Below are 85,532 nucleotides of genomic sequence, written 5' to 3'. Positions count from 1 at the left end.
GCGAATTAACTGGAATAAAGATTAACGCCGATTTGAATGCGGCAAGGAACATAGCGAAGAGGGTAGGTTACGAAGCACCAATACCAAAAAAGATACTGAGCTACATAGTAACAACCAATGGTGTAAACCATTAACCCCCATGGAGGGGGTAACAACCAAGACCCCCACAGTGAAACCCTCGCCCAAAAAGGCGAGGAGGGGGTCATATTAGCATTAGTATGCGTAGGATTAAGGGCCTTGGTTTGGGATTCAAGATTACGTATGATGTGTTTTACAAAGCTGGGACCCCAGGGGGTATTGTATTCAATAATAAGGCCAATTAATGCAGCCCCAATATTGAGGGAAATGGGTAAAGATTTAAAGGCTTATGAGGCATCTTAATTAATGATAATTGGTTTAACCGTTGAGGAGGAGGGTGGTGTATCAGCTGCCATTAACCTAATGCCCATAACGTTGATAACTGGGGCTCCTGGTTCAGGTAAGTCGAGGTTAATTAACATTATTTGGAACACGTTATCCAACATGGGCGCCAGTGTTAAGTCTAGGGTTAACTGGCTTGGTAAGGTCACCATTATGCTTAGGGTCACCGTTGATAGTGACCTTAGCAGTAGGGTTGCTGCACTTGGTTTGAAGGAGGGTGAGAACCAGGTTGAGTATGTGATTGAACATGATGGAAGGACGCTTAGGCAGGTTGTTAAAACAGGGGGAAACACACTGCTTGTCCTTGAGGCACGTGACTCAAAATCCATGATCACGCACCCCATAGAAATCCCCGTAATAGATGCATGGAGCCTAGTTGGTGATGATACATTAAAGGTGCCTGAACAGGAGGCATCAGTGTTAATAAGCGGTAATGAGGAGGTCCTGGAGTCGTTAAGGGCCTTAATGAACCTGGTTAGAGGTGAGTTGGTTAACCGTAGGGTGCACCTAATAGGCCCCTACTTCGAGTATGAGGGTAGTGAGAGGTCCCTAGACCACGTGGAGTGGATTGGGCGAAATGGGGAGGGGGTTATTAAGGCACTGGCTGAATTGTACATGAACCCGAAGTTCGATGGGGAAATTGGGCTACTTAGAAGGGCACTGGCTAAGCTTGGGTACAAGTCTCTTAGGGTTGGTTTATTCAACGGCAGCTTAACAATAGGGTTTAAGGATAGTAAGGGTAACTTCAGGGTTGGCGGCCCACTACCCTGCCACCTCAGGACAATCTTAGCCGTGGCGACGCAAGTCATGCTGATGAGGAGGGGTGATGTACTGCTTGTGGATAACCTGGACTACTGCATGAATGGTGATACTTGGGATGTCCTACTGGGCCTATTAGCTGAGTTAACGAGGGATAAGTTCATAATAGCCGAGGTGCATAACTACGACCTGGTTAAGAGGATAAACCTAAGCAGTGCAGTTTACTCCGTGGTTTCCATTTAGTGCCGTTAAGTTTTCAAGCGTCTTTACTCACGGCATTAGCTAGGACTATGTAATTAACCCTACGCCCAACCCAAACCTCATCACTCAACTTAACCGCCATGTGGTTAGCAACCTCATGTTCCAACTCCCCCTTAACGAATAGGTGGTAAAACCTGTACACAGGCTCCTTAAGGCGCCATGCCCATTTAATGCGCCTATCGCAACCACCCCCATTACCGCAGCCCCACACAGTGGCCACGAACAAGCCACCACCCCTAAGAACCCTAACGGCCTCCAGGTACGCCGCCTCCCTATCCGGCTTACTTAAATGGTGAAGTACAGCTATCGCCAGATATAGGCCTACTGATGATGACCTCAGTGGCAGTAGCCTAATGTCGCAGTTAACAACGTCAATGATGCCGCCTAGTTCACCCTGGACGCCCTTAACCATGTTGTAGGATACGTCACACGCCACGTACAGCCGGTATCTTAGTGCTGAAACAGCGTAGCGGATGTTTGCCCCATTGCCGCATCCGGCATCCAGTATTGTGTCATACACTCTGTTGGGTAATCTATCAAACACCCACGTCCAAGGCTTCCCCCTAGACTCCCTGAAAACCTCAGCTATCCTCTCGTAAGCCTCCTTTACCTCCCTCACTAAGCCACCTGAACTCATCCAGGTTAATAACCCTGCCATACTTTAAAACGTTAATCACGTTCATTAATATTAAGCCGGCTACTATGTGCTTACACACCTTACCGTTAATCATATTCCTCTCGCAGGTGCATTTAGCGCCGTATTTGCCAACGGTGGTGTAGTAGTACTCATTCCTCCTACTGTCCGACGAGAACCTAAGCCTAACACCAACAACCCCCTTCCCATCATCGAATATCCTTATTATCTCAGCCCTAGTGGGCCTATTAGCCTCATCCTCAAGTTGGAACTCCCTAGCCTTAACGTTGTCGGATAGCCAATAGTAAATGTCTATAACCCAGTTTAGGCTTACGTTTAATTTATTGGATAACTGCATTAGGAAGCTCCTCATCTTCTCAGCGTACTCCTCGTTTGTGCTCAGCTCCACCACACGTCATCTACCTTGGGGGGAGTTATTAATACTTTTAGCGCTCTCCCTCACGGCCATTGCCTTAACCGAGTACATGAGGTACTTCTTATACATAACCCTGGCCAATGCCTTTTCAACAGATTCACTCGAAACATTACTGTCTACTTCCCTTAACGCATCATCAACGTTAACGATGACGTATATCCCGCATTTACTGCACCCAACCATTAATTCATCACCACCGCTAATCATGGTTAACCTGGTTCCGCAGTAGGGGCACCTATACCTAAGGGTTGCCACGCCCTGTACTGAATGTCTCTTTTAAAAGACTTATATGTAAAATGACCAGGTTTACCTCAGGTTAAGTCCATAATGCCTATAGCGCTCATTCACCGTTAACGGCATCATCACAATATTACCCAACTATGTATTATTGAGGACACCCTCCAGGCAATCTTCAATACTGCAGGGCATTGCATTCACGTTAACAAGCCTAGGTAAGTAGAACATTGCCTTGGATGAGGGGGTTGCCGTGCTCCTAATGCCTAACCCATTGAATATTGGGGATACCATTGGGCATGTGTCTGTGATTAAAATTACGTTAGCCTCCCTAAGCCTACTAACCAGTTCAGGGTTCATCATGCCTCTAACGAACCTTGACGTTGATATGACCAGTGGCTTCCTAAGCCTCCTAAAGCCATGTTTCTCAAGGACGCGCACCACTGTCATTATCTCCTCTAGGCTTGCGTGGGGGCAGCCCATGAAGAGTGCATCATAGTCCCTGGGTTGCTCATACCTCAACTCGGGCTCATCCACGGTTAATTTATCGGGTTTATCCATCATGGCTGCGTACCTGCTCCAGTTAGGATTAATCCCCTTGATAATGGCCAGTGGGGTTGGGGAGTAGGTTGCGTAGCTGGCTAGGAATGACTTAAGTAATTGCCTATCCCAGCCATCGTAATCCACCAGTGGTACCTCGCCCTTTAGCTTACCTGCAATTACCCTGCCCAGTAAACCGGCCTTAACCGGGTTTAACCTAGCATTAACCTTAACAATAACCCTAGGGACTCTGTTCTCCTCAACGTAAAGCCCGAACCTAGGCACCTTACCGGCTATGGCAACGATTATGGTGAACGGCCCCGGTAGCTTCTCAGTGTAGGCATCGTTAACGGAGTTTATGTAGGCTACGGCATTTGACTCACCCCAGGCGTGTATTGAACCCGGCTGAGGCCTAATGAACTCGTAGGGTGCGCAGGTTAGCCACAGGCTTGCCCCCATCTTCGCCAGGTAATCCACCACCTCCATCTGCTTCCTCATGAAGTGCTCACTGATGGGTAAGTTAAGGTTACCGTACTCAACCCCAGCCGGGTTAACCGTCGTGAAGACCCTGAACCTGGCTCCACTGCTTGAAATATCCCTAAGGTACTCCAGCCCAGCCTCACCTATGGTTAAGTAGCTGACGCCGCTCACGTGGACGGTATCCACGTCCAGTAGCCTATCGGCCTTAACGGCATCACCAACCTTAATGATGGTTTCAAGGGCCTTGGCCAAGTAACCCCCCTCCCTGAGAATCCTCTCCTCCTCCCTACCAATGAACACGTTACTAACCAGCCCAGGCACATTTAAAATGGTTACCCAGGCGTCACACCACTTTAGGATGCGCCGCCCTAGGCTGAAAGCGTTAATAGCATCCCCTCAATCTCATTAATAAGCAGTCGTATGTCGTTCTCAGCCGCCTCGTCACTCCTATAGGGGCTGTTTTGGCCTTCTTGGTCATTTATGGTGTTTGCTTTTCATTTGATGTTTAAATCCCTAGTTAAGTTTAAAACCTAACCTCAATACCTTTGCTGGTTACCCTGGGTTTCTGAGATCCGTAGTGGCTGGGAGCCGCGGGTGACCGTTGGGGAGCCACTGCGGTGAGGGGGCTCGGGGCGACCGTCGAGAAGGAGACGGTGGGCTAACGCCTACCGCCTCCAGAGAGACGGCTTAGAACCCCCTCCCTATCTGGGCCGTTGTACTGGTACTGGCGGAGTAGTATCGCTATGCTTGCCATGTAGTTAACCTTATCGCTAATCATCATGGCAACTTCCTTTAAGTGGTTAGTCGGCATAATGGCTATTACCCATTCCGACCTCTTAACCCTCCTACCACCCCTAATCTTAACCACACCACTATACATCTTCTCCAGTTCGCCCATCTTATCCACCGCCAGAGCCGCCACAAGAGCCTTACAGGCCTGGAAAACCTTGCTAGCTGCATTCCTGGTGAGGCCCTGCTCCAGGAACTTCCTAGCCAACTCAGCCTCAACCCTGGCCTCCTCAAGCCTAACCTTCTTATACGCCATGGGATTAAGCCAGGGCTTCGGCAACTCCTGCACAATTCATAGGTCCATAGCCAATATATAAAGCTTTAAGCAGGCTACTGGAGTACGCTGGGTATCATTAGTTAGTCAATTCCTGGCGCATGGCTGGTCACTTAGGTTGTGCAGTGGCCAGTTACTGCGTCATTAACCATCAGCCTACATTTATAAATGGGTGGAGTCTGGCTTAAAGCTGGTGGTTACTATCTGGGTAGCTCACTAGGTAAGTACCGGGTGGACCTACCCCCTGATGAAATACCAGACCACTGGTACAACATCCTCGCAGACCTCCCTGAGCCACTACCACCACCCCAAGACCCTGATAATGGTAAAAGGTTTGACTTGTTGAAGAGGGTTGTACCCTCGGAACCCCTTAGTTTTGAGTTCTCCACGGAGAGGTTCATTAAGATACCTGAGGAGGTTAGGGAGAGGTATCTCCAGGTTGGTAGACCCACGCCTCTAATTAGGGCTAGGAGGTTTGAGGAGTACCTTGATGCGCCGGTTAAAATATACCTAAAGATGGAGGGGTACACCTACACAGGCAGTCACAAGGTAAACTCAGCCCTGGCCTGGGTCTACTACGCCCTTAAGGATGGAGCAAGCCTGGTAACCACTGAAACTGGTGCTGGTCAATGGGGCTCAGCTGTGGCGTTAGCGGCGGCCTTATTTAAGGTGAAGGCGCACATATTCATGGTTAAGGCAAGCTACTACGCAAAACCCCTGAGGAGGTTCCTAATTCAGATGTACGGGGCCAGTGTCCACCCAAGCCCAAGTGAGTTAACGGAGTTCGGTAGGAGGCTGCTTAAGGAGAACCCAAACCACCCAGGGAGCCTGGGTGTCGCCATAACGGAGGCCGCTGAGTACGCCCTTAAGAATAACGGTAAGTACGTGGTTGGAAGCGTCATAAACGCCGACATAATGTTCAAGACGGTGGCTGGTCTTGAGGCTAAGAGGCAGCTTGAGTTGATTGGGGAGGACCCGGACGTGATGATAGGGGTTGTGGGTGGTGGGAGTAATTGGGGTGGGGCCTTCTATCCATTCATAGGTGATGAGCTTAGGAGTGGTAAGGTGAGGCGCAGGTACATTGCGGTGGGCGCCTTGGAGGTGCCTAAGGTGACGAAGGGCATCTACAGGTATGATGACCCTGATGCGGGTAGGGTACTGCCCCAGTTGAAGATGTACACAATAGGCTCCGACTTCATTCCACCACCAATATATGCAGGTGGGTTGAGGTACCATGCAGTGGCTCCAACACTATCATACCTAATGAGCAAGGGTTACGTTGAGGGCAGGGACTACGACCAGGAGATGGTCTTCAAGATGGCTCAGATCTTCGCTCAGGTTGAGGGCTATGTACCAGCACCGGAGACCGCGCACACGCTACCAGCCATAAAGGAGATTGCCGATGAGGCTAAGAGGACCGGTGAAAGGAAGACCATACTGGTTAGCTTCAGTGGGCATGGACTACTTGACCTAGGCAACTTCGCAGATGTACTAGGCTTCGAGAAGGCGTAGGGGGAAGTAGTGGAGATTAACAGCCTTAAAATTTAGATTACGATAAGCAGTGTCTTAACCTCACCCAGCCGGTGGTTAGGTGGCGTAGAAGGGAGGGAAAGGTGGTGCGGCCGCCGGGATTTGAACCCGGGATCTGCGGCGCTCCACGCGGGCGGTGCGGTTAGGGGCCATACTTCATAGGCCTTTTAAACATTTCGCCAAGGAGCCATGTAATATCGGCCATCTTAAATGCATACCTTATGCTTAACGCAGCTTAAATCAAGTACCACATTAGCCGGCTTTGGCCATGGCGCCTTGGCTTTAAGCTTAATAGTGCCGTGTGCCCCGTTAACCGGGTAAGTGGTGGATTGTGGTGAGGGTTTCGAGGGGGCCCAGTGAAGGTTACGTTAAGTCCAAGGTGCCTAGGGGGTTTCATCTGGAGGTGGCTAGGTCAATACAGAGGTTGTTGGCCAGTAGGGTGGTGGAGAGGGACCTGGTTGACGTTAAGGCCATTGACCTAGTTGCAGGGATTGACGTAGCCTACGTGGAGCGTGGCGGCTTGGAGATAGGCATCTCTGTTGCCAGTACCTACTCCCTAAGCAGGGGGCTGGTTGTTGAGTGGGGGTGTTGGGTTGGTGAGGTTTCCTTCCCCTACGTACCCACGCTGCTCTCCTTCAGGGAGTTGAAGCCCATGGTTAACGCCTACCTTAAGCTTAAGAGCAAACCGCAGGTGGTCCTCATTGATGGGCACGGTAGGGCACACCCCTTCAGGTTGGGTATAGCCAGCCACTTCGGGGTGTGCATGAACATACCCACAATTGGCGTGGCTAAGTCGCTACTATACGGTAAGGTTAACCATGGTGAGGGGCCGATACTGGACCCGGTGTCCAACGAGGTAATTGGCTGGGTTATTCAGTGCGCGCCCAGTAAACCCACCTACGTGAGCATTGGCCACGGCATATCACTGGGCAGTGCCCTAAGCCTAGTTAAGAGGCTTTGTGCAGGCTCCCAAATGCCAATACCCATACTCCACTCCCACAATAAGGCAAGTGAACTTAAGAGGAGGGTGAGCAGGCTACTGGGGAGTGCGGGTTTAAGCGGGGCCGTGAAGGATATATGCCGGTCATAACGGTGCTGGGGCATGGTTGCCTTAAGATTAGGGTTTAGCCAGTTCCTTACGGGGCTCCTTGGCTATTGCTATTATTAACGGGAACCTCCTCCTAATGGTTACGCTGTTGAAGTACCTCGCCGAGTAGCTAAGGCACTTGGCAGTGCATGAGTGGCTAATCACTCTGCCAAACAAGTCCCCATCAGCCTCAACAACTATGAAGACTCCCCCAGGTTTCAGGACCCTCACCACGTTAACCATCGACGACTCATGGTCACCCCAGTGGTGTAGCGTGAACACGGTCACGGCAACGTCGAATGAATCATCAATCACCGGTAGGGCCCAACTACCCCCATTGATGAAGTCCGGTCTCCAGAACCTGCCATGACCCCTCTTAAGCATTGCCATGCTCACGTCAACACCAACAACGTGGTAGCCAAGCCCACTGAGCCTATTAGCCAACACTCCAGTCCCCGGCCCTATCTCAAGCACCCTGGCTGGGGCATTAACCATTTTCTTGATTAAATTAGCCGTGAAGGAGTACGCCCAACCTAGGGCCACCTCCACAAACCTATACACCTGGGCCGTCCTCTCATCAAACTGTTCAAAATATCCATACCTATGCATCTAAACAAGGGTCAATAATACTGCTAGTTAAAACATACGCGCAAACCTAACACTCAATACCACCCGTGGCTTACTGCAATAACGCCTCCTGCGTCCCTTCAATTAAATGAAGCTAGTTAAGATAAGCTTATTAAGGGTTAACCCAGCAATCTGGAGACGGGCCCGTAGCTCAGCCTGGATGAGAGCGGCGGGCTTTTAAGCTACCGAAGAAACCCGTAGGTCGTGGGTTCGAATCCCACCGGGCCCGCTAGAAAATTGTGTTGGGTCTCATTCCGTAATGCTATTCCTGTTACCATGCATGTAACCATAGTTCAACTCACGCATATCAGCCTTAATGAATTAAGCTTAAAGTAAGGTTAATGAACCCTTCCTTCAACGAACAGGGTGGGAGTCGTCATTATAAATGCAAGTTGGTGCCTTACCTGAGCACCTAAGGCATGGATACTACACAGCCAGTCTTCTAGTAGGCATGGCAGGCTTCACGGTGGTTAATTATAGGGTTTAGTGACGTAAGGTTAATTAAACTAGGGTGTTCCTAATCCCTGTGGAGTCTGACCTGGAGTTCTCTAACATTGTCTCCGTGCTTAAGCTGGTGGAGGCGACCACGCAGAGGACTGTGATGGCTAAGGCGCTCTCCAGCCTTCTCAAGAAGACGCCACCCCAGGTCATTGATAAGGTGATTTACTTCCTCCTAGGCAGCCTAAGACCTGACTGGGAGGGTGTTGAGCTTGGCTTAGCCGAGAGGTTGACCCTTAAGGCTATCTCAATGGCAACTGGCCTACCCATTAAGCAGGTTGAGGACCTCTACAAGAGGCTTGGTGATGCCGGTGAGGTGGCTAGGAGGGCTGTGGAGGTTAGGAGGAGTAAGGGGACTGGTGGGTCAATATTCGACTTCATTGGTTCACAGGCTAAGAGGAGTTTGACCATTAGTAAGGTTTATGATTCACTAATGGCCATAGCCAAGGCGTCTGGTGAGGGAGCCCAGGACACCAAGGTTAAGATACTGTCAAGCCTACTAACCGATGCTGAGCCCGATGAGGCCAAGTACATAACCAGGTTCGTGATTGGTAGGCTTAGGCTTGGCGTAGCCGACATGACCATACTGGACGCCCTCTCAGACGCCTTCGACGTTAATAAGGACCTGCTAGAGAAGGCCTACCACGTCTACCCAGACCTGGGCAGGATAGCTAAGGCCCTTGCCGAGGGTGGTGAGGAGGCTGTTAAGGCGATTAAGGTTACGCCCGGTGTACCCATTCAACCAATGCTGGCTGAGAGGTTGAGTAGCCCTAAGGAGATTTTGAATAAGCTGGGTGGTGTTGCCATATGTGAATTTAAGTATGATGGGGAGAGGATGCAGATACATAAGCTTAAGGACGGCACCGTTAAGATATTCAGCAGGAGGATGGAAGACATAACCAACCAATACCCCGACGTAGCCGAGTACGTCCGTGAGGCTGTTGATGCGGAGGAGTTCATAGTTGAGGGTGAGGGGGTCGCCATAGACCCCGATACCGGTGAGTTTAGGCCCTTCCAGGAGTTGATGCATAGGAAGAGGAAGCACAACATTAAGGAGGCCATTGAGGAGTACCCGATTAACCTATACCTATTCGACGTAATGTACGTTAATGGCCAGGACTTAACAGACCTACCTCTACCGGATAGGAAGAAGATCCTCTTCTCCATAATCAAGCCCCACGAGCATGTGCACCACGCGGACTGGATAATAACGGACGACGCCGATACACTTGAGAAGTTCTTCCTGGATGCAATATCCTCAGGTTGTGAGGGGGTTATGTGCAAGTCTGTTAAGATTGGGTCAATCTACGAGATGGGGGCCAGGGGTTGGTTGTGGATCAAGTATAAGAGGGATTACAAGAGCGAGTTATCAGACACAATGGACCTGGTGGTCGTGGGTGCCTTCTGGGGACGTGGCAAGAGGGCGGGGACCTATGGGGCACTGCTCCTCGCAGCCTACGACCCAGACTCAGACCAATTCTACACGGTCTGCAAGGTTGGCAGCGGCTTCACGGATGAGGACCTTAAGAAGCTGCCCCAGATGCTTGAACCATACAAGATACCCCACAGGCACCCAAGGGTTGTCTCCAAGATGGAGCCCGACGTATGGTTCACGCCAGGAATGGTATTGGAGATAACTGGGGCGGAGATAACCATGTCACCACTCCACACATGCTGTTCAACAATGCTTAAGGGCGACGTTGGTCTAGCCATAAGGTTCCCCAGGTTCACGGGTAGGTATAGGACTGATAAAAAGCCTGAGGACGCGACCACGGTTAAGGAGATCTTTGAGATGTACAACAGCCAGAAGAAGGTTAAGTTAACCGACCAGGCACCTTAAGGGGGAGTTAGCTATTTAAAACCAGCAATGGCTACTAGCTGGGGCGGATGATGGTGGGTCACCTAGGCGGCTACCCACCTGACACCCCCTTCGCCATCCTAAGTATTAGGCGTCATTTAGTACCTACCCTTAGACAGCACCCTGGCGGCTGTTATCAAGGGGTGCCATACCGGTGCCGTGGGTGGTGCGTAGGATAGGTCCGAGAAGAAGAAGTCATCTATCGTGGCACCCTTACCTATTAAGGCGGCTGCCGTGTCAATGTAACCTGCGGTAATTTTATCCGCCCCAACCACCTGAACACCGAGGACCCTACCGCTGGGTTCATCCGCAATCATCTTCACGTTAACCTGAACCCCACCTGGGTAGTAATGGGCAGTGGTCCTGGCCTTTATGGTCGCCGACACCGGTTTAAAGCCCCAATCCCTAGCCTGCCTCTCAGTTAGCCCGGTCCTAGCCACGTAGAGGTTGAAGACCTTGGTTACCGCTGTACCCAGCACGCCGGGGAACTTCAGGAACCTACCCTTAACCGCATTAGCACCGGCAACCTGCCCCATCTTATTGGCTGGTGGAGCTAAGGCAACGTAAATCCTCCTACCTGTGATTAAGCTCCAGGTCTCCGCAACATCACCAGCTGCGTATATGTTCGGCACGGAGGTCTCCATGTACTCGTTAACCCAGACAGCCCTAGTCTCCCCCAACTTAACCCCAGCCCTCTCGGCTAGTTCAGTGTCTGGCCTAACGCCAACCCCCATGATAACCTTATCAACAATGTACTCCCCCCTCTCCGTGATCACCTTGTTCACGTGTCCATTAACACCCCTGAAGCCGATGACCTTCTCGCCTAGGTGTAGCTCAACACCGTTCCTGGTTAACTCATCGTGTATCAGCTTCGCCATATCCTCATCAAACGTTGTAGGGAGTACATGGGGCATCATTTCGAAGAGTAGAACCCTCTTACCAAGGCTCCTAAGAGCCTCAGCCACCTCAAGGCCAATGTAACCACCACCCACCACGGCCACGGTACTTGCCCTCTCAACCTCCTCCCTGAGCCTCGGCGCCTCGTGGGGTAGCCTAAGCGTTAATATGCCACCCAGTTCACTACCCTCCACGGGGAGGGTTATGGGCTTGGCGCCTGTGGCTATTACCAAGACGTCCCAGGGGTACTTAACCACAACACCCCCCTCCCTAACCAGGAGCACCTGATTCTTAACGTCAATGTCGAAGGCCTCTGCGTTAACCTTAACGTTAATCCTCCTCTCCCTGGCGAACTCCTCGGGTGAGTATATTGCCAATTCCTGCGCCTCCTTAACAACACCACCGATGAAGTACGGTATCCCACAGGGGGCGTGGCTTATGAAGGGGCCCTTGTCTATTAGGGTCACCTCAGCCTCAGGGTCAAGCCTTCTAGCCCTAGCGGCCGCAGACGCCCCGGCAGCCCCAGCGCCAACGATAACTACCCTCTTGGCCATGGGGGAATAGGCCCCATGCGTATATATGCATTGCGCAGTTTCTTCAAAGGGGTCCAGGTGCGGAAATATTAATAAAGCAAGTTAACCCAGTGGTCCATGTAATGCAAGTAGCCTTATTTACAATACTGTCCTCACTGACCGGGGGCCATGTGAGGATACTGGAGACTGCCTACAGGTACCCTAGGAGGCCCACCTTCCTGATACCTAGGAATTACTACGTTAAGTTGCTTAACATGCTGGACACGTACTACGAGGGCAGGTTTAGGGACTTCATAGAGAATAACACGGTTGAGTTACCACCCATGGAGATTACCCACTTCTACGCTTACCCAAAGTACATATATGACGCCATGAATAGGATTAAGGGTGATTTAAGCTACTTCGACCTATTCTACGTGCCCCATGAGCACATAGGGATGATGATGCTCCTTAAGGGTGTGGGGGTTAAGTGGACTGCCCTACTTCAATTAACACCAGTCATAGGTGCCCTAGACGTTGACCTACCCATGAACCCGATAAGGCTTATGTCGCTTAACCTAAGGCTAAACGGCATGGGTTACATAGGCGACAAGCTCTTTGAGTACCTAATAGCCAAGGCAGTTCTATCTGGGGAGACGGTCCTCTCAGTCTCCAAGTCAATACCATACGAGATGAGGCTCATGGGGCTTAGGGCCAGGGTTAAGGTACTTGACCCAGGCATCGGCATTGATGAGGCTTGCTTTAGCTGTGGTGACAAGGACATTGACCTGGTCTTCTTCGGTAGGTTGAGGAGGGAGAAGGGGGTGTTCGACTTCATTAGGGTCCTCAATGTGCTACGCAGGAGGATGAGGATGAGGCCTAGGGCGCTTATAATGGGTGCATCAGACGACGAAACCCCCAGGTTAGTTAAGGCTAGGCTTAGGGAGCTTGGGTTAAGTGGACTCGTTGATGTGAAGGTTAACTTAACCAGGAGGGAGCTGCTGAGCAACCTGGCCAGGGCAAGGGTCTTCGTGTACCCAACCAGGCTTGACTCAATAGGGCTCGTGGTCATTGAGGCCCTAGCCCATGGCATACCAGTCATCACCTACGACATACCGGCGATGAGGCTGAACTATAGGACCAGGGCTGTGTTGAGAGTTCCCTTCAGGGACATTAACTCCATGGCCCTAGTAACGGCTAAGCTACTTAGCGATGAGGAGTACAGGGAGGGCTTAGCCAATGAGGGGCTTAGGTTCGTTAGGAGGTTTGACTGGGTTAACGTGGCGTTGAGGGAATGGGAGGAGTTAGGTAAAATAGCCAGCGAGGAGTCCAAGGCACCTGAGACCAAGGTGGCTAACGTGATTAAGACCATTAGCATCACCTAGGCACGGATGAGCCGGTCAAGAGGTATGGAGATGAGGGTAGATATTGAAGAAACCTCATAGTAATTAACCACCTCTTTACTGTACATCTAATCTCTCAAGTCCCAGTAAGGGTTTGAACTCTAGAGCTGCGCAGGTTCTTTTTGACATCAATGGTTAGCTAGGGTGCGCCTGAAGGCACAGTGAATGCTCTGTAGGGTAGGATTCCTCACTCAGGGGTAACGCGTCCTCATTGAGAATTATTGGAACCCACACCACGAGGTGTTTAGGCGATGATACCTGAGGCATACACCTAAGGTATGTTGCATGTAGATACGGCCAAAAACAACTAGGCAAGTTACCATGCATTTTAACTGTTTAAAATGCATGTTTCATGCGTTTCTGCTATTTGGTTCATGCTTCTTTGTGTTCATCTGCTTCATCGTTACTTTTGCATGTTTCATGCATTCTCCTCATTTTACATTGGACTTAGAACCATTGGAACACTATTTCAATTCCTCCATCACCTTTCAATTGGAACAACCATTCAATCCCACCATAAACACCATTGGAACACGGATGACTCATCCAATGAACCCCAGAACCCTGTTCCAATGACCACCATTCAAAATAAACAACAAAACTTAAAAACCCTAAAAAACCAAAACAACCGGAGGATCTCAAAAGAGAATTGAAGGTTCTTTGCCCTTGAGGATTATGCGAAGGGTTTCCTGGAGAGTATCGTGAGGATCTCAAAAGAGAATTGAAGGAAATAGAGGTTCGGTTATTTTCACAGTTATTTTAATTGGTGAGGATCTCAAAAGAGAATTGAAGGTTCCTATCCCCATCCATAATACCTACTAACTCACCTTTTGATACGAGGATCTCAAAAGAGAATTGAAGGTCCTGATTGCTTCACCCAGTGGGCTACCCTGAATAACATTCAACTCGGAGGATCTCAAAAGAGAATTGAAGGTGCAGTTGATTGAGTAGCTTATCGCCGTTGATGCTTTGGGAGGATCTCAAAAGAGAATTGAAGGCACCTCCACCTGCCGCAGGTGGCTTAGCGGGTGGTTGGGCTACAATGAGGATCTCAAAAGAGAATTGAAGGACGCAACTCCCTCTCCATCCTCCTACCAGGCTTAACACCAATGAGGATCTCAAAAGAGAATTGAAGGCCAGGACTCGTTGACAAGGTACCTGAGTAACTACCTGGGGAGGATCTCAAAAGAGAATTGAAGGCCTACTCCCACTACTGCCCGCTATACTTCACGTGACAGGTAGAGGATCTCAAAAGAGAATTGAAGGTCGGGTAACAAGCATGGTATTGCCTTTTTCAGTAACTCTAGAGGATCTCAAAAGAGAATTGAAGGCAGTACACTGTCCGCTACGCATCAACTAGGCAACTACAATGCGAGGATCTCAAAAGAGAATTGAAGGCCTGGTTGCGCATCTACGAGGATGCGTTCATCAAGAATGCGCTTGAAAGAGGATCTCAAAAGAGAATTGAAGGTAGCGTTTGTTCAATGCCCTGCCCAGGCTTGGTTACAATGTTTAGAGGATCTCAAAAGAGAATTGAAGGCATGAAATGAGTGAATTAGTAACAGGTAGCCGCTGTGACGAGGATCTCAAAAGAGAATTGAAGGACTATTTATGGCGACGCAAACCCAAACCCAGGAGGATCTCAAAAGAGAATTGAAGGGCGATTAACCTAACCACAAGGCTGACGTCGTGGATAGGAGGATCTCAAAAGAGAATTGAAGGATGGTTCTTTTATGCCCCCATCAATGCATCCGCATTTAGTAATGAGGATCTCAAAAGAGAATTGAAGGCTGCTACTACACCGTAGCCAGTAGCGGAGTAACCTGGAACTGCGAGGATCTCAAAAGAGAATTGAAGGACATTCACATCTTACCTTACCCTTAGGCCTAGGGCCTGTTAGAGGATCTCAAAAGAGAATTGAAGGAGATTCTCCAGGTTGGCTAACGCCTTATCGGCAGGCGTCTGTGGTTGAGGATCTCAAAAGAGAATTGAAGGCATATGGTACATTCAGCCATCATACGGCAGCGGCTTCACGAGAGGATCTCAAAAGAGAATTGAAGGAATTGAGAAAAATGGTACTGATAGGATGGCACGTGCGTGGAGGGAAGATCTCAAAAGAGAATTGAAGGTCGGAAATAATATTTGACGTTAAGCGTGGTAGGTGGGATATGTGAGGATCTCAAAAGAGAATTGAAGGGGCACCCCACTCGCAGGGGAGGTTACGAATGAGGTCGTGAACCAGGGAGGATCTCAAAGGAGAATTGAAGAAGGGTTAACACCTTGGTGTGAGGGAAGAATTTATCAATGGTGCTTAGGGTGACGTAGTGATGATAATTAGGGTTGCCACCAGGGGTTCGGCCCTATCGATTAGGCAGGCCGAAATAGTGATGAGGAGGATACTTGAGTTTAACCCAGACGTTGAGTTCAAGCTAGTTATAGTTAGAACTACGGGTGATGTTGTACTGGATAAGCCACTTTACGAGATAGGTGTTAAGGGTATCTTTGAGAAGGAGGTTAACCTAGCCTTACTTAGGGGTGAGGCCGACGTAGCTGTGCATAGTCTCAAGGATATGCCAGCCCAGATAAGCAGCGAATTAACCCTTGCAATGACTCCACCTAGGGATGATCCGAGGGATGCCGTGGTCTCTGTGAGGGGTTACACGATTGATTCACTGCCAAGCAACTCGGTGGTGGGTACCTCAAGTCTCAGGAGGAGGGGGTTCCTGCTCTCAATTAGGCGTGACGTAGTGGTTAAGCCCATTAGGGGTAACGTGGACACGAGGGTTAGGAAGCTCATGGGGGGTGGGTATGATGCCCTAATCATGGCGGCGGCCGGCCTGGAGAGGCTTAACGTTAATATCAGCGTTAATAAGATAGACCCATTACTCATGCCGCCCGCCCCTGGGCAGGGTGTAATTGGGGTTGTGGTTAGGAGGGATAGGGAGGACTTGCTTAAGGTGCTTAGGAGGAGTAATGATGAGGATACCTTCAGGGAGGCCATTGCGGAGCGGGCATTCCTAAGCAGGATAGGGGCAGGCTGCCATGTACCCCTCGGTGGTTTAGCAACCGTAAACGGAGACTCAATGGACTTCGTATACGGGGTTGTTGACCCAGATGGAACCAGTAAATTCACAGGCATGGTTAGGGGTAGCTTAAGCGACCCTGAGGGGGTGGGTAGGAGGGCCGCCGAGGAACTACTCAGTAACGCCCATGAGTTAGTTTCCAGGTTGATGAAGAATCCCTAATTCCCTGGCGCAGTTAACGCAATACCTAACCAAACCCACCCTAACGCTATGCAACCTACAGACTGGTTTGCCACACCTGGCGCATAAAGATACGGCCAGCCGTTCACCGCATATGTAGCATAGTGTGTCCCTACATGCTATGCATATCCCCTTATCCTCAACGTAGTCGTCAACGCACACGTGCCTGCCGCATATTCTGCAAACCCTCGACGCCTCATTTAGTAGGCATAGTTCACACTTCATTAACCCAGGGGTGCCAGGTATCTTAATATGTCTGTCCTGGTGACTATGCCCACTGGCTTCTGCTCCTGGTTAACCACTATGAGCCTGCCAATGTTGTAGCTCATCATTAGCCTCATTGCGTCGTAAATGTCCCTATCCCAACTTATTATCGGTACCTCATGCCTCATGTAATCCTTTACGAGGGCATTGAATGCGCCATCGCTGAAGGCCTTGGCTACATCCGAACTCGTTATTAAGCCCATTAACTCGCCGTTATCGTTCACGACGGGCAAGGCCCTGATCTTCCTTTCAGCAATGACCTTGGCAACAGTTAACAGTGGCTCATTGTAGTTAACCATGGCTAACTCCTTAGTCATAATGTCAACCACCTTTATCTTAGGTATGGCTAGGAGCTTCTTAACGACAATAACCACCTCCTTGGAGAGTGAGTTGTCCTCAAGCACCACACCCTCGATTATAACCCTGGCGTTCACAGTTGGGCCAATCCTAACATTATCGCCTGGATGTATGGCCTTAATGTTACCCAGGACCTTTATTATAGCCTTGCTCATGTACGGATTATAAATATTAACCAATTCAATGCTTGTCGCGTAAATGTTAAGGGGCTTCCCGTTGATGTAAATCTGCGCAATATCATTAACCGGATTAACAACCATAGGCGACTTAACGAACTCAATCGCCTTCTGTGAAGGGATGAATCCACCGTAGGGCCCTGTCTTACTGTCAACCAGGTTCATGGCCTTTAACGCAACCATAATGTTCCTCACGGTTCCCTCATTCATGCCCAGCCTGTTCGCAATCTCCTTACTCTTTATCGGTCTCTTATGAACATTGTACAATTCCAGCAGTGTCTCCACAACCCTCATGTACGTTGGCGGGAAGCTCATTCATACCAATAGCCAATAACCAGTTTATAAAATTATCTGAATATTAACATTATGGTGAAGTTAATAGTCGTAAATATTTACGACTATTAACGAATAGGTTAATGGCCTACTGCTGCCCCCCGTCAATGAGCCCCTCCTCAGTTATCTTAAACGTGGCCTCACTCTCAGGGTGCATTGGCGAGTCAAGTATCCTAGCAACCCTAATGTTTTCCTTACCCTTCCTGAGCCAAATCCTGTAGGTTGCGCCATGGGCTATGACATTACCACCAGCCGGCTTCAATGGGTTACCGAAGAACATGTCAGGCTGGGCAATAACCTGGTTAGTCACGACCACGGCTACATTGTATATATCGGCGAGTTTAAGCAATTGAGCAATGTGGTGGTTAAGCTTCTGCTGCCTCTCCGCCAGGTTCTCCCTACCCGGGTACTCTGCCCTAAAGTGGGCTACCAGTGAGTCAATGACTATTAGCCTAATGTTCTCCTTGGGTATTATCTTCTTGGCTTCATCTATTATCAGCATCTGGTGGTCACTGTTGTAAGCCCTGGCGTAGAATATGTTCTTCAACACCTCCTTTGGGTCAAGCCCCCTGTACTTGGCTATCTGAACTATGCGCTCAGGCCTGAAGGTATTTTCAGTGTCTATGAACAACGCCTTACCCCTCAACCCACCCTTATCCTCAGGTAGCTGAACCATTACTGATAATTGGTGGCAGAAGTTGGTTTTACCTGACCCAAATTCACCCACCAGTTCAGTAATAGCCCTAGTCTCAATGCCACCCCCAAGCAACTCGTCAAGTGCCTTAACTCCTGTTGAGATGTATTGGACATTCCTCTTCCTCTCGTAGATCTCAAGCGCCGTTACGAAGTTGTTTAAACCAACCAACCTCTGGGCTGCGGCTATTATCTGCCTAGCCCTATCCTCACTGCCAAGTATATCAGCCAATTCCTTAACCCCGGCGTAGGCTACGTCAAGCGCCGTGTTGTAGCCGGACTCCCTAAGCTTCTGCGCAGTAACCCTACCCACCCCCTCAATCTCCTCCACATCATAGGCCTGCGCCTGAACCTGAGCCGTGCCGCCTGTTGCTGGCTTCTCTGCGCCCTCGGCAACCTCCATTTCCGCAGCGGCTTCAGTTGTGGCATCCTCCTCAATGGGCTCCTCCTCTTCCTCACCTAACCTCCTCCTCCTAACCTGTGGCATATTTACTCAAGCTAAAACGAAACGTAAAGCTTAAAAACCTAACTCTGGCAATGGGGGTTACCTTAAGCTAACGGTGAGTAGGTTCTCGTATATAGGTCCCCTCGGCGTCAATGTGCTCTTCTTAAGCACCACTGAGTCCACGGCTTGCCAGCCGAAATCGTACTCCCTCCACTGGTTAATCAACCTACCCAGTGGGCCAGCCCTACCCCTAACCCTAGCCACGGTTATGTGCGGCGTGAACTCCCTTTCATCACTAACCCCATACCTACCCACCAGCCTTTCAACCTCATCGTGAAGGGACTTAAGCTCCTCCGCACCCTCCTCAACGCCAACCCAAATAACCCTCGGTGATGTTAAAGTTGGGAATGCCCCCACACCCTTAACATGAATATTAAATTTACTGAAGCTTAAGGTGCGTAAGTTGTTCATGACATCACCCAGCAGTTCATCCCTGACTTCACCCAGGAATCGAATGGTTATGTGGAGGTTCTCATCCTCAACAGGCTTAACATCAGCACCACTGCTGGCCACCTCATCCCTGAACCTCACTATCCTACCCCTTAACTCATCTGAAAGATCCACGGCTACGAATAGCCTAACCATTACAGGTCTAGTGGTTATACTGGATTTAAAGCATTAACCCGGTGGCCATTAATGGCAGTTGCCCTGCTAGGCAAGGTCGCTTATCTTGGTCTCAGAGACGGGGAATTTAACATCCCTCCTCCTATTAATGATGCCTGGGTTAACTATTTCAATAAACCCGAGCCTCTCAAGCACCTTAAGCACCCTTTGAACCAGGTCTGGGTTGAGGCCCTTGGCTGCATCCTCCATTAGCCTAATCAACCCAACACTCCAATACCTGTTAAGGTACTGCCCAATAGACGACAACACCTTAACTGCATCCTCCTGGTTTATCTTGAGTTCTGAGGAGAGTAACTGGGCAAGTTGACTAAGGGTTAGCTGGGTGGGGTTAACCAGGTTAATGCCCTGCGCCTCAGGCGCAGGTTCTTTCTCATTAACCTCAACCGCCTCACCCTCCTGAGTTGAGGCTTCGCTGGGGTTTACCTTTTCTTGGCTACTCGCCGTAGTCTCAACAACAGTTGAACCAACGGTCTCCTCGGTCTCCTCCTTAACCTCAACCCTAATGGCGGCTTCACTGGCTGTTGGCTTAACCTCCTTAGGCTGGGTCTCCTGGCCCTTGAGGACGTCCAGTAGTGTCCTCTGGCCCTTTATGCGCCTACGTTGACTAGGCTTGACGCTCCCCCTTCTTTGCTTAACCTGTATGGCTATTTCGCTTGGCAGCTTAAGGTCAAGTAACCTGCCCATGACCTCAACATCGCTGTTAACCAGTGGTTCAGGGGGGCCTAGTACCAGGTCCCTCTGCTTCTCCTGGATAATACTGCCTAGCGTTACGTAAAGGGTCAGTAAACCAACGTTATTCTCAATTGCCCACTGCCTTAATTCACTCAACTTAACCCTCTGCCTCCTCTGTATGTAAGCCAATATAGACCTCTTAATGTTCTCCAACTGCTCCATCCTTAACTTCACCCATTAATGCTCGGTAATTCTTTTTAAAACTTACTTAAACGGTAATAGTTTAAAGATAGGTGGCTTAATCAGTAATGTGGCTGAGGACTTAGCCGACTTAATCTCAATGCCGAGGAGGATTCTACTACTCACGCTGCTTGAGGATGGACCTAAGGACATTCAGGAGATTGCCAGGCTGGCGCCGCACATCCCACTATCCATAATAGTCTACGACCTTGAGCAGTTGAGGGCTAGGGGAATTGTGACTAAGAGGAGTAACAGGTACTTAATTACTGATAGGGGAATTGAACTACTGGGGAGGATACCTAAGGGCCTTGAGGATGCGTGGCGCGGCTTATCGGCATTCAACAGGGTCCTTAATGTAATTTCACTTAGGCCTGTGTGGACTTACCTATACTACATTAACCCATTAATACTGCTCTCCATGTCCACACCCGTGGTGTTGCTAAGCCTCATAATGGCCTGGTTAACCAACGTTAAGCTGCTGCTCATATTCCCCTACATGGGTATGGCTGTGCCGTGGTACATAAGCCCCATATCCATAATTACCTACGGGGTGTTGGATTACGCAATATCGTATAGGTTAAAGCCCATGGTTATTCACTTGAGGGAAATCTCCAACATAATGGTTTCACTGATACCAATAGCAATATCATTGAGCATAGTCAGCCTACTGTACTACTTCATGGTGCATTTAACAGAGCAAATCCTAATACCAATCTACATAATCAGCTACCTAGCCCCAGTACTATCACTGGTAATGCTATCGACCCTAACAGCCCTAGATACCGGAGTGCTCTTCGAGCACATAGCCATCATATACCTAGCCGTGCTTTACGTACCATCCAGCATACTGTACCTAACCATAGTCAACCTTTAGGAGTCAGCATTTCAGTTTTAGCTTAGTGAGTTGCAACCTACAGAGCTGGAAAGTTTTATAAAACGTTCGTGTAACCCGAATAGACCCATGGCTATGAGCAAGGTTAGTACTGGTGGGAGAACCATATTAAGCTTAACGGCATTGGGGCACTTCATAAACGATGGGAATATGTGGATTATACCAGGTATTGTGTTTCCAATACTAAGCCAAATGAACATTAACTACGCCACAATAGGCATCTTATCATCACTATACGCCCTAATCTCAGCACTGGCAAGCCCACTGGTACCTTTAACGGTGAGGTTGACTGGGGGCCACATGAGGGCTATGGGGGCTGGGATGCTGATGTGGGGGTTATCCATAGGTGTAATTGCCCTCGGCTTCCAGATGCACCTACTCTACCTAGTGTACGCAGGTGTCTTACTAGCAGGCGTGGCGGCAGCCTTCTACCACCCCATAGGTAGTACAGTGCTTTCAAGCAAGTATGGCGGTAATGCGGGCTTAGCGCTGGGTATTAATGGGGCTTTTGGGAGCCTAGGCAGGTCACTATACCCACTGCTGGCATCAATAGCCGTGTTCGGTGTGGGGGTTATTTACGGGTTTAACCTATGGGTCTTTGCGCTGGTGGCTTGTTTGATAGGCATCGGTGTCCTCATCTACAGTCTCAGGTACTTTGACGTCGATCCAGTGAGGGAACGGAGGGCATCGGCAGCCTACGCCAAAAGTCTAGGGGTCTCAATAGGTCTCATAGCTCTACTAACTGTGATCACGCTCCTAAGGAATGCCGTTGGGCAGGGCATCCAGACCTTCATAGGAATCTACCTTAACAAGAACCTACACATAAGTTTAAGCGTCAATTACGGCGCCATGTTAGCGTTGATACTCTCGTCAGCAATAATTGGCCAGCCACTGCTTGGCTGGTTGAGTGACAGGATTGGTAGGAGGTTGATGGCGTCTCTATCAACATTTGCCTTCGCCGCATTCTTCATCGCATTTATATTTACCGGAAGCCTTGTGTACGCCTTCTTCTCATTCATGTTTCTCTTAAGCAATTTCCCATTAATAATGGCTGTGGTTGGTGACGTTGTCCCTAGGGAGTTGGTTGGTTGGGCGACTAGCATAGTGTGGAACGTGGCGGTTACTGGTGGTAATGTGGTTGGTTCGCTGATCACCGGGTTGCTGGCTCAATACTACTCCGCCACCTACGGCGAATCCCTAGGGCTTGAACATGCAATGCTGGTGGTGGTAATCCTAGCCTTCGTATCGGGGTTGCTTTGGGTCTTAGTACCTAAGCCACCTAAGAGAAGTAAGGTACCTTTGTTCTCCTAGCCACCGCTGAAAATCACATTGAGGGCTTTGGTGATTGCACACAGGTCATTGACTATAATAGCCTCCTTAAGCTGAGCCAGTCTATTAGCCATGAGGGGGTTCTCGACTATTACTATTATTCCTAAGCCGGCGTTTAAGTAGGCTTCATAGTCATACACCGTGTCCCCAATACCCATGGTGCCCCTCGGCTCTGTGTTCATTAGCTTAAGGGCCTTTAGGACCGGCTCAGGGTCGGGTTTGCCCCTATTCACGTCATCCCCCGTCACCACGTGGTCGATTAGGTTAAGCATTGATGTAGCCTCAAGCACTGAGTATGCTGAGACCCTGTTTGATGAAGTCACGACACTCGACCTCACCCCAAGCTCCCTAAGCGTCTTAAGGAGCTCCAGTGCGCATGGCTTGGGTTTAGCCAGGTTCACAAGGCCTTTGAAGTGCATGTTCTTCCTCTCCAGTAGCCTCCCCGCCAGCTCTCTATCACCTCCAGCTAGCTCAAAGGCTATCTCCGGTGCCCTCCTACCCAGTAATTGCTCAACATCGACGCTGGCCTGCACACCTAGGTCGCTTAGCGCCCTCCTCCAGGCTTCACCATGTATAATGGCTGTGTCGGCTAATGTACCATCCAAGTCAAGTACCACCCCCCTTAACATCACCACCCCCCTCAAGGCACTTAGAGGCGTTCCTGAGCGTAACCAGGATCATTCCAAGTGCCTTGCCGTACTCGGGCTTAGATAGTTCACTGAGCAGTTCATTAATGGTCACGTTGGGTGGGTTTAAAGCATCACTGCTCATGGCCTTATTCATGCAGCTCACGGAGTACATTAACGATAATAGCAGTACAGGATCAATCATGCTCAGCACGTTAAGTATATTCGCGGCCTTGTTTATCAGGTCAATGACCTTCGGCTCGGTTAGGAGCCTTATTAACGATGTTAATGTGGTTGACAGGTTAACGTCGGCTAAAACAGATAACCCAGCCTTATCGAGCTTATCCTCAATTCTCTTTAAAGTCTCCAGAATCTCCCTTAACTCGTCATATTGACTGCTCATAAGGTTAACCCACGGGTTCACCAATATAAAAATTCCCCAGGGAAAAACCATGGCAACCTAACCTTAGCCATCAACCACAGGTTAATTAGCCAGTAAGCCACTGCACATGCGCAACCCCTCCCTCACCCTGATGGGTGAGACCTGTCCATCATCAAGCTCTTCAACGTCCAAAAGGCCTCAAAACGTTTGCCTAACCCACACCTACCCTAAATGATGGTTAGATCATCCACACCAATGGTAGCGCAGGTAAGGTTTTATTAACCTGCAATAGGTACCCAATTGTGGTTAAGATAGCTGTGTTGGGGGATTCGCACATAGCCAGCGGTGGATTACCCAATGGTTGCTTACTGAACATGGTTAAGGTGGGTGGCTTTGACCTTCTAGTACACGTTGGGGATCTTTCCAACGAGCAGGTCCTTAAGGAGTTGGAGGGCATCGGCAGGTTGGTGGTGGTTGCCGGTGAGACTGACCCAATGCCGCTGCCGGATAAGGAGATCATAGACGTTGAGGGGGTGAGGCTACTGGTTATTCATGGGCATCAGAAGGAGGCTAGGCTGCACTTAAGGAGGATGGTGAATTACTTCAATGCTAGGCTAGTGCTAATGGGGCATACGCATAGGCCTATGGTCCAGGATCTGGGTGGGGTATTGGTGGTTAACCCAGGTTCCTTTACGGGTTTCAATGGGTCCAGTGAAACCATGGCCATCCTGGAGCTTGCCGGTGGGCACATTAACATTAGGATTCAGGGGTGTGGGTGGTTTAACGAGTATAAGTACGGTAACCTGATAGTGAGGGCTGATGAACTGGCCAGCATCCTCAGCGACCCTGGGCCAACATCCTCCTAACCAGTTCACTTGCCTCCCTACCATTCCTAGCCCTGGCCACTATGTTAACCTCATTCACCTTGAACCTAGTGCCGCAGTAGGGGCAGGTGTGGCTTAGTGAACCAAGCCTAACGGCGGATGGCATACTGCACCTAGGGCACCTAACCACCAGGTACTCCATGAACCGTCTCTCCGGAGGCGGTGGGTTATATTCTTTTACTTCCAGTGGTTTCGTGACCCACCGTCTCCTTCTCAACGATCTCCCTGGCCCCCTCACCGCAGCGGCTCCCCAACGGTCGCCCGCGGTTCCTTGCCTTACGGATCTCGGGACCCCAGGGCACGATTAAGGGTGCTAGGGTTAGGTTAAAACTAACGTCTTAGGCATCAAATGAAAATAAGCGCCGCAAATAATCATAAAACCGAAACAGGCCCCAGCACCACTCCAGGATAATAAACCTTACCTCAATTGCCTGGTTCTGCATTAACCTTAATAGGGCTGGTGGGTGTGGTTCAACATGCAGGGGAGACTTGGCTTCGGTAGAATTAACCTTGAGGACGTGGTACTGCTCATACTAGCTGAGTCTAGGATGGAGATGCTCAGGTTAATGATTATAGTGTACCTATTGAGGAATCACCTTGGAGTCAGGTACGAGTATCCACCCTGGTACTCCAGTGACGTATGGGGGGCATTGAGGTCATTGATAAGGATGGGTTTAATCAATAGGTATAGTGATTCACGTGGCTTCATGGTGGTTTCCGCCACGGGTGGTGGGTTATCAAGGGTTAATGAGTTAATGAACAAGTTCAACAATGCAATGGTCATGGTTGGGCCGGCGTTAATAATGAACATGGGTGATTTAAGGGCCAGGATTAATGAAGTCGTCCGCGCCTACGTCAATACACCCCTGCGTATACTGGCCTCAGTGGCCCTCTCAGACGCAGCCCATGAAAGGTACTACCTTGGTGATAAGTCCCCCATGCCCAAGGTGCTGTGGGAGGCCTCTAGGGTTTTATCCTCAGGCTGTGAGGGTGCACTAGGATAGTTAACCCACCACGTCCTCGCTACTCTCCTTACTCACCGGTCTCTTGGTCACTGACCTAACGTAGTTTGAGAACGTTGCCTCGGCTATGTCGACTGATAGGGCTATTATCAACTGTAGCTCATGCATGACGCCAGCCATCTCCTCACTGCACGGCTTCTTAATTAGGCTAAACATCCTGTTTAGCAACTCCTCCCTACTAACTATCACCTTAAGAGCCTGCTCCTTGGAGCCAGATTGGTAGGAATTTATGGCCCTTAAGGTGTAGGACCAGACATCCCTTAGCCTACTGCTGAGCTCCTTAACACACCCTGGGTCTATCTTCTGGATACCCTTAAACGTCCTGGCCATCCTATCAAGTGCATCTGCAACGTGTTCCATGTTCTTCACTATAATGGTATCATCAATAGCTTCCTTAGGGTCCCTAAAGGACAGTTTCTTAATTGTTCTTAAGGCTAGGAAGTAGAGTTTATCAACCTGGTCATCCATGGCTAGTGTTTCATCCAGTAGTGATGTATCGTTGGTTTCTAGGTATGACGAGATCTTGTCGAACATTGCGTTCAGTATTGTTGACGTGCTACTGACAACCATTTTAAGGTTTATGTTAGTCTCGGATGTAGCTACCTTAACCATTACCCCATCTTCACTTTCGAGGATTAATGAGCCAGGTAGCTTAGATTCAATCACCTGGTAGGCACGCCTAATGCTCTCCTTAGGGCCCCTCACTGCTATATCATCAAAGCCCTCAATGTAGCCGGCTATTATTATCCTCATGGCCTCATCAGAGCTCTCACCGGATGATAAAACCACGGCATTGCTTGAGCCATGTTCAGACACAACTGGTTTAACTATAAGCATATCCTCAACAGCCTTAACCTCTATTAAGTCACCAAGCCCAATGTTTAGGGAGTCAAGCCACTGCTTAGGTAGCGTTATCCCTATGCTCTTCTCCCCAATTCTAATAACCCTACGGTACATCGACATGGGTTCACTAACTATTCACTGGTTAAAAAATCTTTACCCAAAAACACTCATATTAACTGCTAATAATCAATCAATAATCGAAAAACTTAAGCACACTTAGTAACACCTAGATTTAACCCTCCTAAACCTTAAGTGTTAAACTTGAGGTCCGTATGTATTAATGGGAAACATTATTAAGCCGGGGATGCAGTGCCTGAATTATGCCACCTTGGGTAACCATAGACAGGTTAATCAACATTGATTATGATTACGTTGAAAGGAGGATAATTGACTTCCTCAGGTCATACATAAGTAGCATTGGCGCCAAGGGTGCGGTGGTGGGGCTTAGTGGTGGCGTTGATTCAAGCGTAACCGCCGCTCTCCTCGTTAAGGCATTGGGGAAGGATGGGGTAATTGGATTGATAATGCCTTACAAAACAACCCCACCTGAGGATGTAAGGGATGCCGTTGAACTAGCTAAGGCACTTGGGATCAAGTACGAGGTTATTGACATCAATCCCATCAGGAACGCCTACTCCAGTACAATACCAGCCTTCAGGGAGAGCGAGGTTGTGGCGAACGGCAATGTGCTGGCCAGGATAAGAATGACTATACTTTACTACTACGCGAACCTAAACAGAATGATAGTTGCCGGTACTGGGGATAAGAGTGAATTGTTGATAGGCTACTTCACTAAGTATGGTGATGGTGGTGTGGATATACTGCCTATAGGCGACTTGTATAAGAGCCAGGTGAGGAGACTAGGCAAGCACTTGGGCTTACCGGATTCGATAGCTTACAAGCCCTCCAGCCCACGCCTATGGGAGGGTCAGACGGCAGAAGGTGAATTGGGCCTTAGGTACGAGGACATTGACGTAATACTTCACGCATTGGTTGACCTTAGGCTGAACCCGCAGGAGGCACAGGAGGCCACTGGGAAGCCGATCAGCTTAGTGGAGCAAGTTTGGAGAAGGGTGGTTGCGACTGAGCATAAGCGTAGGACACCCATAATACCTAGGATAGGGCTTAGGACCATTGGGCTTGATTGGCGCATGCCAATACACTACACCGGCCTACGCTGAATCCGCAGAGCCTTAGAAAATTATTTATAAATACTACTTAGCGTGATGCCGAGCGCTGGTGTATGGTTAATGGGAGGATGCTCAATGTGTTTATAATAGCTGTGTGGATTGTTGTTATCCTACTACTGGCTTCTCATGCCAACTTGGTCTTCAAGATACTAGTGTACAGTGATAATAAGGTTCTTCCAAGGTGGACAAGTGCAAGTGTTGTAAGTAGTATAGTCAGTAGTTACCTGGGTAACCAGACAAGCCTAGTTGTGATACCGGTTTACGTTGGTGATGTTAACAATTCCCAATACGTGCTTGAAGGCGTTGATCAAGTGTTAAGGTCACTTAACTTGTCGTACTATGATCTGAACAAGGTTTATGACGTTATTATTAACCGCTATAACGATGTCACTAATGAAACCGTAAGGGATTACGTGGGGAATTACACAGCTATTGTTAACAACATATACATTAATGAGTCGCTGCTATGTAGCGAATTATACAACATAAGTAGTGAATATTATAATACATATAGCAATTATACATCAACCATCAGTGAATTCAGTAGCTTCTACTCATCATTCCTAAGGGTGTTTTTCCTTAAGCTATCGGCATCATCAGGCTATGATTACCCAACATCAAGGGTGATTAACGAGACAGCGTCAACAGTTCTAGCGAATAATGATTACCCCAGTTGGCTTATGACCCAGATAGGCTACTTCATCACGGTTTTAAATGCCTCAATAGGTAGTCTGTCTACATATGGGTTAAATGTAACGACCATCAATGGTGCTTTAAGTTCATCCTACGGTTTAACTCTGGCTAGGATTAACAGTACGTATATGGCGATGCTGAGGAACATAACGATGAGTAATCCGCTTGCGGTGCAGGTAATTGCACTTGGGCGTAATCCACCGAGGTCGCTTGTAGCCAAGCTGGTGGCGTATCAATTCATAAATTCAACACCACTATTGATTAAGCCTTACCTAACACAATTGGCCTGTTCCAATAGGTCCCAGGTCAATCAAGTTATGGCTGAACTTAACTCATCTTTAAGGTTCATTGTCTTATCGGCATTCAGCAGGCCACCTTATTCATACGCTAATAACGTGACTAATGGTTCCCTCTATTCAGATGGCTACTCCCTAGTGGTGGTTAATTCAACAAATGATGTTAGGATTTATGATGCCTTCAGCAATTATGACTACGTCTACCCATTCTCAACTGGTATTGTGTTGAACCAGCTCTCGAGGATGATAGAGAGTGATGTGCCTGTTATAGATGAGGTCAGCAGCATATTAGTACTAACCATGCTCCTCTTCGTATTGGGCACGTTGGTTGCTCCATTGGTGATCCTACTGATCCTAGTGCTAACATACGGTGCAGTGCTCGGTGTGATCTACCTCATTGGTGTTTCAGGCTTAACAGTGTACTACTTGACAGTCTACATGGTGTCACCCATCGTCTTCGGCATTGGTGTCGATTACAGCCTTCTCATAGTGGGTAGGTACCTAGAGGAGAGGAGGAGGGGTTCAACGGTCCCTCAGGCTTTAAACATTATAACACGTATGACGGTACCAACCGTGTTAACCTCGGGTGGCGTGGTTGCCGCTGGTTTAGGTTCATTTGTGGCATCCAATTACCAGTACATTCAGGTAATTGGCCTATCCTTCATAGTCACCGTAGCGTTGGTTATCTTAACGACTGCGGTGGTTTTACCATCGCTGGTAAGCATCATGGGTGATGGCATATTGTGGCCCATGGGCTTGAGGTCATCCACCCGTGAGCTTAGTACCAGGTTGATAGTTAGGTTGACCAGGTTTTCCATTAAAAGGCCCTGGCTAGTCCTATCAATTGCCCTGGTTTTCACTGCACTATCCGTGGCACTACTGCTCCAAACCCCCCTTACGTCAAACCCGATAATACTAATGCCTAATATTAAGCCTATTCAGGCGTATAAGATACTCCTCAGCCATTTCCCAAACTACATAGAGTCAACCCAGTACATCGTAATTGAGCCACCTAACCCAGGTGCATTGAGTGCAATTATAAGTGACGTGGGGGCCTTTAACTTCACTAAGAGCATTAATGTGGCCTATAACTCATCGTCAATGATTATACTTAAAGTCACCACCAGTTACACGGCGCTCTCGGATAGGTTAATCCCAGTTTACCTAGACCTAGCCAAGGTGGCTAGGCAGGTGGCTGAGTTATACGGTGTTAAGGTGTTTGTTGGTGGGGATGCGGCTAACAAGTACTATTTTGTTAGCGTTTTTGAGAGGCAATTTTACGGTGAAATAGCCCTACTGATAATCGCCTTGAACATAATTATACTGTCCATTGCGCTGAGGAGCATTGTTATCCCGCTTAGGTTGCTTGCAACAGTGATGATGAGTATGGCCTGGGCGTTGGCCATTAGCCAAGTTGTCTTTTACAGGGTTTTAGGGATTGAGACATACTGGTTAATGCCGATAATACTCTATGCACTATTGACTAGTGTCGGCACAGACTACGACATATTCATAGTGTCAAGGATTAGGGAAGAGGTGATTAAAGGTAGGGATGACCCAGACGCCATACTAGTGGCTGTTGAGAATACGGGCCCTATAGTGACTGGGGCCGCCATGGTCCTAGCCATGGCCTTCATGAGCCTAATGGCATCCCAATTATACATACTGAGGGAAATAGGGTTTACAGTTGGGTTAAGCGTACTGATAGACGCCTTCATAATAAGGCCAGCCGTAATGCCAGCAATAATGGTCCTGGCGGGTAAGTATAACTGGTGGCCATCCAGGCTACCAACACGCATTAAAGAGACCACACAGGCGTCACTGAGATAACCCCTCCCATCAGGTTAAGGCGTACTGAATAAGCTACACCTTGGTTTAACCGCACCCAGCCTTGTGGCTGTTCAGCAACTTAGAATAGCCCACAAACCCTTATAAACAGTTTAACACGGCTGGATGACCATGGTCGAGGTAGGGGAGAGGGCACCTGACTTCGAACTCCTAGACACAGACCTAAAGGTAAGGAGACTAAGCGACTTTCTAGGTAAGGGTAAGCCTGTGATGACCCCCTTCCCGCCCTTGAGGGGCGGGGTTTCACTCTGGGGGTCTCGACAGTTACCCCGCCTATTACGGGGTTACTAATAACCTCTGCAGAGCTGGATCTTATAAACCCATCGCTGAAACCCCACGTAGTGGGACAACCCCGCCCTAAAGGGCGAGGCTTGCTCTTTGTCATACTGACGTTCCCTGCGGCGTTTAGCCCAGTGTGCACTAAGGAGTTGTGCACTATTAGGGATAACATGAGTATAATGAATAAGGCTAACGCAGAGGTAATAGCCATAAGCGTTGACCAGCCATGGGCATTAAAGGCCTTTAAGGAGGCTAATAGGCTCAACTTCACGCTACTAAGTGACTTCAATAGGCAGTTCATTGAGAAGTACGGCCTCGTGCTTGAGGATCTGTTGGGACTTAAGAAGCTGGCTAAGAGGGCAGCCTTCATTCTTGATGATCAAGGTATAGTTAGGTATAAGTGGGTCAGCGATGACCCAAGGAATGAACCACCCTACAAGGAAATACTAAACCTAGTTGCGGCTATCAACGTTAGTAAAAGCGGTGGGTGCGGTTAAGGCATTAGGGTAACGAAGATAATGGTTAAGGTATTTAATCGAAATGAAGATAATCTGATTCCCTTAATCACATTCCCACTAGTCCTTATTTCATGAAGCGCTTTAATACATCCTTGACCTCCGTGGCCGGGTCTGCGTTGAAGTCTTTTGATACGTGGTGGTGTATAATGAACCTTACACCGTACCTTAACCCACCGTCGACTGTACTTAGCAACGAGTAGACAAGCTTCGCCTCTTCTAGGGGTGGTGTTGTTTCTTAGTTGGTTTAAAGTTTTAACCTATTGTCCAGTATTTCTGCTTCTGGTTACATTTTAATTCCCCCTTTGCCTTGTGTTTTCCTGGTGCCTCTGAAAGGGGGTTTGGGCTTTTTGGATGAGCCGGTGGGGCGATACCCCACCCTTACCACCACCCCAAGAACAAGACCACCAACCCCACAACAGACGAGGCAACACCCAAGACCCCCCACAACGAAAAACCCACCCCACTGGAACGGGAAGGGGGTCATTTAACCATGTTGACTGCTACAGTGTCCAGGCCATTTTAACGAGGTCATATATGGCGCAAATGGATCCATTTATTACGGCTACGCCTTAAATGTAACCTAGTCATAACAATACTCAATTCGGGGATTCAGTCTCATGATTATTGCAGGACGATATATTTAAAAGTTGCCTACTTGAAATTATCCCATAATGGATAGTGTTATTGTTGAGGAGGTTAGTGGAGGTGTGGAGAGGTCGAAGATTTACTCGATGGTTAATGGTAAGTTAATTGAGCTATCGTTTAATAGGATGATTAACACGGGTTTAATAGAGTTTAGAATAGCTACAATAACTCCTGTTAACGAGGAGGAATTCTCAATAATAGCACCAGCCGTTGGCTCCCTAGGCTTCTACGCTGACTACGTTAAGGATTCCAGGATGGCTGTCCTGATACCATCAATAACGCTTAAGGGTATTAAAAGTGTTGATGAGCTAAGGATACTGCTTAACGCCCTAGGTGAGTTAATAGAGGAGATGTCTTATATGACCAACACGCCCATATCTAACATTGAGGTGGCTCAGATGCTTAATGATAAGGGGTGGTTGGTGAGTAAGGGTAATGATGAAGTATATAAAGTTTTAAAGGTCAATGATGCGGCGGCGGTCATATTAATAAACCTAGGTGGTGGCTTAGCCATTGGCTCAGCCAACGTAACCATAGGCATTATTGGGAGACTTAAGAATAGTGAATGCGTAGCTAAGGGTCTAGCAGAGTTGGGGTTAAGCGGCATGGAGAATTACGGATACATGGTGCTAGCCAATGGGACTATAAGGACCCTAGGCCTATTAACGGTGCTTACTGAGAAGATTGAGAACACTGTTACGAGGGTGATTAATGAGTGCAACCGCCTTTAGGCAATGTAATGGTTATAATGACTATGATGGAGGTTTTCCTAATAATGGTGCTGGGTTACATGATATATGATATTAAGGTTAGGCTGACTAAAGGCAATCCTAACACTGGTGATGAGGCAATTGGGGTTAAGGACGATGTGAATAAGGTGAGGTTAAACACAGATGAGGTAAGGGTGCTTAGGTACCTGCTAAGTAAGGGTAATAAGCCAGTGGTTCAGTCCATGATAGGTAGGGACCTTAATATACCTAAGTCAACGCTCTTCAGGATAGTGAGGAGGCTTAATGAACTTGGCTTGATTAACGTTGAGAAGAGGGGTAAGTATAAGTACATTTACATACAGAGGGCACAGGACGTGGCGAACATGCTTAAGGCCGTTGATGAGGAATCAACTAATAAAGGTTCCTCCCCCTAGCGTAACCAAGCACATCCCTAATATACCTATACAGTAGGGGGTCAACATCACTCATGCTGCCTACCCTTAGGAGGGCCATTATGAACCACCTCCTTAACTCATCACTGACCTTAGAGATTTTATCAGCTATGTAAAGTGGTATAGGGTAATTCTCCCTACTCATCATTAGCGCCACAGTGCCCAGCACACCTAGGTTCTTAATCACGTTACTGGTGGCTTCAACGTAAACAGGTGGACTGCCACCATGTGCCTGCATGTAAAAACCCACAACCTCACCCTGCAGGTTCACTGGGGTGGTTATCAACACACCCCTTGACCCATGCCTTAACCTGAAGCGTTCCAACAGTGCGAAGAATAGTGATGCCTCATTAATTGGCTTATCAGCCTTAAGCAGCCTATTAATGACCCGGTTAAGGCGCACCTCCTTGGTGAAGGATAATATGTAACGCCCAGTGCCAAGTGCCTTATTCACCAGTGCCCTTAACCTACCGTCACCCTCACCCTCAGTTAACAGTGGCCCATCTACCAACACCACGTCCCTATCATCAAGCAGTTCATGTGTTGCGTTAAGTTCCTCAAGCTTGGCAACTGCCCCAAGGGACCTCTCATCATTGATTATCCTCGCAATGAACCTACTTCTACTTGATTCTGGGGGTAGTACCATAGCAACGTTTATTAGACCAACCATCAATCCAAGGTACTTAACAAGCGTGAACCCGGAATCCACAGCCGCAACGGTGTAATCAATGGGTTCAGCGTTAACCTCAACTACGAGTTCATCATCCTCAAGCTGCTCGAGTTCAGCACCAATTTGCGTTAAGTCAATTTCACTTAACCTGTATACGCTACCTATCAGTGGCTCAAGGGTATACAATCTTAGTCACCTCGTCTATCAGTGCCCTTAACTTATCCTTATCCACCAACACCCCTGAATCCAATATACCCAGCCCCTCAAGTATACTCACAGTCTCCCTGTCCAGGTTCGACGCATCCCCTGTCTTAAGGGCCTTAACAAGCCCCATCAGCGTCTTGGATAACCCAAGTGAATACCTCTCCGCCAGCACAATGTTAACCAACCTGTTAACCACCCCATTATTCACCACGTTACCCCATAGGGCATTAATATCATTCAACAGTATATTAACCATCAAGTTTAAGTATATCTTAGGAATGTAGCCGGTTATGATTAAGCCCTCATTAGTTAACCTCACGCATCCATCCTCCACTTGGCTAGAGATGGGGGATTGATCAGTCCTTGACCTCACTATGGTTGACGTGGCTTGTTCACCGCCACAGCACTTGATTGACCTAAGGGTGACGTTACCGTAAATTACAGGGCCACTCCAGTTGCAGTTGTTTACATTAATCACTATGTGCGCCCTTGCCCCTGGACATTGTTTAAGGCACATCAATACGTCAGCCCTACTATTAAAGTCGTAGTTACGTATGCATTGTACAAATCTGCATAACTCACTGTCTAGGTCATCAACCACGGCTATTATCAACGGTGGGCTAGGAGACATAACGCTTCTCCACCAGTTTAGCTCTCCATAGGGTTTCAAGGTAATTAACAACATCCTTCGATTCCATCCCAAGTTCCCTCGCCATAACAACCTCGTCTATACCAACGTTAGGCCCATTGGATGCTATGTAGGTTAGTACGCTTAAGGGTACGTTGAGTTTATTTGATATTTCACTAAGCTTACTAGCGATCAATTTGTTTATGGCCACCAAGTTCTCAATACTCATCCTCAGTTCATTTAGGTTAGTGAAGTTGAGGCTTGGTATGGCTACGTCCTGGTTAAGTAAACCCCTATGCCTAAGCCAGTTAATCGAGTTGCTGATCTTAGTAACCTTAAACCTCGCCTTGTTGATGTAGTCCATTAACCTAGCCCTGGCTTCCTTAACCCTGCTCTCATATTCGCTTAGGGCTATTTCCAAGTCCTCCAGTGAGTCCCTGCTGAGTAGTTCAACGATAGAGTCAACAACGTCGATGCTGGTGTTGCCCTTCAGCACTGAATCCCCCTCATTAATCAGTTGGCTAATCTTAGACAGGGTCATGGTTATCATTGAGTATTCGTGTGCGTAGAGGAGTATTGAAGTGGCCACTTCAAGTTCCCTCCTGAGTCTATTAATCTCCTTTGTTACATTATCATTAAGGGCCTTTAAAGCCTCATATGCCTTATCTACGCTTAACCCGTTCAGGTTACCCACAACCCTATTGATGAGTTCCTTAAGTTCATTTACCTTAGCCCTCACGGCATCCTTAAGCTCAGCCCTTATGCCCTGCTCACCACCTATGGAATCGATAATTGTGTTCAAGTTGCCTATAATCGCCTTAATTTCGTTAACTAGGTTCCCCTCCTTACCCTTAACCTCATCCGCCTCGCTTTGAATGTCCAATAGTCTTAAGTTTATTTTAGCCAGCCTCTTTAAGTCATCCTCACTTGGATTCCTTATCACAGTCATGAGTAGCCTACACTCATCCTCAAGAGCCTTAACACTACCCTGCAGGTTGCTTAAACCGGCCTGCAGAGTTAGGTTGACACCATTAATATTAATGGTTATGCCGCTGTCCAGTGATTTACTCAGCTCCCTTATTCTACTGCACGTATCCTCAACAGCTCTTCTAAATCCATCACCAACGGTCAGGATGTACTTACCATTATGGTCGTGTAGTAGCCCCCTGAGTCTCATAAGCTCCACGAGGTCATGCTCCCTGAACTCCCTCCACAATTGCACCGGGAAGAGCCCCCTTATTATCTGCTCAAGTTCCCTCTCGTCAATGGGCTTACCCACGTTACTTAGATAGTTGACTAGGGTTGACTCAACCCTGGAGATGCATGGCTTATCACCGCACCTAAAGGCTGGTGGCAACTGCTGGTCGACCTTACCCTCAATCCAACTCTCAACAATACCCCTAATGGCGTCCCTCTTACCCTCTCTCCTCCTGGGTAGGCCTAGGGTGTATTGAAGTATGTGGTTCCTTAACGAGTCCCTAAAGGCGCTCACTCTCTCGATGAACCTCATTGCAACTTGAACTTGGCTACTGTACTCACTGGGCACTTTGCTGAACCTTGAAAGCACGTATAGGCCTATCAACGTGTTCCTTAACTCCTCAATGCTATCTGAGCCGTAACTCAGAAGGAGGATTCTCTGGGATGCATCGTATGTGTTGCACCACTTAATGTTTAGGTTTGTGTTTAATTGATTAGTTAACACCTGGTCATTAACCACTAGGGCTATTAAGCCGTCCACGTACTTAACCTGCCCATTTACCTTAACACCGCAGTTCAACGCAATACTAGCCACCTTATCTGGGTTATCGAGTGTTGCGTAGGCCAGTCTAGCATCCAGCACATTATCAACAATGGCTACCCTTAAGCCATCCTGAACCTTAATTGCATCGCTCTTAGCTAGCATACCGATTATCCTACCAGCCACATCAACAGGCTTCATGGCGGCTAACTGCTTAATGAAGTTGCCTAACTCATCAACGCTGGCACCTTCAGTGCTAACTAAGCCTAGTAACTTATCGTGGATGCCCTTCTTCAGTATATACGCATCATAACCTACGAAACCCTCCAGGTTTGCATCAGGTGGGAGTATTACGAATAACCTAATGCCTCTATCGGTTGGCACCGTGTAGTATGAGCCATATTCTATGGATAGGTTCCTTAAGTCGTCGACTATTATGGGCGGCTTACCGTAAATCATCCTTACATTATTCACCTTGCGTAACTCGCTTGGGTTATCTGGGTTAACCTCAATAACCTTAACCTTCTCAACAAGCCCAGTTAATTCAATGTTTGAATTGGCCTTAACTGGTATGCCTGATAATGCCACGCCCAGCACCTCATCACCATATGTCTTCAGTTCATTGAGTAAATCGAGGTTAACGTACTTACCCAGTTCAGATGTTACGAAACTAAGCACTAGGTTAACGCTTAATTGTCCATTATTCTCAATGGCCATTTCAAATAACTTGGAGGTCAACTTGATGAGGTTCCTCGGTGAGGCTTGCCCATTCTCCATCCTCCTGGCTATCAGGTAGATTAATGATAGCAGTTCCCTGTTAAATGGCCATAGTGGGCTGATTTTACCATCCTTAATCGCCTTAAGCCTTTCCGGCGTTGAGTACGATAGGAGCCTATTCTCGACTATGGCCTCATAAAGCCAGTAAGGCACCCTATCATCAATCACCACCTCCTTAAACACCCTGCCTCTGGCTATGTCGAACACATCAGGTACGCTGTTCCTTAGTATGCTGTAGTAGAGCTGGGGGGTGAAGGCGGCTATTATCATTATCCTGCCTAGGCTACTTGGCTTCAGGTTAAGCAGAGATGCGTAATTCTTAGGTTCAAGTATAGCCCTTATTAACCCGGTGACCTGCATAATGGCGTTTTTAACATCACTATTCACGCCGCCGGACATTAACACAGCCCTAGTTAATTCATCTGCCTCATCGAACATTATAACCATTGGCTTACTAGGGTCCCTATCACGAAGCCTACTGATCAAGAAATCCTTAATGCTCATGCTGAGGCTTAGCGCCGTTCTAATAGTGTCGATGTTAAGCCCCTTAAGTCTCTCCTCAACATCATCAAGTAGGTCTGATTTACCAAAGCCATAGGGTCCAATTATGACTAGGAGCATGTTATCACTTCCCCTCAGGAAGACGTCGATTGCCTTCATCACCTCACTGATCTCCTTATCAAGACCCATTGTAGCGTAACGCCTAGTCATTGGGGGGAGTCCACTTGGGTTGAATGGCCTATCCACGAAGCCTAATGCTTCATAACGGTTTACCATTCGGGAATAGCATTAAGCATCCCCTAAATTAAGGGAACAGTTAAAATTAATGGAATACGCCGAGGCTTACTGAAGTTCTTAGGTTTTGGGCCATGCATCTGCCTTGTCTCTTGGCAATGCTGGGTGGGTTATGGTTACATTTCCTGTGAAGGAGCAATAAAGTTTTTAAACTAAGGCAATGTAGGTTTGATGATGGCTCAAGCGCAGCAGGCAGTTACGCAACAGAGGATACCTCTAGGTAGGTGGGCATTTAAGAAATGGCTCATTGTCCACGCCCCAGCCTTCCTGGGGGGTCAGGCCATTGTCGAGATCCCTGTTGATGAGCCATCCAAGGCTGTTAATAGGAATGTTGAGATAACGTTATATGACTTGACCAAGGACTTAACTCACATTAACATTAAGCTTAGGTTCAAGGTAAGTAGTATTGATGGTGATAGGGCATTGACACAGTTCAATGGGATGGAACTGACCAGGGATTACATCAGGAACCTCATTAGGAGAGGCTCAAGTAAAGTGATGATAATTAAGGATGTGACCACTAGGGATGGTGGTAGGTTAAGGATGGAGATACTTGCAATAACCACGTATAGGTGCACCAGAACCCACAAACACCTAATAAGGAGGTCAATAATGGATACGCTGGATAAGGTTAGCCAAGAGATGGACTTCAACACCCTAGTTAGGGACTCAATAATGGGTAAGCTTCAAGTTGAGTTCTTCAACATAGCTAAGAAAATATACCCACTTAGGAAGGTTGAGATAATCAAGATAAAGGTGCTTGAGCAGCCTAAAGGGATGGAGACCAAGCCACAGGCCGAGGCCACTAAGGTTACGCAGGAGGTTCCACAGCAGTTAACCAGCGGCCAAACTGGGGGTGCCTAGTGAGAATCCATATTACGCAGCAGGCAGTAAAGTTTTAATAATAATCCCCCAAGTGCCGAATGATGGCTACCGCAACTGCAGGGCAGCGGTACACCAGGGCTAAGCCATACCCTGACTGGAAGGTTAAGACCCTGGAGGAGCTTGAGGGGTTAATTAGGGAGTACAGGGTAATAGTGATATTCGATCTAAGGGGATTATCAGCATCAATACTCCAGCAATACAGGAGGGCGCTGAGGGGCCATGGGGTTGTTAAGATCTTTAGAAACAAACTGTTCCTAATAGCGTTGAGGAGGGTCTACGGCGAGTCACTCAACCCTGATATTGAGAAGGGTTACTTAACGGGTGAAAACGGTTATATCTTCACTAATGAGAACCCCTTCGACCTCTACAAGGTCATTATTGATAATTCGGTTAGGAGGTACGCAAAGCCTGGTGATGCCCTCCAAACCGAGATAATAGTCCCAGCTGGTAATACAGGCATTAACCCAGGCCCAATATTAAGTAGGTTTAGCAAGCTTAAAATTCCGACGCAGATTAGGGAGGGCAAGATATGGGTGGCTAAGGATACGCAGGTGGCTAAGGCTGGCGATACTGTTACCCCTGAATTAGCCGACCTACTAAGGCTAATCAACGTTAAGCCAATATACGAGGCACTCAGAATTAAGGTGGCGTTAATTAACGGCAGGTACCTAGTTAAGGGTGAGGAGTTAGCCATAGACATCAAGGCATATGAGGGTATGTTTAAACAAGCCGCATCATGGGCATTGAACCTAGCCATCAATTCAACTCTACTGATCCCAGAAACCATAAGTATATTGATCACTAGGGCTGTGCTTGAGGCACGCAACCTAGCCGTAAACGCCAACATACCAGTGGCCGAGGCAATAGGTCTCATACTGGCTAAGGCGCAGGCGCAGGCGGATGCATTAGCATCAGTACTGTACAGTAAGGCACCTGAATTAGGCGGAGGCAAAACAAGTTAATTACCTAAATACTACACAATCCTTAAGCCCGTAAAGGCTCGTCTGCGCGTGTATGCGCCTTTACATTTCAATTGCGCCGTGTACCTATGTCCTATTAATTAGCAGCCTAACTCTACAAGCAACATCGTCAATGACGGATTTATCATACTTGGCCAGTGTTATTAACCTAGCTAAGTCCACTATGTAAGGCAAGTCGTCAATTGATGATGTACATATTCCGGTCACCAGTTCGTTTAGGGCTTGGTCGACATCGCCGCCATTAATAACCGGTAATATTGATGCAAGGCTCCTTTTAAGCGCCTCACTAACCCTTGATTTCACGTAAAGTAGGTAATTGTTTACCACTGGGTTATTTGACTTAACCGTCTCACCTAGTGTAATACCCCTTAATGCATCATCAACCTCCTTGGCGCATGCATCATTCTTAACCTTAAGTGCAGCCATGGCCACAGCATCATTCACGCTACCTCCCCTGCACATAACCCTCAGGACCTCTTCCATCGCATTCCCCACTTCACTAACGCACTGCATCAAGTTTTTTACCCCCTATGCTTAAAAGTGTGCAACTACCTTGTCCCAATTACAACTATCCCTGATGCTATGGACTCATCAATGACTATTTGCCGTCCATTAAAATCAACTGTAACATCACCCCTTCTTCTGCGTATAACAGTTAGGGTATCATTGACGCTGATTTTATTACTAGCTAGGAAGCTTAATACACTCTTCAACTCGGCTACTGCAGTTATAATAACTCTACCTGGGTATGTCTTCGATAACCTCACCCCCTCAGGTTTGCCGTAAATTGGGTTACCGTGTGGGCATACCCTTGGCCTACCAAGCATGTTGTATATTTTATCTATCACTAGATCGTTAACGTGCTCTAGTTCATGGGCGTACACGTGGGTTTCAAGTTGATTAAACCCAAGTATGCCTAAGAATACTTCAAGTATCCTATGCTTACCCAGCATTCTCTCAGCTAACCCGTTACCACTATCCGTTAGGGTGTAGATACCCCTACTTAACTTAACCACATACCCCTCATTACTTAAATGCTCAATTACCTTATGCGCAGTTGCAGGGGTGACGCCAAGTTCATTGGCTATTAATGTTAGTGACGCCTCACCGTAGAAATCGTTAAGTATCTTAATTACCATTAAGTAATCCTCCTTGGCAACTTTAGTACTCCTGCTCTCCTTAACAGTCTCCATCAAATTCCCTAATCTTTTATCCCTATATAAAAATAATGTCTGGTGACGGTTCCCTAATAACAACTAAGTTTTTAGGTATGGGAAACTTAATTCAAGGCCTAGGTTCAGTTAGTATTAAGTGTGCATGTACACCTTTAACCAAGTCACTTGGTCCTGGTAAGTAGGATTATGGTTAAGGTCCTTGTTTCTCAGCCTTAAAGTATTTAAACCTTGTTACCGGTATATCATGGTAACGTAGGTCTTCGCTTGGATTCGTACACTTTATCTCAATACTGATGATTTAAAGTATCGGTGGCATACTTTAAAACACTGTAGTAGTTTGTAAATACTCGTATTTAGTGAAACGTTTAATTACCCCCACCATGCACCTACTGAGTTGTGGTAAATGGCTCAGTGATACTGGGTATGGCTCAGGTGTTTCAGGCAACCCCACTAGGTAGTCAGAATGCTCAGCAATACCTACTGTACAACATCATACTTCTAATACTTTGGTTCGGGGTATTCCCATGGTTCTACGAGATGTTCCAACTATGGAGGTACCAGTCCCAGGTGAGTAGCTTCCTGAATAGGCTAAGGTTTTTCATGAATAACAACATATCCCAGGTAATGGACTTCATAGCGAATAAGGTTAGTGAAGACAAGCATTTGATTGAGGGTAGAATAAGGGATTTAATGGAGATGGTTATAATAGAGCCCACGAGTATTGAGCCTGAAGGGTTGGTTAGGAAGTATAAGATGCTTGTTAGTTCGTATAATGATAGGCTTGAGAGGGATGTTATTAGGCTTATGCCATCCCTAGGCAACAATAGGCCCATGGTGCAGAACTTCACAAACGTCATAGATGTGTTGAGGGAGTTAAACTTCATATATAAAGTCATTGACCACTACTACAGGTTAGCCATGAAGTACAAGAGCTACTACCTACTAATTCAGCTAGCGGCAATACTACCACTGCTTAAGGAGGAGATCGATGCATTAAATGGTTCAGTCCCAGTGTTCCTCAAGGGTCAACCCATAGGTGACTCAGCGGGCCCATTAACAGTGTTTAGGTTTAAGAACCTGTGCAGCGACTTAAATGTCATAAGCAACTCAGTTAAGGATACCTACCTAGCCTCATGCATGTTTAAGGACAGGAAGATATACCTAGTTAAGGCGGAGGGTCCAGGTGGGACCGTGGGTCACTTGGACGACGCGATAAAGTACATTTATGAGGGTATTAATGCGAGGCCAAGGTTAATGATAACCATAGATGCCGCACTGAAGCTAGAGGGTGAGGAGAGCGGCTCAATAGCCGAGGGGCTTGGGGTTGCAATGGGTGGTATCGGGGTCGAGAAGTTCAACATAGAGTCTGTGGCGACCAAGTACGGCACCCCAATATACGCCATCTTAGTGAAGATGAGTATGCCTGAGGCACTTAACGCAATGTCTAAGACGATAGATGAGGCCGTTAATAAGGTTGTTGAGAGACTGGGTAAGGTGGTGGAGACCTATACGGAGCCGGGTGATGAAGTGGTTATAGTTGGCGTCGGTAACACCATAGGCGTTGCCCAGTGATAACCAATGCTCATTAGTGTAGACCTATACACAACGTTAATACCAGTTATAGTAACTGTATTAACAGTGGCTGTGCTGTTTTACGCAGTTTCAAGGGATTTAAGGAACGTCTTGGCGGTGAGTGGTGTTAGGAGGATAAGCGAGTACGTCACTTTAAGGTGCCCCACCTGTGGTTATGTTAAGGTTAGGGAGTTTAAGGTGGGGGACTACGTGGGTAAGGTTGATGATGAGAAGTGCCCAAATGATGGGTCAAGCCTAGTTATAATAGGCATTGGTAAGGAGCAGGCTAATGCTTAGTATACGTAGGCCAATAAAACCCCACCAGTTCTACTTTCCCTAGCCTCCAAGTGTGACATAACACCCCTAGACGTGGACAGTATCAGTATACCTATCTGCCTGGCCGGTAGGTACTTCTCCTCCCACTTCTGCAGTTCACTAACCTTAACGTGAAACCTTGGCTTTATCGGACCTATATCATTTATCCTACCCAGCAGCTGAACAATATACTTACCACCCCTTCCATCGTACACGTACTCGAACTCACCGATGTAGCCGTACCTCTGCATAACCCTAAGCACGTTACCCACCAGCTTAGATGATGGCCAAATCACAACCTGCTTACCACCCTTAGCCTCCACGTTCTTTATGCTGATTAACGCGTTTGACAATACATCAAGCATGACCATAAGCCGGCGACGCCCAACCTCTATATAAGTGTTTCCGTTTAATCAGCAACCATGCTTACCCACGGATTTAACCAGGTCATTGAAGCTGCTGTATGTTGCAACCAGGTCGTCACCGCACATTACATCGATCTTATCGATCTTATATGTGCTTAATACTACGTGGGGTGGTTGCTGGAATGCCCTACTCCACGGAACTTTAGTGCCGTTAATGTCGGTTGCCTTGATTTCGCCATCTATGGTGATTAGGTACTTAGTGTCCCTAAACCTCACAATGATCTTAATCCTCCTGCTTCTAGAAGTCTCAACCAGATGCTCAAGATCCCTTAGACTCACCATCACCCCTCACCTTAAGCCACCCGGCATCTCTTTGACCCGGCTCTATCGTGAACGCCCTATAGTACGTTAAGGTCCCCTCAGAGCTTAACAGAGCTAAGACAAGCTTCATCCTATTCTTCTCGGCGTAGTCGGTCAACTCAAGAAGCTCAGTGGTCCTAATGCCCCTACCTTCATCAAGTATTTTAACCACGTACTGCGGGTTGGATGATAGTGCATTCTTTTTCTTATCCCAGACAAGCATGTCTACTTTACCATCCCTAACAGGCTTAACGTAAAGACCCCTATTCCTTAAGTCCAGATAAACCATGAATTTCTCGAGGTCACCTGAACGCAAGACATCTATTATTGAGACTGGTTTACCGTTAATGTAGACCTTGAAGTCACCCATATATATTAAGTAGGCTAGCTCAATGGGGTCTATTTCGTCGGGATTAATAAACCTCTTATCGCTTAACAGTAGCCTTGATGCCTCATCCTCAACGGCGTAAAAACCCCCAGCATCCTTAACTCTAAGTATCTTCATACTCCTCATATTCAACTTAACTACAGGGCTCTAGGCTAGTGATTATTTATAAATTCTTCCGCTGAATACTCATCATCACGTGGCGCATCCTGAATATTAATGCAATAAGATCAATAAACCTCACCCTTTAGGGCAGGGAGGGGGATCAGATCTCATTAATCAACTAGTGATTTTAGCCCTAGTTAACGAATCCCCGTAGACAACAGTCCACACATTTAGTAGTTGGCTTAATGGGGAATGGCAGCCAATACTCAATGAGCGTGTGGAGGAGGGCTATTTCGGTTTTCTTGGTTACTTGTGTGTTTATTTTCATTTAGTGCCTAAATCCTAATTAAATCTTAAAGTCTAACCCTAACGCCCTCATTGGTTACCCTAGGCTCTCAAGACCCGTAATAGCTGGGAACCTTAGCCGCTACGGTGAGTGGGCTCAAGAAGCAGACGGTGGAGTCAACAAGCCTCTGCCACTTCCGGAGAGACGGTTCAGTGGATCCTTTTAGGGTAAAGGCATGCAGCCAGGTTCATCCCTGGCCGCTGAGGAGTAATGTTAGGGTGGAGTTGCCTTTGTACCCTCGGGCATATATAGGGGTAGGGCTTGGTTTACTTTGATGAAGGTTGCCATTGCCTACGATACGTTGAGTAGGTGGGGTGGCCAGGAATTGGTCACCTATGCCATGGCCAAGGCGCTTAATGAGAATGGCTTCACAGTGGACTTGGTGCTGCTTTTCGATGGGAAGTTGGACAGCAGGTTGGCTGATATCCCGGCTCGGAGGATAGTGAGTGTGTTTGAGTATGACCCTAATTTACCAATTCGTGGATTAACTAGGAACGTGGTAACAGGTCTGGCAAGCCTAGGCTACGATTTAACCATAAACACTGTTTACCACGTCCTACTGTGGCCTTTCGACATAGGTTACTTAAACAACCCAGGCACCTACATGCCGCCCTATAGGCTTAGGAGGAGGCTCTTCATAGAGCTTAATAGAATTATGCTGCCAATACTGGGGCCACGCATACTGCTGGCTAACTCCAGGTGGACCCTGAGTCAACTACCCTATAGGCCTAGGTTGAGCGGCGTCCTATACCCTCCTGTGATGCCCCGTGACTGTGGTTCAAGGGTCAAGGAGGATGTTGTGGTTTCCGTGGGTAGGATAGCGCCTGACAAGAGGACCACCGACATCGTCGATATGATGGAGGCTGCGTATAGCAGGTACCCTAAGGCAGCCTACTACGTAATTGGCCTTCCCTACAATGAGGCGTACCTTAGGCAGGTTAGGGAGAGGGCCAGGCACGTTGAGTTGGTGCTTGATGCAAGCGAGGGTGTTAAGTGGGATTACCTATGTAGGGCTAAGGTACTACTGCATGCAGCTGTCAACGAACACTTCGGGCTTGTGGTGGCTGAGGCTCAGGCGGCTGGGGCAGTACCCGTGGTTCATAGGTCTGGTGGGGCATGGAGTGACATAGTTGAGTACGGCAGGTACGGCTTCGGTTACCTCAACCATGCCGAGGCTGTCGACGCCATGGTTAAGCTACTGACCAACGATGACTTATACCGCAGATACAGCATTAGGGCCAGGAGGCATTCGCTGCAGTTCACTTACAATGCATTTAAGATGAGGCTCATTAGGTATGTTAACGTAGCCCTAGGTCTTAAGCCCACGTGATTATTCACAATGCTGAGGGCAAGTTAACATGCATTGGGAAGTTGAAGTTCAGGTACTTTTGGGTTGTTAAGTAACCCTGCCTCTTCATGTCCATGGGGAATTAATGATTAAAGGGTTTATTGGCGAGACCGCTTATCATTACGTTTGAGGTAGTTCGTGGGAAGGGGTGAGGATGCGGTTAAGGTGCTGCGGCATTGGCTTATTCAGTTAAATTTTTAAAGAGCAAGTCAATGGCTATTATTGATGAGCATAATAAAGAACCCTGGTGAGAGTGCATTGAAGAAGATCCACCTGAACCTAGCTATAATAGGGCATGTTGACCACGGTAAATCCACGTTAACCGGTAGGCTACTTTTAGAGGCTGGGTATGTTGATGAGAAGGCGTTTGCCGAGATTGAGGCTGAGGCTAAGAAGCTGGGTAAGGAGGACTTCAAGTACGCCTGGATCATGGATAGGTTGAAGGAGGAGAGGGAGAGGGGTGTCACTATTGAGGCCATGCATGTGGGTTTCGAAACACCTAAGTACTTCTACACAATAATAGACCTACCTGGGCACAGGGACTTCGTCAAGAACATGATTGTCGGTGCCAGTCAGGCTGATGCAGCATTACTGGTGGTTTCAGCCAGGCCAGGTGAGTTTGAGGCTGGGGTAGGTCCACAGGGCCAGACCAGGGAGCACCTGTTCCTGGCATGGACCCTCGGTATCAGGAACTTGATAGTTGCGGTTAACAAGATGGATGTTGTAAACTATGACCAGAAGAGGTATGAGCAGATTAAGGGTGAGTTAACCAAGATACTTAAGATACTTAGGTACGATGTAAGCAAGATACCTTTCATACCCGTTAGCGCTATTAGAGGCGATAATATCAAGACCAAGAGTAGTAATACACCTTGGTACAATGGGCCAACGCTACTCGAGGCCCTTGACGCAATTGAGCCACCGCCCAGGTTGGTGGATAAGCCACTAAGGCTACCTATACAGGACGTGTTCTCAATAACGGGCGCTGGTACCGTGGTTACCGGTAGGGTGGAGTCAGGGGTCCTTAAGGTTGGTGACCCCATAGTCATACTACCACCAGCTAAGGTTGGTGATGTAAGGAGTATAGAGACCCATCACATGAAGCTTGAGCAGGCTAAGGCAGGTGATAACGTTGGTGTTAACATTAGGGGTGTGGAGAAGCAGGACGTGAAGAGGGGTGATGTACTTGGCAACTTGAACAGCCCACCCACGGTGGCTGAGGAGATAGTGGCCAGGATAGCAGTACTGGAGCACCCAACCACCATAGGCGTTGGATATACGCCAGTGATGCACGTCCACACGGCCACTGTACCAGCTCAGATAATCGAGTTAATCTCAAGGCTTGACCCAGCCACTGGACAAACCGTGGAGCAGAAGCCGCAGTTCATAAAGAGGGGTGACGTAGCCATGGTGAGGCTTAAGCCACTTAAGCCTGTTGTAGTCGAGAAGTTCTCGGACCTACCAGCCTTAGGTAGGTTCTCGCTTAGGGATATGGGTAGGACTATAGCAGCTGGGCAGATAATTGAGGTTAGGCCCGCTAAGGTTGAGATAAAGAGATAATGATCTCTCAAATAAAAATCCCCAACAGTTTTAAATTTCGAACGTCATCGATTTTTAAGATATTAAATTCATTATACCTATAGGGATAATTAATAAAAACTCCCCTAACCTTGAATTACCTAGGGTGATTAGTGAGAAGGGGTGCTTCTGAATTTGTGATGAGTTGAACCCGGCATGACCTTGTACCATTGGTCATGAATTTTTAAATTGCTGGAATTTAGGGTGAGTTTAGTTTAATTACCCTATCGTACCTAACCTCCCAGTTAACCTTAGCCATCCTTGATATCTCCTCAAGCCTACTCATCACGTCACCACTCAACTTAACGTCTAAACTGCCCAAGTTATCCTCAAGCTGGGCAACACTAGTAACACCAATTATCGGTATTATCGTTACCCCAAGTTCCTCGGACTTCCTAAGTATCCATGCAAGAGCTAGTTGCGCATCAGTTACCCCAAGCTCCTTAGCTAACTCGTGAAACTCCCTCATGGCCTTCAGGGTTTCCGGTGTTAAATACCTCCAGCGTATCTCATCCACGTAACTTGCCCTCGACATTTCCGGGATGCCGTTAAGGTACTTACCCGTTAACACACCTTGGGCCAGCGGTATGTAGGCCATTATACCTAAGCCGTATTTCTTAGCTAGGGGAATTTTATCCTTCTCAATGTCGCGTTCAATCAGGTTGTAGGGTTCCTGCATGGCTATGAATGGTAGATGGATGCTTCTTGAGTACTCGTAAATGTACTGTATGTCGTCTGGGTGGAAGTAGCTCTCACCCACGTAGTGAACCAGGCCCTGGGTAACCAGGTCCTTTAACGCATCTAGGGTTTCCTCAATTGGTGTTGATGGGTCTGGCCTATGCATTAAGTATATGTCGACGTAATCGGTCCCTAGCCTTCTCAATGATTCCCTAATCTGCCACCTAATGTGCTTCCTGGATAACCCCTCGCCATTTGGCCAAGGCGCCATCCTACCCCTGACCTTGGTTGATATTACCAAGGACTCCCTGTCATAACCCCTAATAGCCTTACCAAGCACCTCCTCAGCCTTACCGGCATGAATATAGTCAGGGCCCTGCATCGTACCATGGTAGATGTTTGCGGTGTCTATGAAATTCACCCCAAGGTCAATGGCCTTCTTAATTATCCTAATGGACTCCTCCTCATCAACCTTGTACACACCGTAAATGTCCCTCTCCTTTAACGGTGGTAGGTGCCAAAGACCTAGACATAGTTTAGACACCTTAAGTCCACTGTTACCGAACCTAACGTACTCCATGCGTAATCCTCATTTACAGCTTTTTAATTCTTCCCCCATAGAAAGGAATAATAACACTGCAGTTAAGGCTGGGAATTATGGCTAAGCCAGCGGTTAAGGTCGCCATAATTACTGTGGCTGCGGTGTTGCTAGTTGCCATGTTAGCAATGGCCCAGGGTAACTATGAGAATTACGTCAAGATAATTAACGTTAGTTACACAAACCCAGTTGAGGTTAATCAACCAGCCAACATAACGGTCCTTGTTGAATATGCACCACCATGCCTAATAACAACCCCAAGCTCATGCATGTCGACTATAATGGTTGCGTTGAATAATGGCACACTTACGCTAGCCAGCCTACCCATAAATACAGCCCCCGGGATACTTAAATTCGTGTTCACGGTAACGCTTGTACATGTTGGTTATAACCTACTTAACGTTGACCTGTATTACTGGCTTAATGGCACTTGGATTCTTGTCGATAGGAGGATGGTGAATATAACTGTTGAACCTAAGTTAACCGTAAGGTCGTACACATACACGGTTAACTCCTCGTCACCACTGGTAACCAGTATTGTCAACACGACAACGTTAACTAGGTTCGTCACCTTAACCTCAACGGCAACAGTAACCAGGATTGTGAATAGTACAGTCTACTTAACAACATACATAATGTTAACATCAGTAATCACGGTTACAACCAATGTAAGTAACCTCCATTATATACCAGAGAGTTTACTTAACATATCTGTAATTTTATCAGTAATAACACTAATTTTATCGACAGTTGTATTACTAGTACTTATTAGGTATTTAGCGGTAAGAGGCAAAACCTAGCGTTAAACGGTCCTCAGTGGTGTGGATCTTCGCTGTGTAAGGCTCTAAGCCGATTGAAATTTTGTAGTTTAGACTTTGAATCGGGGGTTACATAGCCTTTAATGGTTTAAAACCGAGTCATGAATGCGATGTGGAGACTCAACATACCTGCATTAGGTGGTTTCTGGGAACTATTAGTTAAAGGTTAAAAACTCTTGGGTGTCTACGGTCTCAGTATGTTTAGTCCACAAATGGCTGGATATGACCGGGCCATAACGATATTTAGCCCTGAGGGTGAACTATACCAGGTTAGGTACGCTGGTGAGGCTGTTAAGAGGGGTTGGGCTACCGTTGGGTTGAAATGCTCCGAGGGCGTCGTGTTGGCCGCCGAGAAGAGGAAGCTTGGCCCACTGATAGATTTGAACTCAATAGAGAAGGTTTACATGATAGACACTCACATTGGTGCCGCCTCAGCTGGCTTGCTATCAGATGCTAGGATACTTATTGACTACGCCAGGGAGCAGGCCCAGATATACAGGCTACTCTACGATGAGCAGGCTAATGTTGAGTACATTACGAAGAGGATTAGTGATCTTGAGCAAGCCTACACACAGCATGGTGGTGTTAGGCCCTTTGGAATAGCGTTGATAATAGGGGGTGTTGATAAGAGTGGGCCAAGGCTTTATCAAACGGACCCAAGTGGAATATACTTCGGCTACTACGCTACGGCATTAGGGAGTGGGTCATCCATCATACTCGAGTACCTTGAGAAGAACTACAAGTACGAGATGGACCTTAACTTATGCATTAAGCTGGCCATTAAGTCCCTCAGCCTTGTGGCAGAGAGCCTAGATACTGATAGATTCGAGATAGGTGTGATTGATGTTAAAACTAGGATGTTCAGGAAACTGAGCGTCGATGAGTTAAGGAAGTACATCGAGGAGGCTAAGAGTGAGGGGCTCCCCCAGAAACCAGGCGCGTAATCATTAAAAATACATAACAAGGCAAATGAGCGATGATCAACAGGGATTATTTTAAAGGGCTTGTTGATAGGGCGATTGAAAAGTTAGGTGAGTTGGATAACCTAGTGAGTGTTAACTCAAACAGGGTTGTGATAATAGGTGACCTACATGGTGACGTTGAGTCACTGGAAAAGATAATTAACGACTACCCGCCAGGTAACTGGCGCTACATAGGTCTAGGTGACTACGTGGATAGGGGTGAGTACCAGGTTGAAACCCTTGAAAAAGTCCTGAAGCTATTTCTTCAGGGGGTTATGATACCACTGAGGGGTAACCACGAGTCATACGTAATGAATGAGGTTTACGGATTCATGGATGAGGCACTGCCGCTGCTTGGCCAAAGCCTACTGAGCACCGTAATTCATGATCTATTTCCGTCACTGCCCTACGCCGCCTTGCTTAATGATAAGGTGCTGCTGTTACATGGTGGGTTAGCTAAGGGCCTTGAGAGGGTTGATGATATACGCAAGTTAAGTAGGCATGATGATGAGCCAAGCGACCCAGTGGCGTTTCAGATACTTTGGAATGACCCAAGTGATGAGGTAACCGGCTTCGTGGATAGCCCAAGGGGCCCTGGTGCATACCTATTCGGCCCAGACGTAACCATGAGGTTCATCGAGGGTAACGACATTGCCTTGATAATTAGGGGCCATAGTTACATCACTGATGGCTACTGGAGGTTCCATAATGGTAGAGTGCTATCGCTATTCACGTCATCCTCAGGCCCCTACTATGGGGCTAAGCCTAAGGTTGTAGTTTTCTCAGATGGCACATTAAGGATCATTGATGTTAAGTCCAGGAATATGGTTACGGACATTAAGCTCACCCAGTGAGCATTAGAATAGCCTTGAATTCAGCATCCTCCTCACAGTCCTCCAACTCCTCCTAACTATTGGTGGAATGCTGCCACTAATAACCCACTTCCTCAACGCCTCAATGGTCCTTGGGTCGCTTGGGTAACCACTACCGAACTCACCGTAGGTTTCCTTAAGCCTACTGATTATTGAATCCCTAATTACCTTAGCCACTATGCTTGCTGCCGACACCACTGGTATTGATTCATCTGCGTGGTTAAGAACCACAACGTCAACATCGTTAACGTTAATCATTCCCCTAAACCTGGCTGGGTCTGGGTCAGGTGAGTCGATGTAGACTCTCTTAACACCCCTACAGTTAATGATTAACTCCCTCATCTTAATTGCCTCAAGTTGGTTAAGTAACCCCCTATTAACGTAGTTGTCTATCTCACCAGGCTCAACAATTACGTATTTAACGCAGGGAGCTCTATTAACTATTAGCTCATAGAGCCTGCTCCTCCCACTTGGGGTTAATTGCTTAGAGTCCCTCACGCCCAGTTCCTTAGTCTCCTTATTGCTCCAAGCCACAATGGCTATAACCATGGGTCCTATTACTGGCCCACGCCCAGCCTCGTCAATACCGCCCTCAAGTTCGCTTACTGCTGCCATTAAGCCTAGCCTTAAGCTCGCTTATTATGGTTAATGCCTCGTTGAACCTGCCCTCCTCAGCAAGCTCCTTAAGGTACATTACCAGCGGTAAGGTCACCCTTTTAACAGTGGACTTAACGGCCAGTAACGCGCCATCGCTGTCATCCTTTATTAACCTGGCGTTGATAGCCCTCCTAACCTCAGACTCCCCAACGCTGAAGCTCCAGCTCATTAATTCACTAATCATGTTCTCTATTATCCTCTTGGCCAGTAGCTTCTTAAACTCAGTTAGCCTAATTTCAACGATCTCATTAGCCTCGCGAAGCGCCCTCACCTTTCTCTCAATTACTTCCGACTCAAGGGTCTTCAACTCATCTATAGACACAACCCCTGGGATCTCCGGGTCAACGTTCCTCGGCACACCAAGGTCAATTATGACTGGCACAGCGTTAACTACCTCAAGGTCCCTCCTCTTAAGTAGGGGTTCAATTGCTGATGTTGCAAAGACAACAACGTCGCTGTTCTTAATAATGTTGATTAAGGAGTCTAGGGGTGCGTACCTGAAGCCATACCTAGCCGCCACCAGTTTAGCCTTATCAATAGTCCTATTCACTATTGTCACGTTCCTGAAGCCCTTCTCTGCGAGTCTCCTAGCTATATCTGAGCCCATGGAGCCGGCGCCAACTATAGCCACCGCCGCGTCACGACCCTTAACCCTATGGATGTATTCAGCGGCCAGTGAGCTAATGCTAGCTAAGCCAATGGATATTTCAGGGTATTTACTCCTAACCTCCTTCCCAACCCTTATAGCCCTCTCGATGGTGTACCCTAGTAAACCACCCAATGCTCCCCTCCTCCTGGCATCGTTGAAAGCCTCCTCAACCTGCCCCAGAACCTCAGATTCACCGATGGCTGCTGATTCAAGCCCAGCCGCCACTCTGAATATGTGGCGCACTGCATCAATCCCACTCAACCTATCGACGTACTTAACCGTACCCTTAGCCCTATAAACCTCCTCAGCGGCATTGTAGTCATCCCCATAGAAGTAAACCTCAACCCTATTACATGTTTGAAGTATGAAGACCTCCTCATAATTCCTCATTAACCTGCCGTATGCCTCATCACTATTCAGGTAGGTTTCGGATAGGGTAATTGTCGTAGCCTTCCTATGCGTCAGCGCTAACGCCTTTATTTTACCTAGATAATCATCAATATCCATGGTTCTTAATCACCTCATTAACGTACCTAACCACCCTATTAATATCGCCACTCCTCGCAATTTCAAGGAAATGCTCATCATCCTTAAGCATGAAGTATATCCTCATCCTCACATGAGGATCATCAACCAATTTCTTTATTAATTGCTTAGCTTCATACCAGGCATTAACTATTGGGTGAAGGTCACTCTTAGATAATGTGACCTGTATGTAATCCCTAACCATTGATGCAGCAACCCCGCTCTTACCCTCTGACGTTACAGCAAACCTTATGCCATTAACCTCACCCTCAAAGGGAACCACAACCTCAGTTTCGTTAGCGTTAGTCGTATCATTAAACAATATGCGCCTCTCGGAGGCTAACAACCTTAACTTATGTTTAAGCTCACTGTTGGTTGGTATAGCGTAGACCAGTAGGTTAACCCTACCCATAACCCTATCGTAGTTAAACGTGTTTGCGTCGGCAACCACCAGGTCAACGTTACCCATTGAACTAGCCCTAATAAGCTCCGTTGATGGTTTAAGAGCTATAACTATAACGTGGGCACCAGCCTCCGAGAACTTGAGAGCCCTCTTAGTGCCAACATACCCACCGCCTATGATTAACACGCTCTTATCACTAAACTCAATGTACAATGGCACCCTTGCCACAGGGAACGTTAACTATGAGATTTAAAAAACCTACCATATTTAAACCTTATTTAATCCTTAACATGAGTAGTGTTAATATAATTAACCCCACCATTAACGTCAGTATCATTAAAGCTTCACGTGTGGTCGTCGCCTCCTCTTTTACAGGGCTAAAATAAATTGTGGGAATTGCGCCATGGGCTAGATTATTAATGCTCATTGTGTAGTTTATTTTAGCTATAAACGGTGAACCGGATAACGTGGTAATGTTGTAAACCACGTTTAATCCACCGCCAACCCAATCGCCAGCCACAGCGAACACGACGCCATTAATACTCATTGGTATTGGTAGTGATTCACAGTCCTTAACGTTAAATATCGTCACGTACGGCTCCCATACGGCACCATTAATGATGCCTCCCCCCAGTATTGCCGCTGTTGAGTTAACCCAGTAGACGTCGAATATCGCAGTGTTGGGGTTGATGCAACTGGTGTAGTTAACCACGTTGCCGTTAACGTAGTAAAGCAGTATGCTGCCTAACACATAACCATTTGTAATGCCTGAGAAGTACAGTGATGGTAATGATGACTGAGACTGCCTGATCATCATCACAGGTATTAGTACCTGGTCATTAAACTGGTATAGGCCAAGGGGCAATCCCTTAACCTGGGGCATTGTTATCGTCCTCAAGCCGCTGGGTGAGAGTGAACCTAGGAGTGGCGTTAAGTCACTTGATAGGGCCAGCAGCAGTAGTGTACCGTTGGGTGTTACCGTGGCTGATACTGGTGTTGATGAAGCCCACTCGCCCTTAAACAACCCAGTTAGGTTAATGAATACCCCACTTCTTGGGTTTACCAAAAAGGCTGAGGCATATCCATTAACAACCCCAAACACGTAAATCGTATCGTTAACCACAGCCAATGCGTAGGGTTGAAGGTTAACGGGTAGGTAACGGGTTAGGTTAACTACATCCACCATCCCTGCATTAACTAGCCTAAGGCCAATCAGAAGTGGGCTACTTGGGGTAAACCCAGTTAGGTAAACCCAGTCGCCGTATTGGTAGGTGTTTGTTATGAGGACACCACGGCCACCATTAGGCAGTATGCTCACGTTAAACCACCCAGTGCTGTTAACTATGAATACCTGCGAGTACTGGCTAATTGACGTGAAGTTTACGGTAATTGCAAGTAGGTAACCACCCCCATTGTAGAGGTAGACCACGGGGGCCTTCAATAGTCCCAGGGTTAACACTGTTAACGCTAACGTGAGCATGCAGTCGGAGCGTATGCCCTATGCAATTAAACCTTTCCCTGGCAATGCTGAGGTGTGGTTAACTACCCTCCAAGTGCTATTAACGCTAGGCCAAGTAGCAGCAGGACTAGGCCAATTATGAAGGAATAAATGGCTTCAGGCATTACCCCAACCTGAACCTCAATTATGAAGTCTTCACCGTAGTATTGGCAAACACCGTAACTCACAATGGTCACTTGCCCGCTCCTAATTATGCTTGGTGTTGATTGGCCAGTGTTAATCACCGGTGGTACGTATGAGCCATATGAGAACAGTAGCGTCCCGTTCAGTGCATACACCTTAACCCTCATTGAAACGTGATATAGCCTAACGTATTCCTTAGCCAAGTTAATGATGGCACCGTAGTTTAACTGTGGGGCCTTAGTTAAGTTGCCGATTGACTCAAGGCATAGCGTCGTTGCATTATGGCTAGTTGATGATGAGAGGTATAGGTGGGATAGGTAAAGTAACACGCCGGCCGTAACTATGGCAACAAGACCCATTAACCTCATAATCCTCTTAACCTTAGTGGATAACCTAGGCATGTTAACCTAAATAACGTCACCTAGTCGTTTAAACACTTCTCTCCATACCAAATAACCTACCCAGTACGGGCTATGTGAAGTATGTGCGGAACCTGGTTGAGGATCAGGTTCAACCCGGTCTCAACAGCATCAGGTGAACCAGGTAGGCAAATCACCAGTTTGCCATTAACCGTACCCGCTGTTGCCCTGCTTAACATTGCGGCTGGGCCTATCCTCTGGTAGCTTATGAACCTGAAAAGTTCACCGAAGCCCTCAATCTCCTTGGTGAAGAGGGGCTTAACGGACTCAATGGTTACGTCACCCTTAGCTAAACCAGTACCCCCTATCAGAACCACCACATCAACGTCAACCCTATGGGTTAGCGAATCCACGGTATGCCTAATCATCCCTTCATCATCATTAACCAGCATCCTCCCAACCACCGCATGCCCCTTGCTGGTTATGATGCTTACCGCTAAGTCACCTGAGTCATCGGTATACTGTTCACCGGCCCTAAGGTGCTCATACCTAGACGTACTAACCGTAACTATGAAGAAGTTGACTTTACTTGGCCCCAACCTCTCATGCTCCTCGTGAGGTGACTTAACCTTAACACTGCCTGAACTCACGTTAAACCAGGTTTCATAACCTTTTTAAAAGTAATTCATTAATCCAGCCTCAGTGGCCATTATCTAAGGCTTAACCCTAGAGGGTGAGGCTTGACTCGACATGACCCCCTCCCCACCTCAGAGAGACGGGGGTTTCACCTTGGGGGTCTCGATGGTTACCCCGCCTATTGCGGGGTTATTAAACACCCCAGCAGTAAAGCAGAGATTAATAAACCCATCGCATGAGACCCACATAGTGAGGTAACCCCGCCATAAATGGCGAGGGTTGACTCGACGTCAGCGCTATGGACCGTCATCAAATAGGTCCTCAGCGTTGTAAGGCCCACCACTAGGCCTTATCCGTTGCTCATCACTATTCATAGCCACTAACCAGCCTTATTTAAATACTTAGCCCTAGAGTACCTTAAACTCCTCCTAATCCTAATTGTGCTTAGTATTACTGAGTAGGCGCTGTTTTCACTAATGCTTAACCTAGCTATATCGTTAATAGCCTTCATCCTACTAACCCTAACCACGGCGCTGAGCCTAATGTTACCCAGGTTCCTCCTAATGTATGACGCCATGAATACTGATATGGCGTAGTCAAGCTGGTTGATTAATCCCCCTAACCATGCCCTATCCGCCGGGCTCTCAATACCCATGGTGAACTTACCCATCCTGGCCAGGTAACGGGCATAGAGCCTAGTATATGGTTTCGAGCCTGGCCTTAGGTTAATGGCCATGGTCAACTCCCTTCTCAACTCATCATCAAGAATGCCCCTCCTTAAAACGCCGTTAATTGCCTCATGGGCTGAATGTGGGTCTAGGGTAACTAGAATTTCCTTAATGAGGGTCATTGGATGGAGACCCAGGTTAGCTGACATGAGCATTAGGTCAATTGGACCTCTTCCAATTGAATACTCGACCATAATCCGCGTTAAACTACTACCACCATATCCCTGTGCCATTAACCTCTTTATGTAGCCGTTTAGAACATTTCTAATGTTAGTTGAATCCCTAAGTAGGTATTTAGCTAATGTCGGGTTCCTAATGCTAGCTACGGGGCTTCTTTTCAGTATGAACCCATCCCAATGATGAACCATCCCCACGTTTTCCCTCATCCTGATGGCTTTTGCGACCAGCGTATTACGCTTAGTCTCTAACTCCCGCATGATGCTCATTACCATGTTAAGGCTGTCCCGTGATAAGCCTTCACGTAGGCCCCTAATGGACTCCATTAACCCATTAACATAGTTAATAACCCAGGGTGATGATAATCTCCTGTACATGTCCATTAAATCCATCAACCTACCCTTATCAACCCTCACTAACCCAGCCTTAACCAGGGTTACCAAGGCCCCTGTGTTAAGGTTCATGGCTGAGAGCAACGCCGCTAAGGTAGTGGATTCACCATTCCTATTAAGGCCTGTGGCCCTGTTCACACCATCCATGGTGTTGACTAGGCTTGGTAATAGGCCTCTTGAGTGACTGTGAGTTAGGTAAGCTAATGCCAACTGTGCATTACGCCTAACGTCAAGTAGTCTTAACCTATCCCTGTACTCCATGATGCTTCTGAAGAACCAATACCTAAGCCTCCTCTGGGCATCACGGTTACTTAACATCCCTCTCTCATATAGTTCAAAAATAATGGACTCATTCCTAAGTAGCCTCTTCACCAGGAATTCCCTTGACTCAATCCAGTAACTCCACCTACCACCAAGCAGCATCCTCTCAGCCGTCTCCAGTGGCCCAAGTGGCTTAGCTAGCAGGTGCCTTAACTTAACCCTAGTTGAGGTGCTGATACCACGTCTTACGCCTGTTACCTCGCCTAGTAGTCTCATCACGTATGGGTTACCCCTCGACTTGATGAATGTTCCCAGTAGGCCGTGGTTACTTAGGTGCCTTAGGTACCCAGGCCTACTGTAGATAGACGCTAGTCTATGTATTGTGCGGCTGATGGTTGACCTATTGGTACGCTCATCAATCGCGCTCCTTAAGTTAACAGTGTCTCCACCGCGCTTAAGCCTAATCAAATGCGCCAGTAACCCAGACCTCTCATTGCTGACAATGAATATTAAGTTCCTTAGGTTATCAATTAGTCTCGATATGGGTGTGTTAATGGGCATTGACTCACTGGTTACTATGAGCAGTGCAGTTACTAGACCAACCAGTGATAGTGGATACATGAGCCATGTTAGTGATTCGGGTATTGCCAGTAGCCAACTAACTAAGTCACTACCTCTAAGGCTTTCATTCATCTCCCTGAAGTATGTGTACAGGTAACTGGTGTATGCTATTAACCTACCTTCACTACCCCACGTGCTTAATCTAGAACCGGTGATAGTAACATCACCATTAATCACCCCATTACCCCTGCACGTTACGTTTACTACGTACTGCGTTAAGTCTCTAGGTGGGTTAGGGTCTATGGGCTTGAACCATGCCCCATTACCCAGCTGAATAATGCCACCCACAATAGATGCGTTAAAGTACCTAAGAGCGTAGCCCTCAAACTCATTAAACATGGCTACTAACCCACTGTTAATCACAGTATCATTACCCAGCCTTAACACGTTAACCGTGCAATTGGGGTTACTTAGGTTAACCCTTACCGAGGCTGCATAGGCCCAAAGCACCATTAACGATACTCCATTTAGGCTCTGCTTAAAGTGTATCACCTCAGTGTCATTGCTAGCAGTGTAAGACCAACTGGAGGGTTCATTAACCCAACGCCAGATTGCCGTCACGTAGCCGTTACTTAACAGCATCTGCACCTTAGGGTTAATATTCACCGATGTGATCACCCAACCTTGAACATGTTTAGTGGTAATGGTTACAGTTGAAGGTACATTAACCCAGTCAACGTAGGTGGAGTTTAATATCACGGTGGTACAGTTTAGGTCGCCGCCAATGATTATTGAATCACCATATGATATGAAGCCCATACCACATACGTAACCAGTAGCCATTACGTAGGGGGAGTTAATTAGGTATATGTGAATGTAGCTGTAATTGGGGATTATATTGAGGGATTTATTGACAGTATTGATTAAGTTTAGAATACCAGCATTATTAGGCTGTCCAACGTAGACTATCACCAGCATGAGGGATAAGATTACTGCAACTATTGGAACTACCAATGGCCTAATGTTCCTAACCATGACTAATGGTATGAGTAACGTTAATGCTGGTGCACATGCGCTAGCTATGTACTGCACCACGTAAACCATGTGGTATATCATGTACATGAGTTGTGCATAGGATAAGGTAACGTACAGTATCTGTGATGCCAAGTCTATGAATCTCCCGAAAACAACGTTAAGGCCTATGTAACTTACAATATCGTAAATATTAATGTTATTAATGAATAGGCCCATTATGTTAAGTGCAGTTAATACTACACTCTTAATTACAACCAAAGTTAATATTAACTCGGTAAGCCTATACCAGGATGACTCAGCGTTAAGTATGTGGGTTGGGTTAACTCTGATAAATAGGCTGTAGATTACTAGAGATACCGCTGAAAGACTTACAAACATTATTAAATCATTTATTAAGAAATGGTAGTTAAGTCTTCTAATTTTATAAAGAATAATAACGAATGCTTCAGTAAATAGTGCAATTAATGGTGCAGTAATCATGTTAATGCATTCCTCCAAAGTTCAATAAATGGGCCGAAGAATATCCTGTACAGTAGCTCACTGGCGAAGGACGCTGGGTTAACTATGCTTGAGCCGCTCACGTAGTTAGCGATTAATGCAATGGAATACACAGTAACGTATAGGCCGATTAACGTGACTATGAACCACTTGAAGTTGCTGAATAGGTCCCACAGGGCAGCAGCCCTAGCCCACCCGGTTGGCCCCAGCTTACTCTCAATGGCCTTAATAACGACGCTAATAACCATTAGCCATAGGGCTAGACCCCCAATTATACTTAAGACCCTAAATGCCTCACTGATTATCGGCACCACGATTTCATTCTCGATTTCACTAACTATGTCATAAACCACCGTTATCATGAATAAGAAGTACTACTACATTATGGTTAACTTTATACTATGTAGGGCAATGGTTTTAGGCATGGCGCCCTATATTAAATAAATGTTATAAGCATACGCGTGTTAAGTATCCATGGTTAAAGGTGGTGATTCAGAAAAGACCCTATACATGTACGCCCCCTCATTATTCCTAGACCTCTATATAGGTTCAAGTTTACTGGCTAACCACTACGTTAAGTATGCCGTATCATTGGCTTCACTGGTTAATGATAGGGATTTCAAGGTTATCCTAGCCAGTAAGCTCCTTGATAATGGGGGTAGGGGGTACGTTGATGATGTGATTAATAATTTGAGGTACGTATCCTTAATATCCGTTATCAACCCTGGTTACGTGGTTAAGTTAGCCTTAAGGTTAACCAGTGCTATTAAGGATTATGAGCGTACCCATGACTCTGAGATGGTTAAGTGGTATAGTAGAGTGACCGGTAGCAGGGAATTGCCGTACAGTAAGATGATATACTCCCTAAAGCATACCGTTAAGATAACCAGGGACATGGTTAAGCATTACCTGTACAGTAAGGCGCCGGGCATGCTTAGGAAGAGTATAGTGGATTCACTAATGCAGTACATCTCAATACTGCCCGATGCGCTGGTTGATTACCTTAAAATGACAAGTAAAAGCGACGCCATGGCCATAATCTTCCTAACCCACCTAATCAATGCGTACGGGGTCGACTACCCACTGCGCCTAATGTTCAACGTAATGAAGAGGCTAATTGTGAAGAACCCGGAATTGCTGAAACTGGTGCTAAGCCGCATACTCAATAACCTATCCTCAAGGTCCAGTTACTACAAGGCTGTTTTAGCCGAGTTAACCAGGATATACATCTACAGTAATGATTCACTGGACGATGAGTCAATAATCTACACTTCGTTAAACTCAATGATGAACAATGACAGCGTACTAATGAGGCATGGGGTTGATTTAATCAAGACATTGGGGCCATTAATGTATGAGTACATCTATAGGTTAAGCATACTCTCGTTAAACAATGATCCAAGGTCACTTGATGAATTATCTGCAATGCTCGGGGGTGTGGGTAGGGGCTTGGTTGACCTGATACTTAGGGAGTGGGATGAATTAAACAATGAGTACAGCCTAACGTAGTTAATTAGTGTTAGGCGCGCAACCTATTTTAACAACCATGGATGAACCGGGTATGCTCATTGACGGTAAATTAAGGGATTTACTGATGGAAGCCCAGTACAACTTCCCAATCAGCGATAGGCCATTCCTAGAGTTAGCCAACAGGGTGGGTGCAACGGAGGATTGGGTTATAGACTCAATGAGGAGGATGAGGGAACTGGGGCTTATTAGGAGAATCGGCGCCTTAGTCAATTATAGGGCTAGGGGAATGATATCTGCATTGGTTGCGTTGAGGGTCAGTGATGGGTTAATAGACCAAGTGGCCTCGGAGATTAACAAGGATAGCCAGGTGACGCACAACTTCCTCAGGGTACACGACAGGTATAACATCTGGTACGTGACTAAGGCGGGCAATAGGGAGGAGCTTGAGGGTAAGGTCATGAGGATAGTGAACGGGTTTGGGTTGAGACTTGAGGATTACGTGATACTGTACGCCGAGAGGACGTATAAGATTGACGTTAAGTTCGACCTCTACGGGGGAGTCTCTAGGGCTAAGATACGTAGATTACCCAGTGAGCCGCATAGGATTGAGGAGTCCGGGTTACCCATGGGCTTCTACGAGTCCATAAAGTCAATAAAGATAGTGAGCGAGCCATTCAGCGAATTATCAACCAAGTTCGGAATCCCAATGAGTAGGCTGCCTGACTTGATAAGCGAGTTGAGGGATAAGGGCATTATAAGGGACTTCTACGCAATGCTTGACCCAGACTTGGCAGGTTTCAGGGCAAACGCCATGGTAGTTTTCAACACTGATGACTGCGAATCAGTAGCCAACATAGATGAGGCAACCCACGTGGTTAAGAGGGTGACTGTGCCGGGTAAGTGGGAGTACAACTGCTACTTCATGATACACGCCTTTAATTACGAAATCATCAGAAATGTTGTTAATGAGAGACTGGGTAAACTGGGCATAGCCAACTACGAGCTACTACCCAGTATTCGTAACCTACTGCCTAACATGGCCAGGAGAATTGAACAGTAGGCATATGCAAGATTAGTCTCCAACATGGGTAAACATGAGTATCTACATTGTTATTATGCGGCAATGTTCGTCCCCATGTTAAGCACACTTGATTGAAAGTTTAAAAGCCATTTCATAAGCATCCTCATGGTGGTTTAATATACCCTACACCATAGCTGTGGTGGCGGATGCACCTATTCCTAGCAGAAGCAATAGGGACCTTTACTACAGCATTAGGGCTAAGGGCCATGTGCCTAGGTACATACAGATCTCCCGATTATCAATTAAGCTAGACAACGGCGACGTAAGCGTCATATCAGGTGAGGGTAAGGTCAACATAGATGGGGTTTTCCTGAGGAGCCTAGGCTTCCTGATAGACGTTGAGCAATTCTTCCACAGGGTCAGTGTTTTGAGGATTCTTGAGGAGTCTGGGAGTAGGGTGGTTAATAGTGTTGATGGCTTGTTGAAGACCAGGAACAAGATAGAGACCTTAGCCATACTGGCCAGGAACAAGATACCAGTGCCCTCAACAGTATCAACGGAGAGCCTATTGGTGGCTTACAATGCGGCTAAGAGCATGGGGCAAGTCGTCATTAAGCCTGTCCAGGGATCAAGGGGCTTCGGCTCCGTTATGGTGAAGGACCCTGATGTAGCCTTCCAAGTGGCCAGATCCCTCCTCGTGGTTAAGAAGCCAATATACGTTCAGAGGTATATTGAGAAGCCCAACAGGGACATTAGGGTTATGGTCATTAATGGTGAAGTGTTTGGGTGCATGTACAGGATTGTGTCTGATGGGCAGTGGAAAACCAACATAGCCCAGGGTGCCTACGGGAAACCCTGCGGTAACGTTGATGAGGAGCTCAGGGAGTTATCCATAAAGGCCACCGAGGCCTTGGGCCTAACCTACGCGGGCGTTGACATTGGGGAGGGGCCTGAGGGGTACGTGGTGTTTGAGGTTAACGGTAGCCCCGACTGGCAGGAATTAGCCTCAGTAACCATGAATAACCCCGCGCCCAGGCTGGTTGAGGTTATGGAGAGCCTAATCAAGAGATAAGTGGCACGTCACCTATTGACTGGCTCAGATTCTCTCCACAGGGTTTCAAAGTAGGTCCTGGCTATCTCAATGATGTACTCTTGGGTTGAGTATAGGGATAGGTAATCTGCCCCATACTGTATGGCCAACAGTACACCGTTGCCTATGAAACCAGCCCCGAACATGGAGTCCCTAACCCTGAGGTTAACCCTAGGCGGCAAGGCCTTGGCGTGGTCAATGAGGCCCCTGGTCACCAGCAACTTAACCTCAGCAGCCCCAGAGGCCTCGGTTATCATTGATAAAACCTCCTCATCCAGGAGCTGCTCGTAGGGTATGGCAATGCTTATGTCCCTGGCGCCACCCATTATGACTATCCTAACCAGGTTCTTGGTGCTTTGAAGCCCCTTAACGGTGAAAAGGGTTTCACTACTGGCCTTAACCACCCTCTGGTTCGATGCCTCATACACCATCTGGAGGGTGTTTATCATGGGCTTAGCCCTCTCAACAACCTCATTAATCCTCGAGACCACCATACCGAAGACCTCCTTAGGCGGCTTAGCCATGAAGACCTCCGGCCTCTTGCTCGAGTCCACATCAACCAACCCCAGTTTAACCATGCCCTTCAAAACACTGTAAACCTTGGAGGACGGTATGTTGGCGTACTTGGCCAGGGAGACGGCCGTTAAGGGCCCCCTCTCAACTAGGGTTAGGTAAGCCTTAAGCTGATACTTAGAGAGGCCCATCATCCTCATCAACCTATTGACGTAGTCATCAAGCACGGTTAAACCAACCAAGTGATCCTATAATACTTTTCCGCCCATTAAGCATAGGCGTTCCCCACGGCGGTAGCTTTTAATTCAAGTAGGTTGAGGCTTAGGTATGGTTACTATTAGGGATGTGGAGGTTTACCCGATCAGTGACCTGGCCACCGCCAAGGCAAGTCCATGGGCCTCAGTCTCAATAATAGTTAGGGTGGTTACGTCTGATGGGCAGGTGGGTTATGGTGAGGCGGTGCCCACGCTTAGGGTTAACCAGGTCGTTAAGGCTATTGAGGAGGTTAGGAGGCTTGTGGTGGGTAAGGACCCGTTCAGGATTGGGTACCTTTACAGGGAGTGGTATAAGCACGACTTCTACGTAAGCAGGTCCTTTGAATCGGCAACGGCGTACAGCTCAGTGGACATCGCCCTCCACGACATATTGGGTAAGTACTATGGGGCACCCGTGTACCAGCTCATAGGTGGGTTGATTAATGAGAAGGTTAAGGTTTACGCCAACGGCTGGTACTCCGACTGCGTAACCCCAGAGGACTTCGCCAGGAGGGCTAAGGAGGTTGTCTCAATGGGTTTCAAGGCAATGAAGTTCGACCCCTTCGGCCCATACTTCGACTCAATGGATAGGGCTGGCCTTGAGGAGGCTGTGGAGAGGGTTAGGGCTGTTAGGGAGGCTGTGGGTAAGGGTGTGGATATTTTAATCGAGGTTCACGGTAGGTTCAACGTAAATACGGCTGTTCAAATGGTTAGGGCCATGGAGCAGTTCGACCCATTATTCATAGAGGAGCCCGTGCACCCAGACCTAAACATGGAAGGTTTGGGTAAGGTTAAGGCTGCCACGGGTGTTAGGATTGCCGTGGGTGAGAGGATAATCAGCGTTGAGGAGGCTCTTCAACTGGCGGAGAGGGGGCTCGTCGATGTTCTTCAACCCGACATAACCAACGCCCTAGGCTTCACAGGCATGAGCAGGATAAGGGCCATAAGCGAGGCCTACGGTATTGAACTAGCCCCACACAACGCCTTCGGCCCAATACAACACGCAGCCACGATGCAATTCGACGCAGGCACCTATAACCTGCTAATCCAGGAGAGCTTCTACGAATTCTGGCCCCAGTGGAAGAGGGACGTAATCAACGATGCCTTCAAACTCGAGGATGGCTACCACACGGTACCCAGCAAACCCGGCCTAGGGGTAACAGTCAATGAGAGACTCCTCGAGGAGATGAAGTTCACAGGCATGGAGCCATTCCACGAGGAGGAACCAGTATGGGTTATTAAAGGTACTTGGAGAAGGTTCAGCACTTAAAATACATTATCCTAGCCCATTGCCTGCCTTATTAACATTAACCACCAGGAGATGCAGCTGGGTTTGGTTTATGCAATGTATTTTAAATGAATGCAAAATTTGCATTTTTCAATCTTTATTTAAACTTCTTCTTCATAAAGTTTATTACTTCTTTGATATAAGTATAGCTAATATAATTAGCATTAAAAGGAACATTATTACTATTAATGCTGATGAAGTGTTTAAGCTACTATAAGGTATCGTGGTTGAAGTGATAGTGGTCGAGGTAACATACAGTGTGGTGGATGTTGTGGTTGAGGTGACTGTGCTTGACGTCGACTTACTGATACTAATCGTTGTGGAGGTTGTACTTATGGTAATCGTTGAGCTGGTTATTGTACTTGCGGTTGAGCTAGTGGTCGTCTGAGAAGCCTGGTAGTTGGCGGAAGAAGTAGACGTAGTTGTACTGGTAGTTGGGGTCGTTGCCGTAGTAGATGTACTCGTCGTGGTGACTTGCACATACATTGGCCGCGCCGACACAATAGGGCCGTTCACCACAATCTGGTCAGGCCCGACAAGCACGTATTCCTTGCCGTTTACGTAGACTGTCTTGGGTAGGTTTATGACTGACCCATTTGCGTACCATCCAGCTATTGTTCCGTTGGGTAACATTATTTTGACGTAGTACTCTACAGTGTAGGGAACTTGGATTGACCCTGGGTTGTTTACGATGAAGCTGTAGGATGTGGTTATGTTGTACACCTCGTATGGGCCCACATGGATGACCTGCGGGTAGACCTGGATTACGGTACCCATGTCGTACCAACCTGAAGTCAGCTCCTCCTTGACCCCGTTCACGTAAGCAGAGACGTTTAAATTCACCATCACGTAGTACTGAGTAAGGTACTTGGCGATTATCTGATAGGTGCCTGGTTTGCTTACCATGAAACTGCCCCCAGACTGCAGTCCATTGACTTCAACACCCTCGAGAATCATCCTCACCGAGCCATTGATGTAGTATAAGCTATCGAAGCTTATGTTCACCGGGAGGGCCACCGTGTAGGTTCCGTTGGTGTAGTATTTACTCCCATTGATGTAGAAGACAGGGACAGGCGAGACCACCTCTATATTAGCGGTCTCAATGGGCTTTATCCCAACGAACTCGAGGAGCTGACCGAAGTATGGGTTGTACCAAACCCCAAACGGGTCACCATTCCAGCCGTTATAGTTCCAGATCCCTATTATGGTTACTCCCATTGAGGATAGTTGAGATATTACGTCCTCGTAGTAGTTTATCGTATCCTGGTAGCCCACTGGAGCATTGAAGTCTATGTAGGCAGTCGCGGAGGGGTTCTCGTAACCCAGCACATCCCCATCCCTAAAGCCAACTTCCCCTATGAAGAAGTTAACACCATTCTGCTGGGCGAAGCTCTGGAGCGCGGAAATCTGACTAACGAAATTGCCGGGTATTTGAACCTGGCCGTTAAAGTAGTCGTAGGATGGATATGGGTAAACATCATAGCCCAAATAATTCAGGGTTATCCCGTTAGACCGGAGATACGTGAACACGCTCTCTATGGAGCTGACGCTCTGGCCGAGGTCAGTGTAGTAGAAGAGCTGGGCGTGCGGAAGGTCCTGCCTAATGAGCGAGTAAACCTGGTAGTATCCGTAATCGTCAAGGTCATTCATCTCGGAGACCCCGACAACCAGTCTCTCTCCCCTGTTAGTGATGCTGGCAATCTGCATGAGGGTGTAGTTCAAGAGGAGTAGCTGCGGCTGAGTGACGCTGGTCAGGTAACCCCTCCACGTGCTAGTAGTCAGGAAGAAGTTCACGAAAACCACGCTGGAAGAGTTGTATACCGCCTGGAGCTTCGAGAGCTGTTCCGAGATCCAGTAGCCGTTGCCATCGTAGGCCAAGGTCTCCTGCAGGGTGGCACCGTTCCCCAAGCCATCCGTGTGAAACGCAAACACCACACCTACCATTACCCTCGGCAGGTATGGCAGAAGGTTGGTGTATGTGCCGTTTGAAGGTCCCCAAGGAACAAGCCAGAGGAGCAGGATTGGGTCTCCAGTAGGCGAGTAGGCCATTACACCCACCACTAAAGCGGTAGCCGGGAACAGCAGTACTAGCATAAGTATGCTCAAGACGCGTCTCATATTACCCTGCATACCATGTTTTGCGTTAGCCTAGTTTATAAAAGTCTGATGATGAAGGACTTGGTGATGCCAGCCTTACCATTTAATGTAGCTGGGCTGGCTGGGATTTCAGTCTCCTCCCCCAACAGGCAAGTCCTTTAGATTCTGGTGGTTTTACTTGGACTCGGGCTTCTGTTGTCCACGCCTCCATGTTGATGGGTAAACCCCGCGGGGCATTATGACCCTGGTAGGTTTAGCGACAATACCCCTATTCATGCTTAGTATCTCTTCCGTTGACGCCGTGGCTTCGGCTAGGGCTACTAACTCACCCTTAAGAGTCATTAAGGCCACTAGCTGGTTCTTCACTATCCCCTCCTCAACCTTAGCCACGCCTGGGGCTGCTAGGGATGCGCCGTGGGCTATTGCGTCCACTGCTGAGTCCCTTACGTAGATCCTGGGTAGGTGGATAACCATCTCCTCAACGGGCCTAATAACCCTCCTCAACAGTGCCTCGTCCCCGTAATCCCTCCACAATGCGTAAGCCTCCCTCAGTGTCTCAAGGTTCACGGCATCCTCCTCCCTGAAGCACCCAACCCTAACCCTCCTAAGCTCCCTCATGCTGGCCCCAACCCCCAGCACCTCCCCTATGTCGTAGCACAGCTTCCTGATGTACGTGCCTGACTCAACCCTAGCCCTAAACAGCACGTACCTACCATCAAACTCGAGTATATCAAGGTCGTAAACCGTCTTAACCCTAATCCTCCTCTTAACGGCACTCCTCAGGGGTGGGCGTTGGTAGATTCTTCCAGTGAATTCCTTGAAGACAGCCTTAACCCTATTCTGATCCACCTGGGAGTGGAGGAGCATGACACCTACGTACTCCTTCTCAGCGTTTGCTATACCCTGAAGCACCTTCGTTGAGTCACCCAGTGCCACGGGTAACACCCCCGAAACCCCTGGATCCAGGGTCCCTGAGTGGCCTGCCCTACCTATGTTGAGCAGTTTCTTAACCCACGAAACAACCTCACTGCTTGTGGGTCCCCTGGGCTTGTCGAGTATTATGAAGCCGAAGTTCACGTAATCCCTAATACTCCTCCTATATGGCTCAGTACCGTAGCGTGGGTCAGTGCCCTCATCCACCTTAACCCTAACTGCCCTATTACCACTGCAGTTAACCTCAACCAGCATTGTCCCCAGTGGCGGTTTTAAATGAGGATTTTAACTATTAACCTCCATCAACCGTTACTTGGTTATGTTAATGGTTGGAACCATGAATAACTTCGGCTGAACACCCTTCTTCATAACCTCAGTAAGCCCAGCCGCCTCAATTGCCTTAGCCACCTCCTCATCTGAGGCCCCCCTGTTTATCTCAACCTTATACTCCGTTGGTTCAAGGTGCTTTACATTGGCCCTCCTCCTCTTAACTCCCGTTATGCTCTTGGGCCCAGTCACTATTACGAACCTCTCGTCTACTATATCCACGACCACGCACATCTTCCCAGCCTCCCTGCCGTTCAGCTTAACGCACACCCTGCCAACATCGAAAACCTTAGGCATGGTTAAGCCTCAGTGGCTGGCCTTAAAATGTTTTATTGCATGGAAAACCACGCATCTTCGTCGAATTCCTAAACCCTCCTTATGGCTGCTATGGCGCAGTGAACACCCCCATAACCCCCAACCAGCTCGCTGACATCTATGGTTATGAAGTCCACCCTTTCGTTAAGCACGTCTGGCCTGTAGGGGAATATGTGACCCTCACTTCTCATCTTATCGTAACCAGCCCTTATGTAGTTCAACGTGGTCTGGCGCACCGAGTCCTCTGAGTTTTGGAGTCTCCTGATTATCCTCTTGATGTTGGCCTCAACGTTAGGTACAATTATCCTCCTATCCCTCAGCGTGAGGAAGTTGGCGGCGAAGGCAGCCTGTTCAGCCATGGATAGCTTAATTACATTGAAGCCCTTTTGCCTAATGTAATCGAGGAGGTTCGACTCACCCACCTTTTCGAAGCCGTCCTGGGCCTTGGCGTAGATTACGACGTGCGTACTTTGCATGAGCTCCTCATTACCTATCACCAAGCCATCGCCGGCTACGTTGAAGTACGTGTCCAGGTGCATGACAAGCATGTTGTCGCCCCACGGGTGCTTGGGTAGCTTAGCCACAGCCACCTCATCATAATCCAATAAGCCAATGACCTGGTTAACCCCGTTAATGCTGCTTCGCCACCCATGGCCAATCACCGCGAAGTCACCCATTGGCATGAAGTCGCCGCCCTCTAGGAAGCCTGGCTTAACAAGTCTATATATGACTGGTTCGTTTAGGGCCCTGAAGAAGAGCTCAGTAACGATGGTTTCAAGCCTCCTCTGGGGCATCCTCATCCTACCTATAACGATCCCAGCCTTAACGACAAGCTGCTGGTCCCTCGTATAGTATAGGTTGGCGAGGGGAGTCCTATTGACCACCCTAGCCACCACCCCAGTCTTAGTCCTCCTAATGAGCACCAGTGGCCTAAGTATAAGTATGTTGAATAGGGTTTCAGGGTCATAGGCAGCCATGTTCCTAAGGAAGTCCGTGTACGCCTCCTCGCCCAGGTCACCCATGTACTTAATCATTGACTTAACGGTGGTTACCACCAACTCCCTGAACTCACCGCTGTGCCTCATCTTCTGTATGATAACGTTCTTAAGCCTATGCACAGTAACCCCCTCGTTAACCAGCACGTGCTCCATGTTCTGGTGCTCATAGAGTGCCTCATCCATGCTGAAGGCACCCTCGTAGAGGAAGGCCTTAGGGTAAAGTAGGCCGTAGAACATCTCCACGCCGGGCCTATGAACCATAGCTTCACTTAAACCATCCCACTCGCTCCTAACCAGCATTCCAGGCTTGCTGCACTAAAATAATTTAAATAGATTATACTTAACGGGTGTTGTTATGCCTAGGCCGGCTAATGGGACGGAGTACCTGAGGGGGTCCATGATTAGGGAGGTTAATGCACTGGTGGATCAACTTGAGGGTGACGGCGTCGATGTGATTAAGATGCACATTGGGCAGCCAGGTGTCCCACCATCAAGCGGCTTAATCGATGAGTTCACAAGGTTGCTTAGGGAAAGGGCCTTCGAGCTAAGCGCCTACTCCTCAACCCCAGGTATCGCCGAGTTGAGGGAGGCCTTGGCTGAGGATTACAGTAGGTATTCGGGTGTTAAGGTTCAGCCATCCAACATATCCGTGACCACTGGTTCCTCGGAGGCAATAATAACCCTAGCCATGACCTTCATAAACCCCGGGGATAAGGTCGTCCTAATCAACCCAACCTACCTGCTCTACAAGCCCATAATGCAGTACTTCAATGCGAAGGTAGTTGAGGTTAAAGTGAGCATTGAGAATGAGTTTAACCCAAGCCCCGAGGATTTGAAGAGGGTTGTCGATAAGGGCACCAAGATGATAATACTGGTTAACCCAGATAACCCAACAGGCTCAACACTAAGCAGCGAGGTTGTTAAAACAGCCGTCGACCTAGCGATTGACAACGATGCATTGCTCGTGTATGACGAGGCCTATAGGCACCTCTACTACGAGGGTGAGCACACCTACGCCCTAAGGTACGACACTCATAACGTCGTGGCGTTGAACACCTTCTCAAAGGACCCTGCACTACCAGGCTGGAGGCTAGGCTTCGTGGTGGCTGATGAGCAGGTGCTGGAGGTGTTTAACAGGGTTAAGCAGTACATCAACATTAACCCACCAACCCCAGCCCAATACATAGGTCTCCTCTACCTGCGCAGGTACAAGGTGGATTTCATAAAGGAGGTGATACCCGTCTTCAGGGAGAGGAGGGATGCAGTTTACAATAGCCTCAGGGCTTTGCTACCGGATGCGAGGGTTATGAAGCCCAAGGCAGGGCTCTTCATATTCCCAGACCTATCAAGTTACCTAAGGAGGGCTGGGATTAATGATCTGGAGTTTTCACTGAGGCTGCTTAGGGAGGAGCACGTCGGCGTTGTCCCAGGTTCAGCCTTCGGCGATGGTGGAGTTAACCACGTTAGGATTAACTTCACCAGGGAACCCGTGGATAGGCTTAGGGAGGGCGTGGAGAGGATAGCGGACTTGTTGAAGAGGCTATTAGCGCTGTGATGGGTTATAGTCTCCTTAGGACGTTTATGAGTGACCTGGCGTTTAGATTATGTATCTTGGTTACCCTTGGCCCAAGCATCTCCAGCGCCGAGTGTTCATTACCGATCAGGATAATCCTGTAGTCGCTGAAGCCCGATAGGCCCTGCTTAATGAGAGCTAGGTCCAGTTCATCATCCTCGCCGTCGGTTATTAAAACCAGTTTATAGTTCCTTAAGGCTGGGTTCCTGCGGGCATCCTCGTAAGCCGCCCTAATGGCTGAGGTTATGTTTGTGCCGCCCAGTGGCACTAGGGATAGGAGTGTCTTAACAATGTCCTTCTTGTTCGTCATTAATTGGTAAATCTGCTGGTCAAAGAACCTGGCCACAACCTCATGCCCCTTCATGACCATGACTATGGCTAGCGCCGCTGCCCAGGTTATCTTACTTACATTGCTGTACTCAAATATGTTATTCATAACCGTGTAGAACATGCTCCCGCTCTTATCAATGACTAGGTAAATCTTGGGCTTCCTCATCATCCTCCTCTCCTTAACCGTCAAGCTCCCAGTAGCCAACTTGTAGGCATATATTGGCTTAACGAACCTGGCCAGGGCCCTATTAGTGGGTGTCAAGTCCTTAACCTCATTGACCCTGCTCATCCTCTTTATCCCAGTTACAACACCCTTGTCAAGGGTCTCATTGAGCAGCCCCTCATCGTACATGCGGCTTGACTCCACGACAAGCTTGAGGAGTGAGTTAAGCATGTTAACGAGCCTAGCCCTATATGGGTCTACGTCCGTGTCCAGTATTAACTCAGCCACCTCATGCCCTATGGCTGGGCCCAACACGGAGCGGGCCTTGTTAATGGTGTCGTTAACCTTCTTCATGTTGCCCATGTAGAAGGATATCAGCGACCTAATCTCTCTATCCAGCATATTCCTACTCTCCCTAGACGACTGCGATGACTTGTTTGATGCATCCTTAAGTGCATTGGACAGTCTCTCATTGCGCTCAATCCTATTAAGCATGTTGACATATATTCTAAGTAGCTTAACGGCCATGATCCTTGACAACCTTCCATTAAGCCTAGTTAACCTGGACACCTCGGCGTACTGCTCACTGTTGATGTAATTGCTCACTATCAGTCTCCACAGGGCCCTGTAGTTATCATTATCAGCACTGCTCCTCAGTATGGGTTGCCTGTAGTGTATGTAGAATGAGTCAGCCAGTATGTAGCTCTTCACCTTCTCCAGGTTAGGCACCATGTGGCGCTTAGCCATTAGGAAAACCTCCCTAAGCCTGTAGCGGGTTAACTCCTCCCCGTAGTCTACGTTGAGGAGTATGCCGTAGTCCTCCTCACTGCTCTGACCCATATATGGCACCCTTCAGCCTCTGTATTAGGTAATCCGTCTCCTCTATTTCACTCAAGTATAGGCTCAGCAGTGACCTATCCCACTTAGCCTTAAGCCTGTTAAGGGTCTCCTCAGCCTCCTTGATCTTCTGGGCAGCCTCATTAACCATGTTATTGTTAACGAGCGCCTTAGCCTCACTGACCAGGTCACTCACCTTAAGTAGCTCATCGGGCAAGTGGGCCGTTAGAAAGGCCTCGTACTCGTTCAACTGCTCCCTATCATGAACCAGGTAGCGGGCAACCTTCATAACGGCAACCCTAAGCATGGTGGCGTTGACTTGGCTTAGGGGGAACCCCTGGATCATTAGGTAGGCTAATGCGTAGAGGGGCACCTTTATCCTAGTCCTATTGCTTATAGGGACATGCTCAACGAAATCCGCTATTATCGGTGAAACCACCTTGGCCACGTCATTAATGTTCCCGTAGAGGTGCCTAACCAGTTCATTGTAGGTGTCCCTAATCAACTCCATGGTAGCCACGGGGGTTAGGCTCTCAGTCTCCCTACGCAGGTACCACCCCTTCGTCAACAAGGCCTCCGTGTCCTCCGGTGAGGCGTACTCTGTGAAGGTCCTTAGGGGGAATCTATCGTAGAGGGCTTGAAGTTCCTCCTCCTCTGGAATCCTATTACTGCTACCGAAGACAGTCCAGGTCTTAACCGGGATTACCTTGTCCCCATCGTAAACAACCCTCTCGTTCAGTAGCGAGAGGAGTGTATTCAGTATTGCGCTTGAGGCGTTGAATATCTCGTCGAGTAGTGCGAAGTCGCTCTCAACTATTGAATTCGCGTAAATCCTCTCAACCTTACCCTCAAGTAGCTTAGCCACATCTATGGGTCCAAGTATCTCCTCAAGGTCGGTGAACTTCGTCAACTGCCTATAAAACCACTTGGCATTGAGTAGCTTGGACAGCACGTAGACTAGGGTTGTCTTAGCCGTTCCAGGTGGCCCTATGAGTAGGTAGTTCTCCCTGGCCAGGGTTGACATCAAGATGCCTGTAACCTCATTACTGTATTTGTAGAACATGCTGTTCAACTTCAGGTACAAGCTCCTAATGTCCTCAATACCCTTACCTCTCACTGGTTCCATAGTTTAACAGACCCCAACCTATTTATAATGGTTTGCACTCTACACACTACTTAACTAAAGTTCAGGGCCTTTCAGCGCCTGGCTGAGGCAATACTGTAGCCCAGTCTAAAGGCTCTCAGGTTCTCCTGCACAGCCTTGCCTATTACCTTAACTATAGCCCCCTCAACCGTATCCATGCTAATCAACTCCTTAACCCTTGTTAACGCGAATAATGCTCCAAGCATCACCATGTTCTCGAAAATTGGGTTACCTAACTTAACGGCGTGGTTGTAGGCGTCTATGAAGTACGCCGACGCCACCCTGCTCTTGATTTCAACCTCAACGTCCTCGGGTTTAGGTAACTTACCCCTGAAGGCTGGTGGCGGTATCAGCCTCCTATTGGCTATGAACACAGTGGCCGGGTTAGTGTATGGGAGGGCCCTTAGTGCTTCGATAATCTCAAAGGCAACTACGACATCAGCCTCACCCCTCGGTATTAGGGGTGAGTGGGCTTCACCAATCCTGACGTGTACATCCACGGCCCCACCCCTTTGGCTCAACCCATGGGTCTCAGCCACAGTCACCCTAAGCCCCGAGTCCACCGCCGCCTGGCCAATGATGGAGGCGAAGGTTATTAACCCCTGTCCCCCAATGCCGGTTAGGTAAATGTTCAGCCTCATTATAGCTCACCCCACTTACTAAGCCATCCACTGGGTTCACCAATGGGCCTTATTGCGCCGTATGGGCAAATCTGGGCGCAGACTGAGCAGCCTACACATGCGGCCTGGTCAATAGTTGCCTTGCCGTTGTCGAGTTTGTTTATTGCTGGGCAGGCTAGTAGGTTATAGCATATGCCGCATGCCCTGCAGGCGTCGGCATCTACGGTGTACCTAACCACCAATGCCCCACGGCCCCTAACCGCCTCCAGGGCGCATGCCCTCCTCATAACCACCACAGCCGGTTCACCACCCTTAACCTTCTCAATGGCGTCCCTAAGGGCCTCCTCAGCCCCCTTAACGTTGAATGGGTCCACTGTGTAGACATGCTTAACCCCAATAGCCCTAGCCACGGCACCTATGTCAATAACCTGCGTTGGACTTGGTTGGCCCCCCGTCATGGCCGTGTACCTGTTGTCAAGCACCACAATGAGCATGGGTGCCTTATTGTAAACGGCATCCACCAGGGCTGGTAAACCAGCGTGGAAGAAGGTTGAGTCCCCTATCACAGCCACTATAAACTGCCTACCCCCAGTACCCCTAAGCACACCCATGCCTAACCCTATTGAGCTGCCCATGTTAGTTAAAAGGTCCTGCTCGTTAAACGGTGGATTTATGCCAAGGGAGTAGCAGCCTATGTCACCGCTGAACACAGGCTTAACCCTAGCCCTTGCGGCTGCTATTTTCAGTTCGTAGAAGGAGGCTGCATGGGGGCAGCCTGGGCAGAATACAGGTGGGCGTGGGGGTACATTAGCAACATACTGATGGTTAACCACCCTGCCTATATCAACGCCAAGAGCCTTAGCTATACCCTCCCTAACGTTAATCAGCGTTAACTCGCCCACCATGGTGAATAACCCCTCCGCCTTGCCGTAAACCGGGATCCTAATCCCCTCGTCGAAGAGGGTCTCCTTAACCTGAAGCTCAACCACCGGGTCACCCTCCTCGACAACAATGACCTTATCGGCCTTGGAGGCTGCATTGGCTATTAGCTTCCTAGGCACAGGTACTGATGCCGCTAGGTTAAGGGTGCTGGCTTTAACCTCAAGGTCCTCGAGGGCCTCCTTAACGTACCTATACGCAACCCCACTGGTTATGATGAGTACCTTCCCGTCATCAACGTATTCGTGGGGTAGGTCCTCAACAAGTGCCTTAACCTCCTCCCAACGTTTAACAAGCTCCCCCTTAAGTAACCTGGCATTAGCCGGCACTAGGGCTTGGTGGGCTGGATCCTTCACGTAGCCGCTGGCGTATATTGGCTTACCGAATTCACACACCTTAACAGGTTCCCTAACGTGGGAAACCCTAGTAACCAGCCTCATTATGACTGGGTGGTTGAGCCTACTGCTGAAGTCCATTGATAACTTAACCAGGTCAGCGGCGTTCTGGGGGTTGTAGGGTTCGAAGACTGGTATGTGGGAGTGTAGGCCAACCCACCTATTGTCTTGCTCATTCTGGCTGGACCACATGCCTGGGTCATCAGCCGTTATAACTAGTAGGCTATTCCTAACCCCCGTGTAGGCGCTTGACATGAGGGGATCCATGGCAACGTTCAACCCAACGTGCTTCATGCTGACCAAAGCCCTAGCCCCAGCTAAGGCTGCCCCGTAGGCAACCTCAAAGGCAACCTTCTCATTACTCGACCACTCGACGTAAGTCCCAGTCTCCCCAGCGTGCTCAAAAATGTACTCAATGATTTCACTACTTGGCGTGCCTGGGTAACCGGCCGCCACGGCAATACCTGCCTCTAGGGCGGCGTGGGCGACGGCGTGATTACCCAGCATGAACCTTACCGTGCAGTTGGCCATTGCACCTTAGGTTTACCCGATCTTTTAAATCTATTGTTATAAATATAGTTTATATTTTAATACATCAAATATATACTTAAACGCAGGTGCGTGGTATTACCAGTAAGGGTTAAGGGTGGTTACTAGCAGTTAGGCGTTGTAGGCTACGGACTCGCCCCTTGGGTTAACCACCTCAACCCTTATCACGTTATCAGCAGTGTTCTCGAAGGCATCCACATGGGAGGTGACTATCAGGGTATCCACAACCTCGGATAGGTCCCTTAGCCAGTTTGACACCCTCCTCCTATGCTCAGAGTCCAGGTGCTCCGTGGGCTCGTCGAGGAGCATTATCGGTATGTCGCCGAGGAGAGCCTTAGATAGCGCGAACCTGAGGACTAGGGCCACCAGGTTCTTCTCACCCATGGACAACATGCTGACCGGTAACTCCCTGCCATCACTCCTCTTAACCATGACCTCGTAATCCTCGGTCACGTAAATCTCCGCAAGCGACTCCTTATGCCTAAGCACCTTGAAGGTGTCCCTCAACTCCTCGTTTATGGCGTTTAGGAGCGCCCTCCTTAAGGCTGGCTTAGCACCCTCAATGGCGCTGGCCAGTTTAGCAACCTCCTGTAGCTTACCCCTAATGAACCTAAGCCTCTCACTCCTCTTACTTATCAATTCGCCTATGCGCCTAGCCTCATTTTCCATCTCCCCGATGCTGCTTATCAACTGGCTTAGGCTACCCCTACCCTGCTCAAGCCTGGCCCTCAACCCCTTAACCTCATCATCAACCTTACTGACCAATTCCTCAATATTGCTCAGCCTAGTTAACTCACCGCTGAGTCTCTTGGCCTCATCCTCCAGTTCACTCACCCTGGCCTCAATCCTTGACTTATTGTTAAGTAGGCTGTTCAACTCCGCCTCAGGGTTCTTTGCCAACTCGGCGCTAATCCTAAGGTACTCTTCCTGAAGCGACTCAAGGCTCTTTAACTGGTTCCTCAACTGCCTAAGCCTAGCATTGGCATTATTGTACTCCTCCCTTAGCTTAGCCAGCTCCTTAACCTCACCCTTAATGGCCTCCAGCTCCTCGTTAAGCTCGGTTAACCTACCCCTCAATTCCCTAAGCCTAGACTCCAGGGTGGGTATCCTCTCCTCAGCCACATTAACCTGAGCCAGCTTACCCCTGAGGTCCTCCTCATCCTCCTTAAGGTTGTCGTAATCCCTAAGCCTTGAGTTAATACTGCTTAACTCCTCCCTAATCCTCTTCATCCTTTCCGCATTCTCCTTAATTATCCTCTCCCTATCATCAGGGTTGAGCGGCCTTTTGCAGACTGGACAGACTGGTTCATTGGACTGTTTAAGTATGTTCAACTCCTCGTTAATGTGGTTCAACTCCTCCATTAGTGAAGTCCTCCTGGCCCTTAACTCATCAAGCTCCCTCAGCCTTAATGTAACTTCCCTAATTCTCTCCTCCAACCCCCTCCTCCTCTCCCTAACCTCCCTCAACTCCTCTAACTCATCCTCAAGCTCCCTTATTTGCCTATTTAGGTCTGAGCGTTGCCTCTCAAGTTCCTTAATCATCGACTCCTTGGATTCAAGCTCCCTCACCCTCCCCCCTAGTTCATTCACCAACTCCTCGAGCCTACTCGCTTCATCCCTCAATCCCCTTGATGCCTTTAACTTATCCTCAATCTCCCTGGCCCTGGCCTTAAGCACCTCCTTTTCCTTAACCTTAGCCTTCAGCTCCTCAACCTCGGCGTTAAGCCTGTTCAACTCATCCCTAAGCCTGTTCAACTCGTCATTAATGGTGTTAAACCTCTCCCTAACCCCTATGAGCCTCCTCTCCTCATTCCTAAGCTCACTTAGCTCAGTCTCCTTCCTGCTTAACTCCTCGCCAAGCCCACTTATCATGGACTCAAGCTCCTTAACCCTGGCCCTCGCCTCACTCAGCCTCTTCTCAATCCTCTCCCTCTCGTTACTGTTCTCCTTAATGGCGGCCTCAAGGGCCTTTGCCTCCCCCTCAAGCCTCCTCTCAATGCCCCTCAGGACCTCTGTCTGCAGTTTATCCATGGAGTCTATTTTAAGCAGCTTATCCAGCTTAAACTCCTCCCTCCTATTAACCTCAAGTACATCCCTCAACTCACCCTGCCTGGCGTAGAGTAGGTTAAACAACTCCACGTCCACGCCTAGGTTCTCAGTGACCCACCTGGTGACCTCCCTATCCCTCTCCGCCACCCTAACCCCATCCTCGCTCATTACGTAGGTCTGGGTTTCAATAACCTTCTCCCTGGTGAAGGCTCTTTGGACAGTGTACCTGCGGCCATTTATGTTTATGAGTAGCCTAACCACACCCACGGAGGCCCCCATGGTGACTAGGTCGGATAGCCTAATCCTCCTCCTCTTCAGCCAGTCAGTGCCGTAGAGTGCTATGGCTATGGAGTCAAGTATTGTGGTTTTCCCAGCCCCGTTAAGGCCATATATGAAGTTAACCCCACTACTAAGCCTTATTGAGGCCTTCCTAACTGACCTAACGTTCTCCACCTCAATTAACTCCACTGAAGCCATTCAACATCACTCCCCAGTCCAAGCCCCCTCTCCAGTATGGCCACAGCCTCATTAACCTTACCATCACTTATCAGGTCGAGGGCCCTCAAAACTGCGTTAACCACAGCCTCATCACCTATACTCTTGTTGAGCACTGTTTGAATAAGCTCAATTAGGCCATGGGTTGCCTGGGCCTTGGCTGACCCACGCCTTGCCACGGATAGCTTAACGTTCACCTTAAGGGCGCCGTTAATTAGGCCCTTAACCGTGTTGAACCCGTAATCCCTAACGCTGAACCCATCACCCAATTCACCAATCACATCAACCTCAACGTACGCATCCCTATAGTCTAAGGCTCCCAACCCACCTAACTGCTCCTTGAAGGTTGATGGTGGTTCACCGTTAACGTTAACGATAACCTTAATCATCCTTCGCCCTCCCTTAAGCCTAATGGGCTCAACCCTAACCCTACCACTACCCTCATCAACATCCAGCAGTAGGAAGCCCTTTGGATCCTGGCCCTTAACCATCCTCAACCTACCACCCTCAAGCACATGAGTCTCGAACTCCTGGGAGTCCCAAACCTCAAGTGACCCAGGGTACACGGCCTCGAGGGTTGGGTGTCTCAAGGCGTGCTCGTGTATGTGGCCGACGGCGTAGTAAGCATCCTTGGGCAGTTCACCAGCTGGTATAGTGTAGTAGTCTATGTTAGGCATTGGGTACCTGTATGGGGCACCCTCAACGTACTGGTGCATCATGACAATGTTAACTCCATTCCCCAACAGTTCTCTTAGCGCCTTAACCATTTTAACCCGGCTATTAGTGGGTGCGCAGCCAACACCAATCACCCTAACCTTACCATAATCAACGTAACCATGGTCAAGGTACTTGACCAAGCCTGAGGAGTCCAATACAGTTATGGGGTTATCTATGGGGTTTATGACTGATGCATCGTGGTTACCCCTTATAACCAGCACATCTATGCCTGAATCCCTAAGCCTACTAAAGCCCTTAATGGCCGTGAGGTATGTTGAGGGTGATGGCCTTGGGTTATCGAAGAGGTCCCCGCTAACCAGAACCAGGTCGACACCCCTCTCCTCACGTAGTCCAATAATCTCATCAATGGCCCTGAGGAAGGCTAACTCATAGTCCTTGGCTCTCGCCTCAAGTCCATACTGCCTCCTACCCAGGTGCACGTCGGAGAGGTGGGCAATAAGCACTGGGTAGAGGCTAATGTTGGGTTAAAAAACTAGTGCATTAATTAATACTTTTCAACCACTCCCCACACGGTTAACTAGCAATGATAACCATAGCCTTCATAGGCTTCAGGAAGTCAGGTAAAACAACCCTAATTAGGGAACTGTTGCATGTGGTTAAGGGTAGGGTTGCCGTTATTAAGAGGATCCACGACTACGGCCAGGAATTCGACGTTAGGGGTAAGGATACGTGGGTCTTCTCCAGGGAGGGGGCTGAGACTGTGGTTGGCTTAGCACCAGATAAGACACACATACTGGTCAACACACCCATTGAGCTAAACCGCATCATAAACCTCATAAGCGAACTGGCTAAGCCAGATTACCTAATAATGGAGGGGTTTAATGAAGAGGTTAGAGATAGAGACGACGTAATTAAGGTAATCCTACCTAGGAGTATTGAGGAGGTTGGGGAGTTAACTAAAGGGATTAAGCCGCCGCTCATAATCTACTGTGGATTTTGCGGGTGTAGGTTAGATGGATGCGTGAACAGTATTAGCGAATTAATTAACAGTGTTTTAAGTTACACAGCCATTAATGGCTAGGGCTCAGTTGGCCTGTCCCTGATTTCTCAGTCTCTCCAACTCCCTCTTTAACTCCTCCACCTGCCTCCTCAACTCTTCTACCTCATTGTTTTTGTTGGGTTGGCCATTAGCAGGTTGATTGACGGCGGTATTACTAGCAGTCTGACCTGTTGGCTGGGGGCTGAGTTGGGTTGGTGGAGTTGGTGATTGAGCCTCAGTAACCATCTGCCTAAGCTCCCTCTCCACCTCCATCTGACCCTTCTTGAACTCACCCACGGCCCTACCTAAAGCCCTAAACAATTCAGGTATCTTAGATGTACCACCGAACAGTATTAACACCACGGCGATCACTACTATCCAATCCCAAATACTCCCAATCATACCTACCCCTTATATTTTCAAGCCTGTGCTTAACTTAATAAATCTTTTTCTCACAGGTTAGAAAAACACTGTAGGTGGTCCCCTTAACCCACCTTGGATAGCCTGGTTAACTCCAGTTCAATGGCCCTGTTGAATATTGACACATACTCCATGGGTAGGTTAACCATCACGTCGTTAAAGTAGCCCAGTACTATTAGGCTTTTTGCTTCTTCCTCTGTTAGTCCTCTTGTTCTTAGGTAGTTTATCTTATCCTCACTTATCCTACCCGTATAAGCCTCGTGGGTGACTACCGCTGTTTCCTCGAAGACTTGTTCATGTGGTATTGTGTAGGCCTTGGAATCACCATCAAGAACAAGGGAATCACAAGCAACATGAGACCTAGCAAACCTAGCACCCCTCCTAACGTAAACGAGACCCCTGTACACTGTTGTACCTCCATTTAGGCTAATACCCTTACTAACCACTTTGCTTGAGGTGTGTGGCGCGTCGTGGAAGACCTTAGCCCCCTCCTCCTTCCACGTTGGGCCATTTGCTAAGGCCACCGAGGTTACGGTTGTCTTGGAGTTAGCGCCCTTAAGCACCGTCATTGGGTAGACCATGGTTACCTTACCGCCCAGTGAGCCGCTAAGCCACTCGACATTTGTATTGCCCTCGGCTATGGCCCTATTGTTGCCGAAGTACACCACCCCCCTACTCCAATTCTTTAAGTCAACAAGTTTAACCCTAGCGCCCTTATGGACGTAAACCTCAGTGATCCCGTCATGTAGGCTAAGCCCGCTGAAGATCGGGGCTGCGCATGCGACTATCAGCTCAACCTGCGCATTCTCATCAACAACGATAAGCGAGTGTTCGAATTGCCCTACATTGGCGCTACTGATCAAGACAACCAACTCCACGGGTAATTTAACATGCGTGTTCGGCGGTACGTAGACGAAGACGCCGCCACTCCAGAGGGCTATGTTTAGTGAGGCGAACTTGTACTCAGGTGGGAAGACCTTGGCGAAGTACCTCTTAACCAGGTCTGGGTACCTCTTAACGGCCTCATCCATGCTCATGGCGATTACGCCAGCCTCCTCAAGGCTCTTCTTAGTGTTCTCATAAACAACACCAGAGTCCACCTGTCCTATGACCCCTGCAAGTAACTTAGATTCAATTTCAGGCACTTGAAGTGCCTCGTAGTACTCCCTTAACTCCCTTGGTAACTCATCCCATGACCTAACCCTCTCCACGCTTGGCTTGGCGTAAAGAACGAGGGATTCAAGGTCAATGTTACCTTCGAGGGGAAGCCAGTTGGGCCAAGGCTGCCTCTCAAACATTTCAAGAGCCCTTAACCTCAGTCTCCTCATCCAATCAGGCTCGCTCCTAATCCTACTCAACTCCTCAACCACATCCTTACCAACCCTGCCCCTTATGGTCACGCTCCATTCAATACGCTTGGCAGGACCAAGCATATCTGCGACATCCCCAGTCCTTAATATGTCGAGCTTAACGCCACCCCCACTCATAATTCTCTGGAATTCATTATGAAAATATAAACCCTACCTTACGCAATATTCAGTACGTGGGTTCCCGGTCACAACTCCCAACTTAACGATCCTCATCACTAGTGGCTTAGGTGTAGGCCTTAACTTAATTAACCTTCACCCAAGGGCAGTGGCATTAGGCATAATCTCAAGCCCTCAGGGTGTGACGAACAGCGCTGGTTGGTTTATAAATAGCCGGTGATTAAGATTGTCATGGCTAGGTTGATTGTGCATACGGCTAAGGGCCCATACATACACAGGTTACCGTCAGGAGAGGTGGTTGCCATATGCATGTGTGGGTTAAGTGATAAGTACCCGTTCTGCAGTGGTAAGCATAAGCTGGTTCAGGATGAGGATGCCAATAAGGTCTACACGTATGATGAATCCGGCTACAAGAGACTGGGTGAGGTCAACATTAACCTAACTGGGACGCGGAGGGTTTGAGGGCCCTAGCTTAAGTCCATACATTAAAATTAAGCCACCTTAGGTTAAATAAGCATACGCTCACGTCTTAATAAGGCTCCTCACGTTCAATGGAATAGACCATTACCCATGATGCGGGTTCACTTAAATAGTGGTTGGCGTAGCCCTTGTAATGGTGCTTAACCTGGTTAATTTAACCGGTGACGTGGTTTACAAGTGCCCTAGGTGCGGCTTCACCACTGAGGCTAATATCTGGATGTTTAGGTGCCCTAGGTGTGGCTCACCGTTGAATGTGGAGTACGAGTTGAGGAAGCCGAGGGAGCTTAGTAGGCGTGAGTTGGCTAAGGTTCTACCTGTTAAGGAGTTGGTTAGCCTTGGTGAGGGGGCCACGCCGATGGTTAATAGGCGTGGCTACTATTTCAAACTCGAGTACCTCAACCCAACGGGTTCATTTAAGGATAGGGGGTGGGCCTTGGCACTATCAGTACTAGGCAATGATGTGACCGTGGTTGAGGACTCAAGTGGTAATGCAGGGCTCTCACTGGCGGCCTACTCAATGGTTAAGGGGGTTAGGGCAAGGATATATGTCCCAAGGGGGGCTTCAGAGGCTAAGAAGAGGTTCATGAGGCTGCTTGGGGCCAACGTTGTTGAAACCCCGAGTAGGGCTGATGCATCCGCATTAGCCATGAGCTACCAGGATGGGGTTTACGTTGGGCATTCATGGAACCCGTTCTTCATCCACGGCGTTAAGCTGATAGCCTACGAAATAGCCCTCGAACTGGGTAAGGTGGATAACGTAGTGGCCCCACTGGGCAACGGCACACTACTACTGGGCCTCCACACGGGCTTCAGGGAGTTGGTGGAGATGAGGGTTATTAAGGAGGTGCCAAGGCTAATAGCGGTTGAGGCCTCGGGCTACGAGTGGGCCCATAGGGCGCTCCACAATACGCCACCAGGCCCCCAGTCAACACTACCGGAGGGCATCATGGTCCCCCAACCGCCTAGGCTTGAGCAGATAGTGGATGCCGTTAGGGATAGCGGTGGTGAGGTGGTTGTCGCGGGGGACTTTGATGTTGTGGATGGTTTGAGGGAGGGGTTGAGGCTTGGGTTCATCATTGAGCCAACAAGCGCGGTGGTGTTTAAGGCGTTGAGGGAGCTTAAGCCAAGTGGCGGCACCGTGGTTATATTGACGGGTTCAGGCCTTAAGACAACTAACGAGATACATAGCCTACTGGCCGGCTCATAAGCTTGGTATTAAGGATTGAAAGGCCACCTCACCCATAATCAGCGTATTCACCTTTATAAGGGGTGGCACACTCCTCGGGTTATGGGCTACCTGAGGTGGCTTGGGCATGCTGCCTTTGAGGTTGAGTTGATGGGTAGGAGGATACTGATAGACCCATGGATCTCAAACCCAAACTCACCGGTTACCCTAGGTGAACTGGGTAACGTGGACTTCATCCTAGTCACCCACGACCACTCAGACCATCTGGGTGAGACGGTTCAAATAGCCAACAAGACCAACGCCACTGTTGTGGCTGTTTTCGAACTGGCGGTTCACCTAGCCGAGAGGGAGGGGGTTAAAAACACCATAGGGATGAACATTGGTGGGCCCGTTAAGTTAACCAACGAGATAGAGATCTACATGACGCCGGCAATGCACAGTTCAACCCACGGCTCCCCAGTGGGCTTCGTGATTAAGTCGCCTGAGGCCGTGATTTACCACGCAGGTGATACCGGGTTATTCAACGACATGGAGCTCATAGGCAGGTTGTATAGGCCAGACATAGCCCTACTACCAATAGGGGGCTACTTCACCATGAGCCCCAGGGAGGCTGCATACGCAGTATCCCTAATCAACCCAAGGGCGGTGGTGCCCATGCACTACAACACCTTCCCACAGATTAAGCAGGACCCTGAGGAGTTCAGGAACCTGGTTGAGTCACTGGCACCCCACGTCAGAGTCTACGTAATGAAGCCTGGGGACACGTTGAACCTACCCATTAAGTAGACCATTAAGTAGAGGATAAAAACCTGGTTTTAAGTTCGTTTAAAAAAGAGTCCGTGATCTTTAAACAACCCTCCTCTTTTCAAGTATACTATCTATAACTGTTAGCGAGTAACCGTCAGCCTCAATAGCCTGCTTTGCAGGTGGCAACTCCAGGTAGTTGCTTATCCTGGATAGCATCCTCTCCTCGTAGGTTGGCACATGCTCGTTCTGGTAGAATATACCTACGTATATCCTATCACCCCACTCATTGGCCTTCTCCATGGCTCTAAACTTCTTCTCATCTGCTTCCTTTGGGTCTTTTACCACTGGGTCCCATTTTTCATCCTCTAGTTTTCTTATCCTCTTCTCGTACCATTCCTTAGTGTTTATGTCATTGTATGTTGGGCATGGTTGCAATACGTCTA

The 85,532-nt window shown here is 48.2% G+C and carries 80 protein-coding genes, 1 tRNA gene, 1 pseudogene and 1 CRISPR repeat array; of the genes and pseudogenes, 35 read left to right on the top strand and 47 right to left on the bottom strand.

Features of this window, described 5'->3' with window-relative positions; translation table 11 throughout:
- Positions 1-384 precede the first annotated feature (384 nt).
- Entirely contained in the window at positions 385-1,422 is a 1,038-nt protein-coding gene (locus AAX04_RS03425; RefSeq protein ID WP_066794017.1) for a hypothetical protein, read from the top strand.
- A 13-nt stretch (positions 1,423-1,435) separates the two neighbouring features.
- Here AAX04_RS03425 and AAX04_RS03420 read toward each other — a convergent pair whose 3' ends face one another.
- The 5 genes from AAX04_RS03420 to AAX04_RS03400 form a co-directional block, all read right to left on the bottom strand.
- Positions 1,436-2,059, bottom strand: a complete 624-nt coding sequence (locus tag AAX04_RS03420; protein ID WP_162270106.1) for a class I SAM-dependent methyltransferase — start codon at positions 2,057-2,059, stop codon at positions 1,436-1,438.
- Entirely contained in the window at positions 2,022-2,486 is a 465-nt protein-coding gene (locus tag AAX04_RS03415) for an SWIM zinc finger family protein (RefSeq protein ID WP_084761171.1), read from the bottom strand. The genes AAX04_RS03420 and AAX04_RS03415 overlap by 38 nt, the downstream gene beginning before the upstream one ends.
- Before the next feature lie 3 nt (positions 2,487-2,489).
- On the bottom strand, positions 2,490-2,765 hold the full coding sequence (locus AAX04_RS03410; protein ID WP_066794003.1) for a hypothetical protein: 276 nt from the start codon (positions 2,763-2,765) through the stop codon (positions 2,490-2,492).
- A 123-nt stretch (positions 2,766-2,888) separates the two neighbouring features.
- Positions 2,889-4,064: an aconitase X catalytic domain-containing protein gene (locus AAX04_RS03405; protein ID WP_066794046.1), complete on the bottom strand. Its 1,176-nt coding sequence runs from the start codon at positions 4,062-4,064 to the stop codon at positions 2,889-2,891.
- Between the two features lie 358 nt (positions 4,065-4,422).
- A complete protein-coding gene (locus AAX04_RS03400) occupies positions 4,423-4,842 on the bottom strand; it encodes a PaREP1 family protein (protein WP_202904417.1) in 420 nt (139 codons plus the stop codon).
- Between the two features lie 153 nt (positions 4,843-4,995).
- On the opposite strand from AAX04_RS03400, the gene AAX04_RS03395 reads away from it, so the two are divergent.
- Both AAX04_RS03395 and AAX04_RS03390 read left to right on the top strand, forming a co-directional pair.
- Positions 4,996-6,339, top strand: coding sequence for a TrpB-like pyridoxal phosphate-dependent enzyme (locus AAX04_RS03395; protein WP_066793998.1), 1,344 nt, complete (start codon positions 4,996-4,998; stop codon positions 6,337-6,339).
- A 352-nt stretch (positions 6,340-6,691) separates the two neighbouring features.
- Complete coding sequence (locus AAX04_RS03390; RefSeq protein WP_066793996.1) at positions 6,692-7,447, top strand: endonuclease V; 756 nt, start codon at positions 6,692-6,694, stop codon at positions 7,445-7,447.
- 27 nt (positions 7,448-7,474) lie between these two features.
- On the opposite strand, the gene AAX04_RS03385 is transcribed toward AAX04_RS03390, so the two are convergent.
- Complete coding sequence (locus AAX04_RS03385) at positions 7,475-8,053, bottom strand: class I SAM-dependent methyltransferase (protein ID WP_066793994.1); 579 nt, start codon at positions 8,051-8,053, stop codon at positions 7,475-7,477.
- 158 nt (positions 8,054-8,211) lie between these two features.
- On the opposite strand from AAX04_RS03385, the gene AAX04_RS03380 reads away from it, so the two are divergent.
- Together AAX04_RS03380 and AAX04_RS03375 are read left to right on the top strand one after the other, a co-directional pair.
- Positions 8,212-8,300 (top strand) — tRNA-Lys (locus tag AAX04_RS03380).
- 309 nt (positions 8,301-8,609) lie between these two features.
- Positions 8,610-10,409: an ATP-dependent DNA ligase gene (locus tag AAX04_RS03375; RefSeq protein WP_066794043.1), complete on the top strand. Its 1,800-nt coding sequence runs from the start codon at positions 8,610-8,612 to the stop codon at positions 10,407-10,409.
- Positions 10,410-10,525: 116 nt separating this feature from the next.
- On the opposite strand, the gene AAX04_RS03370 is transcribed toward AAX04_RS03375, so the two are convergent.
- Positions 10,526-11,878, bottom strand: a complete 1,353-nt coding sequence (locus tag AAX04_RS03370) for an FAD-dependent oxidoreductase (protein ID WP_066793991.1) — start codon at positions 11,876-11,878, stop codon at positions 10,526-10,528.
- Between the two features lie 101 nt (positions 11,879-11,979).
- Here AAX04_RS03370 and AAX04_RS03365 point away from each other — a divergent pair, with 101 nt between their 5' ends.
- Both AAX04_RS03365 and hemC read left to right on the top strand, forming a co-directional pair.
- Positions 11,980-13,221, top strand: a complete 1,242-nt coding sequence (locus AAX04_RS03365; RefSeq protein ID WP_066793988.1) for a glycosyltransferase family 4 protein — start codon at positions 11,980-11,982, stop codon at positions 13,219-13,221.
- Positions 13,222-13,870: 649 nt separating this feature from the next.
- Positions 13,871-15,507: direct repeats of the CRISPR family, unit length 25 nt; unit sequence GAGGATCTCAAAAGAGAATTGAAGG.
- Positions 15,508-15,566: 59 nt separating this feature from the next.
- Complete coding sequence (hemC, locus tag AAX04_RS03360; protein WP_066793985.1) at positions 15,567-16,484, top strand: hydroxymethylbilane synthase; 918 nt, start codon at positions 15,567-15,569, stop codon at positions 16,482-16,484.
- On the opposite strand, the gene AAX04_RS03355 is transcribed toward hemC, so the two are convergent.
- From AAX04_RS03355 to AAX04_RS03335, 5 genes are all read right to left on the bottom strand, one after another.
- On the bottom strand, positions 16,455-16,727 hold the full coding sequence (locus tag AAX04_RS03355) for a hypothetical protein (protein ID WP_066793982.1): 273 nt from the start codon (positions 16,725-16,727) through the stop codon (positions 16,455-16,457). The genes hemC and AAX04_RS03355 overlap by 30 nt on opposite strands.
- On the bottom strand, positions 16,727-17,614 hold the full coding sequence (locus AAX04_RS03350) for a CBS domain-containing protein (RefSeq protein WP_066793979.1): 888 nt from the start codon (positions 17,612-17,614) through the stop codon (positions 16,727-16,729). The genes AAX04_RS03355 and AAX04_RS03350 overlap by 1 nt, the downstream gene beginning before the upstream one ends.
- 106 nt (positions 17,615-17,720) lie before the next feature.
- Positions 17,721-18,728, bottom strand: a complete 1,008-nt coding sequence (gene radA, locus AAX04_RS03345) for a DNA repair and recombination protein RadA (RefSeq protein WP_369818404.1) — start codon at positions 18,726-18,728, stop codon at positions 17,721-17,723.
- Between the two features lie 141 nt (positions 18,729-18,869).
- The gene (gene thpR / locus AAX04_RS03340) at positions 18,870-19,415 is read right to left on the bottom strand and encodes an RNA 2',3'-cyclic phosphodiesterase (RefSeq protein WP_066793974.1); all 546 of its coding nucleotides are present in this window, start codon (positions 19,413-19,415) and stop codon (positions 18,870-18,872) included.
- A gap of 66 nt (positions 19,416-19,481) precedes the next feature.
- Positions 19,482-20,360 (bottom strand): hypothetical protein, encoded by an 879-nt coding sequence (locus tag AAX04_RS03335; protein WP_066793970.1) that lies wholly within the window; start codon positions 20,358-20,360, stop codon positions 19,482-19,484.
- A gap of 76 nt (positions 20,361-20,436) precedes the next feature.
- Between AAX04_RS03335 and AAX04_RS03330 the strand changes: the two genes are divergently transcribed.
- Complete coding sequence (locus AAX04_RS03330) at positions 20,437-21,240, top strand: hypothetical protein (protein WP_066793967.1); 804 nt, start codon at positions 20,437-20,439, stop codon at positions 21,238-21,240.
- An 87-nt stretch (positions 21,241-21,327) separates the two neighbouring features.
- The gene (locus tag AAX04_RS03325; RefSeq protein WP_084761169.1) at positions 21,328-22,569 is read left to right on the top strand and encodes an MFS transporter; all 1,242 of its coding nucleotides are present in this window, start codon (positions 21,328-21,330) and stop codon (positions 22,567-22,569) included.
- Here the strand turns inward: AAX04_RS03325 and AAX04_RS03320 are convergent.
- Together AAX04_RS03320 and AAX04_RS03315 are read right to left on the bottom strand one after the other, a co-directional pair.
- Positions 22,566-23,216, bottom strand: a complete 651-nt coding sequence (locus AAX04_RS03320; protein ID WP_066793965.1) for an HAD family phosphatase — start codon at positions 23,214-23,216, stop codon at positions 22,566-22,568. The two genes, AAX04_RS03325 and AAX04_RS03320, sit on opposite strands and share 4 nt — an antisense overlap.
- Positions 23,194-23,616 (bottom strand): hypothetical protein, encoded by a 423-nt coding sequence (locus AAX04_RS03315; protein ID WP_066793963.1) that lies wholly within the window; start codon positions 23,614-23,616, stop codon positions 23,194-23,196. The genes AAX04_RS03320 and AAX04_RS03315 overlap by 23 nt, the downstream gene beginning before the upstream one ends.
- A 281-nt stretch (positions 23,617-23,897) precedes the next feature.
- Between AAX04_RS03315 and AAX04_RS03310 the strand changes: the two genes are divergently transcribed.
- Positions 23,898-24,461 carry a metallophosphoesterase gene (locus tag AAX04_RS03310; RefSeq protein ID WP_066793960.1) on the top strand — a complete coding sequence of 188 codons (564 nt, stop codon included), beginning with the start codon at positions 23,898-23,900 and terminating at the stop codon, positions 24,459-24,461.
- Here the strand turns inward: AAX04_RS03310 and AAX04_RS03305 are convergent.
- Positions 24,433-24,621, bottom strand: a complete 189-nt coding sequence (locus AAX04_RS03305; RefSeq protein ID WP_066793958.1) for a DUF1922 domain-containing protein — start codon at positions 24,619-24,621, stop codon at positions 24,433-24,435. The genes AAX04_RS03310 and AAX04_RS03305 overlap by 29 nt on opposite strands.
- A 334-nt stretch (positions 24,622-24,955) precedes the next feature.
- On the opposite strand from AAX04_RS03305, the gene AAX04_RS03300 reads away from it, so the two are divergent.
- Positions 24,956-25,483, top strand: a complete 528-nt coding sequence (locus tag AAX04_RS03300) for a hypothetical protein (RefSeq protein ID WP_066793955.1) — start codon at positions 24,956-24,958, stop codon at positions 25,481-25,483.
- On the opposite strand, the gene AAX04_RS03295 is transcribed toward AAX04_RS03300, so the two are convergent.
- Positions 25,484-26,464 carry a phosphate uptake regulator PhoU gene (locus AAX04_RS03295; RefSeq protein WP_066793952.1) on the bottom strand — a complete coding sequence of 327 codons (981 nt, stop codon included), beginning with the start codon at positions 26,462-26,464 and terminating at the stop codon, positions 25,484-25,486.
- A gap of 200 nt (positions 26,465-26,664) precedes the next feature.
- On the opposite strand from AAX04_RS03295, the gene AAX04_RS03290 reads away from it, so the two are divergent.
- From AAX04_RS03290 to AAX04_RS03260, 6 genes are all read left to right on the top strand, one after another.
- On the top strand, positions 26,665-27,525 hold the full coding sequence (locus AAX04_RS03290) for an NAD+ synthase (RefSeq protein WP_066793949.1): 861 nt from the start codon (positions 26,665-26,667) through the stop codon (positions 27,523-27,525).
- Between the two features lie 62 nt (positions 27,526-27,587).
- Positions 27,588-30,353 (top strand): MMPL family transporter, encoded by a 2,766-nt coding sequence (locus AAX04_RS03285; protein WP_066793946.1) that lies wholly within the window; start codon positions 27,588-27,590, stop codon positions 30,351-30,353.
- Positions 30,354-30,482: 129 nt separating this feature from the next.
- Complete coding sequence (locus AAX04_RS12355; RefSeq protein ID WP_066793943.1) at positions 30,483-30,662, top strand: hypothetical protein; 180 nt, start codon at positions 30,483-30,485, stop codon at positions 30,660-30,662.
- A 35-nt stretch (positions 30,663-30,697) separates the two neighbouring features.
- Positions 30,698-31,147, top strand: coding sequence for a redoxin domain-containing protein (locus tag AAX04_RS03275; protein ID WP_238377784.1), 450 nt, complete (start codon positions 30,698-30,700; stop codon positions 31,145-31,147).
- Between the two features lie 692 nt (positions 31,148-31,839).
- Positions 31,840-32,544 (top strand): hypothetical protein, encoded by a 705-nt coding sequence (locus AAX04_RS03265; RefSeq protein ID WP_066793934.1) that lies wholly within the window; start codon positions 31,840-31,842, stop codon positions 32,542-32,544.
- The gene (locus AAX04_RS03260; RefSeq protein WP_156519673.1) at positions 32,529-32,957 is read left to right on the top strand and encodes a helix-turn-helix domain-containing protein; all 429 of its coding nucleotides are present in this window, start codon (positions 32,529-32,531) and stop codon (positions 32,955-32,957) included. Before AAX04_RS03265 ends, AAX04_RS03260 begins: the two co-directional genes overlap by 16 nt.
- On the opposite strand, the gene AAX04_RS03255 is transcribed toward AAX04_RS03260, so the two are convergent.
- From AAX04_RS03255 to AAX04_RS03245, 3 genes are read right to left on the bottom strand one after another with little or no spacing between them, the layout of a single operon-like run.
- The gene (locus AAX04_RS03255) at positions 32,935-33,831 is read right to left on the bottom strand and encodes a DNA double-strand break repair nuclease NurA (RefSeq protein WP_066793923.1); all 897 of its coding nucleotides are present in this window, start codon (positions 33,829-33,831) and stop codon (positions 32,935-32,937) included. The genes AAX04_RS03260 and AAX04_RS03255 overlap by 23 nt on opposite strands.
- The gene (locus AAX04_RS03250) at positions 33,818-34,480 is read right to left on the bottom strand and encodes a hypothetical protein (protein WP_066793921.1); all 663 of its coding nucleotides are present in this window, start codon (positions 34,478-34,480) and stop codon (positions 33,818-33,820) included. Before AAX04_RS03250 ends, AAX04_RS03255 begins: the two co-directional genes overlap by 14 nt.
- The gene (locus AAX04_RS03245; protein WP_156519672.1) at positions 34,470-37,739 is read right to left on the bottom strand and encodes a hypothetical protein; all 3,270 of its coding nucleotides are present in this window, start codon (positions 37,737-37,739) and stop codon (positions 34,470-34,472) included. The genes AAX04_RS03250 and AAX04_RS03245 overlap by 11 nt, the downstream gene beginning before the upstream one ends.
- Before the next feature lie 222 nt (positions 37,740-37,961).
- Here AAX04_RS03245 and AAX04_RS03240 point away from each other — a divergent pair, with 222 nt between their 5' ends.
- Entirely contained in the window at positions 37,962-38,651 is a 690-nt protein-coding gene (locus AAX04_RS03240; RefSeq protein ID WP_066793917.1) for a 30S ribosomal protein S3ae, read from the top strand.
- A 62-nt stretch (positions 38,652-38,713) separates the two neighbouring features.
- Positions 38,714-39,634, top strand: coding sequence for a 50S ribosomal protein L10 (locus AAX04_RS03235; RefSeq protein WP_066793914.1), 921 nt, complete (start codon positions 38,714-38,716; stop codon positions 39,632-39,634).
- Positions 39,635-39,718: 84 nt separating this feature from the next.
- Here AAX04_RS03235 and AAX04_RS03230 read toward each other — a convergent pair whose 3' ends face one another.
- Both AAX04_RS03230 and AAX04_RS03225 read right to left on the bottom strand, forming a co-directional pair.
- Positions 39,719-40,165 (bottom strand): hypothetical protein, encoded by a 447-nt coding sequence (locus tag AAX04_RS03230; RefSeq protein WP_066793911.1) that lies wholly within the window; start codon positions 40,163-40,165, stop codon positions 39,719-39,721.
- A 35-nt stretch (positions 40,166-40,200) separates the two neighbouring features.
- Positions 40,201-40,845: a metal-dependent transcriptional regulator gene (locus AAX04_RS03225; protein WP_066793908.1), complete on the bottom strand. Its 645-nt coding sequence runs from the start codon at positions 40,843-40,845 to the stop codon at positions 40,201-40,203.
- Positions 40,846-41,223: 378 nt separating this feature from the next.
- Between AAX04_RS03225 and AAX04_RS03220 the strand changes: the two genes are divergently transcribed.
- Positions 41,224-42,399, top strand: a complete 1,176-nt coding sequence (locus AAX04_RS03220) for a DUF1512 domain-containing protein (RefSeq protein ID WP_238377783.1) — start codon at positions 41,224-41,226, stop codon at positions 42,397-42,399.
- Positions 42,400-42,405: 6 nt separating this feature from the next.
- Complete coding sequence (locus tag AAX04_RS12275) at positions 42,406-42,696, top strand: hypothetical protein (protein ID WP_202904416.1); 291 nt, start codon at positions 42,406-42,408, stop codon at positions 42,694-42,696.
- Here AAX04_RS12275 and AAX04_RS03210 read toward each other — a convergent pair.
- Genes AAX04_RS03210 through AAX04_RS03200 form a run of 3 tightly spaced genes read right to left on the bottom strand, consistent with a single transcriptional unit; the run spans position 42,693 to position 43,944 of the window.
- Entirely contained in the window at positions 42,693-43,085 is a 393-nt protein-coding gene (locus AAX04_RS03210) for a 30S ribosomal protein S8 (RefSeq protein WP_066793901.1), read from the bottom strand. The two genes, AAX04_RS12275 and AAX04_RS03210, sit on opposite strands and share 4 nt — an antisense overlap.
- 42 nt (positions 43,086-43,127) lie before the next feature.
- Positions 43,128-43,421: a hypothetical protein gene (locus AAX04_RS03205; RefSeq protein WP_066793897.1), complete on the bottom strand. Its 294-nt coding sequence runs from the start codon at positions 43,419-43,421 to the stop codon at positions 43,128-43,130.
- Positions 43,399-43,944 (bottom strand): endonuclease, encoded by a 546-nt coding sequence (locus AAX04_RS03200; protein ID WP_162270105.1) that lies wholly within the window; start codon positions 43,942-43,944, stop codon positions 43,399-43,401. Before AAX04_RS03200 ends, AAX04_RS03205 begins: the two co-directional genes overlap by 23 nt.
- A gap of 605 nt (positions 43,945-44,549) precedes the next feature.
- Between AAX04_RS03200 and AAX04_RS03195 the strand changes: the two genes are divergently transcribed.
- A complete protein-coding gene (locus AAX04_RS03195; RefSeq protein WP_066793887.1) occupies positions 44,550-45,605 on the top strand; it encodes a glycosyltransferase in 1,056 nt (351 codons plus the stop codon).
- Between the two features lie 240 nt (positions 45,606-45,845).
- Positions 45,846-47,183 carry a translation elongation factor EF-1 subunit alpha gene (tuf, locus tag AAX04_RS03190; protein ID WP_066793884.1) on the top strand — a complete coding sequence of 446 codons (1,338 nt, stop codon included), beginning with the start codon at positions 45,846-45,848 and terminating at the stop codon, positions 47,181-47,183.
- Positions 47,184-47,400: 217 nt separating this feature from the next.
- On the opposite strand, the gene AAX04_RS03185 is transcribed toward tuf, so the two are convergent.
- The gene (locus tag AAX04_RS03185) at positions 47,401-48,459 is read right to left on the bottom strand and encodes an aldo/keto reductase (RefSeq protein WP_066793876.1); all 1,059 of its coding nucleotides are present in this window, start codon (positions 48,457-48,459) and stop codon (positions 47,401-47,403) included.
- Between the two features lie 77 nt (positions 48,460-48,536).
- Here AAX04_RS03185 and AAX04_RS03180 point away from each other — a divergent pair, with 77 nt between their 5' ends.
- The 3 genes from AAX04_RS03180 to AAX04_RS03170 all read left to right on the top strand — a co-directional run bounded on the left by AAX04_RS03180 (position 48,537) and on the right by AAX04_RS03170 (position 51,111).
- Entirely contained in the window at positions 48,537-49,277 is a 741-nt protein-coding gene (locus AAX04_RS03180; protein ID WP_066793874.1) for a hypothetical protein, read from the top strand.
- A 215-nt stretch (positions 49,278-49,492) separates the two neighbouring features.
- The gene (psmA, locus tag AAX04_RS03175) at positions 49,493-50,239 is read left to right on the top strand and encodes an archaeal proteasome endopeptidase complex subunit alpha (RefSeq protein WP_066793872.1); all 747 of its coding nucleotides are present in this window, start codon (positions 49,493-49,495) and stop codon (positions 50,237-50,239) included.
- A gap of 32 nt (positions 50,240-50,271) precedes the next feature.
- A complete protein-coding gene (locus tag AAX04_RS03170) occupies positions 50,272-51,111 on the top strand; it encodes a metallophosphoesterase (protein WP_066793868.1) in 840 nt (279 codons plus the stop codon).
- 3 nt (positions 51,112-51,114) lie between these two features.
- On the opposite strand, the gene rnhB is transcribed toward AAX04_RS03170, so the two are convergent.
- The 8 genes from rnhB to AAX04_RS03130 form a co-directional block, all read right to left on the bottom strand.
- The gene (gene rnhB / locus AAX04_RS03165; RefSeq protein WP_066793866.1) at positions 51,115-51,744 is read right to left on the bottom strand and encodes a ribonuclease HII; all 630 of its coding nucleotides are present in this window, start codon (positions 51,742-51,744) and stop codon (positions 51,115-51,117) included.
- Positions 51,722-52,942, bottom strand: a complete 1,221-nt coding sequence (hemA, locus tag AAX04_RS03160) for a glutamyl-tRNA reductase (RefSeq protein ID WP_066793862.1) — start codon at positions 52,940-52,942, stop codon at positions 51,722-51,724. Before hemA ends, rnhB begins: the two co-directional genes overlap by 23 nt.
- Positions 52,932-53,591: a bifunctional precorrin-2 dehydrogenase/sirohydrochlorin ferrochelatase gene (locus AAX04_RS03155; RefSeq protein ID WP_066793859.1), complete on the bottom strand. Its 660-nt coding sequence runs from the start codon at positions 53,589-53,591 to the stop codon at positions 52,932-52,934. Before AAX04_RS03155 ends, hemA begins: the two co-directional genes overlap by 11 nt.
- Positions 53,592-53,637: 46 nt before the next feature.
- Positions 53,638-54,843: a hypothetical protein gene (locus AAX04_RS03150; protein WP_066793856.1), complete on the bottom strand. Its 1,206-nt coding sequence runs from the start codon at positions 54,841-54,843 to the stop codon at positions 53,638-53,640.
- Positions 54,844-54,905: 62 nt separating this feature from the next.
- Positions 54,906-55,406 carry a hypothetical protein gene (locus AAX04_RS03145; RefSeq protein ID WP_066793852.1) on the bottom strand — a complete coding sequence of 167 codons (501 nt, stop codon included), beginning with the start codon at positions 55,404-55,406 and terminating at the stop codon, positions 54,906-54,908.
- Between the two features lie 56 nt (positions 55,407-55,462).
- Positions 55,463-56,014 (bottom strand): molybdenum cofactor biosynthesis protein B, encoded by a 552-nt coding sequence (locus tag AAX04_RS03140; RefSeq protein WP_084761166.1) that lies wholly within the window; start codon positions 56,012-56,014, stop codon positions 55,463-55,465.
- Positions 56,015-56,379: 365 nt separating this feature from the next.
- Positions 56,380-59,532 carry a hypothetical protein gene (locus AAX04_RS03135; RefSeq protein ID WP_156519670.1) on the bottom strand — a complete coding sequence of 1,051 codons (3,153 nt, stop codon included), beginning with the start codon at positions 59,530-59,532 and terminating at the stop codon, positions 56,380-56,382.
- A gap of 98 nt (positions 59,533-59,630) precedes the next feature.
- Positions 59,631-60,014 (bottom strand): hypothetical protein, encoded by a 384-nt coding sequence (locus AAX04_RS03130; protein ID WP_066793846.1) that lies wholly within the window; start codon positions 60,012-60,014, stop codon positions 59,631-59,633.
- Between the two features lie 112 nt (positions 60,015-60,126).
- Here AAX04_RS03130 and AAX04_RS03125 point away from each other — a divergent pair, with 112 nt between their 5' ends.
- The 3 genes from AAX04_RS03125 to AAX04_RS03115 all read left to right on the top strand — a co-directional run bounded on the left by AAX04_RS03125 (position 60,127) and on the right by AAX04_RS03115 (position 63,215).
- Positions 60,127-61,161 (top strand): hypothetical protein, encoded by a 1,035-nt coding sequence (locus tag AAX04_RS03125; protein WP_066793842.1) that lies wholly within the window; start codon positions 60,127-60,129, stop codon positions 61,159-61,161.
- A gap of 52 nt (positions 61,162-61,213) precedes the next feature.
- Positions 61,214-62,182: an Lrp/AsnC family transcriptional regulator gene (locus AAX04_RS03120; RefSeq protein WP_084761173.1), complete on the top strand. Its 969-nt coding sequence runs from the start codon at positions 61,214-61,216 to the stop codon at positions 62,180-62,182.
- Positions 62,183-62,342: 160 nt separating this feature from the next.
- Entirely contained in the window at positions 62,343-63,215 is an 873-nt protein-coding gene (locus AAX04_RS03115) for a RimK family alpha-L-glutamate ligase (RefSeq protein ID WP_369818403.1), read from the top strand.
- An 8-nt stretch (positions 63,216-63,223) separates the two neighbouring features.
- On the opposite strand, the gene AAX04_RS03110 is transcribed toward AAX04_RS03115, so the two are convergent.
- Positions 63,224-63,988, bottom strand: coding sequence for a TrmB family transcriptional regulator (locus AAX04_RS03110; protein ID WP_238377782.1), 765 nt, complete (start codon positions 63,986-63,988; stop codon positions 63,224-63,226).
- A gap of 85 nt (positions 63,989-64,073) precedes the next feature.
- On the opposite strand from AAX04_RS03110, the gene AAX04_RS03105 reads away from it, so the two are divergent.
- Positions 64,074-65,270, top strand: coding sequence for a mandelate racemase/muconate lactonizing enzyme family protein (locus AAX04_RS03105; protein ID WP_066793836.1), 1,197 nt, complete (start codon positions 64,074-64,076; stop codon positions 65,268-65,270).
- Positions 65,271-65,414: 144 nt separating this feature from the next.
- On the opposite strand, the gene AAX04_RS03100 is transcribed toward AAX04_RS03105, so the two are convergent.
- The 4 genes from AAX04_RS03100 to AAX04_RS03085 all read right to left on the bottom strand — a co-directional run bounded on the left by AAX04_RS03100 (position 65,415) and on the right by AAX04_RS03085 (position 70,258).
- Entirely contained in the window at positions 65,415-67,337 is a 1,923-nt protein-coding gene (locus tag AAX04_RS03100; RefSeq protein ID WP_156519669.1) for a hypothetical protein, read from the bottom strand.
- Positions 67,338-67,559: 222 nt separating this feature from the next.
- Positions 67,560-68,573: an RNA-guided pseudouridylation complex pseudouridine synthase subunit Cbf5 gene (locus tag AAX04_RS03095; protein WP_066793830.1), complete on the bottom strand. Its 1,014-nt coding sequence runs from the start codon at positions 68,571-68,573 to the stop codon at positions 67,560-67,562.
- 54 nt (positions 68,574-68,627) lie between these two features.
- Positions 68,628-68,942, bottom strand: coding sequence for a 50S ribosomal protein L14e (locus tag AAX04_RS03090; RefSeq protein WP_066793826.1), 315 nt, complete (start codon positions 68,940-68,942; stop codon positions 68,628-68,630).
- Between the two features lie 68 nt (positions 68,943-69,010).
- Complete coding sequence (locus tag AAX04_RS03085) at positions 69,011-70,258, bottom strand: arginine deiminase family protein (RefSeq protein ID WP_084761165.1); 1,248 nt, start codon at positions 70,256-70,258, stop codon at positions 69,011-69,013.
- 55 nt (positions 70,259-70,313) lie between these two features.
- Between AAX04_RS03085 and AAX04_RS03080 the strand changes: the two genes are divergently transcribed.
- Positions 70,314-71,513, top strand: a complete 1,200-nt coding sequence (locus tag AAX04_RS03080) for a pyridoxal phosphate-dependent aminotransferase (protein ID WP_066793824.1) — start codon at positions 70,314-70,316, stop codon at positions 71,511-71,513.
- A 4-nt stretch (positions 71,514-71,517) separates the two neighbouring features.
- Here AAX04_RS03080 and AAX04_RS03075 read toward each other — a convergent pair whose 3' ends face one another.
- The 6 genes from AAX04_RS03075 to AAX04_RS03050 all read right to left on the bottom strand — a co-directional run bounded on the left by AAX04_RS03075 (position 71,518) and on the right by AAX04_RS03050 (position 80,233).
- Positions 71,518-72,864 carry a VWA containing CoxE family protein gene (locus AAX04_RS03075; protein WP_066793822.1) on the bottom strand — a complete coding sequence of 449 codons (1,347 nt, stop codon included), beginning with the start codon at positions 72,862-72,864 and terminating at the stop codon, positions 71,518-71,520.
- On the bottom strand, positions 72,848-73,987 hold the full coding sequence (locus AAX04_RS03070) for an AAA family ATPase (RefSeq protein ID WP_066793820.1): 1,140 nt from the start codon (positions 73,985-73,987) through the stop codon (positions 72,848-72,850). The genes AAX04_RS03075 and AAX04_RS03070 overlap by 17 nt, the downstream gene beginning before the upstream one ends.
- Before the next feature lie 71 nt (positions 73,988-74,058).
- Positions 74,059-74,646, bottom strand: coding sequence for an indolepyruvate oxidoreductase subunit beta (locus tag AAX04_RS03065; protein WP_066793817.1), 588 nt, complete (start codon positions 74,644-74,646; stop codon positions 74,059-74,061).
- Complete coding sequence (gene iorA, locus AAX04_RS03060; protein ID WP_066793814.1) at positions 74,646-76,490, bottom strand: indolepyruvate ferredoxin oxidoreductase subunit alpha; 1,845 nt, start codon at positions 76,488-76,490, stop codon at positions 74,646-74,648. The genes AAX04_RS03065 and iorA overlap by 1 nt, the downstream gene beginning before the upstream one ends.
- Before the next feature lie 129 nt (positions 76,491-76,619).
- Positions 76,620-79,034: an AAA family ATPase gene (locus AAX04_RS03055; RefSeq protein ID WP_084761164.1), complete on the bottom strand. Its 2,415-nt coding sequence runs from the start codon at positions 79,032-79,034 to the stop codon at positions 76,620-76,622.
- A complete protein-coding gene (locus AAX04_RS03050) occupies positions 79,016-80,233 on the bottom strand; it encodes a DNA repair exonuclease (protein WP_066793810.1) in 1,218 nt (405 codons plus the stop codon). The genes AAX04_RS03055 and AAX04_RS03050 overlap by 19 nt, the downstream gene beginning before the upstream one ends.
- Before the next feature lie 80 nt (positions 80,234-80,313).
- On the opposite strand from AAX04_RS03050, the gene AAX04_RS03045 reads away from it, so the two are divergent.
- Complete coding sequence (locus AAX04_RS03045; RefSeq protein ID WP_066793808.1) at positions 80,314-80,811, top strand: molybdopterin-guanine dinucleotide biosynthesis protein MobB; 498 nt, start codon at positions 80,314-80,316, stop codon at positions 80,809-80,811.
- Positions 80,812-80,814: 3 nt separating this feature from the next.
- Here AAX04_RS03045 and AAX04_RS03040 read toward each other — a convergent pair whose 3' ends face one another.
- Positions 80,815-81,171, bottom strand: a complete 357-nt coding sequence (locus AAX04_RS03040) for a twin-arginine translocase TatA/TatE family subunit (RefSeq protein WP_066793806.1) — start codon at positions 81,169-81,171, stop codon at positions 80,815-80,817.
- An 83-nt stretch (positions 81,172-81,254) separates the two neighbouring features.
- The gene (gene sufB / locus AAX04_RS03035) at positions 81,255-82,676 is read right to left on the bottom strand and encodes a Fe-S cluster assembly protein SufB (protein WP_066793803.1); all 1,422 of its coding nucleotides are present in this window, start codon (positions 82,674-82,676) and stop codon (positions 81,255-81,257) included.
- Positions 82,677-82,907: 231 nt separating this feature from the next.
- On the opposite strand from sufB, the gene AAX04_RS03030 reads away from it, so the two are divergent.
- The 3 genes from AAX04_RS03030 to AAX04_RS03020 all read left to right on the top strand — a co-directional run bounded on the left by AAX04_RS03030 (position 82,908) and on the right by AAX04_RS03020 (position 85,128).
- Entirely contained in the window at positions 82,908-83,138 is a 231-nt protein-coding gene (locus tag AAX04_RS03030; RefSeq protein WP_066793800.1) for a CDGSH iron-sulfur domain-containing protein, read from the top strand.
- 151 nt (positions 83,139-83,289) lie between these two features.
- Positions 83,290-84,363 (top strand): pyridoxal-phosphate dependent enzyme, encoded by a 1,074-nt coding sequence (locus tag AAX04_RS03025; protein WP_084761162.1) that lies wholly within the window; start codon positions 83,290-83,292, stop codon positions 84,361-84,363.
- Positions 84,364-84,444: 81 nt separating this feature from the next.
- Positions 84,445-85,128 carry a metal-dependent hydrolase gene (locus AAX04_RS03020; RefSeq protein WP_066793797.1) on the top strand — a complete coding sequence of 228 codons (684 nt, stop codon included), beginning with the start codon at positions 84,445-84,447 and terminating at the stop codon, positions 85,126-85,128.
- A 60-nt stretch (positions 85,129-85,188) separates the two neighbouring features.
- On the opposite strand, the pseudogene AAX04_RS03015 reads toward AAX04_RS03020, so the two are convergent.
- Positions 85,189-85,532 (bottom strand): annotated as a pseudogene (locus AAX04_RS03015) (2-oxoacid:ferredoxin oxidoreductase subunit beta); the annotation flags it as partial.

The sequence above is a fragment of the Caldivirga sp. MU80 genome, assembly GCF_001663375.1.
GTDB lineage: Archaea > Thermoproteota > Thermoprotei > Thermoproteales > Thermocladiaceae > Caldivirga.
Note: the sequence above shows the minus strand (reverse complement) of the source record. Positions and strands in the feature narration are given on the sequence as shown.

Coding starts and splice junctions, on each gene's coding strand:
- AAX04_RS03425 (WP_066794017.1), top strand. CDS start 385: ATGATAATTGGTTTAACCGTTGAGGAGGAGGGTGGTGTATCAGCTGCC.
- AAX04_RS03395 (WP_066793998.1), top strand. CDS start 4,996: ATGGGTGGAGTCTGGCTTAAAGCTGGTGGTTACTATCTGGGTAGCTCA.
- AAX04_RS03385 (WP_066793994.1), bottom strand. CDS start 8,053: ATGCATAGGTATGGATATTTTGAACAGTTTGATGAGAGGACGGCCCAG.
- AAX04_RS03370 (WP_066793991.1), bottom strand. CDS start 11,878: ATGGCCAAGAGGGTAGTTATCGTTGGCGCTGGGGCTGCCGGGGCGTCT.
- AAX04_RS03365 (WP_066793988.1), top strand. CDS start 11,980: ATGCAAGTAGCCTTATTTACAATACTGTCCTCACTGACCGGGGGCCAT.
- hemC (WP_066793985.1), top strand. CDS start 15,567: ATGATAATTAGGGTTGCCACCAGGGGTTCGGCCCTATCGATTAGGCAG.
- AAX04_RS03355 (WP_066793982.1), bottom strand. CDS start 16,727: ATGAAGTGTGAACTATGCCTACTAAATGAGGCGTCGAGGGTTTGCAGA.
- AAX04_RS03350 (WP_066793979.1), bottom strand. CDS start 17,614: ATGAGCTTCCCGCCAACGTACATGAGGGTTGTGGAGACACTGCTGGAA.
- radA (WP_369818404.1), bottom strand. CDS start 18,728: ATGGAGGTTGCCGAGGGCGCAGAGAAGCCAGCAACAGGCGGCACGGCT.
- thpR (WP_066793974.1), bottom strand. CDS start 19,415: ATGGTTAGGCTATTCGTAGCCGTGGATCTTTCAGATGAGTTAAGGGGT.
- AAX04_RS03325 (WP_084761169.1), top strand. CDS start 21,328: ATGGCTATGAGCAAGGTTAGTACTGGTGGGAGAACCATATTAAGCTTA.
- AAX04_RS03320 (WP_066793965.1), bottom strand. CDS start 23,216: ATGTTAAGGGGGGTGGTACTTGACTTGGATGGTACATTAGCCGACACA.
- AAX04_RS03315 (WP_066793963.1), bottom strand. CDS start 23,616: ATGAGCAGTCAATATGACGAGTTAAGGGAGATTCTGGAGACTTTAAAG.
- AAX04_RS03305 (WP_066793958.1), bottom strand. CDS start 24,621: ATGGAGTACCTGGTGGTTAGGTGCCCTAGGTGCAGTATGCCATCCGCC.
- AAX04_RS03300 (WP_066793955.1), top strand. CDS start 24,956: ATGCAGGGGAGACTTGGCTTCGGTAGAATTAACCTTGAGGACGTGGTA.
- AAX04_RS03295 (WP_066793952.1), bottom strand. CDS start 26,464: ATGTCGATGTACCGTAGGGTTATTAGAATTGGGGAGAAGAGCATAGGG.
- AAX04_RS03290 (WP_066793949.1), top strand. CDS start 26,665: ATGCCACCTTGGGTAACCATAGACAGGTTAATCAACATTGATTATGAT.
- AAX04_RS03285 (WP_066793946.1), top strand. CDS start 27,588: ATGGTTAATGGGAGGATGCTCAATGTGTTTATAATAGCTGTGTGGATT.
- AAX04_RS12355 (WP_066793943.1), top strand. CDS start 30,483: ATGGTCGAGGTAGGGGAGAGGGCACCTGACTTCGAACTCCTAGACACA.
- AAX04_RS03265 (WP_066793934.1), top strand. CDS start 31,840: ATGGATAGTGTTATTGTTGAGGAGGTTAGTGGAGGTGTGGAGAGGTCG.
- AAX04_RS03250 (WP_066793921.1), bottom strand. CDS start 34,480: ATGTCTCCTAGCCCACCGTTGATAATAGCCGTGGTTGATGACCTAGAC.
- AAX04_RS03240 (WP_066793917.1), top strand. CDS start 37,962: ATGGCTCAAGCGCAGCAGGCAGTTACGCAACAGAGGATACCTCTAGGT.
- AAX04_RS03235 (WP_066793914.1), top strand. CDS start 38,714: ATGGCTACCGCAACTGCAGGGCAGCGGTACACCAGGGCTAAGCCATAC.
- AAX04_RS03230 (WP_066793911.1), bottom strand. CDS start 40,165: ATGCAGTGCGTTAGTGAAGTGGGGAATGCGATGGAAGAGGTCCTGAGG.
- AAX04_RS03225 (WP_066793908.1), bottom strand. CDS start 40,845: ATGGAGACTGTTAAGGAGAGCAGGAGTACTAAAGTTGCCAAGGAGGAT.
- AAX04_RS12275 (WP_202904416.1), top strand. CDS start 42,406: ATGCTCATTAGTGTAGACCTATACACAACGTTAATACCAGTTATAGTA.
- AAX04_RS03210 (WP_066793901.1), bottom strand. CDS start 43,085: ATGGTCATGCTTGATGTATTGTCAAACGCGTTAATCAGCATAAAGAAC.
- AAX04_RS03205 (WP_066793897.1), bottom strand. CDS start 43,421: ATGGTGAGTCTAAGGGATCTTGAGCATCTGGTTGAGACTTCTAGAAGC.
- AAX04_RS03200 (WP_162270105.1), bottom strand. CDS start 43,944: ATGAAGATACTTAGAGTTAAGGATGCTGGGGGTTTTTACGCCGTTGAG.
- AAX04_RS03195 (WP_066793887.1), top strand. CDS start 44,550: ATGAAGGTTGCCATTGCCTACGATACGTTGAGTAGGTGGGGTGGCCAG.
- AAX04_RS03185 (WP_066793876.1), bottom strand. CDS start 48,459: ATGGAGTACGTTAGGTTCGGTAACAGTGGACTTAAGGTGTCTAAACTA.
- AAX04_RS03180 (WP_066793874.1), top strand. CDS start 48,537: ATGGCTAAGCCAGCGGTTAAGGTCGCCATAATTACTGTGGCTGCGGTG.
- psmA (WP_066793872.1), top strand. CDS start 49,493: ATGTTTAGTCCACAAATGGCTGGATATGACCGGGCCATAACGATATTT.
- AAX04_RS03170 (WP_066793868.1), top strand. CDS start 50,272: ATGATCAACAGGGATTATTTTAAAGGGCTTGTTGATAGGGCGATTGAA.
- rnhB (WP_066793866.1), bottom strand. CDS start 51,744: ATGGCAGCAGTAAGCGAACTTGAGGGCGGTATTGACGAGGCTGGGCGT.
- hemA (WP_066793862.1), bottom strand. CDS start 52,942: ATGGATATTGATGATTATCTAGGTAAAATAAAGGCGTTAGCGCTGACG.
- AAX04_RS03150 (WP_066793856.1), bottom strand. CDS start 54,843: ATGCTCACGTTAGCGTTAACAGTGTTAACCCTGGGACTATTGAAGGCC.
- AAX04_RS03145 (WP_066793852.1), bottom strand. CDS start 55,406: ATGCCTAGGTTATCCACTAAGGTTAAGAGGATTATGAGGTTAATGGGT.
- AAX04_RS03135 (WP_156519670.1), bottom strand. CDS start 59,532: ATGTTTGTAAGTCTTTCAGCGGTATCTCTAGTAATCTACAGCCTATTT.
- AAX04_RS03130 (WP_066793846.1), bottom strand. CDS start 60,014: ATGATAACGGTGGTTTATGACATAGTTAGTGAAATCGAGAATGAAATC.
- AAX04_RS03125 (WP_066793842.1), top strand. CDS start 60,127: ATGGTTAAAGGTGGTGATTCAGAAAAGACCCTATACATGTACGCCCCC.
- AAX04_RS03120 (WP_084761173.1), top strand. CDS start 61,214: ATGCTCATTGACGGTAAATTAAGGGATTTACTGATGGAAGCCCAGTAC.
- AAX04_RS03105 (WP_066793836.1), top strand. CDS start 64,074: ATGGTTACTATTAGGGATGTGGAGGTTTACCCGATCAGTGACCTGGCC.
- AAX04_RS03100 (WP_156519669.1), bottom strand. CDS start 67,337: ATGGCCTACTCGCCTACTGGAGACCCAATCCTGCTCCTCTGGCTTGTT.
- AAX04_RS03095 (WP_066793830.1), bottom strand. CDS start 68,573: ATGCTGGTTGAGGTTAACTGCAGTGGTAATAGGGCAGTTAGGGTTAAG.
- AAX04_RS03090 (WP_066793826.1), bottom strand. CDS start 68,942: ATGCCTAAGGTTTTCGATGTTGGCAGGGTGTGCGTTAAGCTGAACGGC.
- AAX04_RS03085 (WP_084761165.1), bottom strand. CDS start 70,258: ATGCTGGTTAGGAGCGAGTGGGATGGTTTAAGTGAAGCTATGGTTCAT.
- AAX04_RS03080 (WP_066793824.1), top strand. CDS start 70,314: ATGCCTAGGCCGGCTAATGGGACGGAGTACCTGAGGGGGTCCATGATT.
- AAX04_RS03075 (WP_066793822.1), bottom strand. CDS start 72,864: ATGGGTCAGAGCAGTGAGGAGGACTACGGCATACTCCTCAACGTAGAC.
- AAX04_RS03070 (WP_066793820.1), bottom strand. CDS start 73,987: ATGGAACCAGTGAGAGGTAAGGGTATTGAGGACATTAGGAGCTTGTAC.
- AAX04_RS03065 (WP_066793817.1), bottom strand. CDS start 74,646: ATGAGGCTGAACATTTACCTAACCGGCATTGGGGGACAGGGGTTAATA.
- iorA (WP_066793814.1), bottom strand. CDS start 76,490: ATGGCCAACTGCACGGTAAGGTTCATGCTGGGTAATCACGCCGTCGCC.
- AAX04_RS03055 (WP_084761164.1), bottom strand. CDS start 79,034: ATGGCTTCAGTGGAGTTAATTGAGGTGGAGAACGTTAGGTCAGTTAGG.
- AAX04_RS03045 (WP_066793808.1), top strand. CDS start 80,314: ATGATAACCATAGCCTTCATAGGCTTCAGGAAGTCAGGTAAAACAACC.
- AAX04_RS03040 (WP_066793806.1), bottom strand. CDS start 81,171: ATGATTGGGAGTATTTGGGATTGGATAGTAGTGATCGCCGTGGTGTTA.
- sufB (WP_066793803.1), bottom strand. CDS start 82,676: ATGAGTGGGGGTGGCGTTAAGCTCGACATATTAAGGACTGGGGATGTC.
- AAX04_RS03030 (WP_066793800.1), top strand. CDS start 82,908: ATGGCTAGGTTGATTGTGCATACGGCTAAGGGCCCATACATACACAGG.
- AAX04_RS03025 (WP_084761162.1), top strand. CDS start 83,290: ATGGTGCTTAACCTGGTTAATTTAACCGGTGACGTGGTTTACAAGTGC.
- AAX04_RS03020 (WP_066793797.1), top strand. CDS start 84,445: ATGGGCTACCTGAGGTGGCTTGGGCATGCTGCCTTTGAGGTTGAGTTG.